The sequence below is a fragment of the Ignavibacteriota bacterium genome, from assembly GCA_016212665.1.
Lineage (GTDB): Bacteria > Bacteroidota > Ignavibacteria > UBA10030 > SZUA-254 > FW602-bin19.
Window position 1 is genome coordinate 57,672 of record JACREZ010000025.1, and the last position, 115,343, is coordinate 173,014.

Annotated in this window: 117 protein-coding genes (2 of these 117 cut by a window edge); 43 read left to right on the top strand and 74 right to left on the bottom strand. The window is 43.7% G+C overall.

All coding sequences use genetic code 11. From position 1 onward, the window contains the following. The 6 genes from HY960_08445 to HY960_08470 form a co-directional block, all read left to right on the top strand. A protein-coding gene (locus HY960_08445) for a hypothetical protein (protein ID MBI5215767.1) crosses the window boundary here: on the top strand, nt 1–712 show its end. The gene continues 785 nt to the left of window position 1, outside the view; only the last 712 of its 1,497 coding nucleotides appear in the window; its start codon lies off the left edge, out of view; its stop codon occupies nt 710–712. 77 nt (nt 713–789) lie between these two features. Continuing rightward, nucleotides 790–1,407, top strand: a complete 618-nt coding sequence (locus HY960_08450; protein MBI5215768.1) for a transposase — start codon at nt 790–792, stop codon at nt 1,405–1,407. 554 nt (nt 1,408–1,961) lie between these two features. Further along, nucleotides 1,962–2,594: a fibronectin type III domain-containing protein gene (locus HY960_08455; protein MBI5215769.1), complete on the top strand. Its 633-nt coding sequence runs from the start codon at nt 1,962–1,964 to the stop codon at nt 2,592–2,594. Between the two features lie 69 nt (nt 2,595–2,663). Further along, the gene (locus tag HY960_08460; protein MBI5215770.1) at nt 2,664–4,895 is read left to right on the top strand and encodes a T9SS type A sorting domain-containing protein; all 2,232 of its coding nucleotides are present in this window, start codon (nt 2,664–2,666) and stop codon (nt 4,893–4,895) included. Nucleotides 4,896–4,936: 41 nt separating this feature from the next. Then, on the top strand, nt 4,937–7,171 hold the full coding sequence (locus HY960_08465) for a T9SS type A sorting domain-containing protein (GenBank protein ID MBI5215771.1): 2,235 nt from the start codon (nt 4,937–4,939) through the stop codon (nt 7,169–7,171). A gap of 128 nt (nt 7,172–7,299) precedes the next feature. Beyond that, entirely contained in the window at nt 7,300–7,818 is a 519-nt protein-coding gene (locus HY960_08470; GenBank protein ID MBI5215772.1) for a hypothetical protein, read from the top strand. A gap of 66 nt (nt 7,819–7,884) precedes the next feature. Here HY960_08470 and HY960_08475 read toward each other — a convergent pair whose 3' ends face one another. The 10 genes from HY960_08475 to HY960_08520 all read right to left on the bottom strand — a co-directional run bounded on the left by HY960_08475 (nt 7,885) and on the right by HY960_08520 (nt 15,801). Beyond that, nucleotides 7,885–9,339: an aminoacyl-histidine dipeptidase gene (locus HY960_08475; protein MBI5215773.1), complete on the bottom strand. Its 1,455-nt coding sequence runs from the start codon at nt 9,337–9,339 to the stop codon at nt 7,885–7,887. Between the two features lie 31 nt (nt 9,340–9,370). Further along, entirely contained in the window at nt 9,371–9,775 is a 405-nt protein-coding gene (locus HY960_08480; protein MBI5215774.1) for a HEPN domain-containing protein, read from the bottom strand. Next, nucleotides 9,765–10,079, bottom strand: coding sequence for a nucleotidyltransferase domain-containing protein (locus tag HY960_08485; protein ID MBI5215775.1), 315 nt, complete (start codon nt 10,077–10,079; stop codon nt 9,765–9,767). The genes HY960_08480 and HY960_08485 overlap by 11 nt, the downstream gene beginning before the upstream one ends. Beyond that, a complete protein-coding gene (locus tag HY960_08490; protein ID MBI5215776.1) occupies nt 10,076–10,438 on the bottom strand; it encodes a PqqD family protein in 363 nt (120 codons plus the stop codon). Before HY960_08490 ends, HY960_08485 begins: the two co-directional genes overlap by 4 nt. Nucleotides 10,439–10,441: 3 nt before the next feature. Beyond that, a complete protein-coding gene (locus HY960_08495) occupies nt 10,442–12,505 on the bottom strand; it encodes an oligopeptide transporter, OPT family (GenBank protein ID MBI5215777.1) in 2,064 nt (687 codons plus the stop codon). Nucleotides 12,506–12,642: 137 nt separating this feature from the next. Next, entirely contained in the window at nt 12,643–13,035 is a 393-nt protein-coding gene (locus HY960_08500) for a four helix bundle protein (protein ID MBI5215778.1), read from the bottom strand. 52 nt (nt 13,036–13,087) lie between these two features. Continuing rightward, nucleotides 13,088–13,996 carry a proline dehydrogenase family protein gene (locus HY960_08505; protein MBI5215779.1) on the bottom strand — a complete coding sequence of 303 codons (909 nt, stop codon included), beginning with the start codon at nt 13,994–13,996 and terminating at the stop codon, nt 13,088–13,090. Nucleotides 13,997–14,239: 243 nt separating this feature from the next. Then, nucleotides 14,240–14,782, bottom strand: coding sequence for a spore maturation protein (locus HY960_08510; GenBank protein ID MBI5215780.1), 543 nt, complete (start codon nt 14,780–14,782; stop codon nt 14,240–14,242). 42 nt (nt 14,783–14,824) lie between these two features. Beyond that, on the bottom strand, nt 14,825–15,172 hold the full coding sequence (locus HY960_08515) for a four helix bundle protein (protein ID MBI5215781.1): 348 nt from the start codon (nt 15,170–15,172) through the stop codon (nt 14,825–14,827). Between the two features lie 47 nt (nt 15,173–15,219). Beyond that, complete coding sequence (locus tag HY960_08520) at nt 15,220–15,801, bottom strand: nucleoside recognition protein (protein ID MBI5215782.1); 582 nt, start codon at nt 15,799–15,801, stop codon at nt 15,220–15,222. A gap of 561 nt (nt 15,802–16,362) precedes the next feature. On the opposite strand from HY960_08520, the gene HY960_08525 reads away from it, so the two are divergent. After that, nucleotides 16,363–17,052, top strand: coding sequence for an FKBP-type peptidyl-prolyl cis-trans isomerase (locus HY960_08525; GenBank protein ID MBI5215783.1), 690 nt, complete (start codon nt 16,363–16,365; stop codon nt 17,050–17,052). A gap of 371 nt (nt 17,053–17,423) precedes the next feature. Here the strand turns inward: HY960_08525 and HY960_08530 are convergent, their stop codons facing one another. Continuing rightward, nucleotides 17,424–18,743, bottom strand: a complete 1,320-nt coding sequence (locus HY960_08530) for a Glu/Leu/Phe/Val dehydrogenase (protein MBI5215784.1) — start codon at nt 18,741–18,743, stop codon at nt 17,424–17,426. Between the two features lie 245 nt (nt 18,744–18,988). Between HY960_08530 and HY960_08535 the strand changes: the two genes are divergently transcribed. The 5 genes from HY960_08535 to HY960_08555 all read left to right on the top strand — a co-directional run bounded on the left by HY960_08535 (nt 18,989) and on the right by HY960_08555 (nt 21,852). Next, nucleotides 18,989–20,173, top strand: coding sequence for an exo-alpha-sialidase (locus HY960_08535; GenBank protein ID MBI5215785.1), 1,185 nt, complete (start codon nt 18,989–18,991; stop codon nt 20,171–20,173). Then, a complete protein-coding gene (locus tag HY960_08540; GenBank protein ID MBI5215786.1) occupies nt 20,170–20,466 on the top strand; it encodes a MoaD/ThiS family protein in 297 nt (98 codons plus the stop codon). The genes HY960_08535 and HY960_08540 overlap by 4 nt, the downstream gene beginning before the upstream one ends. A gap of 162 nt (nt 20,467–20,628) precedes the next feature. Next, entirely contained in the window at nt 20,629–20,811 is a 183-nt protein-coding gene (locus HY960_08545; GenBank protein ID MBI5215787.1) for a hypothetical protein, read from the top strand. Next, the gene (locus tag HY960_08550) at nt 20,799–21,110 is read left to right on the top strand and encodes a type II toxin-antitoxin system RelE/ParE family toxin (GenBank protein MBI5215788.1); all 312 of its coding nucleotides are present in this window, start codon (nt 20,799–20,801) and stop codon (nt 21,108–21,110) included. Before HY960_08545 ends, HY960_08550 begins: the two co-directional genes overlap by 13 nt. Before the next feature lie 61 nt (nt 21,111–21,171). Further along, complete coding sequence (locus tag HY960_08555) at nt 21,172–21,852, top strand: hypothetical protein (GenBank protein MBI5215789.1); 681 nt, start codon at nt 21,172–21,174, stop codon at nt 21,850–21,852. A gap of 53 nt (nt 21,853–21,905) precedes the next feature. On the opposite strand, the gene HY960_08560 is transcribed toward HY960_08555, so the two are convergent. Continuing rightward, entirely contained in the window at nt 21,906–24,017 is a 2,112-nt protein-coding gene (locus tag HY960_08560; protein MBI5215790.1) for a 2-oxoisovalerate dehydrogenase, read from the bottom strand. Nucleotides 24,018–24,270: 253 nt separating this feature from the next. Between HY960_08560 and HY960_08565 the strand changes: the two genes are divergently transcribed. The 5 genes from HY960_08565 (at nt 24,271) to HY960_08585 (ending at nt 27,737) form a co-directional block, all read left to right on the top strand. Then, nucleotides 24,271–25,068, top strand: coding sequence for a TIGR00282 family metallophosphoesterase (locus tag HY960_08565; GenBank protein MBI5215791.1), 798 nt, complete (start codon nt 24,271–24,273; stop codon nt 25,066–25,068). A gap of 87 nt (nt 25,069–25,155) precedes the next feature. Next, entirely contained in the window at nt 25,156–26,034 is an 879-nt protein-coding gene (gene folD / locus HY960_08570; GenBank protein MBI5215792.1) for a bifunctional methylenetetrahydrofolate dehydrogenase/methenyltetrahydrofolate cyclohydrolase FolD, read from the top strand. Nucleotides 26,035–26,119: 85 nt separating this feature from the next. Continuing rightward, nucleotides 26,120–26,506: a fluoride efflux transporter CrcB gene (crcB, locus tag HY960_08575; GenBank protein ID MBI5215793.1), complete on the top strand. Its 387-nt coding sequence runs from the start codon at nt 26,120–26,122 to the stop codon at nt 26,504–26,506. Between the two features lie 15 nt (nt 26,507–26,521). Then, nucleotides 26,522–26,878 (top strand): DUF190 domain-containing protein, encoded by a 357-nt coding sequence (locus HY960_08580; GenBank protein MBI5215794.1) that lies wholly within the window; start codon nt 26,522–26,524, stop codon nt 26,876–26,878. 40 nt (nt 26,879–26,918) lie between these two features. Further along, nucleotides 26,919–27,737: a phosphatase PAP2 family protein gene (locus HY960_08585; protein MBI5215795.1), complete on the top strand. Its 819-nt coding sequence runs from the start codon at nt 26,919–26,921 to the stop codon at nt 27,735–27,737. A gap of 17 nt (nt 27,738–27,754) precedes the next feature. On the opposite strand, the gene HY960_08590 is transcribed toward HY960_08585, so the two are convergent. From HY960_08590 to HY960_08660, 15 genes are all read right to left on the bottom strand, one after another. Next, on the bottom strand, nt 27,755–28,780 hold the full coding sequence (locus HY960_08590; GenBank protein ID MBI5215796.1) for an inorganic phosphate transporter: 1,026 nt from the start codon (nt 28,778–28,780) through the stop codon (nt 27,755–27,757). 11 nt (nt 28,781–28,791) lie between these two features. Continuing rightward, entirely contained in the window at nt 28,792–29,436 is a 645-nt protein-coding gene (locus HY960_08595; protein MBI5215797.1) for a DUF47 domain-containing protein, read from the bottom strand. Between the two features lie 83 nt (nt 29,437–29,519). After that, nucleotides 29,520–29,963 carry a DoxX family membrane protein gene (locus HY960_08600; GenBank protein ID MBI5215798.1) on the bottom strand — a complete coding sequence of 148 codons (444 nt, stop codon included), beginning with the start codon at nt 29,961–29,963 and terminating at the stop codon, nt 29,520–29,522. Between the two features lie 167 nt (nt 29,964–30,130). Beyond that, nucleotides 30,131–30,748, bottom strand: coding sequence for a rhodanese-like domain-containing protein (locus HY960_08605; protein ID MBI5215799.1), 618 nt, complete (start codon nt 30,746–30,748; stop codon nt 30,131–30,133). Beyond that, a complete protein-coding gene (locus HY960_08610; GenBank protein ID MBI5215800.1) occupies nt 30,745–31,671 on the bottom strand; it encodes a methionyl-tRNA formyltransferase in 927 nt (308 codons plus the stop codon). The genes HY960_08605 and HY960_08610 overlap by 4 nt, the downstream gene beginning before the upstream one ends. 30 nt (nt 31,672–31,701) lie before the next feature. Further along, the gene (def, locus tag HY960_08615; protein ID MBI5215801.1) at nt 31,702–32,259 is read right to left on the bottom strand and encodes a peptide deformylase; all 558 of its coding nucleotides are present in this window, start codon (nt 32,257–32,259) and stop codon (nt 31,702–31,704) included. A gap of 33 nt (nt 32,260–32,292) precedes the next feature. Next, nucleotides 32,293–32,478 carry a type II toxin-antitoxin system RelE/ParE family toxin gene (locus tag HY960_08620; protein MBI5215802.1) on the bottom strand — a complete coding sequence of 62 codons (186 nt, stop codon included), beginning with the start codon at nt 32,476–32,478 and terminating at the stop codon, nt 32,293–32,295. Nucleotides 32,479–32,599: 121 nt separating this feature from the next. After that, nucleotides 32,600–32,839, bottom strand: a complete 240-nt coding sequence (locus tag HY960_08625) for a hypothetical protein (GenBank protein MBI5215803.1) — start codon at nt 32,837–32,839, stop codon at nt 32,600–32,602. 5 nt (nt 32,840–32,844) lie between these two features. Further along, nucleotides 32,845–33,702 carry an RNA polymerase sigma factor RpoD/SigA gene (locus HY960_08630; protein MBI5215804.1) on the bottom strand — a complete coding sequence of 286 codons (858 nt, stop codon included), beginning with the start codon at nt 33,700–33,702 and terminating at the stop codon, nt 32,845–32,847. Between the two features lie 32 nt (nt 33,703–33,734). Further along, entirely contained in the window at nt 33,735–34,016 is a 282-nt protein-coding gene (locus HY960_08635) for a EutN/CcmL family microcompartment protein (protein ID MBI5215805.1), read from the bottom strand. A gap of 67 nt (nt 34,017–34,083) precedes the next feature. Continuing rightward, on the bottom strand, nt 34,084–34,356 hold the full coding sequence (locus HY960_08640; GenBank protein MBI5215806.1) for a EutN/CcmL family microcompartment protein: 273 nt from the start codon (nt 34,354–34,356) through the stop codon (nt 34,084–34,086). Between the two features lie 23 nt (nt 34,357–34,379). Continuing rightward, nucleotides 34,380–34,769: a hypothetical protein gene (locus tag HY960_08645; protein ID MBI5215807.1), complete on the bottom strand. Its 390-nt coding sequence runs from the start codon at nt 34,767–34,769 to the stop codon at nt 34,380–34,382. Further along, complete coding sequence (locus HY960_08650; protein ID MBI5215808.1) at nt 34,766–35,035, bottom strand: hypothetical protein; 270 nt, start codon at nt 35,033–35,035, stop codon at nt 34,766–34,768. The genes HY960_08645 and HY960_08650 overlap by 4 nt, the downstream gene beginning before the upstream one ends. Before the next feature lie 148 nt (nt 35,036–35,183). Further along, nucleotides 35,184–35,378: a hypothetical protein gene (locus HY960_08655; protein MBI5215809.1), complete on the bottom strand. Its 195-nt coding sequence runs from the start codon at nt 35,376–35,378 to the stop codon at nt 35,184–35,186. A gap of 30 nt (nt 35,379–35,408) precedes the next feature. Next, nucleotides 35,409–37,364, bottom strand: coding sequence for a GGDEF domain-containing protein (locus HY960_08660; protein MBI5215810.1), 1,956 nt, complete (start codon nt 37,362–37,364; stop codon nt 35,409–35,411). A gap of 314 nt (nt 37,365–37,678) precedes the next feature. On the opposite strand from HY960_08660, the gene HY960_08665 reads away from it, so the two are divergent. The 6 genes from HY960_08665 (at nt 37,679) to HY960_08690 (ending at nt 46,042) form a co-directional block, all read left to right on the top strand. Continuing rightward, nucleotides 37,679–39,016 carry a VWA domain-containing protein gene (locus tag HY960_08665; GenBank protein ID MBI5215811.1) on the top strand — a complete coding sequence of 446 codons (1,338 nt, stop codon included), beginning with the start codon at nt 37,679–37,681 and terminating at the stop codon, nt 39,014–39,016. Nucleotides 39,017–39,240: 224 nt separating this feature from the next. After that, nucleotides 39,241–41,805 carry a tetratricopeptide repeat protein gene (locus HY960_08670; GenBank protein MBI5215812.1) on the top strand — a complete coding sequence of 855 codons (2,565 nt, stop codon included), beginning with the start codon at nt 39,241–39,243 and terminating at the stop codon, nt 41,803–41,805. A gap of 9 nt (nt 41,806–41,814) precedes the next feature. After that, nucleotides 41,815–42,594 carry a dihydroorotate dehydrogenase electron transfer subunit gene (locus tag HY960_08675; GenBank protein MBI5215813.1) on the top strand — a complete coding sequence of 260 codons (780 nt, stop codon included), beginning with the start codon at nt 41,815–41,817 and terminating at the stop codon, nt 42,592–42,594. Then, entirely contained in the window at nt 42,581–43,525 is a 945-nt protein-coding gene (locus HY960_08680) for a dihydroorotate dehydrogenase (protein MBI5215814.1), read from the top strand. Before HY960_08675 ends, HY960_08680 begins: the two co-directional genes overlap by 14 nt. Before the next feature lie 59 nt (nt 43,526–43,584). Next, a complete protein-coding gene (locus HY960_08685) occupies nt 43,585–44,976 on the top strand; it encodes a bifunctional folylpolyglutamate synthase/dihydrofolate synthase (protein MBI5215815.1) in 1,392 nt (463 codons plus the stop codon). Between the two features lie 142 nt (nt 44,977–45,118). Beyond that, on the top strand, nt 45,119–46,042 hold the full coding sequence (locus HY960_08690; GenBank protein ID MBI5215816.1) for a hypothetical protein: 924 nt from the start codon (nt 45,119–45,121) through the stop codon (nt 46,040–46,042). Nucleotides 46,043–46,249: 207 nt separating this feature from the next. On the opposite strand, the gene HY960_08695 is transcribed toward HY960_08690, so the two are convergent. From HY960_08695 to HY960_08710, 4 genes are all read right to left on the bottom strand, one after another. Continuing rightward, nucleotides 46,250–47,404: a 6-phosphofructokinase gene (locus tag HY960_08695; GenBank protein ID MBI5215817.1), complete on the bottom strand. Its 1,155-nt coding sequence runs from the start codon at nt 47,402–47,404 to the stop codon at nt 46,250–46,252. A gap of 185 nt (nt 47,405–47,589) precedes the next feature. After that, nucleotides 47,590–47,925: an RNA-binding protein gene (locus tag HY960_08700; GenBank protein ID MBI5215818.1), complete on the bottom strand. Its 336-nt coding sequence runs from the start codon at nt 47,923–47,925 to the stop codon at nt 47,590–47,592. A 151-nt stretch (nt 47,926–48,076) separates the two neighbouring features. Beyond that, entirely contained in the window at nt 48,077–49,393 is a 1,317-nt protein-coding gene (gene icd / locus HY960_08705) for an isocitrate dehydrogenase (NADP(+)) (GenBank protein MBI5215819.1), read from the bottom strand. A 1-nt stretch (nt 49,394) separates the two neighbouring features. Continuing rightward, complete coding sequence (locus HY960_08710; GenBank protein MBI5215820.1) at nt 49,395–49,835, bottom strand: HIT domain-containing protein; 441 nt, start codon at nt 49,833–49,835, stop codon at nt 49,395–49,397. 152 nt (nt 49,836–49,987) lie between these two features. Between HY960_08710 and HY960_08715 the strand changes: the two genes are divergently transcribed. The 4 genes from HY960_08715 (at nt 49,988) to HY960_08730 (ending at nt 55,282) form a co-directional block, all read left to right on the top strand. Further along, on the top strand, nt 49,988–51,166 hold the full coding sequence (locus HY960_08715) for a tetratricopeptide repeat protein (protein MBI5215821.1): 1,179 nt from the start codon (nt 49,988–49,990) through the stop codon (nt 51,164–51,166). A 17-nt stretch (nt 51,167–51,183) separates the two neighbouring features. Then, entirely contained in the window at nt 51,184–51,501 is a 318-nt protein-coding gene (locus tag HY960_08720; protein MBI5215822.1) for a DUF3467 domain-containing protein, read from the top strand. 117 nt (nt 51,502–51,618) lie between these two features. Beyond that, on the top strand, nt 51,619–53,703 hold the full coding sequence (locus tag HY960_08725; GenBank protein MBI5215823.1) for a hypothetical protein: 2,085 nt from the start codon (nt 51,619–51,621) through the stop codon (nt 53,701–53,703). A gap of 13 nt (nt 53,704–53,716) precedes the next feature. Further along, nucleotides 53,717–55,282 (top strand): hypothetical protein, encoded by a 1,566-nt coding sequence (locus tag HY960_08730; GenBank protein MBI5215824.1) that lies wholly within the window; start codon nt 53,717–53,719, stop codon nt 55,280–55,282. A gap of 76 nt (nt 55,283–55,358) precedes the next feature. Here the strand turns inward: HY960_08730 and hslU are convergent, their stop codons facing one another. From hslU to glmM, 11 genes are all read right to left on the bottom strand, one after another. Next, a complete protein-coding gene (gene hslU / locus HY960_08735; protein MBI5215825.1) occupies nt 55,359–56,750 on the bottom strand; it encodes an ATP-dependent protease ATPase subunit HslU in 1,392 nt (463 codons plus the stop codon). Nucleotides 56,751–56,755: 5 nt separating this feature from the next. Then, the gene (gene hslV, locus HY960_08740; GenBank protein ID MBI5215826.1) at nt 56,756–57,295 is read right to left on the bottom strand and encodes an ATP-dependent protease subunit HslV; all 540 of its coding nucleotides are present in this window, start codon (nt 57,293–57,295) and stop codon (nt 56,756–56,758) included. A gap of 6 nt (nt 57,296–57,301) precedes the next feature. After that, nucleotides 57,302–58,765 (bottom strand): RNA polymerase factor sigma-54, encoded by a 1,464-nt coding sequence (rpoN, locus tag HY960_08745; protein ID MBI5215827.1) that lies wholly within the window; start codon nt 58,763–58,765, stop codon nt 57,302–57,304. 156 nt (nt 58,766–58,921) lie between these two features. Next, nucleotides 58,922–59,575, bottom strand: a complete 654-nt coding sequence (locus HY960_08750; protein ID MBI5215828.1) for a DUF3109 family protein — start codon at nt 59,573–59,575, stop codon at nt 58,922–58,924. A 36-nt stretch (nt 59,576–59,611) separates the two neighbouring features. After that, nucleotides 59,612–62,710: a S8 family serine peptidase gene (locus tag HY960_08755; GenBank protein MBI5215829.1), complete on the bottom strand. Its 3,099-nt coding sequence runs from the start codon at nt 62,708–62,710 to the stop codon at nt 59,612–59,614. 26 nt (nt 62,711–62,736) lie between these two features. Continuing rightward, on the bottom strand, nt 62,737–63,669 hold the full coding sequence (locus HY960_08760) for a TolB family protein (GenBank protein MBI5215830.1): 933 nt from the start codon (nt 63,667–63,669) through the stop codon (nt 62,737–62,739). Between the two features lie 291 nt (nt 63,670–63,960). Beyond that, nucleotides 63,961–64,674, bottom strand: coding sequence for a hypothetical protein (locus tag HY960_08765; GenBank protein ID MBI5215831.1), 714 nt, complete (start codon nt 64,672–64,674; stop codon nt 63,961–63,963). 14 nt (nt 64,675–64,688) lie between these two features. Then, nucleotides 64,689–65,297 carry a hypothetical protein gene (locus tag HY960_08770; GenBank protein MBI5215832.1) on the bottom strand — a complete coding sequence of 203 codons (609 nt, stop codon included), beginning with the start codon at nt 65,295–65,297 and terminating at the stop codon, nt 64,689–64,691. A 565-nt stretch (nt 65,298–65,862) separates the two neighbouring features. Beyond that, on the bottom strand, nt 65,863–66,984 hold the full coding sequence (gene dprA, locus HY960_08775; protein ID MBI5215833.1) for a DNA-protecting protein DprA: 1,122 nt from the start codon (nt 66,982–66,984) through the stop codon (nt 65,863–65,865). 19 nt (nt 66,985–67,003) lie between these two features. Next, entirely contained in the window at nt 67,004–67,276 is a 273-nt protein-coding gene (locus HY960_08780) for a EutN/CcmL family microcompartment protein (GenBank protein ID MBI5215834.1), read from the bottom strand. Further along, nucleotides 67,273–68,646, bottom strand: coding sequence for a phosphoglucosamine mutase (gene glmM / locus HY960_08785; protein ID MBI5215835.1), 1,374 nt, complete (start codon nt 68,644–68,646; stop codon nt 67,273–67,275). The genes HY960_08780 and glmM overlap by 4 nt, the downstream gene beginning before the upstream one ends. Nucleotides 68,647–68,743: 97 nt before the next feature. Between glmM and amrA the strand changes: the two genes are divergently transcribed. The 5 genes from amrA to HY960_08810 all read left to right on the top strand — a co-directional run bounded on the left by amrA (nt 68,744) and on the right by HY960_08810 (nt 72,992). Beyond that, entirely contained in the window at nt 68,744–69,307 is a 564-nt protein-coding gene (gene amrA, locus HY960_08790) for an AmmeMemoRadiSam system protein A (protein MBI5215836.1), read from the top strand. Nucleotide 69,308: 1 nt separating this feature from the next. Next, on the top strand, nt 69,309–70,142 hold the full coding sequence (gene amrB / locus HY960_08795; protein ID MBI5215837.1) for an AmmeMemoRadiSam system protein B: 834 nt from the start codon (nt 69,309–69,311) through the stop codon (nt 70,140–70,142). Continuing rightward, nucleotides 70,143–71,081, top strand: a complete 939-nt coding sequence (locus tag HY960_08800) for a DUF2520 domain-containing protein (GenBank protein MBI5215838.1) — start codon at nt 70,143–70,145, stop codon at nt 71,079–71,081. Further along, complete coding sequence (locus tag HY960_08805) at nt 71,078–72,142, top strand: glucose-1-phosphate thymidylyltransferase (GenBank protein MBI5215839.1); 1,065 nt, start codon at nt 71,078–71,080, stop codon at nt 72,140–72,142. The genes HY960_08800 and HY960_08805 overlap by 4 nt, the downstream gene beginning before the upstream one ends. Before the next feature lie 67 nt (nt 72,143–72,209). Further along, nucleotides 72,210–72,992 (top strand): enoyl-CoA hydratase/isomerase family protein, encoded by a 783-nt coding sequence (locus HY960_08810; protein ID MBI5215840.1) that lies wholly within the window; start codon nt 72,210–72,212, stop codon nt 72,990–72,992. A gap of 156 nt (nt 72,993–73,148) precedes the next feature. On the opposite strand, the gene HY960_08815 is transcribed toward HY960_08810, so the two are convergent. From HY960_08815 to HY960_08825, 3 genes are read right to left on the bottom strand one after another with little or no spacing between them, the layout of a single operon-like run. Beyond that, on the bottom strand, nt 73,149–73,850 hold the full coding sequence (locus HY960_08815; protein MBI5215841.1) for a hypothetical protein: 702 nt from the start codon (nt 73,848–73,850) through the stop codon (nt 73,149–73,151). Between the two features lie 42 nt (nt 73,851–73,892). Then, on the bottom strand, nt 73,893–74,120 hold the full coding sequence (locus tag HY960_08820) for a type II toxin-antitoxin system MqsA family antitoxin (GenBank protein ID MBI5215842.1): 228 nt from the start codon (nt 74,118–74,120) through the stop codon (nt 73,893–73,895). A gap of 22 nt (nt 74,121–74,142) precedes the next feature. Further along, nucleotides 74,143–74,394 (bottom strand): DUF4258 domain-containing protein, encoded by a 252-nt coding sequence (locus HY960_08825; GenBank protein ID MBI5215843.1) that lies wholly within the window; start codon nt 74,392–74,394, stop codon nt 74,143–74,145. A 188-nt stretch (nt 74,395–74,582) separates the two neighbouring features. Between HY960_08825 and HY960_08830 the strand changes: the two genes are divergently transcribed. From HY960_08830 to HY960_08845, 4 genes are all read left to right on the top strand, one after another. After that, nucleotides 74,583–76,241, top strand: coding sequence for a methylmalonyl-CoA mutase family protein (locus HY960_08830; protein ID MBI5215844.1), 1,659 nt, complete (start codon nt 74,583–74,585; stop codon nt 76,239–76,241). 20 nt (nt 76,242–76,261) lie between these two features. After that, a complete protein-coding gene (locus HY960_08835) occupies nt 76,262–77,146 on the top strand; it encodes a decaprenyl-phosphate phosphoribosyltransferase (protein MBI5215845.1) in 885 nt (294 codons plus the stop codon). Continuing rightward, nucleotides 77,143–78,264, top strand: coding sequence for a DUF362 domain-containing protein (locus HY960_08840; protein ID MBI5215846.1), 1,122 nt, complete (start codon nt 77,143–77,145; stop codon nt 78,262–78,264). Before HY960_08835 ends, HY960_08840 begins: the two co-directional genes overlap by 4 nt. A 97-nt stretch (nt 78,265–78,361) precedes the next feature. Further along, nucleotides 78,362–79,243 carry a DMT family transporter gene (locus HY960_08845; protein MBI5215847.1) on the top strand — a complete coding sequence of 294 codons (882 nt, stop codon included), beginning with the start codon at nt 78,362–78,364 and terminating at the stop codon, nt 79,241–79,243. A 53-nt stretch (nt 79,244–79,296) separates the two neighbouring features. Here HY960_08845 and HY960_08850 read toward each other — a convergent pair whose 3' ends face one another. After that, nucleotides 79,297–83,082, bottom strand: a complete 3,786-nt coding sequence (locus HY960_08850; protein MBI5215848.1) for an immune inhibitor A — start codon at nt 83,080–83,082, stop codon at nt 79,297–79,299. A 168-nt stretch (nt 83,083–83,250) separates the two neighbouring features. Between HY960_08850 and porQ the strand changes: the two genes are divergently transcribed. Next, nucleotides 83,251–84,186 carry a type IX secretion system protein PorQ gene (porQ, locus tag HY960_08855; protein MBI5215849.1) on the top strand — a complete coding sequence of 312 codons (936 nt, stop codon included), beginning with the start codon at nt 83,251–83,253 and terminating at the stop codon, nt 84,184–84,186. Nucleotides 84,187–84,251: 65 nt separating this feature from the next. On the opposite strand, the gene HY960_08860 is transcribed toward porQ, so the two are convergent. From HY960_08860 to rho, 12 genes are all read right to left on the bottom strand, one after another. Next, nucleotides 84,252–84,995, bottom strand: coding sequence for a ZIP family metal transporter (locus HY960_08860; protein ID MBI5215850.1), 744 nt, complete (start codon nt 84,993–84,995; stop codon nt 84,252–84,254). Continuing rightward, nucleotides 84,995–86,188, bottom strand: coding sequence for a tetratricopeptide repeat protein (locus HY960_08865; protein MBI5215851.1), 1,194 nt, complete (start codon nt 86,186–86,188; stop codon nt 84,995–84,997). The genes HY960_08860 and HY960_08865 overlap by 1 nt, the downstream gene beginning before the upstream one ends. Nucleotides 86,189–86,251: 63 nt before the next feature. Beyond that, the gene (locus HY960_08870) at nt 86,252–87,037 is read right to left on the bottom strand and encodes a hypothetical protein (GenBank protein ID MBI5215852.1); all 786 of its coding nucleotides are present in this window, start codon (nt 87,035–87,037) and stop codon (nt 86,252–86,254) included. Nucleotides 87,038–87,065: 28 nt separating this feature from the next. After that, a complete protein-coding gene (locus HY960_08875) occupies nt 87,066–87,902 on the bottom strand; it encodes a fibronectin type III domain-containing protein (protein MBI5215853.1) in 837 nt (278 codons plus the stop codon). 40 nt (nt 87,903–87,942) lie between these two features. Next, nucleotides 87,943–89,418 carry a glycine--tRNA ligase gene (locus HY960_08880; GenBank protein ID MBI5215854.1) on the bottom strand — a complete coding sequence of 492 codons (1,476 nt, stop codon included), beginning with the start codon at nt 89,416–89,418 and terminating at the stop codon, nt 87,943–87,945. Between the two features lie 29 nt (nt 89,419–89,447). After that, nucleotides 89,448–89,954, bottom strand: coding sequence for a hypothetical protein (locus HY960_08885; protein ID MBI5215855.1), 507 nt, complete (start codon nt 89,952–89,954; stop codon nt 89,448–89,450). Nucleotides 89,955–89,969: 15 nt separating this feature from the next. Beyond that, nucleotides 89,970–91,109: an acyl-CoA dehydrogenase gene (locus HY960_08890; protein MBI5215856.1), complete on the bottom strand. Its 1,140-nt coding sequence runs from the start codon at nt 91,107–91,109 to the stop codon at nt 89,970–89,972. Between the two features lie 186 nt (nt 91,110–91,295). Further along, entirely contained in the window at nt 91,296–92,153 is an 858-nt protein-coding gene (locus HY960_08895; GenBank protein ID MBI5215857.1) for a 3-hydroxybutyryl-CoA dehydrogenase, read from the bottom strand. Nucleotides 92,154–92,294: 141 nt separating this feature from the next. Further along, nucleotides 92,295–92,732 carry a four helix bundle protein gene (locus HY960_08900; protein ID MBI5215858.1) on the bottom strand — a complete coding sequence of 146 codons (438 nt, stop codon included), beginning with the start codon at nt 92,730–92,732 and terminating at the stop codon, nt 92,295–92,297. Between the two features lie 54 nt (nt 92,733–92,786). Then, entirely contained in the window at nt 92,787–93,974 is a 1,188-nt protein-coding gene (locus HY960_08905; GenBank protein ID MBI5215859.1) for a thiolase family protein, read from the bottom strand. A 134-nt stretch (nt 93,975–94,108) separates the two neighbouring features. Then, entirely contained in the window at nt 94,109–95,641 is a 1,533-nt protein-coding gene (locus tag HY960_08910; GenBank protein MBI5215860.1) for an OmpA family protein, read from the bottom strand. 101 nt (nt 95,642–95,742) lie between these two features. Further along, a complete protein-coding gene (gene rho, locus HY960_08915; protein ID MBI5215861.1) occupies nt 95,743–96,990 on the bottom strand; it encodes a transcription termination factor Rho in 1,248 nt (415 codons plus the stop codon). Nucleotides 96,991–97,319: 329 nt separating this feature from the next. On the opposite strand from rho, the gene HY960_08920 reads away from it, so the two are divergent. The 6 genes from HY960_08920 (at nt 97,320) to HY960_08945 (ending at nt 101,479) form a co-directional block, all read left to right on the top strand. Continuing rightward, entirely contained in the window at nt 97,320–97,994 is a 675-nt protein-coding gene (locus HY960_08920; protein MBI5215862.1) for a metal-dependent hydrolase, read from the top strand. Between the two features lie 228 nt (nt 97,995–98,222). After that, nucleotides 98,223–98,660: a CopD family protein gene (locus tag HY960_08925; protein ID MBI5215863.1), complete on the top strand. Its 438-nt coding sequence runs from the start codon at nt 98,223–98,225 to the stop codon at nt 98,658–98,660. A gap of 1 nt (nt 98,661) precedes the next feature. Further along, nucleotides 98,662–99,456: a ParA family protein gene (locus HY960_08930; GenBank protein MBI5215864.1), complete on the top strand. Its 795-nt coding sequence runs from the start codon at nt 98,662–98,664 to the stop codon at nt 99,454–99,456. 3 nt (nt 99,457–99,459) lie between these two features. Continuing rightward, nucleotides 99,460–100,419, top strand: coding sequence for a ParB/RepB/Spo0J family partition protein (locus HY960_08935; GenBank protein MBI5215865.1), 960 nt, complete (start codon nt 99,460–99,462; stop codon nt 100,417–100,419). 11 nt (nt 100,420–100,430) lie between these two features. Further along, nucleotides 100,431–100,820 (top strand): RidA family protein, encoded by a 390-nt coding sequence (locus HY960_08940; protein ID MBI5215866.1) that lies wholly within the window; start codon nt 100,431–100,433, stop codon nt 100,818–100,820. Between the two features lie 14 nt (nt 100,821–100,834). Beyond that, the gene (locus HY960_08945; protein MBI5215867.1) at nt 100,835–101,479 is read left to right on the top strand and encodes a hypothetical protein; all 645 of its coding nucleotides are present in this window, start codon (nt 100,835–100,837) and stop codon (nt 101,477–101,479) included. Nucleotides 101,480–101,521: 42 nt separating this feature from the next. On the opposite strand, the gene HY960_08950 is transcribed toward HY960_08945, so the two are convergent. The 16 genes from HY960_08950 to HY960_09025 all read right to left on the bottom strand — a co-directional run. Then, the gene (locus HY960_08950) at nt 101,522–101,686 is read right to left on the bottom strand and encodes a hypothetical protein (protein ID MBI5215868.1); all 165 of its coding nucleotides are present in this window, start codon (nt 101,684–101,686) and stop codon (nt 101,522–101,524) included. Between the two features lie 4 nt (nt 101,687–101,690). Continuing rightward, nucleotides 101,691–102,164 (bottom strand): type II toxin-antitoxin system VapC family toxin, encoded by a 474-nt coding sequence (locus HY960_08955; GenBank protein MBI5215869.1) that lies wholly within the window; start codon nt 102,162–102,164, stop codon nt 101,691–101,693. Nucleotides 102,165–102,278: 114 nt separating this feature from the next. Beyond that, the gene (locus tag HY960_08960) at nt 102,279–103,796 is read right to left on the bottom strand and encodes an insulinase family protein (protein ID MBI5215870.1); all 1,518 of its coding nucleotides are present in this window, start codon (nt 103,794–103,796) and stop codon (nt 102,279–102,281) included. Beyond that, nucleotides 103,796–104,443 carry an insulinase family protein gene (locus tag HY960_08965; GenBank protein MBI5215871.1) on the bottom strand — a complete coding sequence of 216 codons (648 nt, stop codon included), beginning with the start codon at nt 104,441–104,443 and terminating at the stop codon, nt 103,796–103,798. Before HY960_08965 ends, HY960_08960 begins: the two co-directional genes overlap by 1 nt. 33 nt (nt 104,444–104,476) lie before the next feature. After that, a complete protein-coding gene (locus HY960_08970) occupies nt 104,477–105,148 on the bottom strand; it encodes an insulinase family protein (GenBank protein MBI5215872.1) in 672 nt (223 codons plus the stop codon). Nucleotides 105,149–105,190: 42 nt separating this feature from the next. Then, nucleotides 105,191–105,421: a YgiT-type zinc finger protein gene (locus HY960_08975; GenBank protein ID MBI5215873.1), complete on the bottom strand. Its 231-nt coding sequence runs from the start codon at nt 105,419–105,421 to the stop codon at nt 105,191–105,193. Beyond that, the gene (locus tag HY960_08980; protein MBI5215874.1) at nt 105,418–105,726 is read right to left on the bottom strand and encodes a DUF4258 domain-containing protein; all 309 of its coding nucleotides are present in this window, start codon (nt 105,724–105,726) and stop codon (nt 105,418–105,420) included. The genes HY960_08975 and HY960_08980 overlap by 4 nt, the downstream gene beginning before the upstream one ends. Next, nucleotides 105,723–106,862: a flavodoxin-dependent (E)-4-hydroxy-3-methylbut-2-enyl-diphosphate synthase gene (ispG, locus tag HY960_08985; protein ID MBI5215875.1), complete on the bottom strand. Its 1,140-nt coding sequence runs from the start codon at nt 106,860–106,862 to the stop codon at nt 105,723–105,725. The genes HY960_08980 and ispG overlap by 4 nt, the downstream gene beginning before the upstream one ends. 56 nt (nt 106,863–106,918) lie before the next feature. Further along, the gene (locus HY960_08990; GenBank protein MBI5215876.1) at nt 106,919–107,818 is read right to left on the bottom strand and encodes a rhomboid family intramembrane serine protease; all 900 of its coding nucleotides are present in this window, start codon (nt 107,816–107,818) and stop codon (nt 106,919–106,921) included. A gap of 27 nt (nt 107,819–107,845) precedes the next feature. Next, nucleotides 107,846–109,039: a phosphoglycerate kinase gene (locus HY960_08995; GenBank protein MBI5215877.1), complete on the bottom strand. Its 1,194-nt coding sequence runs from the start codon at nt 109,037–109,039 to the stop codon at nt 107,846–107,848. Between the two features lie 82 nt (nt 109,040–109,121). Then, nucleotides 109,122–110,129, bottom strand: a complete 1,008-nt coding sequence (gene gap, locus HY960_09000; protein ID MBI5215878.1) for a type I glyceraldehyde-3-phosphate dehydrogenase — start codon at nt 110,127–110,129, stop codon at nt 109,122–109,124. Between the two features lie 196 nt (nt 110,130–110,325). Then, nucleotides 110,326–110,874, bottom strand: coding sequence for a hypothetical protein (locus HY960_09005; GenBank protein MBI5215879.1), 549 nt, complete (start codon nt 110,872–110,874; stop codon nt 110,326–110,328). 146 nt (nt 110,875–111,020) lie between these two features. Continuing rightward, nucleotides 111,021–111,743: a ComF family protein gene (locus HY960_09010; protein MBI5215880.1), complete on the bottom strand. Its 723-nt coding sequence runs from the start codon at nt 111,741–111,743 to the stop codon at nt 111,021–111,023. Between the two features lie 8 nt (nt 111,744–111,751). Next, nucleotides 111,752–113,767: an excinuclease ABC subunit UvrB gene (uvrB, locus tag HY960_09015; protein ID MBI5215881.1), complete on the bottom strand. Its 2,016-nt coding sequence runs from the start codon at nt 113,765–113,767 to the stop codon at nt 111,752–111,754. Between the two features lie 73 nt (nt 113,768–113,840). Continuing rightward, nucleotides 113,841–115,067: an ABC transporter permease gene (locus HY960_09020; protein ID MBI5215882.1), complete on the bottom strand. Its 1,227-nt coding sequence runs from the start codon at nt 115,065–115,067 to the stop codon at nt 113,841–113,843. 6 nt (nt 115,068–115,073) lie between these two features. Continuing rightward, nucleotides 115,074–115,343: the 3' portion of an efflux RND transporter periplasmic adaptor subunit gene (locus tag HY960_09025; protein MBI5215883.1), read on the bottom strand. 1,011 nt of this gene lie beyond the right edge of the window; 270 of the gene's 1,281 nt are visible here — the last part of the coding sequence; its start codon lies off the right edge, out of view; the stop codon is at nt 115,074–115,076.

Genomic DNA, 115,343 nt, shown 5'->3' on the forward strand with positions numbered 1-115,343 from the left:
TTTCATGGCAGGAGATTTTGACCACAACGGAACAGGTGAAGTGACGGTCTTTTTCAATCACGATACATACTATCCATCTCCCATCGTTCATCTTCAGGGTTCATCCGGTGAAGTACTTGGGATATTCTGGCATATTGGAAACATTTCAAATATTGCCCATAGGGATGTTGATAAAGATGGAGTTGATGAATTGCTCTTTGCGGCTCAGAACAACGCGTTTGATAATGCTTCTCTTACCGTACTGGACCCTCGTGTAATTGCCGGCTACTCTCCTGCCGATTCAACAAGAACTCCGATGAATACTCCGGAAGGAACAGAAAAATATTATCTCCTTTTCCCGAGATGCGACATTAAACTTTTTGCAACAGCCAAACGAAATAATGCCGACGCAATCATGTTCGCGAGCGAAAGCGTTACGCGTATCAACGTTGCTGAATATGTTGGTAACGATTCCTATTATCAATTTTATTTTCTTGATTCCTTATATCGTTGTTACCGTGTTGATGGAGAGGATTGGTTCCTTACTTTCCATCGCAAAATGGTAAAAGAAGGAAAACTCAGTACACCGGTTGATTCTGTTTATTACCAAAACCTCCGCAAAGGCGTGCAATACTGGGATGGAGAAAAATTTGTCAACGAGCCGACGATGAATAAACGGTACATTGAAACGATACGTAGTAGCGAGTCATCAGACTCGCAAACCGTTCGGTAACTACAGTTCATTGAATGCTGTTCATTGAATGCCGTTCGGTGAACGGCTACTGCGCTTAATCAATTTGGTATTATTGTATGAAACAATATCGGAAAAAACCTCCTCGTTACTCTCAAGACAATTCGTATTACTTCCTTACCTTCTGTACGTTCAAACGAAAACCGTTTCTTCATTTACCCGGAATCCCGGAATTCCTTATCGAAGAATTATACTTTTATGAAAGCAAGATACAACAACTTGTCGCATACACCATCATGCCAGACCACATCCATCTTCTTGTAGAAGTTGAACAAGCCACCGACCTTTCAATCTTCCTCCGTGATTTCAAAAAGTTCACCTCCCGCGAAATAAAAACCCGCCTCTGTAGTAGCGGGTCACCAGACCCGCACCCGACCCGCACGAATAATGCAGTCATGTCAAATGCCGTTCTGGTGAACGGCTACTACTATGAACGTAACGATGAACCCATCTGGCAACCCGGAACAATGGACCACTGCATTCGAATGGGTTGGACAAACAACGACCTGCACAATCATCTTGCATACCTGTTTTATAATTCATACAAGCATCTGAGAATAGCCCCAAAAGATTTTCCTTACCATAATTTCAAAGCATTGGTTGACAAAGGATATTTCGACAACGATTATTATTCCTTCGATGAGAAATCGTTTCCTGCATCCTCAACATACGAATAATCTTCCCCACCCGTAGTAGCGGGTCACCGACCCGCACCCACATTCATATTTGTGGTGCTGGTGACGATACATGCCACTTTGGTGACGACATCTGCCGCTCTGGTGACGATATATGCCGCTCTGGTGAGCGGCTACTACGAATAAAAAATATTTTTAAAAACTTTTCCGCGAACGGATAACTCCGTTGCAATAGTATGTATAGAAACTATGCTCAATACATACAATTTTCAGCACTCACCATCTGACATTTCTATAAAAACACCTGTTTTTATGTCAGAAACAGGTGTTTCTTTGATAAAATCAACAGACATCACAATAATGTTTGATGATGTTGCCTTGAAAACACCTGACATTGCGGCAATGTCTGATGATTCTGTGACAAGATCACATGAAATCGAGACAATGTTAGTTGATTTTACAACAATTTCAGGTAACAGCGAAAGCCATTTTCATCTTCAAATCAACAAGTTGGATTCAAGAATCACAAATTCACGAATCACGAATCCACTATTCACCAATTCACCACTCACCAATAGCCAATCACGAACACAACTATGGCAAACTCAAAAGTAAAACTCGGACTGCACCGTTTATCGGTTCCTGAAAAACTTACCTTCACAGAAACAATTATCAAAGCGATGTCGGGAAATGCGAACTTTCCCGAACCGCAACCACCATTGAACGAAGTCGAAGATGCCGCGAAATTCCTCAGGGAAGCGCAGGCAGATCAGGAAGCGGCGTACCAAATCGCTCAATCTAAAACGAGCACTCGGGATGACAAGGAAAAAATATTAAACGATAAACTCACCTCGCTTGCAGGGTATGTCGAGCGGACAAGCGCAGGGGACGACGCAATCATCCTCAGCGCGGGGATGGAAGTGAAAGCGGCTCCTTCACGGCTCTCCGCCCTTACCATTGCTACAAACCTGAGCGCAACCATGGGAGATGGCGAAGGTGAAATTGACCTGAGTTGGGACCCCGTTACTGGTGCGAAGAGCTACGTCATTGAAATGAGTCTCGACCCGCCCACTGCTACAAGTTGGAGTCAGGTTGCAGTCAGCACCAATTCGAGTAAGACTGTTGCCAATTTAACGAGCGGAACAAAATACTGGTTTCGCGTTGCCGCAATTGGTGGAAACAATGTTCAGGGCTCGGCAAGCGATCCGGCAACGAAGGTAGCGCCGTAGAACAATTCACTATCCGATAAAATATAAACAATTATTAAAGTTACAATTCATACACCTGAAGGAACTATTATGAAACACTTGTACTTTTTTTTCACTTTTATCTCCTTTGTTATTCTGGGAACAGGTACACTATTTTGTCAAAATCAGCTTTTGATACGAACTGATAAAACCATATATAATGTTGGTGAGACAATTACATTTCATTTGAGATTGACCGACCAAAACGATCAACCAGTAGCGGAACAATCAGGAGGTGTAAATGATCCATGTCTCTTTATATGCAAATTATTACCCAATACTGACATAGATGGAAGAATAACATACAGCGCCTGCGCTCCAACTGATACAGGATTGATAATCTATGATTTCATAATTGGAGGGGTACATGGTAGCTATGGAATCTTTGTAACATCACCTCATTATCCACTTAGTGATAGTATTTTCGTGTTCCAACATACACAACCCAACCCTGCTTTAAGTCCAGGACAGACAAATAGAAATCTTGATATTCTTGTCACTTCAATGTTGAATGCTGTAAATGAAACTATTCAAGATCCATTTGCAATGTATGCAGCTCTTCCCTGTGCGGGAGGAATCGTTGCAATACCGTTAACTGGGGGTCTTTCAGCAGGTGTTTCGGCAGCCACATGTCCCATATTTCTTGGTTCACTTGCTAATAATACGGTCAGAGAAGGTGGAAAAGGGTTGGTGGAAATGTTAGACATTCCTGATAAAGAACAATGGAAAACAAATATAGATCAAGCTGTAAACGTATATGATGTGTTATCATTTTCATATGGCATTTATTCGACTCAGTATTTCGGAAATGATATGCTATCTTCTTCTAAGTTTCCTTCAAATTTAGGAAATAATTTCGATGAAGCAGTGGGAAATGTACTAGGATATATTGCTGACTGGAAATCCGCTATTGATGGAACGAGTGCTCCCACTCATGTGAAATATGATACAACATCTGCTTTTGATAGTGATCCACAATTTTCAGTAAGTTGTGTATTGCCTCTTAGTGGTAAATTACGTAGCAAACTATTGGGTGACTCTATTATTATTTCATTTGGAATTCGGAAAATTGACCCTTCTTTTCAATGGCAATACCAGGGTACAGTGCGATATAATGCAAATATAAGGGTGCTTCTTTTCACAGATTCACACACTCTGTTTGCCGGAACAGCACTTGGTATATTTATTTCTTCAGATAAAGGTAAAACTTGGCCAGACAGTGCATTAAGATATAACAATATAGTTTCATTAATATTAACAAGCGGTGGAATAATGTTTGCAGCCAGTAATTCTGACAATAGTAATTCAGGAATTTATTGGTCATTTGATGGAAAAAACTGGACTCACTGCTATACTGGTACCAATGCGAATGATCGTGAAGTAAGGGCTTTAGCAACTAATAAAAGTGGATATATCTATGCTGGACTTTATGGAGTACCAAGTAAAGGAATTATTCGTTCTACAGATAATGGTGCATCATGGGAAAATATAAGTTCGGGTTTAACTACTTATAACATTAGGTCTTTGATTGTAACAAAAAACAATACTGTTCTTGCTGGGAGTAATTCCGGATTAATCTTCCGTTCTACTAATAACGGTGACCAGTGGAATCAAGTATATCAAGGAACGGTAAATGTCCCAATTCTCTCATTTACTCTTGATTCTTCTGGTAATGTCCTTGCAGGAACAGGAGATAACGGTGCTTTGATATTAAAATCAACAGATGAAGGAACTTCTTGGACGTCATTTAATTCAGGACTACCAAATGGGACTGTCTATTCTTTATTGTGTAGGAAAAATGAAGTTGTGTATGCATCGCTGTATGGTTATGGTGTGTATAATTTAAATCCTAATAATTCAAGATGGGAAACATGTACTGATAGTTTACCTGATTTACAAGTAACAGCTATGACCATAAACAATAATGACACACTTTTTGCAGGTACTTCAACAGGTAAAATATTTATTTGTAATGGCATTTGTCTTGTAGATGTTCAAGAAAATAAATCATTTGTGCCAAGTTCCTACCACCTGAAACAAAATTATCCTAATCCTTTTAACCCCTCGACAAATATTGAATATTCTTTACCGCATAAATCGCATGTAAAAATCACAGTCTTAAATATACTTGGACAAGAAATAGCCACGCTCATCGATGCAATTCAAGATGCAGGTTTTAAATCTGTGGAGTTGAACGCTAAACATATTCCCAGTGGCATGTATTTCTATCGTCTTCAAGCAGATAATTTTATCGAGACAAAAAAACTTCTTCTTCTCAAATAAAACTACTTGATTATTCATAACTATTCAGGTATTTGGCAAAAATGAGTAAGAAGCCCTTTTTGATTCTTTTAAGCATCCATATTTGTTCACTACTAATTAGTTTGCAAATAACAGCCATTTCCCAGTGGTCGCAGGATCCCAATATCAATACTCCAATCTGCACAGCAGATTCTGGCCAATTTTATCCGCAGATGATGAGCGATGGTTGGGGTGGAGCTTTTATCGTATGGAACGATCAAAGAGGCGATAACTTCGACATTTATATGCAGCACATAAATGGTGCAGGTGTGTCTCAATGGTCAAGTAATGGAGTAGCTTTGTGTACGGCTATCGGTGACCAACAGTGGTCTAATATGACAAGCGATGGGAACGGCGGGGCAATCATTACGTGGCAAGATACACGCAACGGCAATGTTGACATCTATGCACAACACATCAACAGAGCAGGCGTGGTGCAATGGACAAGTAATGGTATTCCCATTTCGAATGCTTTAAACAATCAAATGTATCCCACTATAGTTAATGACAGTTCTGGAGGTGCAATCATCAGCTGGGAAGATTATCGCAGTAACGGTATTTATCCCGATATATACGCCCAGAGGATAAATAATGCGGGTATAGTACAATGGGATAGCAACGGTATCGCTTTATGTTTAGCCACATCTTCTCAATGGAGACCGATCATCATAACCGACGGAAGCGGAGGTGCCATTGTTACGTGGTATGACTATCGTAGCGGTACGAATTGGGATGTCTTTGCTCAGAGGGTTAATAATAAAGGTGTTACTCAGTGGACGTACGATGGCGTTTTGTTGTGTGCATCGACAACAGACCAATATATCGAAGACATTACGAGCGATGGACAAGGAGGAGCAATTATTATATGGTGGGACTGGCACTATGGAATTGGTAGTGGAATTGATATTTACGCCCAGCGAATAAGTAATGGGGGATCGATTCTATGGGCAAGTCGGGGTATGCCCATATGCACGGGGACAATTTTGCAATACCAACCTGTAATCACCAGCGACGGGAATGGAGGAGCAATTATTACCTGGCGAAGGAATCCGGAGAACACGAGTGGCTACTCCGACATATATGCGCAACGCATCAACAGTGCAGGCGTAGTGCAGTGGACAAGTAATGGTATAGCAGTATGTGCAGCAACAAATTTACAAAGACATTCAAGTATCATCAGCGATGGATTGGGAGGTGCTATTATTACATGGGAAGATCGCCGCAATGATCCAAATAATGCACTGTCTGATATTTATGCACAGAACATTAACAGCGCAGGAGTTGTCGAATGGGCAACTGATGGTTTCCCCATTTCTACAGCAATGAATAAACAAGAGTGGCCAGTTATTGTCACGGATGGGATGGGTGGAGCGATCATCACCTGGCAAGACGAACGTAGTGATACGGGAGACATCTACACACAATGTGTCGACCACAGGGGAAGACTCGGGATTGGTACAACAACATCAACAATTTCGGTAAACAGCCGATGGAACATTGTCTCTTTTCCTTTAACTGTAAATAATTACACGAAAGCCATTCTCTTTCCTACAGCAACGTCAGATGCTTTTACCTACACAAGCGCGTATTCGCCTAAAGACACTTTAGCAAACGGAATCGGATATTGGTTAAAGTTTGCCTCACCCGAAAGTCTCAGGTTTCTCGGCGCACCCATTACATCCGAAACACTTGATGTAAATGAAGGCTGGAACATGATAGGTTCAATCTCATCACCAATTGTCGTTTCCTCCATCGTGAGTGAGCCGCCCGGGATGATAACAGGAAATTTCTTCGGGTACGCAAACGGTTATTCTACAGCAGATACTATCCACCCCGGAAAAGGATATTGGGTAAAGGTTAACCAAGCCGGCACGTTGATTCTCTCCTCGTCAATGACGATGTCGGCAGTAAATAGAATACGAATCGTTCCGACACACGAACTGCCGCCATCACCGCCGGAAGGAGAAGTTCAAAACTCAAAACCCGAAACTCCAACCGAGTTCGCTCTTGAGCAAAACTATCCCAATCCGTTCAACCCGTCAACAGTTATAAGTTATCAGTTAAAAGTGAAAAGTGATGTCACGCTGAAAATTTATGATGTGCTTGGTCAAGAAGTTGCCACACTTGTGAATCAAACTCAGGATGCAGGATATAAATCTGTCGAGTGGAATGCTTCCAACATCCAAAGCGGAATATATTTCTACCGTTTGCACGCAGGTAATTTTATAGAAACAAAAAAACTCCTCCTGATCAAGTGAACCACTAGTGGATTAGGTTGAGGGAAGAACGCAATCGTCCGTCTAACGCTGGTCGGGCGATTGTTTCATCAAGTGGAGTCCATCTCGTCTGCGTACGGGATGGACTCCACTTTTATTTTTGGTATATTATGCCGTCCATTATGAATATCAAATATTTTTACCTTACTCTCATTTTGATTTCCATTCTGTGTTCACACATTTTTGCATCAGAACCATCCGATGAATCACAACGGAAAAAAATTGTTTTCCCCGGTGAACAGGGAAATTCCCGTATTGTGTTCGGTCCTACGTTAGGCTTTCCGTCAGGTATGGGTCTAACAACCGGTTGGTATTCAAATCCAATAGCAATAAGAATTTCAGGCGGGATGAGTTTTACAGGATGGCAGGGAGTTCAACTTGATTGTTCACATATCATCTGGATTTTTCAATCTACGCGGCACGATGTTTCTATTACAGGAGGAGTATTCCGATACGAAAATCTGAACGATGACGGAACGGTTCAGTTCAATAATCAAAGTTATATCGGTTCCAACTATTCAGTCTTCTTCAAAGGATTTCATATTCAGGCAGGCTTTGCGTATGGAATCGAAGATTACTCCCACGCGGTTCTCCTGTTTCAGGCAGGATATTTATTCAAACTTTTCTAAATGAAGTGGAGTCCACTTTGCGAAGTGGACTCCACTTATGATACTACTTCCAGTTTCCCCAAGGGATCACTTCGCTGATTTCAAAATTCCAAGCAAGAACTTCCAGAACTTCTCAACGGTATCAATGTGAAGTTTTTCATCGGGTGAATGAACTCCTTCCATCGTAGGTCCGAACGAAACCATATCCATTCCCGGAAACTTCTCGCCGATGATTCCGCATTCAAGTCCGGCGTGAATTGCTTTCACGTGCGGCTCTTTCTTGTAGAGTTGCTTATACGTTTTCTTTGCAAGATTCAGAATCGGCGATTTGAGATTTGGTTTCCATCCGGGGTACCCATCCGAATTTTGAACCTTCGCTCCGCCAAGTCTGAAGATGGTAGAAACCGTCTGTACAGCTTCAAGCAACTCGGAGGCGACCGAACTTCGTTGACTTGTTGCCATGACGATTGCTTTATTCGTCGTGTTAATTACTGCAACATTGGTTGATGTTTCCACGAGACCGGGAATATCCGCACTCATCTTCAACACACCGTGAGGCAACGACATGATTGTTTGTGTAATTTTGTTCTGTAATGATTTTGCAATCACTTTCCCTTTTCCTGCTTTTTGAACTTGGAGTGTTATTGCAAGGTCAGGTTCTACAGTTGCAAGTTCCGCTTTGATAGTTTCATTCATCTTGGCAACTGCCGCCTTGGCTTTATCGAGATTAGCTTTGGGGACAAAAAGTTGAGCCACGCATTCTCTTGGAATTGCGTTGCGTTTGTTTCCACCGTTTACCGCGCTGAGCCGTGAGCCGAGAGCGTTGAGTTCATGAAGAACGCGATTCATAATTTTGATTGCATTACCGCGTCCTTTGTCAATCTCCAATCCCGAATGTCCGCCTTTCAATCCTTTTACACTTACTTCAACTGCAATTGAGTCGGCTGGAGCGTTTTCAAATTTCACATTCCATGTTGCAAGCGAATCACGTCCACCGGAACAACCGACATACAAAGCGCCTTCTTCTTCCGAATCGAGATTCATGAGGGTTTTGCTCTTGAGTAAATCGCCGCCGAGATTACTTGCACCGGTAAGTCCTGTTTCTTCATCAATCGTGAAGAGGAGTTCGAGCGGTCCATGCTGGAGCGTTTTATCTTCCATAATTGCTAACATCGTTGCGACGGCGATTCCGTTGTCGGCGCCAAGCGTTGTTCCGTTTGCCATGAGCATATTGCCTTTGCGAACGAGTTCAATCGGGTCTTTCATGAAGTCATGCTTCTTGTCTGCGTTTTTCTCACAAACCATATCGAGATGTCCCTGCAAACAGAGCGGCGCGACTTTCTCCCGTCCTTTCGATGCAGGTTTCGACACGACAACATTCATGTATCGGTCTTTCTTAGCTTCACAGCCGAGTTTCTTTGCTGTATCGAGCATGTATTTGACAATACGTTCTTCGTGCTTTGAGGGGCGCGGCACTTGCGCAATCTCTGCAAAGTATTTCCAAACGAGTGGTGGTTTTAATCCTTGAATCGCTTTTGACATAATTTTATTCCTTTAATAAATATGAAAATGACTATAAAAGTCTTTGTTGTTTTTCTAATCCGAGTTTCCCTCGGACAAATTTACGAATCTTTCTAATGGCTGAAATGGATGCACGAACTTCTGTCAGTGGGATAGTGTCGCCCGGATATCGGAATTCTACTGCATACGGGTCAAGAACAGACAGAAATGAAGTAAGAATTTTAAACTCATCATCAAGAGTTCGGCAAAGAGGTAATAGTTCTCGTACTAAAGCATGGGTTTTCGAAAAGCGAACATTGTTCTCAACTAAAAATGCCTTTAAATATTTCTCAGCACTTTGCTGACAAGCTAAACAAATCAAGTGCGCTGTCTTGTTTGATTTCTTTTTTGCCAGAAGTTCAGCACCCTCATAATCACCTTCTGCTTTATCAACCCATCGTTCAGTTTCATCGTTCATACAACACTCTACCTTCCTTGAATATTTCTTGTATAAACCAATCCCTTCCGGCGAGTGCTTTTATCACTTGTTTTTGATTTCTTACTACTATGTCAATTCCAAAACCACAAGCAGTAATTGCTCTATTCACATAACGAATCCTTTCTACTGAACTTCCCGGCAAATCAGCAACGACAAAAATATCGAGGTCACTCTCCTCCGTCGGTTTACCGCGACCGTAGGAGCCGAAAAGAATCACGAGATGCGGATTACATGTTTCGACAATTTCTTTCGTAATCTTGTTGATTGTTTTCTTTGAAATCATACTGTTGCTTTTTCATAGAGCAAGAACTTATCTCTCAACAACTGATTCACAAACTTGCCGGTTCGTTCATACATCGAATCAGGTGTTTCGTTAAACGCTCCTCCCATTTTGATTGCAATATCTCCAACGGTTGTGTTCCCGTCGCACTGAGTCCACACAAAACTTCCGCGCTCATCTAACTTTACTTTGATGTACGGTTTAGGAAGTTTTGTCATTAGCCATCGGGAGATTGCGCCAGTCCGAAATTTGGGAACAAGGAGAACGACGATGCCGTTCTCCTCTGTTTCCCATTTCAAATTTCGAATCGGTTTTATATCTAACAGGTTGAGTTGTGATTCCTGTTTTTTTGATTTGAACACTTTCTACATGACCGCAGTTGGTGGAGCCGGTTCATCTGCTTTGCCTGCATTGTTGATTGGTATCTTAATCAGAATCCAACCGATTATTGCAAGTACAACAAAACTAATCGTCAACGAAAAATCACTCGCTAATGAGAAGAGTGGAACTTCAAAGAACGCAAGCGCGGCAAACAATAATCCGATTAATGCTTCGCCTGCAATCAATCCTGCGGCAAGCAACACGCCTGTGTTTTCAACACGTGCTTTCTGAGCGTCGTTATGTTTTCTCGCTCCATTGAATTTATCAACAATACCTTTCAACACACCGCCGACAAAAATTGCAAACGTTGTATCGAGCGGTAAATACATTCCGACACTGACGAGCATCGGACTACGAACCTGCATTGCAATCAATCCAAGTCCCATTAACATTCCGACAACAATGAGGGGCCATGCCATTTGCCCGCCGACAATTCCTTGTGAAAGAAGCGCCATCAAACTTGCCTGCGGCGCCGCGAGTTTCGGTCCGCCAAATCCGCCTTCATACGGAGGGTCAGCCATTTTCCCAGCGTTTATATCTCCTTGCTGTAAAACAACCAACGGTAAAAACATCACTAACGAAGCAAGAGCAACGCCAATCAAATCACCAATCTGCATTCGCCACGGCGTACCACCGAGAATGTGTCCGACTTTCAAATCCTGCAACATTTCACCTGCAACCGCAGCCGAGACGCAGACAACTCCGGCAACTCCAAGCACTGCGGCAACTCCGGGATTTCCTTCCATCCCGAGAACCACCATCAGAATAGCAGCGACCAATAATGTTGAGAGCGTCAATCCACTGATGGGATTGTTACTTGAACCAATCATTCCAACGAGGTAACCGGAAACGGCGGCGAAGAAAAATCCTGCAATAATCATTACAACTGTTGCAATCAATGCTGCTAAAATATCTTGAGCAAAGAAATGGTAGATAAAAAAGGTTGCTACAGCAGTTAAACCGATACCAATCATAATCCATTTGAAACTGATGTCTTGCTCAGTACGAACGGTAACATGTTCGCCTGTCGCCGCTTTCTTTACATCGCCTATTGAACGTTTGATTCCTGTGATTAAACTCTTTCTCATTCTAAAAAGAGTGAACCCTGCGCTCACCAACATTCCACCAATGGCAATCGGACGCACGATATATTTCCAAACATTCGTTGACATCGTGAGCCAATCCTGTTCGGTTGGGGTTTGACCTGCATGACTTTGTTGCCACATTTCAATCAAACTCGGAGCGAGGAAATAAGTAAGTATCGGAACGAACAATCCCCATGCAAGAAGTCCGCCGCTGAAGTTAAGCGACGCGAGTTTCGGTCCGATAATATAACCGACTCCCATGTACGCCGGACTGATACCGGGAGTACTTGCAACGATACCGCCATCAAAAACTTTTCGTGATTCGAGAATAAGATTTTTATCAACAAAGGTTTTAAGAACGAGCGGGAAAGAAATAAACTTCTGCCAAGCAGTTGCAAAAAATCCTACCTGACCGAGCGATTGAATAACCGCACCGACGCCCATCGCGCCGAACAAGAACTTCGCTCCTGTTCCGCCGCTTCTTCCTGCTTTATGAATTTCTGCTGCTGCAACAGATTCCGGGAAGGGAAGTTCTGCATCTTCGACCATCACGCGGCGAAGCAATGCAACGAACATAATTCCAAGCACACCGCCTGCGAGCATGATTGCCGATGCTTGCAAGTAGTGACTCACTGTTGCAAACTCCGTCCAAATTCCTGCAATGAAAAAAGCAGGCAAAGTAAAAATTGCGCCTGCTGCAACCGATTCTCCGATTGAACCGACCGTACGTGCAAAGTTTTCTTCAAGAATATTTCCTTTCAGTACGCGCAAAATTGCCATGCCGATAACCGCGGCAGGATACGTTGCAGCGATTGTCATACCGGCTTTGAGACCGAGATACGCATTCGCCGCACCAAGCACCACGCACATGATAAGCCCGATAAAGAGCGCAGACATCGTGAACTCTTTCAGGTTCGTCTCGGCAGGGACAAATGGTTTGAATTGTGGTTTTTGTTCAGCCATAAATTCTCTCTTCTATAAATTAGTGATTAATTCTGTTTTTGAATTCTCTATTTTTTAATACTCATGGTTAGTTTACAGTTTACAGTTTCCTGTTTTCTGTTGATAATAACAGGAAACAGAAATCCGGAAACGGTTTACTACTCTTTATATTTCTGTCCTTTGATACTTGAATTGGTCAGATAGTTGATGAGCCCGTGAATCATCTTTGAAATCTCATCAGTGAGTTTGTACAGTTTGTCAAATTCATTTTCGTCAACATACGAATAATCTTTGGCTCGATACAATTGAGATTTCACTTCACCGGCAGAACCTTTTGCAATTCCTAAAAATTGGATGAATTCTTTTCGTCCGCCACGCTCAAAACCTTCAGCGATGTTATCCATGATAGAACCACTTGAAGCACATACCTGATTTCTCAACGCAAAGTCTTTAGCAAACTGTCCGTTTCGTGAAACGGCATAAATTTCCTGACACAACACTCTCGCTTTCTGCCATGCTTCAATATCTTCAAACCTTTTAATTGTAGCCATTCACATAACTGTAAAAACTGAAAACAGGAAACAGTAAACCGGAAACAGTAAATTACTGTACACTTTTTGAAAACAACGCCTTAAAAACATTACCTGCCACTTGCGGATTCTCTTTGAATCGTCGAATCGAATACTGATACCATTGTCTTCCGAACGGAACATAGACACGAAGGCGATGACCGTCCTTCAAAATTTTCGCCCGAAGTTCCGGGCGCACGCCAAGCAACATTTGAAACTCGTATTCGTGCCTTTGTAATTTCATCTTTTCAATTACCTTGTATGATCCGGCTACAAGGTCACTATCGTGTGTTGCAATGCCAACGTAGGCTTTTTCTCTCAGCATCACTTCAATGACACGCATGAAGTTTTTGTTAATTTCATCTTTTTGTTTGAATGCAATTTCAGCTGGCTCTACATAAATGCCTTTGCACAGGCGAAAGTTCCTTAATCCTTCCTGCATCAGCGAGACGACATCTGTTTCTGTTCGTTTCAAATACGCTTGAAGAACAATGCCCGAATTATCAAACTGCTTTCGGATTTCTTTGTACACCCAAATCGTGTCATCGGTGCAGGAAGAATCTTCCATATCAATCCGAACGAAATTGTTCCGTTCTTTCGCCGTTTGAACAATTCGTCGAACATTATCCAAGCAAAATACTTTATCAAGTTGCAATCCTAACTGAGTTAACTTGATGGAAACATTCGAATCAAGTTGTTCCTTCTCAATTGTTTTGATAACCTCGATAATCATCTCGGTCGCGGATGTTGCTTCTTCCCGCATTGTGATGCTTTCACCAAGCACATCGAGCGTCGCTATCATCCCTTGGCTGTTCAACTGTTTGACAACGCGAACAGCATCGGAGATTTCTTCACCGGCAATGTAACGACCTGCAAACTTTCTAACAATGGATTTCGGAACTAAGGGAACTGCTTTGACAACTAACTTATTCAGAAAATTCATAGGAGACTTCTCAGATTATCGAACGAAGATTTTCGGTTGAGCGGTTGCTGCTATAAACTTACGTGAACATGTTGTACGATGAAACGAATCAGAAAATAATTTATGTTGATGAACACGATGAACTGTTCGTGAAACAGTCGTGTCAAATTTGGAATACAGAAGATGAATACTCATCAGACCTTTGTCGAATTCAGAATAAAAGCGGAAAAATATAGACAAAGTTCGATGGAAAAGCAAGGAATTTCAGCCCCAAATCGCGTTTACAAGCCACACCGACATGAGAATTGCAACTACATCCGCTATGATTCCTGCCGGAACTGCTTGCCGGGTTTTCGTTACACCGACCGCACCGAAATACACCGCCAATACATAGAACGTCGTCTCCCCGCTTCCCATCATAACAGAAACCATTCTTCCAATAAGCGAATCTGCACCGTGTGCTTTGAATGTTTCAGACATTACGCCAAGCGCTCCGCTACCGGAGAGCGGACGCACCAACGCCATCGGTAATGTCTCGGATGGCATCCCAATGAAGTTTGTTATCGGTGAGAGAATCATAAATAAAAAATCCATCGCGCCGCTTGCACGGAATATACCAATCGCTACAAGCATTGCAACAAGGTACGGAATGATTCTGACTGCAACATCAAATCCCTCCTTCGCACCTTCTACAAATGCAGTGTAGATTTTTACTTTCTTGATTGCGCCATATACAACTATAAACAACACCAAGCCGGGGATTGCAATGACTGAAATCGTTTGAATGATTGATACAAAGGTTTCCATAAAAAGTTCCTTAGCTTTGAGCGGTGAGCACTGAGCAGTGATTCATAGTGATTTAGAAAACCCCATAATCATCCGACTTACTTCTTCAAGATTGTTGAGAAAGTCAAGTCGTTGTTGGTCTGTGATGTAATTACGGCGATGACAGATGATAATAATATTCGCGGTTTCGGAAACTGAACGATGAGAAAAATTCAAAAACTGCCTGAATTCGTGTTTTGATGTACTGCCTGAACCTTCTGCAATATTATTCGTAATTGACATCGCCGCTGAACGAAGTTGTTCAGCCCACCTGTACTTCCTCTTTTCATCTAATATTTCTGACAAATCAAAAAGATCTTCTGTAACAACAGATGCCTTCTTCCAAACTTCAAGTTTTTCAAATCTAAACATAGGGCTTTCCTGAATAAATCGGAGAATATTTACCTACAAACCACTGCTCACTGCTCATCGCTCACCGCTTCATCTAATTGTTTCTTAAATATTCGGAATCTTGAAAGAATTTTTACAACGATTATTCCTACGGTTGTGTTTACCGTGGTAGCAATGATAACAGGACCCAATATCTCCGTCGGATTCGAAGAACCTGACGCCGCACGAATTGCAATAACCGTTGCGGGAATGAGTTGTACACTACTCGTATTAATCACAAGAAACGTACACATTGCATCTGTTGCAGTTCCGATTTTTTTGTTGAGTTTGTTTAACTCTTCCATTGCTTTCAATCCGAATGGAGTTGCGGCGTTTGCAAGTCCGAGCATGTTCGATGAGATATTCATTATCATCGCTCCCATTGCAGGATGGTCGGCGGGAACATCAGGAAAGAGTCGAGTGGTGACAGGTTTCAAGAGTGTGGCAAGTTTGCTGACGAGTCCCGATTGGTCTGCTATTTTCATAATGCCAAGCCACAACGCCATGATACCGATTAAACCAAGCGCAAGTTCAACTGCCGTCTTTGCATATTTGATGATTCCGTCGTTTGTTACCTGACTTACTCTGACAAATTTTACCGGGTCAAACATAACAACTGCGGTTTGATTTGTTCCATCAATTCGTACTTTAGCAAGAAGATACTCCGTGTTCCGTTGCGCTTTGAAAATATCTTTCCAAAGTACAGGAGTATGTTCATCCGGGAAAATGTGGAGCGCACCCTGTTCGCCCGAACTTGTCAACAGTTCCGCTTTCTGTGCGATTCGTTCACTCGCCAAAGAAACACCATACGCTGATTGATAATCACGCGCATCGAGTAAAATGGTACAGTCATACTTTTTATTCGGCTCGATGATAGTTACATCATTCGGCAATTGAAGAGTTACTTCCAATTCCTCTCCATTCTGATATTTGTTCGATGACATCTCGCCGATGTCCGTTCCAACTGCGACAAGTATCCCGATAACAATCAACGAGAGCCAAATGTAATTCATCATAAATGAAATCTTCCAATGTGAAATAAAACGTGTGAATATAGGAGATTCTTGCTGAGGAATCAACCATTTTAGGATATGGATTTCAAAAATAGTATTTTTGTCCGCTTAATTTTCGGCAGGTTACCTGCCTTTTTTACAATCAACAAGGACAATAGAATGAAAATCCTCTGGCTGGCATGTGCAAGTCTTATTCTTATGGCATGTCAAGGCAATACACAACAACAAGTAGAAATCAAATCAAACAAAGACAGCGTCAGTTACAGTCTCGGAATGGACATCGGGCGCAACATCAAAGCACAAGCGCTTGATGTGGATACCAAAATTATCGCACAAGGGTTGATGGATTTTTTTGATAGCACGAAACTTCTCCTCAAAGATGAACAGGCACAGGCGTGTCTGACCGCATGGCGAATGGATCTGATGAAAAAACAACAAGCAGAAGCCGCCGCAAAAGGAGAAGCGAATAAAAAGAAGGGCGTCGAGTTTTTAGAGGAAAACAAAAAGAAAGAAGGAGTCGTTACGACTGCGAGCGGACTACAGTACAAGGTTATTAAAGAAGGAAGCGGTGCAAAACCGACTGCCGATAAAACTGTCACTGTTCATTACACGGGAACGTTGATTGACGGAACAAAATTTGATAGTTCAGTTGACCGCGGTGAACCTGCAACATTTCCGCTCAACGGTGTTATCCCCGGATGGACTGAAGGATTGCAATACATGACTGTTGGTTCAAAATACATGTTGTACATTCCTGCCGAATTGGGTTACGGTGAACGTGGCGCAGGACAGTCAGTTCCACCAAATGCAACGTTGATTTTTGAAGTTGAACTTCTCGAAATAAAATAACCGTCAGAAAAAATCCGAATCTCGAAATCATAAAAACGAAACAAATCCAAAACTCTAAACCTCAAACTGAATTCGGTAACGGTTTAGATTTTCGGAATTAGTAATTGTTTAGGATTTCTTTTTTCGAGTGTAGAATTTCAGTAAAGTCCGGTTCCAAATGTTAAGTCATGCCTTTGGTACCGGACTTTACTTTTTTACCAAACATTTCGCGTGTTTGTTATTGTACTTTTTCTCTAATGTACAATACACCGCTTGTTCTCTCCGACACGCTCCAACCGAATCTTTCTCAGCAAACTCTGCATGCCGACATGTAAAATCACAAAACATTGGCAGCGTTACTTCTGCTTTCTTTTTGTTTGATTGTTTACGCGTCAACTTCGTTCCCAACCGTTTGCTACAAGCGAATCAATAATTTCCTGACCACGGTGACCAAAAATCGGATGAGGAACGAACGATAATTCATCTGCCATTTTTAAGGCAACGCTTGATGGAGGAACGTTCATTGCCTTCGATTCCCTCAACACCTTCAATGCAACTTGATGAATTGAAAACTCCCAATCTTTATTAAGGTGCTGTTCGATTGCCGGGTCGTTGTTGACGTAACCGTACTGCTCATTTGCGCATGTTACGATTCCCATTCTGTTCGTGAGAAAATCAGGCACATACACTATCCCGCGTTGAAATAACGCAGCATCATCACGCACATGGTCTTCGAGTTGATTGTTCGCCGCGCCGCACACCATTTTTGCTTTGATGAGCGGAATGGATTTCAGATTCAACACAGCGCCAGTTGCACACGGAGAAAGTATATCACACTCGGTTGCAAAGAAATTATGGTCGCAGAGTGGAACAACCTTCGCCACGAAATTCTTCCCGGCTAATTCTTGTGTCAATTGCCCGGCTAATCTTTGATTGATATCGCATGCGATAACTTTTTCGACTTTCTTTTCAAACAAAAATTTGATAAGCGGTGCGCCAACATTTCCCATCCCTTGAACGGCAACGATTTTTCCTTCCAATCCTTTTTCACCGAGAAATTCTAATGCGGCTTCCATTCCACAAACAACGCCACGCGCAGTCGGCACAGAAGGATTCCCGCTTCCGCCAAGCGACGGCGGAATGCACGTTGTAAAACGTGTCTTGGAAAAAACATTAGCCATGTCTGCAACATGTGTTCCGACATCTTCCGCCGTTACGTAACAACCTTGAAGCGAGGTCATCATCTCACCAAATTCCTGATACAACGCACTGCGCGCATTTTCATCGAACTTCTCAACATTCGGGTTGTGCGCCATGACTCCTTTTCCACCGCCCCACCAAAGTCCGGCGAGAGCATTTTTATGTGTCATACCTTTTGCAAGCCGGAGACCATCCCGTAGATATTCTTCCATCGTATGATAACTCCAATACCGCACTCCGCCCGCCGCTTGCCCGCGCCATGTTCGATGAACAAACGCGCCTTGAAGTGTATCATGTTTGTCGCTGACTTGAAGAAAAATTCCCTCGTGCGTGTTAAAATCCCGTGTATCTGATTGAAAGAACTCTGCAATGTGCTTCAATGCCAGATGTGAGGATTTAACTGTTTTTGTTTTTGAATCAAACACAAAATAACATCGCCGGATATTCTGCTGTTTCAGGAAAAGAACAAACTCTTGTGGAGTGATTGATAGAAGATTCGAAGAGGTACTCATATTCGTTTTCCATAGTTGAGATTAATTGAGGCGGACAAAAATACCTATCATATAGACGAAAAACAAAAGAAGGATTTTCTGTTTACAGTCTTTTTCATTCCTACCACCTATCACCAATCACCTAAATCATCCAAATGACAAATGACTATTGACGAATAACCAATAGACTTGCTTAAATAAATGATTCCTCGTATAATCACCATCATTTTTCATGTTCTTACAAATTACATTTAAGGAAAATATTTATGAGTTCGGTTCGAGTTTTAGTCGGTACAAAAAAAGGCGCGTTCATTCTTACATCGGATGGAAAGCGCGAGAAATGGGAAGTCAACGGTCCGCATTTCGGCGGCTGGGAAATTTATCACATGAAAGGTTCGTTGGTTGACCCAAACCGGATTTATGTTTCGCAAACAAGCGGGTGGTTCGGTCAACTCATTCAACGCTCGGATGATGGCGGTAAAACATTTTATCCTACGGGAACGAAACTCGAAGACCTCATGGGACCCGACGGAATGCCGAAAGGGACCGGCAATATGTTTGTGTATGATACTTCACCCGAAACAGGAAAGCCGTTGACAACACATCAATTTTATGACGGCACTCAGCATCCTTGGGAATTCAAACGTGTTTGGCATCTCGAACCATCCCTCACCGATGCAGAAACAGTCTTCGCCGGTGTTGAAGATGCGGCGATGTTCAAAACAACCGACGGCGGAACAACGTGGCACGAACTTTCCGGAATGCGCGGACATGGAACCGGACCGAATTGGGCTCCGGGCGCGGGCGGCTTGGGACTTCATACAATTTTATTAGACCACACAAATCACGAGCGAATGTATGTCGCTATTTCAGCGGCTGGCGCATTCCGTACCGATGACGGCGGCAAAACATGGAAGCCAATCACGAAAGGATTATCTTCGAACTACATGCCTGACCCGACAGCAGAAATCGGACATTGTGTTCATCGCATCGCGATGCACAAAGCGAAACCGAATACATTGTATATGCAGAAACATTGGGATGTCTTGCGCACAGACGATGCCGGAGAAAACTGGCATGAAGTAAGCGGAAACCTGCCGACAGATTTTGGTTTTGTGATTGATGTTCATGCACACGAACCGGAAACGATTTATGTCGTCCCGATTAAAAGCGATTCGGAACATTATCCGCCGGAAGGAAAATTGAGAGTCTATCGAAGTAAAACCGGTGGCAACGATTGGGAACCGTTGACGAATGGCTTACCACAAAGCGATTGTTACGTGAACATTTTGCGCGATGCGATGTGTGTTGATTCGCTTGATTCATGCGGCGTCTATTTCGGAACAACAGGCGGACAAGTCTATTGCTCGCCCGATGGCGGAGATAATTGGAAACCAATTGTCCGCGATTTACCCGCTGTCCTTTCAGTTGAAGTCCAGACGTTGCCATGATTCGTGTTGTAATACCGGCTCATCTTCGGACATTGGCAAAAGTTAATTCGGAAGTGATACTTGAACTTAACGGTCAGGTGACACAACGCTCAATCCTCGATGCGCTTGAAACAAAATATCCTGTGTTGCGAGGAACTATCCGTGACCACGTTACATTGCAACGACGACCGTTCATCCGGTTCTTCGCATGCAAAGAAGATTTCTCCCTCGAATCGCCCGACCTCCCGCTCCCTGATGCAATTGCTTCAGGAAAAGAACCATTTATGATTATTGGGGCGATTGCGGGGGGATGAAATTTATGTGCGACTCACTCTCATAAAAAGAATAAATTGCATTACCAATATTTATGGAATTTATGAAATAAGTGAGTCGCACATTCACATAAAAATTTGTTCAACAGAAAAAACATTGTACATTCAATCAACTCAATTTTATTGTAAGAAAAAACGAAGTCAATGCTAACCAAAACTCAACTTCAAACGACCATAGAAAAACTTCCCGAGCAATTTACAGTTGACCAACTGATTGATTATCTCGTTTTCACTGAAAAGGTAGAAAGGGGTTTGCAACAATCAGAAGCGGGATTAGTTAACTCAAAAGAAGAAGCGGTTCAGAAGCTTCGTAAATGGTTACTGTAAAATGGACTAACTTAGCTCTCGACGATATGGATTCTATTGCTGAATATATTTCGAACGATTCGTATCGTTATGCTAAGTTAATGATTGCAAGACTATTTACCGCGGCAGATATTTTGGAAACATTTCCAAAAGCGGGAAGAACTGTTCCCGAATTTGCCAACGAATTGATTAGAGAAATTATCGAGGGAAAATATAGAATAGTCTATCGCATCGTCAATGAAAAACGTATTGACATTCTTACAGTACATCACAGTTCATGTCTTTTAGAAAATTCACCGTTGTATAACGATCTCATTTAATGAATCGGACAATACGGCATCCTTCTCTGTCTTGTTTGTTACAATTATCAAAGGAACTCCTATGCGTTACAAAATTTCAATCATTATTTTGTCCTTCCTATTTTCCTCAACTCTTATGTTCGGTCAAGGTTCGCTTGTCAACAAAGAAACAAACGCCGCGTATCTTGATGGCGCATACTTGCACAGCAGTGAACTCACCGGCTACAATTTTTCCGGCGGGTTTGTGTTTGACGGAACATTTGATTTTGGATTGAGTTTGGGCGCGCTCGACCCCGAAGCGACATACTTCGGTTCAACTCTGAATGCGACAACCTTTGCGGCAAAGTTCTCATTCTTCCCTCTCAAACAGGATAACGATTCCATTCCGCTCAGTATTTCACTTCACATCGGTTACGACCAAACTGATTACAGTTCGGAAGTTCTCGACAGGACAAACACAACATTGAGTTCAAACATTTTCTCTTTCGGCGGGACGATGTATCGTGATTTGAAAGTACGAGGCGACGTGAAGTTTCAGCCGTTCTTCCGGCTTTCCAATCACCGGGCAACATACTCCGATGCTTATCCGAGAATCAATTCAAATGCATCGGAAACAGAAAATTATTTTGTGGCAGGATTCGGGATGTCGGTGATGACAAGAATTTCTCACGACGCACTCCTCTATGCTACACCGGAATTGACGGTATCGAAACACCCGAATTTATTTTCGCTACGGGCGGGATTGATTTTTCCGCTTAAATAAAAAAAGTGTAGTCCACTTGCGAGTGGACTACACTTATCTAACAACAAACAATCTCAGTACGCTGCCAACTTCAACGCGGCATCCAAAATATCCTGTTCCTGAAGAAGCACTTCATGTTCAAGAATACGTGAGAACGGAACGGGAGAATCTTTCGAGCCGACACGCATGATTGGCGCATCGAGATAGTGAAACGCTTTCTCTGCTACGATGCTTGCCACTTCCCCGCCAAACCCGCCAAACATCGGATGCTCGTGAACAACGAGCAGTCGTCCTGTCTTTTTTACTGATGCAAGAATTCCTTCAACATCGAGCGGCTTCAGCGAACGCAAGTCAACTACTTCCGCACTGATGTTGTGGTCATCGTGCAGGCGATGTGCAACACGCATTGCAAAATGGACAGGCGTACCCCACGTGATAATGCTCAGGTCGTTTCCTTCATGACGTACACGCGCTTTCCCGAACGGAACAACATGGTCGGAGGATGGCTTGTGAGATTTTGTAAAAAATTGATTGTAGATAAATTTATTTTCGAGAAAGAATGTTTGCCCGCGGCTTCGCATTGCCATTCGCATCAAACCAATAGCATCATCGGCAAACGAAGGAACAACAACACGGAAACCGGGAAGCGATGCAAAAATTCCGTCAACACTCTGCGAGTGGTACAACCCGCCGCCGATGTATCCGCCGGAAGAAAGACGCATAACAATGTTCGGTACGAACTGACCGTTCGAGCGGTAATACTCGTGTGAGTTTTCAATGAGCGCTTCCATTGCGGGCCAAATGTAATCGGCAAACTGAGCGGCTTCAATCACCACCCAAATATCATCACGGTAACGGCAGAAACCGTTGGCAGTTCCGACAATAAAATCCTCCGCAATCGGAGCGTTGAAAATCCGGCGACTGCTAAACTCCTGCAACATTCCTTTCGTAACGTTGAACACGCCTCCTTTATCTTTCGAGGCAACATCCTGTCCCCACAAAAACGTGTTCGGGTTGCGGCGAAATTCTTCTTTCAACGTTTCGTTGATTGCTTCACGCAACGTGAACGACGGACTCTCCTGATTCACAGAAGCCGGGTCATCTTCGTGAGCGTGTTCATATGGTTCGGGAGTAATAAACTGAAGCGCGGTTTTCGGGTCGGGGTCAGGTTCCGCTTCAACTTTGATTGCGGCGGCTTCCACTGTCTTCGCGTTTTCATCCTCAATCTTTAGAATTTCTTTCTCTGTCAATTCGCCTTGCGTGAGAAGATAATTCCGAAATCGTTTTACAGGGTCGGAGAGTTGCGCTTCCGTTATCTCTTCGACGGAGCGGTACAACTCATGCTTATCGGAGTTACTGTGCGATTGCAATCGTACACAATCCGCATGAACGATTGCCGGACCTTCACCCGTCTGAATATAATCGAGCGCTTCCTGCATCCCGCGCCAACAATCGAATACGTTTGTTCCGTCAACGCGGACAATTTTCAAGTTCTTAAATCCAACAAAATTATCGGCAACACATTCGTTCGCCGCCTGCTCGACAATCGGAACGGAAATTCCGTACCTGTTATTTTGTATGACAAACACGACGGGAAGTTTCTCCCGCGCCGCGCCGCTGATTGCCTCATAGACGTATCCTTCCGAGATTGCCGAATCGCCGGAACTGTAAAAGGCAATTTCATCCCCTTCATATTTTTTTATTGCCCGCGCCACACCGACTGCATGAAGCGTATGATTACCCGTTACGGAAGAAACGTTTTGAATTCTGATAGATGGTTTTGCAAAGTGATTGCTCATGTGCCGTCCGCCTGAAGCAACATCCGTCGCTTTCGATAAACCGTTGCGGATGATTTCTTCGACGGTTAATCCTGCGGCGAGGCAGGTCATCAAATCGCGGTAATAGGGGAAAAGAAAATCCTTGTTTTGCCGGAACGAAAGTCCGAGCATGAGTTGCGCCCCCTCATGTCCTGAACACGCCGCATGGTACGACCATCCTTTTGCCTGCTTAACATAGAGCGCGGCTTTTTGGTCGAGCAGACGAGCGAGGTGCATGAGTTGGTACCATCGCTTCAGCGTATTTTTATGGACGGAGATTCCAAAATCATCGAGTGGTAAAAGAGAAGTAGTTGCGGTTTCATGGTGTGCGTGCCCGCCTGTTGCGGGTGTGGTTTCAGTTTCTGACATTTCAATCCTGCATTGTTCAACAAACAACGTTCATAAAAAAGAACGAATGAGTATCCCGGAAATTTCGTTCGTCATTTTGACGAAGTTCCGAATCTGTTTCACTTGTAGAAAAACAGATGCCGAACTGAATTCGGCATGACGATAAATGAAATTTTAGAGACAATTCATTTTTTGATGGCATAAGATAGAAAAATTTTTTGTCAGGGCAAATTTCGATATATTCGACACGAATTATCAACAATCTGAAAGTTTCATGCCCCAAACCCTCAACATTTTATTCATCGGCGATATTGTCGGAAAGCCCGGCTTCGAAATTACCGAGACACTCCTCAAAAGTTATATCCAAAAATATAGCGTGGATTTGTGCATCGCCAACGGAGAAAACCTTGACGAAGGAAAAGGGATTGATGAAAAACTTGCCGCGAAGTTATTCGGACTCGGTGTGCAGGTGATTACGACCGGCAATCATCTGTGGGACAATTGGGGAGCGAAAAAACTCCTCGCTTCAAATAGAAATGTTCTCCGCCCGTTGAACTATCCATCCGAAAACCCCGGCAACGGTTTTGTGGTGTATGATTTGGGAGAGAAAGGAAAAGTCGGCGTGCTGAATATTCAGGGAAGAATTTACATGCAACCGATTGATTGTCCGTTTCACAAAGCGGAATGGGCTGTGGAAAAAATGCGCGAGCAGACAAAGGTGATATTTGTTGATTTGCACGCTGAAGCCACGGCGGAAAAAATTGCAATGGGTTGGCATCTCGATGGAAAAGTTTCGGCGCTTGTCGGCACGCACACACACATCCAAACCGCCGATGCAAGGATACTGCCGAAAGGAACTGCGTACATCACCGATGTCGGCATGACCGGTCCGTACGATTCCGTCATCGGAATGAAAACCGAGATTGCATTGAAGCGGCAAATCCTGCAAACGCCGTTCAAATATGAAATGGCAACGAACGATAACCATATCTGCGGCGTTTACGTGCAAGCGGATGTCGAAACCGGAAAGGCGTTGAAGTTTGAGAGTTTTATTTATCCAAAGTTTCTATAATGGTTAGAGGTTTCAGGTTTGAGGTTACAGTTTTATGGTTTGTAGTGAAATTCAAACCACTAACCACTAACCACTAACCAATTTTTTATGTCTGCGAAAATAATAGACGGTAAGAGAATCGCTGAAGAAATTCGGAGCGAAGTTAAACAGGAAACTGAGCGGCTGAAGACTGAGCGAGGAATTGTTCCGGGACTTGCGTTCATTCTTGTGGGCGAGAATCCCGCTTCACAATCGTATGTGAAGATGAAAGGGAAAGCGTGCGATGAAGTTGGATTTTATTCCGTGACAGAAAAACTTTCTGTCGAAACTTCTGAACACGAACTTCTTTGTTTGATAGAACAATTTAATCATGACACGAAGATACATGGAATTCTTGTTCAACTTCCTTTACCAAAGCACATCAATGAAGAACGAATACTCAACGCGATTGATTATCGAAAAGATGTGGATGGATTTCATCCCATCAATGTCGGGCGATTAGTTACGGGACAAGATTGTCTGAAGCCCTGCACTCCTCTCGGAGTTCAGGAACTTCTTATTCGAAGCGGAAACGACCCGTCAGGAAAACATGTCGTCGTTGTCGGAAGAAGTAACATCGTCGGTAAACCGGTGATGAATATTCTTTTGCAAAAACAACGGGGAGCGAACGCTGTCGTTACTATTACTCACACAGGAGCGAAAGACATTTCATACTTCACCAAGCAGGCGGATATTTTGATTGCGGCAATCGGCAAAGCGGAAAGTATCACCGGGGAAATGCTCAAACCCGGCGCCGTCGTGATTGATGTCGGCATCAATCGGATTGAAGATTCATCTGCAAAAAACGGATACAGAACTGTCGGCGATGTACACTTCGCTTCTGCCTCACAGATCGCCTCTGCAATCACTCCCGTTCCCGGCGGAGTCGGACCCATGACGATTGCAATGCTCTTGAAGAACACACTTCAAGCCGCGAAAACGATGTGAGATGTGGGATTTGGGATATGAAATTTTGAAGATGAGAAATTCACTTCGCACCAATTAACTACTCACGAATTAACTAATCACCAAAATGAAGCAGGAAATCTCAAACATTCTCTTCGTAACATTGGGTGGAGGAATTGGTGCGGCATCACGATACTCACTGTCGAATTTCGTTCATCGGTTTTTGGGGAGTAGTTTTCCTTACGGAACTCTCACAGTGAATATCCTCGGTTGCCTGCTCATCGGAATGTTGATGACAATGTTTGAAGAACGATTTCTTGTCAACCCGTCGCTGAGAATTTTTTTCACCATCGGAATTCTTGGAGGATTTACAACGTTCTCAACATTTAGTTATGAGACAATTATGATGTTGAAAGATGCTGAATTCCTGAACGCAGGATTGAATATTATCGGCAGTGTTGCACTCTGTCTCGGAGCGACACATCTTGGAATGATACTTGGAAAAATTCTTTAATCGAAGGAACAACAAATGAAACTTGCCAGTGAAGGAAAACTGCTAAGAATTTTTTTAGGTGAACGGGACCACGTTGAACACCAACCGCTCTACGATGTCATTGTCAGAAAAGCCAAAGAGTTCGGATTGGCAGGCGCTACAGTTCTTCGCGGCGTGGAAGGATTCGGTGCGTCAAGTCGGGTCATTCACACTGCAAAGATTCTTGAACTCTCTCAAGACCTCCCCATTGTTATCGAAATTGTTGACACAGAGGAAAAGATAAAACAGTTCATTCCTGTTGTTGATGAATTGTTTGAACGTGTCGGATGCGGAGGAATGGTAACTATTGAGAAAGCGGAAGTCATCAAATACACGCACGGAAAACAACCTTGACAGACATGAGATTTGAGTTTTGGGCGTTGGGCATTGACAAATGAATTTTCCCCGTCTTTGTGTGTATATGTTCCTCTGTGGCATTGTTCTCACCCGACCTTTGTCGGCTCAACAAGATTCTTCATCGTTCAAATATCTTCCAACCGTTCTCTCTGATACGAAGTTATTCTTTTCAGATGCGGGAAGTTTTTTCTCATCTCCCTTACATTTTTCAGAAAACGATTTGTTAGTAACAGGAATTGTTATTGGAAGTACCGCGACACTCTTCCTTCTTGATGACGAAGTCCGTTCCATTGCTCAACGAAATCAAACATTGTTCGGGAATGATGTTGCAGATATCAGTCGAATCTATGGAGAAACATTTTTCGGTGTGGGATTTTCGGCGGGGATTTATGGCGTTGGATTATTTTCAAAGAATAAAGAAGTGAGAACCACCGGCTTGATGGTGTTCGAGTCGCTCGCGTTTTCCGCCGCAATCACTCACACGCTGAAAGTCATCATCGGGAGAAGCCGTCCATATACAAATGATGGCTCAACACAATTTCAAGGAATTCAATTTGCCGAAGAATATGTTTCGCTCCCTTCGGGACACAGCACAGCGGCATTTGCTCTATCAACCGTTCTCGCATATCAAATAAAAAATAAGTACGCAACTATCGGACTGTACTCACTCGCCACACTTACCGCGCTTTCTCGTGTGTACACGGACGTTCACTGGACATCGGATATTTTTCTTGGCGCGGCGATTGGGATGGTAACAGGAAATGCGGTGGTGAAACTTCATGAGAAACGAAAAGAAGAATCAACAATGATTCTTCAACTCAAGGGAAACGGGATAAAATTTTCTCTTGTGTTTTAAAATGAGATAAATCTATTTTATAAAAAGAGATGGACGATGTAGTACGAAACAGCGCCAACTAACGCTGAGGCGGGAATAGTGAGAATCCACGCGATGATGATGTTACCGGCTAAACCCCAGCGAACAGCGGAGAGTCGTTTCGTCGCTCCGACTCCCATGATTGCCGCTGTAATTGTATGAGTAGTACTGACAGCAATTCCAAACCAGGCAGTGATGAGAAGCGTTAATCCTCCGGCAGTCTCAGCACAAAATCCACCAGACGCTTTGAGTTTTGTAATTTTTTGACCCATCGTTTTTACAATGCGCCAGCCTCCGAATAATGTTCCCATAGCAATGGCAAAGTGAGAAAGCAAAATCACCCACAACGGAACATGAAACTCATATACCCGAAAATATTCAGGAAGGTCGAGAGCATTAGATGCGGTAACCGTAACAAGCAAACCGGTAATGATCCCCATGGTTTTTTGTGCGTCATTCGTTCCATGTCCCAAACTGTATAACGCGGCAGAGACCAATTGTAGTTTTCGAAATACATTATTAATTTTGCTTGAGGAACGACCATGAAACATCCACATGAGAATTGCCATAAGAGTAAATCCCATAATCAAACCGAGAAATGGAGCGATAACGATGAACATGAGCGTATTTATCCAACCGGAAAAAAGAATGGTTCCAATACCTGCCTTTGCAATTGCGGCCCCTGCGTACCCGCCGATGAGTGCATGAGATGAACTTGTCGGGATTCCGTAATACCACGTTATGATGTTCCAAACAATAGCGCCAATCAAGCCACTCATAATTACGTAATGACCCGGGGCGATAAGACTTAAATCTATCAATCCTTTCCCTATTGTTTTTGCCACATGAACATCAAACATAAATGCGGCGACAAGATTGAAGAACGCCGCCCACATAACCGCTTTACGCGGTGTTAGAACTCTCGTTGATACAATCGTTGCTATCGAATTCGCTGCATCATGAAATCCATTGAGGAAATCAAAAATTAGGGCGATGAAAATGATGACAAGTACTGTGGTAAACATAAGAGGAATTGTTACGCGTGTTTAATGAGGAGCGTTTCCAGCACATTCGCTGCATCCTCACATTTGTCGGTTGCTGTTTCCAAACCGACATAAATTTCTTTTAGTTTAATGACCTTAATCGCATCTTTTTCATTCTCGAATAATTGGGCTATCGCATTTTGAAAAACTTCGTCCGCATCATTTTCATATTCATTGATTTTTTTTAAAATATTCTGAAGGTTTTCGGGATTGCGTAGATCTCGTAAGGAGCGAATACCGGGAATGAGTTCGCGAACCGAGTTATCAAGAATGTTGGCTAACCGAATCATATCGGGGGGAGTTTCATGAATTTTATAGAGAACAAACCGTGAAGCGCTTCCGTCAATATAATCTATTATATCATCCAAGGCAGAGGCAAGCACATGAATATCCTCTCTATCGAACGGAGTAACAAAGGTCGCATTCAGTTCGGCAAAAATATTATGCGTCACAGTATCGCCCATATGCTCAAGTTCGTGCATATGCTCTACATGTGCAATTCGCTCCTCATAACGGGAAGCAAGAATAACTTGCAAAAGTTCAGTCGCCTTTTTCAGGTTCTGTGCAGATTCTTCAAAAAATTGGTAAAACTTCTCATCATGAGGAAGCAGTGCTTGAATGATACTATCTATTCTCATACATCATTTATGATTTTGTTGGAAGTGTTCAGGATTGTGGCGCGAATATAAAGAGAACTCCCGTAACAGCCAAAGGCTGAGTTTCAAACATTGAGGGGCTTCGCTTTTGGTACAGGTTTGAAAAATAGATGGATGCAAAGGAGCAACAATCCAATATCCTCCACAACTCTATCCCACCCGACAATGGAAGATTTTGCCGCGCCGAAACATCCACAGTTAATTTCCAATCCACGGAATATGGCGGACGAGATCGCGATGATGAAAACGAGATTCAGCACTGAAAGTAACGCGGCGCTTGCCCGGACACGAAAGCCTCCGAGGAGATACAATCCGCACAACAATTCGACCCACGGAATTATCAAAGCGAAAATATTCACCAGCGAAAACGGCACAAGTCCGTACGCATGAACATTCGATGCGAATAATTCCGGCATCGCAATCTTATCCACACTTGCAATCACGAACACGAGTCCTAAAATTGTTCGAGAAAGAAATATGGTGTCTGTATTTTCTAAGAACTTTTGCACGATAAATAGTTTTTTGTTTTTATTCTCTTGTTATTAGTTATTTGTCATTCGTCATTGGTGAAATACTTGATACCGGATTGTGTTCATAATCGCCCCTGCACTCTACACTCTACACTCTACGCCCTTGCACGAATGGGAAACACGCGGTCATCCACAACTCAAATCTTTTATCTTTCAATCTGCATCTCATCGCGTTCCCATCTGTCCCAACCTTCTTCAAACAAGAGTAGTCGTTTGAATTCCAATTGTTCCATAAATTCTGCAAGCCCGCGACCGAGCGGACACATAAGGTTGTTACAATAGATTGCTACGGTTGTATCGCGCGGGAACATTGCAAGTTGTTCAAAGTAATTATCAACTTGCAGATATGGAATATTGATTGAACCGGGAACGCGCCCTTTTTTGAATTCGTCAGGTTCGCGGGCATCAAGAATCAACGTTTGACGGTCGCGCACCAACTGAGCAAACTTCTCAACAGAAATTATTTTAATTCCTTTCCATGATTCTTTCGGTTTTGGTTGAACGGGTTTCTTCTCAACTGCTTGTTCTGATTTGGGCTGTTCCGGCTCGGCTTGTTGGAAGTGAACCGAATCCGTTATTGAAGAATCAACTTCTTGAATTGATGTCGAAAATAATTCAGTCAATGAAGTAGTATCTTTTGGCAGTTCTTTCCTAATAAGAGAGATACCTTTGGGAGAAAAATAATTGTAAATGAAAGCAAGCGCAACAGCAAGCAACACTATACCGCCGATTTCTTTCAGCAATTTCATTTGTGAATCGCTCATTCTGCTAACCGCTCCCCGACTGATATTTTGTAGCCGCGTAAAAATTCCTCTGCCGACATTTTCCGTTTCCCTTCCTGTTGAAGTTCAAGAATCTCCACAGCGCCGCTCCCGCATGAAAGAACAAGGCGTTTATCGGCAACTAGAACTTCCGAAGGTAAACCCGCCCGAACATCATCAACCATTCTGCTTCGAAATAATTTTAACATTTTTCCATGATGGAGTGTGAACGCACATGGAATCGGTGAGAGCCCCCGAATCCTGTTGTGAACTTCTTGTGCGGGTTTTGTCCAATCTACAATGCAATGTTCTTTGAATAATTTCGGCGCGGGAGTTGCGTGTGAATTATCCTGCGGATGACGCGGGGGATTTCCTTTTTCAATCAACCGGACGGTGTGAAGAACAATCTCCGCTCCGATTTCTGAAAGCCGGTCATGGAGTTCTCCCGCTGTTTCATTCTCCCGAATCGGTAACCGCGCTTGGAGAATAATATTTCCTGTGTCCACTTTATCGTCAAGAAAAAATGTCGTAACTCCGGTCTCTTTTTCTCCGTTAATAATTGCCCATTGAATCGGCGCAGCACCCCGATACTTCGGCAACAAGGAAGTGTGAAGATTGAACGCTCCGTATTTCGGCAATCGAAAAACTTCGGGGGGCAAAATCCTGAAGGCAACAACAACGAAAATGTCCGCCTCCAACGCTCGAAGTTGTTCTATGAATGATGAATCTTTTAATGAAGCAGGTTGGAAAAGCGGGAGATTGTGTTGAAGCGCAAATTCTTTGACGGGCGAAATTGAAACTTTTTGTCCCCGTCCCGCAGGTTTGTCAACATTCGTTACAACTCCGACGATCGGGTACGATTGTTCAACAAGAAGTTTGAGACTCGGAATTCCAAACTCCGCTGTTCCCATGAAAACTATTCGCATCGTTCAGTCTCTTATTGCTTTGATGTTTTACTACGCCGGAACGGTTGCAGTTGAAATAACAGGGTATGATGTTTCAACTTCTCCCTGCTTGATTTTATCCAACTGCTCTTTATGCAATTTTCTTTTCGTTGCAGTGAGATGGTCAAGAAACAAAACACCGTTGATGTGGTCAACCTCGTGCATGATAACGCGGGCAATCAAATCGTGTGCTTCCATTTCCTGCTGTTGAAAATCTGTATCTCTAAAACGGACAATGATTCCCTCCGCTCGTTCCACTTCATCGCGAACATCGGGAATACTCAGGCATCCTTCTTCCATCGTCGCGCTTCCGTCACGGGCAACAATTTCAGGATTAATCAACGCAAGCGGTTTTATGTCTTCGTATCCCTCCACTTCCGAAACATCAATAACAATAATCCGCTCCAGACTTCCGACCTGATTTGCCGCCAATCCAATCCCCTGCGCGTGATGCATCGTCTCAAACATATTCATGATTTGAGAAATATGCTTGTCAGTAATTTTTGTTACCGGCTTTGCTTTTTTCTTTAAGACTTCGGAGCCGTAGAGATAGATTGGGAGAATTGCCAAAAGAGTTTATTTCCTAAATTGAATCAAAAATAATTATTGTACTTGCAGACTTTCAGGGTTACGCCTTGTATCAAAAACTGTCACAATAATAACCGTTTGTCGAACTACCCGATAAATGATTTTGTAATTTCCTTCAACCAGATAACGATAGTTTCCCTTTCTCTGTCGAAGTAATGGCTCTTCCTGTCCCATCAAAGGAAAATCGGATAATGGTTGCACTGCTTGTTGAATTTTTCTTCTAATTGAATGAGCAACTTGTGAGGAGACTTTTAATTTGTATTATCAAATATACTTTTAACTCTTGCTCGCGCAACACGTGACCATCTGATGCGCATGAAATTTACCAGTGACTCGATTCTTCGACAAATTCTTCATGGCTCATGAGCCTTCTTTGTTGAAGATCAACTTCAGCAAAGTGAATATCTGCAAGGAATTCTTCACTACTCATCGGTTTGAGTTTACTTTCGTACGCTTTTATTTTTGCTTTGTTCTTCAGTTTCTCAATTTTTTCAAGTACTGAATTATCCTGAACCTGCACAAGCCAATCAATAAGATGAAGTTTCCTTGCCTGAATATTCATATCAATTATCCCAAATACGCCCTGAGATGTTTACTTCTCGTCGCATGACGCAATCGCCGAATCGCTTTTTCTTTGATTTGACGAACGCGCTCGCGGGTGAGTTTGAATTTCTCACCGATTTCTTCCAGCGTGAGTGAATGTTCGCGCCCTAGTCCGAAGTACAAACGAATGACTTCCGCTTCACGTTCGGTGAGCGTGTTCAGCGCACGTTCAACTTCCTTGCTCAACGAATCTTTGATTAAGGTCGTGTCGGGCATCGGCGTCCGCTCATCCTGAATAACATCAAGAAGGCGATTATCTTCACCCTGAGCAAACGGTGCATCCATCGAAAGATGACGACCGGAAATTTTCAGCGTGTCGGAAACTTCGTAGAGCGACATATCGAGTTCTTCCGCGAGTTCGCTTGCGCTCGGTTCGCGTTCGAACTCCTGTTCAAGCGAACTGAATGCTTTCCCGATTTTATTGAGCGCGCCGACCCGGTTCAATGGCAGACGAACGATACGCGATTGTTCCGCCAACGCCTGTAAAATGGATTGACGAATCCACCACACCGCATAGGAAATAAACTTAAATCCGCGCGTCTCATCGAAACGCTTCGCCGCTTTGATAAGTCCCAAATTTCCTTCGTTGATTAAATCGCCGAGCGACAACCCCTGATTTTGGTATTGCTTTGCCACACTGACAACGAACCGGAGATTTGCTTTCGTTAATTTTTCAAGCGCCTTTTGGTCTCCTTTTTTGATGCGCTTCGCTAATTCAATTTCTTCGTCGGGAGTAAGTAATTCCACTCTCCCGATTTCCTGGAGATATTTGTCGAGAGACTGACTCTCCCTGTTCGTAATCTGTTTTGTAAGTTTTGCCATTCTTCTTTTATGTTGTGATAACTTTTCTGTAACTATTCCGTTCGTCGTGTATCTAAATCTATTTTGTCAACGATTCCTACAATGCTTGCATCTACCGGAGCCATTTCTACACGAAGCGGAATCGTTGCTTCGCGTGAAGTGATATAAAAAACTGTTTCGCCTTGTCCCGCTCCCACGGTATCCACCGCGATAATAGGATCGCCTGCGTGTTCACGTTTCGCGTTGAGCGGCTGAACAAGTTGTAACTTCGTCCCGACAAGACTTTCGTCCTTTCGGGTCGCCCATACGGTTCCTATGACTTTTCCGAAAAACATTCTTATGGTTGATGGTTTGTGGTTTCCGGTTTGCGATTAGTATTTCTAACCGGAAACCTCGAACCAATCACTTATCAGTTACATCCAACGTATCAACCACCGCCATGATGACCGCATCAACAGGTTTGTTTTTTGTTTGAACGGTTTGACGTGCGGAACTTCCGCTACACACCAACACTACATCGCCAACGCCGGCTTGCACTGTATCCACAGCGATAACGAATGTATCTTTCAGTTTATAGTCAAGCCCAATATGCTTCACCACCTGAAATTTCATGCCGACAAGTTCTTCATCCTTTCTTGTCGCCCAGACTGTTCCAACTACTTTTCCTAAAAACATATTTTCCTGTTTTTGTTGATTGTTTATAAAATGTCGCTTGGTGTAAGCACAATTAACCCTCGTACCTTCCGAAACTCAGAAAGTTGACGGGTGAAAATCGGGAGTTTGCTTTCTAAACACAATCCGGCAACTAACGCGTTCATTCGTTTCATTTTTTTTCCTTGGAGCAAAGGCGCATAGTTCGGAGCGCTTTTCGCATTCAATCCTAAAATCTTCAGAGCGGACATTGCATCTTCAACCGCCGTTCGTTCGACTGCTGTTTTTGCGAGAGAGAAAATCTCGATTGCATTGAATACTGTTGTGTAACAGAAATATTTTTGCATTGCTTGCCGCATGACAGAAGTTTCGTTTCCGTTTGAAATTACATGCTCAAGAATAATATCCGTGTGAAGAACAACCTTCTGTACTTTCACGTTCGTTCCCCAAGCAATTCACTTGCGCGTCGAATAAATTCCCGGTTGCGTTTCAAACTTCCTTCCGTCTTCAGAAATCGAACGACATCTGCCCGTTCTTCCATTTGAAGCCGTGCTATACGTTCGATCTCTTCTTCTGTAACACCGAGTTTCTTCAGTGATGAAGAAAGTCCGCCGGATGTCAATCGAACCGTAACATGCGAACCTGTGTTGAACTGTCCCTGCAACTCAGATGGCAATCGTACAACGCCATCTTTTTCAATCACAGTTTCAAATTCAGTAACGGGATAGGCAACCATAAATACGGATTACAATACTGTTAGTTTCCGAATCAAACTCGACCATGAAGAACAACAAACGGGGTTTTTGAAAACCCCGATGTTGCCACTCGGTATGTACGGGCAAACGTTGTTGCTACGCGTATACTTCTTTTTCGTTACACTGACAGACCTGAATCCGCTTGTGACTGAAACGGATACTGCCGTGTTTCGATGGTTCCGAACTCACATAGAGAACAGGATGTTTGATTGCTCCACACTTCTGACATTTTTTGCCAGGCTGTGCCGCGGCTTTAGCCGCTTTATCTGCAAAGGTTTGTTGTTTTGCCATAGTATTTTCTTTTCCTTAATGATTAATGTATTAATAAATTCTAACTGCGTTTCCGCCCGTTTCCGTTGCCCGGTGAAGTACCGTAACGGTGCTTGCGAATAATTCTTCACGCTTCATACCTTGAACTACACCGCATACGCCGATACTGAGCGTCACAGAAAAACTCTTGTCTTCAAGCGGAATCGTTAAACTTGCAATGTTCATTCTTATTTTTTCAGCCCATATTTGCGCATCACTTGCCGATGTACTGATGAGCAGAATTCCGAACTTGTTATCATCCAATCTTCCGACTACATCATACGGCCGAATACTTGAACGAAGCGCTTTTGAGAGAACCGTTATCACCCGTTCAAATCCCTCAACGCCGTGACGTTGGGAAATTTCCTGCGCGTGGTCAACGGACATCATGAGCATTGCTAACTCCACGTCCGTATCTTCCGCACGCTGTAACTCTTCATTGATTCTCTGCATGAAGAATTTCTTTGAGTACATTCCCGTCACTTCATCAATGATAACATGCTCTTTGATTATGTCATTCAAATAGAGAATCTCAAGCGTTGTAGCCGCACTCTCCGTGAGTCGTGTCAGCGTCGTTACATCCTGACGGGAATAATTTGCCGGTTCACGGCTTTCGATGTTCAAGGAACCGTAACACTTATTCATCGAACTAATCGGAATCGAAAGAAATGAACCTTGTGTTGTCACTTTCTCTTCTTTGTAAAATCTCGGCAACGGCGATTTTTCCAAATTCTCAACAATCGTGAATTGATTATTTTTGATTGTATGTCCGGCAATACTGTTCGGAAACTCAATCACCTGTTCCGGACCGATATACGGTTCATAGGAACGATTCATTATTTTTTTTGCGTTCCATGCGTTCTTTGTTTCATCAAACAACACAACGGTCAGGAAATCCCAACTCACCAATTTCGAGGTTTCTTCAGCAAGTGATTGTACAACGCTGAAGACAGTAAAATCACCACGAAGCCGCGATTGCATTTTCTTCAACGATGAAAGTACTTCCGACTCAACGAGTAGTTCGTACTTACTTGTATAACTTTTAATAAGCGATGAAATCAACTTGGTAAATCTGCCAAGTTGCTCGATGGTCTCTTCGCCAAACGCATCTTCAACGATACTGTCAACCGTCAAAACTGCGACGGGAAATTCAGGCATCGGTTCTGTCGTTGTATTTGTATAGAACACAGGAACGCCCGCAAATGATTTCACACCGGATGCCGAATTATAATACATGAACAACTCAAGTTCCGAAGCAGGGTTCACGGAAGTAAGCAACTCCGGTTTCCCGGTAAACGCTACTTTGCTCACCAAATCATTTCCGAGACTGAACCGGCGAGTGTTCATAAAACAATTGCTGTCCGTAATTCTCGCTTCAAGAATCATCTGTAACTTTTCCTGATTCGACCAGAAAAAACCAACGGTGTGTGCAAACAGTGTTTCCTTAATAGCCGCAAGAACTTTATTCAACAAATAATTAAATTCTGCACGCGGTTCTGCTTCATCACGGAACAATTCCGAGTTCGCATCAAAAAAATCGTTCACCTGAAATTCACGCGGTGGTTTTAATTCTTTCTTGATAGTTGGAAACCCTTCCAAAGCGGGTTTTTCAGGAATCACCTTTGGTACTTCATTCATGTCGTTAATGATTTGCGGTTCATTTTTTTTCACTTCACTTATCGGTTGAACTCTTGTTACTGATTCTTCGAAAGGTTCTTCATGCTCAGTCTCGATATGTTTTCCATAGTCTGAGTGAAGGTCATCAAAAACAATTTTCTTCACGTGTGAACTTTCAGGTTGTGAGTAATTCTGTGACGGTAAATCTGAATCTTCATTTTCTTCGTGCCGGGAAACCGGTAACAACATGTACAATGCAATCGCCGAACCCATGCCGACAAACAGCATGATAATGCGAATCCAAAATACATCGACAACAATACTTAATCCGAGCGACGAAATACTGACCATAAAAAGAATGCCCTCACGCAAGCTGAAATGGAAATTCTTTCGATTCCACCAGTTTTTGAGGGCTTCCTGTACCCGAAGGGTATTTATATTGAGATACGGTTTGCTCAAAATTGGTCTAAATCTAAGAATTTATTGCATAAAAATCAATCATTTAGAGAATAAATCGAAAAGATTTTTTTCGGGTTGATTTTAGTCATTTTACTCCCTGTCGTTCCCCTTCCCTACATGAAAAATACATTCTAAAGATTCGGGAACATACAACGGGAATTATTGGTACAAGCAATAAACAATTTACATAATTTCAGGAGTTAATCATGAAACGATATATTTTTTTCGCATTATTGTTTGTCCTTTTCATTCAGGGACAATCACTCGGACACATCATCAGACAAACGTATAAACCAAAGATTGAGTTCTATGGCGATCTCAATCGAACTTGCGTTCCCCATCGCGGCGGAATTGCTTATCTCGACATCTCTATCAACACCCCCGATGTTGAATCAAACAAAAGGAAACCCATGAATCTCTCCGTCGTGCTTGATAGAAGCGGTTCGATGGCAGATGCACGAAAAATTGATTATGCAAAATCTGCTCTCAACTATTTAATTGATAACTTAACCGGAGAAGATTATTTTTCGTTGGTTATTTATGATGACCGGGTTGACGTGCTTGTTACCCCTCAGCAGGTTCGCGACAAACGTCGTCTGAAAAACCTCGTGAGTGAAATTGAACCACGCGGCTCTACCAACTTAGGCGGCGGTATGATTGAAGGTTTCCAAGTGGCAGAAAAGTTCGTCACGAAAGAATTGGTCAATCGTGTCATCCTGCTTTCCGATGGACTTGCGAACCAAGGTATTACGGACCCAGGCGAATTAAATCGAACTGCTTCCAGCTACCGAAATAAATCTATTTCCCTCAGCACGATGGGTGTTGGATTGGATTACAATGAGAACCTCATGCTCAGTCTTGCTGAGTCGGGCGGTGGAAATTATTATTACATCGAAAGCCCCAACCAACTTGCTTCAATCTTTGAGCGAGAGTTACGCGGACTTTCTGCAATCGTTGCGCAAAATGCCTTCATCGAACTCGAACTTGGTCGCGGAGTAACGGTGAGCGATGTAATCGGAAGCAGTTGGAACCGTGATTCCGAAACTCGAATCATTCACCTCGGAGATTTATATGGAAATGAGCACCGAAACCTGACTGTTGAACTGAACATTCCCGAAGGAAACGGAACGAAGCGTGTTGCAACCGGAACATTGAAATATGAATCAAGAAAGATTGACAAACGAAGATTTCCTACATTCACTGTCGAGATTTACTATACCGATGATATTGCAGAGTTAGACAAAAGTAAGAACATCGAAGTTCAAGGGAAAGTTGACGTAGCGCTTTCAACAAGGAAAGTCGAACAGGCAATGGTTGCTTTGGATGCAGGCGATGACGGAGGCGCTACACAGATGTTAGAAGAAGCCCGTTCTCTGATTCAATCTTCCGACGCGATTTCCAACCAAGCCGCTGCGCCAATGCTGGAAGAACAACTTGAATCACTTGAGACGTTTTCCAAAGAATTAAAAGATGAAACCAAAGATAAACGTGCAAGAAAGAAATCCATACAGTATCAAAACTATCAAACGCAGAAGAAAAAGTAGAAAAGTAACCTTGCTTACCTAAAGTGCCACTTACGACAATGTGAGTGGCACTTTTCTTTCTTCTGTACCGAAATTTTCAATGAAACAGACCACCGCTTTAACCATGGAACCTTCAATCGTGGAAGTAACAACACAAAACTTTTATTGGAAAACGAGGAATTTTTCTGTATCATTTCACTGTTTAATGTGAGGTTTTAAACCTCTCACAAATTACAGGAACATTCTTGAAATACTCCAAAATCAAAGTTTTACGCTTCAGTCTCATTCTGTTAGTGCTTGCCGCACTTGCGGGATGCTCCACTTATCAGAGCGCTACTTCATATTTTAATACATACTACAACGCGAAGAAGCAATTTGACGACGCAGAAATGGAATTGAATAAAGCGCTTCGCACAGACCGCGATACAAATTACTTTGCGCCACCTTCGAACAAATCGGGCGGCGGCAATGCGAAATTCGATAAGGTGATTGAAAAGTGTTCGAAACTTATTCAGTACTATCCGGAAAGTAATCTTGTTGATGACGCAATTTTACTCATTGGGAAATCAGGAGTCCATCTCGGTGAAACGGAAATGGCGATTCGAAAATTTGCCGAACTATTTCAAAATTTCCCGGAAAGCGATTTACTGCCGGAAGCAAAACTATGGAATGCAAAAGCCCTATTTTTTTCCGGCAAGCCGGACGAGGCGTTGGCAATTATTGAAAAACTTTTTCCTGAGGCAATCGAAGCCGGTCAAGAAGATATCGCCATCGAATCACAAATGCTCGCCGCGCAAATATATTTCAAACAACATGATTATCGCTCCGTTGCGCAACACTTGGAAAAAGCAGTCGTCCTGAACGGGAACAACGAAGTACTTGCATATGCACAGTATCAACTTGCCTTGTGTTACGATAGGATGAACGAATATGCCCCTGCCGCAAAAGCATATGCAGGTGTGTTGGATTTTAATCCCGAATTGACGTTAGCGTTCCGCTCACGGCTGCGCTCAGGAATTATGATGACTCATGCCGACCAGATAGAAGAAGCGCTTATCAAGTTTCAGGATATGAACGATGAACCGCTCAAACCGGAAGAACAGGCGCTCGTTGACCACGAAGTCGCGAACGCGTATGCTATGCTCGGCGATTCGGCGAAAGCATTCGATATGTACCAGTACGTTGATACAACCTACAAACGTAGCGATGCGGCAGCGCGTAGTTACTACCGGCAGGGTTTGCTGATGGAAGAAGTCTATGGCGATTTCAAAAAAGCGCGGGAATATTTCGACAAAGCAAAATCCGAAAATCAGACTTCTGAAATTGTCCCGAATGCCAAGAAGCGTTCCGAATATTTATCAAAATACTTCTCAATTCGAACGAATATCAAGAGGAACGATAGTTTATATTTTTATCTTGTCCACGAAGATTCTTTGAAGGAAATCGAAAAGAAAAAGCAGTTACAGGCAAAATCTGCTCTTACCGATTCACTGAAAAAAGATAGTTCGCTCGTTCTTTCTGATTCTTTGAAGTCGTTGCTTGATACTTCAAAAGGAATTATAGAAAAGTCGGCTTCGAATGATTCAGCCATCGTTGATGAGCAAATCAAACAAGAAGAAAATCTCATTACAGAAACTGAAAAAAATGAAGAGGTAAACCAACACAACGAAGAAGGAGTTGCCGAAGAAAACGTTGAAGAACAAACCGAACAGGTTCAGGAAGAAGTGCAGGAAACGCCACAAATGAGCGAACCACAAGGATTGGCTAAAACACTTGCCCAAATTCGGGCAGAGCGGAGAGATGACGAAGAAGAGGAAACCGATGAACCACTCTCGCGAGGAACTCTCGCACCGAAAACAGGAAAAGATAAATCCAAACAAACTGGTGAAACATCGAAAACACAAAAGGGAACTACACAGCCGGCAACTCAGCAAAGCAGTGTCGGATTGACGTTTGATTCGCTCGATGTGCTTCAAGCAAAAGACTATTATGAGTTAGCAACTTTGTTTCTGTTGGATATGCACCTGTATGATTCAGCACAAATTATGTTTGAAAAAGTTATTGCCGAGTTTCCAACTTCTCCATTTGTCCCCCGTTCGCTCTACACACTTGCTGAAATTTATCGTGCTGATGATGATACATGTTCGATAGATTCCCTCTACAGAATCATTCACTCGGATTTCAAAAAGAGCGAGTACGGGAAACATCTCAGCAAATACTTCGGCGAAGTCGAAGATACGGTGAAGAACATTGACTCGGCAGAAGTGAAATATGCCACAATAAATCTTTTTGTTGATTCAACTCAGGCAAAGAAAACAATTGAGCAACTGGAAGCAATAACAATGGAATTTCCAAAATCGCCGTACAGCATGAAAGCGATGTATGCAATCGGGTGGCTGTATGAAAATTCCCTGAAGAATTTTGATAGCGCGGCATCCATTTATAAAAAACTGATTGAATCGTTTCCTTCATCCGACTACGCACTCGATGCAAAACCTCGTGTATCGGTAAAGGAAAATCCTGAGAGCATCAATCAGTTTGTTCAGATAAAAGAAATTCAGGCAATTCCGAAACCGCAAAAGCCACAACGCGGAACCCAACAAACTCAAGGTCAGCAGGAAGAACAGCAAGGACAGCAAGGAAGATACGGCGCACCTCGTGACCGGGGCAGAGATAGAAATCTTGAAGAAGAGGAAGAACCGCTTGACGAAGGATTGGAGGACGAACCAGTTGACGAAGAACCATCAGATGATAGTGGTGATGACGGTGGCGGAACAGATGATGATGGCGGCGGTTACCTCAATCGGTAATTTTGTTACATGATGCTCCACACCATCTGTCCTGTTACTTCGGTTGAACACGTTGGTCCGAATATAATAGTCATAGGTTTCCGTTCTCCAGAAATTGCCGCGAGCGCAAACGCCGGACAATTTCTCAACATCAAAGTCAACGAAACATTTCAACCGCTCTTCCGCAGACCGTTCAGTGTGTATCACGTTGAAGAGGAAACTGTAAAAATCATTTTTCAGGTGTTCGGACTTGGGACTCAGTCGCTCGTTGCCAAACAACTCGGTGAATCAGTTGATGTTCTCGGTCCGTTAGGTCATGGCTTCCGTGTTGATGATAATTTTGAAACCGCACTCCTCGTCGGCGGCGGGCTTGGTGTCGCACCGCTTCCGCTTCTCACCCGGCAACTGAGCGGCAAAAAAAACATTGCAACATTTCTCGGCGCACGAACAAAAGAACAAATCGTTCCCTCCTTTCTTGAAAATATTCAAACAGCAACTGACGACGCAAGTCTCGGATTCAAGGGAACCGTTGTTTCTTTGCTTGATAATTATTTGAAAGTGCATCAGGTACGCAAGCCGAAAATATTTGCATGCGGTCCGAATGTCATGCTGAACGCGCTCGGGGAACTCGCTCAACGAAGGAACATCCCGTGTGAGGTTTCACTCGAAACTACAATGGCGTGCGGAATAGGAATTTGTCAGGGTTGTCCGGTTGAACGAGTTCAGCAGGAAAAAAAATATTCGCTCTGTTGTAAAGAGGGTCCGGTGTTTGATGTTCAAACAATAATATTTCCCAATGCCCAACACTGAAGTAACAATCGGCTCACTCAAACTGAAGAATCCTGTCCTGACCGCCTCCGGCACGTTCGGGTACGGCGATGAAGTGAAAGAATTGGTTGATGGTTCCAAACTCGGCGGCATCATCACAAAATCGCTTTCGCTGAAGCCGCGTGACGGGAACGCGCCGAATCGTATCGTTGAAACATCGGGCGGAATGTTGAACTCGATTGGATTGGCAAACATCGGTGTCCGTGCGTTCATCGAACAGAAACTTCCCTACCTGCGTGAATTGGATACAGTTATCATCGCGAACATTGCAGCAAGCACGCTTGATGAATATTGTGAAGTGCTTTCACTCCTTGAACATGAAAACGGAATTGACGGCTACGAAATTAACGTCTCCTGCCCGAATGTAAAAGAAGGCGGTTTGAACTTCGGGACGAACTGCGACATGATTGCGGAAATTACACGCCGCCTCCGCCCGCTGACCACTAAGCCACTCATCATTAAACTCACACCAAACGTCACACACATCGCTGACTTCGCCCGCTCTGCCGAACTTGCCGGCGCCGATGCAATTTCCTGTGTCAATACATTCGTCGGAATGGCGATTGACATTCGAACAAAGAAACCGAAACTTTCAACCGTCACCGGCGGACTTTCCGGTCCGGCAATCAAACCACTCGCACTTGCTAAAGTATATGAAGCATCGCAAGCAGTGAACATTCCCGTCATCGGCATCGGCGGCATCATGACATGGGAAGATGCGATTGAATTTCTCCTCGCAGGCGCGACGGCAATTCAGGTCGGCACCGCCAACTTTATTGACCCGACAGCCGGAGTGAAAATTGCAGATGGAATCAAATCGTACTGTGAGAAATCAAACATTGCCAGTGTAACGGAATTGATTGGAGCGCTTGATGCGAAGCGGGACAATTCTATTCTTAGCAGTTGGCTATAAAAAACGATTTAAGATTTATGATTCAGGATTTTTGATTCTTGATGTTTGATGCTCGGTTTATGAAACAGAAAACAGGAAACGGGAAACAGGAAACTGAAGCCAGGAAACTGAAAACCCAAAACCCGAAACCCGAAACTACAAACTCCACAACTCCAATACTCCGATACTCCAATCCGCTTGAGTTTCTCTACTCCCTCCAACAATTCGGAATCAAACTCGGACTCCGAAACATCCAACTGTTGTGTGAGTTTCTCGGGAATCCCGAACGAAAATTTCCGTCCGTTCATATTGCAGGCACGAACGGGAAGGGTTCAACCTCTGCCATGCTTGCGGCGATTCTTACTGCTTCCGGTTATCGAACAGGGCTGTATACTTCTCCACATCTTGTCGAATTCAATGAACGAATAAGAATTGACGGGAAAAAGATTTCCGATGAACAGATTGCAGATTACTGCAAGTACCTCAAACCGAAAATTATTGAAACGAAATCAACATTCTTCGAATCAACAACGGCAATCGCTTTCAAATATTTTGCCGATGAGAAGGTGGACATTGCAATCATCGAAACGGGATTGGGGGGAAGATTTGATGCGACGAATGTTGTCACGCCGTTACTCAGCATTATCACCAACATCGGACTTGACCATACAGAACATCTCGGTAAAACGCTTGCCGAAATTGCTCTTGAAAAAGCGGGCATCATCAAAAGAAATATTCCTTGCATGTTTGAAGCAAACGAGCGAGAAACAAGAACCGTCATTCGAAACGTAGCAAAGAATAATTATTCAAGAGTAATTGAACCGCAACGTTCCGGTTTACTGAGTGTTGCGGAAAATTCTTTGGAAGGATTGACTGTCAACCTGTGGACAACGAAAAGGAACTATCGCTCACTCCGTACATCTCTCCCCGGCAACCATCAGCAACTCAATCTTCGCCTTGCTGTTCATGGAGCCGAACATCTAAAACATGAGTGTGGCTTTGACAACATTACTATCAAATCTATGAAGCATGGATTGAAAAATATTCAATCGCTTGCGGGACTTCATGCACGTCTCGAAGTCATTAGCAACGAGCCGCTTATCGTTGCTGATGTTGCACACAATCCTGAAGGAATCAATGCGGCGATTCGTTCATTGAAGCAAATGCTTTTCAGCCGTCCCGTTGTTGTGTTTGGAGTGATGAAAGATAAAGAGTATCAAACAATGATTGATTCAATCACGAAGTTTGCCCGGCACGTCATTGCAGTTCAGCCAAAAACTGAGAGAGCATTATCAAGCAAGGAACTGACAGAGAAATTTCATGCAAAACAATTCCCAACATATAACGGCGGAACGGTTGTGAACGGACTTTCACTTGCTCAATCGTTTGTTCGCCCTAATGAGGCAATTGTCATTTTCGGGTCACATTATGTTGTGGGAGAAGCATTTGAAGCGCTTCATATTCAAACGTAGATTCTCCTCCTTTACACCCATTCTCAAATCCATCCTTCGCCACTTAAAAAAAATTACCCCTTAGCAAAACTCCAACGGCTAATTCCAAATTGTTTATTATGCTCATTTTTGATAATTTCATTTCCAACAAATCAAAAAAAATATGAGCAACAAACTTTACGTTATCGGAATTGACGGAGGCGGAACAAAAACCCGCGCGATGCTTGCAGATTTACATGGAACAATTCTTTCCGAAGCAAACGGATTCGGCTCGAACCCGAACATCATCGGGTTTGACCGCTCGGCAAAAATCATTTTCAATCTTATCCGTGAGTGTTGCGGGAAAATCAAACAGCCGGTCAACTATGTAAGAAATGTCGTTGCCGGAATTGCTGGCATCGGGCGACCTGCCGACAAAGCCCTACTTCAAAAGGAACTCCTTCGGCTCAGCGACAAAAACCGAATCGTCAGATTGGAAAGCGATGCGCGAATTGCATTGGAAGCCGCGTTGCCGTGGCGTCCGGGAATTGTGTTGATTGCGGGAACAGGTTCAATTGTCTATTACCGGAACGATGAGAATCAGTTCGCCCGTGCAGGCGGTTGGGGAAGAATTTTGGGTGATGACGGGAGTGGATATGCAATTGCCCGTGAAGCACTTCGGGCAGTGATGTCACAGTTCGACGGACAAGGAAAACCTACGTTGCTGACAAACAAAGCGCTTGATTTTTTTCAGATAGATTCTCCCGAATACTTGGTCTCGGCAATCCGAAAGGCGGAGGGAGAAATCGCTCCGTTCACTCCGAAAGTGCTCGAGGCGGCGGTTGAACACGATGAAGTCTCAATTCGAATACTCGAATCGAACAGCGATGACCTGCTGAGATTAGTCGAAGTAGTTATGCAAAAGGAATCACCGCAGAAGAAACTTACCATTGCTACGTTGGGCGGGTTACTTGAAAAATCAAATGTGTATTACGACATGGTGAAGAAAAAAATCCGGCAGAAGTTTCCTCACGTTTATTTTCAAAAACCGAAATTTCCTTCTACGTTTGGCGCGCTTATTTTAGCGTTGGAGGAACCTCAACCATAAAGATGTTATTCGGGTTGTCTCAAAAGAACTAACGATGGTAGGACAGACATTCTTGTCTGTCAAAAATTTGTCATATTCATAAAAGCGACAGGCAGGAATGCCTGTCCTACCAACTTTTGAGACAGCCACGAATCCATTTATCAGACTGTCAATGAGATTCTTTGGGCATCGAGCTAACGCGGGATTCCCTCGGAACAGAGAGAATGTTTAATACAGAAACATCGGTTTGCCGAGTAGGTGTGCCACTTTCGGACGGTAATTTTCGATGTCGTACAACTCGTCAACATCAACACGTTTTTTTCCTTCCGAAATCATGTTGGCGGAAACAGTTGTATATTTTCCGTCGCGCAATGCCACTAATCGTCCCGATTGCTTCTTAACAAGAATATCGGTTGCTAAGTATCCGTAACTTGTCGAAACCATCAAATCGAGCGCATCCGGCGCGCCGCTTCGCATCAAGTACGCAAGTTGCTGAAACACTGTTCGGACACCCGAACGAGCTTCAATTTCTTTTGAAACCCAATCTCCGATGCCGCCAAGTTTTTTATGACCGTACGCGTCTGCTTCGCCTTTCATCATCATTTCACCGCCGAGAGGTTTTGCACCCTCGGAGATTGTCATGATGGCGTAATGACTCGGATTGTGTTTTCTGTCTTCAACAAGGTACTTAACTAATTTGTCGATGTCGAAATCAATTTCGGAAATGATTGCTCGGTCAACACCCGAAAGATACGCGGAGATGAGTGAAGTTTCACCCGAATATCGTCCGAATAATTCAACGACAGCAATACGTTCATGCGAACCGGTCGGTGTGCGAAGCGCATGAATGAATTCCACACTTCGTGTTACGGCAGTCGAAAAGCCAATGCAGTAATCCGTTCCGAACACATCGTTATCCATTGTTTTCGGAATACAGACCATCGGGAAACCTTCTTTGTGCAGACGCACCGCGTAACTCAACGTATCATCACCGCCAATGGCAATGAGTGCATCGAGTTTCAAATGTTCAAGCACTCGAAGAACATGTTTCGTACAATCAACAGGCTTATCCGTTGTTTCGGGGAATGAACTCTTCAGGAAGTCGGGAATTTCGTTTGGTTTCACTCTCCCGGGATTGGTGCGGGAAGTATGAATGTATGTTCCGCCCGTCCGGTCAATCGTTCTTGTGTTGACTTTATTTAATGGTAAAATATACTGAGATGATGATTCTTCATCATCCGGATTGTAATAAAGCAATCCAGCCCAACCGCGACGGAACCCAATCATCTCGTGTCCTTCGTCGGCTGCGCGATAGACTGCCGCTTTGATACAAGGATTTAATCCGGGAACGTCTCCGCCGCCGGTTAAGATTCCTATTCTCATTTTCTTTGTTACTCCAAAATATTTTCAGGGTTGTAGTTGTTATTATGTAAAACCATGAACAATGGTTTCACAAGGAATATTATTACCGACCTCAGACTCGGTCTGAGGTCAGTAAAAAATACACGTGTTAATAACCGCTTTGCGGTTTCAACACATTAAATAAGAATTAAAAAATAATTTAATACTTACCAGCGTCTTCCGCCGCCGCCACCACCGCCGCCGCTACGACGTCGGTCTCTGCCACCGCCGCCGCCACCACCGCCGGGACGACGACCTTCTTCACGCGGACGCGCTTCGTTCACTGTAAGTGCGCGACCTTTTAAGTCGGAGCCATTCAATCCATCAATCGCCGCCTGTGCTTCAGCCTGAGTTGGCATTTCGACGAATCCGAAGCCTTTCGATTCTCCGCTGAATTTGTCTTTGATTAATGAAGCAGAAGATACTTTTCCGAAAGCTTCGAAAGCCTGTCGTAAATCATCCTCGCTTGCGTTACGAGAAATATTGCCTACATAAATGTTCATTGGTACTACCTTATATATATTATTGTATTATTGAGTTATGAATGAGTCTGCTCTAGAATAGTACATCGTTGGAAAAAATCACCTAATAACACAATGAACTTTCGACCAATAAATTGACAACTTTCTTCGTAGAATGACTCGTGTTTATTTGTTACATATTCTTTATCACCGCATCGGCAAATTCCGAGCATTTAACTTCTGTCGCACCTTGCATTAACCGGGCAAAATCGTACGTCACAACTTTTGATTTAATGGACGTTTCCAAGCCTTTAAGGATGAGGTCTGCCGCTTCCGTCCACCCCATGTAGCGCAACATCAATTCGCCGCTGAGAACTACCGAACCGGGATTTACTTTGTCAAGGTTTGCATACTTTGGCGCTGTCCCGTGTGTTGCTTCAAACACTGCGTGACCTGTTATATAATTGATGTTTGCACCGGGAGCGATTCCGATTCCACCCACCTGAGCGGCAAGCGCATCGCTGAGATAATCCCCGTTAAGATTGAGCGTCGCAATAACATCAAAATCTTCCGGGCGTGTGAGAACTTGTTGAAGTGTAATATCCGCTATCGCATCTTTGATAATAATTCCGGCGCCGGGTTTTCCATCGGGAATTTTACACCACGGTCCGCCGTCAATTTCAACTGCACCGAAATATTCTTTTGCTGTCTGATATCCCCAATCACGAAACGCTCCTTCCGTGTACTTCATAATGTTGCCTTTATGGACAAAGGTTACGCTTTTTCTTTTCTCTTTGATTGCATAACTGATTGCGCTGTGAATCAAACGGACGCTTCCCGAATAACTGACCGGTTTGATTCCCACACCAATATTCACATCGGTTGGAAATTTTTCTGCACCGACAAGTTTCCAGAATGAATCGGCTTTGTCTTTTGTTCCAAAACGGATTTTTTCGAATTGCTTGGAAAATTCATTGGAAAGAAAATCCAATACCTTCTGTGCTTCCGGCGAACCGCCTTTATATTCGATACCGGCATAAATATCTTCCGTGTTTTCACGGAAGATAACCATATCAACTTTCTCCGGTGTTTTCACCGGTGAAGGAACTCCCTGAAAATATCGAACAGGTCTGAGACAAACATATAAATCAAGCATTTGCCGTAACGCGACATTGAGGGAGCGGATTCCTCCGCCAACTGGGGTTGTCAAGGGTCCCTTGATACCGACCAAATATTCTCTGAACGCATCAACCGTTTCATCGGGAAGCCACGAGTTAAAAAGATTGAACGCTTTCTCTCCGGCATAGACTTCCATCCATGCAATCGAACGTTTTCCTCCGTATGCTTTTTGAACTGCCGCGTCAAAAATTCGTTTAGAGGCGCGCCAAATATCGGGACCGGTTCCGTCCCCTTCGATGAAAGGTAGAATTGGATTATCAGGAACATTCAATTTGCCATTGGCAATTGATATTTTTTTACCATTGATTGGTGGTGTTGGTTTGGAATTCATGTTAAATATTTTCGTTTGAAATTACAGGGTGTGAATTGATATGATGTCGAACCTGCTCGGCACATTCTTTCATCTTTCCGTTTTCATATCGCTTCAGTTGGAGGATAAATTGTATATCATCATTTTGATAACGAGGAGTCACATGCAGATGAAAATGAAAAACCGACTGTCCTGCGGCGAGACCGTTATTGGAAAAAATATTAAAGCCCTCCGGTTGAAAAGCATCAACAATTGCTTTTGAGACAACGTGAGTTGCTTTCATCAAATCATGAAATTCATCTTGGGAAACAGAGAGAAATGTTTCGCTGTGCCGCTTGGGAAAAACAAGCGCATGACCGAAATGGATTGGATTGATGTCGAGGATAGACACGGCATGTTCATTTTCATACAAAATTTCAGCTGCTGCATCTCCTCGAACAATTTTACAGAAAATGCAGTGCATTCGCCCAGTGGTTCATTGTTCGGGGAAAAATATGCCAAAAAATCAGACCATTTCCAAAGACCGACACGGTTTGATTCTCGTTTGCACATTCAGTATATTTCAGCTGCATTTATTTAATACCCTCTTAGAACGAACATTTATTAGGAAAATACATGAAACGTCCCTCATTTGTTGTTTTTATTTTTATCACCCTAACCTTAAGTTTTATTGTGACCGGTTTTCAGTGTGGCTCTACTGATATGACCAGTGCGAAACTCTACCTTCAGCGAAACGATTATGCTTTAGCGGCAACTTCCCTTGAGAAAGAAGTCTCTAAAAATCCTACAAACGCCGAAGCATGGTACTATTTAGGCTTTTGCCAGTTAAATTTAAAGAAATTTGATGCAATGCTTCCTTCCTTTGATGCCTCACTCAAAGCAGGTAAGGAATTTGCCGATAAAATTCAACTTGCAAAACTCTCAGCATGGGGACAACTTTTCAACATGGGAATTGCAAAACATAATGAAATCACCAAAGTTCAGGATGACCAAGCTAAAGTAGCATCGTTGGCGAAAGAGGCGCTCGGCTTATACCAATTGGCGGTTCAGTGTGTACCTGACAGCCCTGCGACGTATCAGAACATTGCCGCCGTGTATGCTGTCACAAAGCAGTTTGATGAAGAAATTGTAAACTTGAAAAAGGTCCGGGATATTACCAAAGATCCTGCACTGAATAGAGAAATCATCAATGCTTTTTTACTAAAAGCAGAAGATGCAAAAGCAAAAGGGGATAACGCAACGGCAGATGCAAGTTTCAACTCTGCAATCGAAGAACTTCGAGCCGCACGTACTGCCGACCCGGATAATCTGGAACTACTGAGCCTCTTAATTGATGTTCACATTCAATTAAAGCGGGAAAAAGAAGCGTTACCATTTATCCAGGAAGCAGTAAAGAAAGACCCGTCGAACAAGATTCTTCAAAACAATCTTGGCTTGCTGTTAATGCAAACCGAAGATATCAACGGCGCGATTGAACATTTCAATGCCGCACTTGCAGTTGACCAGAATTTTGAAGATGCACTGCGCAATATCGGTGTCGCATACATGCGTCTCGGAGATATAAAAAAGAAAGAAGCCGAAGCCAAAGCAGACCCGAAGAAAAAAGATAAAGATATTGACAAATCATATCTTGAACACTTCAAAAAAGCAGCAGAACATTTAGATAAGTTAGTGAAAATTAAATCCGATGACGCGAATTTGTGGGATGCTCTCACAACCGCATACGTCAATGCAGGAATGATTAAAGAAGCACAAAAAGCCGCGGCAGAAGCGGATAAATTAAGAAAGAAGTAATGAAGAAAATGAATCAAATGCCTCCACAACAACAACAAATCAATATCGAACTGAGCGAGAAAGAGGCCGAGGGGATTTACTCGAATCTTGCCATCATCACGCACTCGCCCGCAGAGTTTGTGATTGATTTTACCCGTGTCCTTCCCGGCGTCCCGAAAGCGAAAGTATTTGCCCGGATTATTACCACTCCGCAACATGCAAAACTGTTACTCAATGCGCTTCGGGATAACATCGAAAAGTTTGAGAAAACGTTTGGCGAAGTGAAAATTCAGGGTGAACCATCAGCAGGAGGATTCGGTTTTCAGCCGCCAAGCACTGGAGAAAAAGTTCATTAATGAATTCTTCTTTTGAACAGTAATAAATAATTCGAGATTGGGGTTGACTATGTAAGATTGGTCAACCCCTTTTTTATTTCAAACCATTATATTGTTGCAGTCAATTTTGAATTAATCATGCTAAAATATTCTAACGATAAATCTCGCCCCAATCCATTATTATATATTTCTCTCTTGTTCATTGCCGTTCTCTCCTCATGGCAATGTTTTGAAGTTCCACCTGACCCTGTCTTACCGACATGGGACACACAACTCAGCATCCCGCTTATTGATACAATTTTTTATCTGAATGATGCGCTTGAGGAAAACCCCGATATCATCACCGTCGGACCGAATTACCATTATCGTCCGAATCAGTTCAAGTTCGACTCAGTCGGCATAGGAGACAAATTGGTGATGCATCCCGAACCTTCTATCACATTAGAGCAAGGAATCGGAGAGATGAAAGTAAACACGAATCAGCCGTTAGGATTCAAATTTTCAGCCGAAACTCTTTTAGGATTTCCTCCGCCAAATACTTCTTCCCCCGTTCCTCCTTTCTCCTATAACTCAGGCGGAAATGATTCTATTAATTTGGGTGAACTATTTTACTCGGTTCATTTCACACAAGGAACCTTGACACTGCAAGTCCGAAACAGCCTACCGGTTGAAATGAATTTTCCGAATGGGATTGAACTTGGGGGAATTCAATTTCCTCAGTTTAATGTTCCTGCAAACTCGGCATACATTTCATCTCCTGCATCACTCGTCAATAGACGATTCTTTGAAAACCGGATGCTTATTTATGGAATGTTAGAATCACCCGGCAGCGGAGGAAATTCTGTGTTCATTCATGCAGATTCCGGTGTGACCGTTTCCTTGCAAATCACGAACGGTGTTGCTGACGAAATCACAGCGAAATCATTCGAGCGATTGAATTACTCGACTGTCTTTCGTCCTTATTTGGTTGATGATTCATCATACTTCCAACATGTATCATTAAAAAAAGGGGGCTTCCGTCTTGAAGTGGAAAACACACTTGAAGTAGGCATTCAAACAAGAATCAGCATGGAAGAGTTTGTGGATACAACGACCAACCAACCATTTCAACTCGACCTTAGTTTGAACAAACAGTCCACATTCTCCCAAACGTATGATTTAACAAAATGGAAGATTGAAGCGTTGAACGGGCTTAGCCAAACAGCAACGTGTTCACTCCGTGTTACCTCTGCTTCGCTCAATTCGTCAACACCAATCACCATCCGGGCAGGTGATAAAGTGAAACTACGCTTGATTGCGATTGATACGCCATACGTCATTAAACGCATCGCCGGAGTTTCCCGACCAATTTGGTTGAACATAAAAGATACTGTGGATATTGATGTCGGAAAGTTTTCATCAAACTTTAGCGCGGATAGCGTAAAGTTTGACTCGACAAATTTCACCATGACGCTAAATCTATTTTCTGCAGTTGGACATCCGATTGACGTTGATTTTTCACTTGTTGGAATAAATGCAATCGGAACAATAATTAATTCTATGAAAGTGAAACCCGACGGACGCAGTTATTATCCCAACATGAGGCGGTTATTACCTGATTCTGTAGAGAGTGTGACATTTTCGAATCTTGCTCAATTTGTTTCCGACTTCCTCACGAAGAAAGGAAAGCAAATTATCATTAGAGGAAACGCTTTGGTAAACCCACCGGATGTTTATGCAAGCCGCCAGATTGGGAGCGCGGAGGACACGACGAGTTTCTATTCCTCGCTTGATATCTCGGCATTGATGAAGATTGGTATTTTCAACGGTACGTTCGCCGATACGATTGACCTCGATGATAACGGAGAAGAGAAAATTGATAAAGACATCCTGACAAAAATCAAACAGGCATCAGTCTTCTTCAAAATCGAAAATGCAATTCCAATGGGAGTCTCATTGCACACTTCATTCCTGAACGTGAACAACAATTCGATTCTCAGTCTGCCAAAATTTAACGAGATGCCGATTTCAATTCAGGCAGGAACACGGGATGTTCCCACTATAACGCCAAGTCCCATTCGCGTTAGTGTTCAAACATCGGACGCTGATAAGTTCAACGATACAAAACGTGTCATAGTCCGGCTTGTGTTGAATTCCAACAGCGTCCCGACCGCATTTACGACAGGTGATTATATCCGTGTCCGGGCGTATGCAAACATCGTTGCTAACATCAATACAAAGTAAGGAGGAATGAACAATGAAATACAGTATTAACACTATGAAGATTTTCACATTTGCCATCATCCTACTCTCGCTCAGCGCAACGCTGTATGCCGGAGGCGAACGATTTAATGTTGCAGGAGTGAGTCTCGGTCGCTCGTTTGTCTCCTCTGCGCGCGGATTGGAAGCAATCAGCACAAACCCGGCAAACCTCACGTTACCGCACCGCGGGAGATTGAAAGAAGTAATTACCCAAACAATCACGCACGATTCACTTGTCGTCACAAAAGATTCGAGTGGCACAGATACAACAATGACTGTTTCCGTTTCGCACGACACGACAATGTTGGTCGTTCACAGACCACCGGCAGTTTCATTTTCGATTCCTGCATTGTCTCTGGGATTCAGTTTCGGTTCGGATTTCATCAACTACGACATCTACAAGGAGTATTTTACCGGTGGTCCGGATTTAGATGGCGATGGCGAGAACGACCCGAAGTATCTCACCGAAACGGATAAGAACCGCATCCTCGAAATCTTCCCGGCTGGAATTGCCGAGACACATGTTGATTTTGAATTTCGGGCATTCGGACTGACAATTCATAACGATGTCGTCGGCGATATCGGATTGAGCATTACCGACAGAATGTCGTTTAATTTTGATTTGCCGAAAGATTATGTTCGATTCTTTTTCTTCGGATTGGATTCACTCGGTTCGAAATATAATTTCGCAGGAACGGACATTCGGAGTTGGTACTTGCGGGAATACTCTCTCAGTTATGCACGGAAGATTCCACAACTCAAATACAAATATTTTAATAATGTTTCTGCGGGAGTAGGATTGAAAGTTGTCCATGGCTTCGCGGCAGTCATCACAGAAAAATATGATGCAACATTTGAGAACCGTGCAAACCCGAACGGTGGTTGGGATTTAGTCGGCAATTTCAATTCTCGCGTTCTACGTTCTTCCGTTGTTGAATCCGATTCGGACGATGTGAATCCGTTTGGTAAGCCAGCGGGAAGCGGTTTGGGATTTGATTTCGGAATTGCGGCTGATGTCTATCCGGCAATTCGCGCAGGGTTTAGCATCACCGACATTGGTTCAATCACATGGACAAAAAATACAAAGGAAACAATCGGCGATGCATCATTCATCATGACTAACCCGACACAGCAGGAACAACTCGATAGTCTTGAAAAAGCATTCACTGGAAAAGATACAGTAACAGGAGAGTTCTCGACTTCGCTTCCAACAATTCTGAGAATCGGTGCGGCTATTCAGGTTGACCAACTTCCCTTTGTCCGTTCGTTCCCCGGACAATTGTTAATGACAGTCGAGTATCATCAGGGATTCAATATGTCCCCCGGAAATACAACCCGTGCGCGTTTCGCACTCGGTGCAGAGTATCGCCCGGCGATGTGGATTCCAATTCGAACCGGGTTATCGTTCGGCGGTGTTGACAGGTTTAACTGGTCAGCGGGATTCGGTTTTGACTTTGGCGGATTTAACTGGAACTTCGGAACGGAAAATTTTGGTCTTCTTTTCTCACCGAACAATTGGGACCAGGCTTCGTTCGGGATGAATATGATTGTGAGAATATAATTATTGTCATCGTAGGGGTTTGATAAATCAAACCCCTACAAATTTAATTTTCTTCTCCTGCCAACCACTACAACTATTACAAAATATACTTACTCAAGTCGCGGTCTTTCACAATCTCTGAAAGTTTTTCGCGCACAAGTCCATCCGTAACTTTGAGTGTCTCGTCCACATATTTATCAGGCGCCTCAAAGAGAAATTCCTCAAGCAACGTTGTGAGAATTGTGTGAAGCCGTCTCGCGCCGATATTTTCCACGCGTTCGTTCACTTCCGCCGCAGTTCTTGCAATTTCCCGAATTGATTCAGGTGAAAATTCCAACGCTACATTTTCCGTTTCAAGCAGAGCAATGTATTGCTTGATGAGCGCATTTTGCGGGATGGTTAGTATCTTCACAAAATCTTCTTCAGTCAGGCTGTTCAATTCGACTCGAATCGGGAACCGTCCCTGTAATTCCGGGATCAAATCGGACGGCTTGGAAACATGAAACGCTCCTGAAGCAATGAACAAAATATGGTCGGTCTTCACCATGCCATACTTCGTCATCACATTCGAGCCTTCGACAATCGGAAGCAAGTCGCGCTGAACCCCTTCTCTCGAAACATCGGGACCGCCTCCGCTTCCCTGCGAGCGTGCAATCTTATCAATCTCATCAATAAAAATAATTCCAGAATTCTGAACACGATGTAACGCTTCTTTCACTGCGGCATCCATGTCAATCAACTTATCCGCTTCTTCTAAGGTGAGAAGAGAACGCGCTTCGGCAATCGTCAGCCGTCGCTTCTTGTGTTTCTTCGGCATCATATTGCCGAACATTTCCTGGATGTTCAATCCCATTTCTTCAATGTTGATGGGACCGAAGACCTGCATCGAAGGAAGTTGACTCGCCGTCACTTCCATCTCAATCGTTCTGTCATCAAGTTGATTTGCCTGCAATTTTTCTTTGAATCGTTCCCGTGTAGAACTGTGCAAGTCATTTTCCGGTTGACCCTCAGCTGTCGCATCATTCTCATTCGGTGATTTCTTTTTCACCGGTCCGACAAGAATATCGAGAACACGTTCATCTGCGAGTGAACGTGCCTTGTCCTGAACTTCCGCCGTCTTTTCGGCTTTCACCATCGTCACGGAATATTCCGTCAGGTCGCGCACCATTGATTCAACATCTCGACCGACATACCCGACCTCGGTAAACTTCGATGCTTCCACTTTAATGAATGGCGCGTTGACTAACTTTGCCAACCGCCGGGCAATCTCCGTCTTTCCCACTCCTGTCGGTCCAATCATGATGATATTGTTCGGCATGATTTCTTCACGCAAACTTTCCGGCGTCTGCATTCGCCTCCACCGGTTACGAATGGCTATCGCAACTGCTTTCTTCGCCGCGTTCTGCCCGATGATGTAGCGGTCAAGTTCCGAAACAATTTGCTTCGGTGTAAATTCCTTTGACGCCTCTTTTTTATTTTTCTTGCTCATGTCGTTTACAATTCTTCGATTACAATATTTTCATTCGTGTAGATGCAGATTTCTCCTGCGGTTGTCAGTGAATCCTGTACAATTTCTCGCGGCGTCAGTTGCGTATGCTTCACCAACATGCGTGCCGCGGCAAGAGCGAAATTTCCGCCCGAACCGATCGCAACAATTCCATCATCCGGTTCTATCACGTCACCCGTTCCGGAAATAATAAGCGATTGTTCTTTGTTGAGTACCGCAAGCAACGCTTCAAGATGACGAAGATATTTATCCGTCCGCCAATTTTTTGCAAGTTCTACCGCCGCGCGCACCAAATTGCCATGATACTGTTGCAGTTTATCTTCAAACCGTTCGAAGAGCGTGAAGGCATCGGCAGCGGCGCCGGCAAACCCTGCAAGAACCGTATCGTTGTACAGTTTGCGGATTTTTTTTGCGTGATGTTTCATCACGGCATTGCCGACCGTTACTTGCCCATCACTGCCGATAACTGCCTGACCGTTGTGCCGCAGTCCAAGCACTGTAGTTGAATGTATTATTAAATTACTCATAGGAGATTAAATTGTTCTTCGAAGTCGTGCAACAGGAATCCTCATTGCTTCACGGTACTTTGCAACTGTTCGGCGCGCAATATTCACCCCTTCTGCCTTCAGCATCGCCGCAATGTTATCATCGCTTAACGGGTCCTGAGGATTCTCTGCCTCTATAATTTCTTTGATTTTTTTCTTCACTTCCTTGTTGGAGATATCTTCGCCGGATGTCGTGGAGAGTTTATCACTGAAAAAGTATCGTAATTCAAACACACCGAACTCACACTGTACATATTTCCCGTTCACCACACGGCTGATAGTAGAAATGTCCATCCCGATTACTTCCGCGATGTCCTTGTAAATCATCGGTCGAAGCCCCTCACCTGTCTCAAAAAACTCGCGCTGTCGGTCAACAATCGTGTGCATGACCTTCAACATTGTTTCCCGTCGTTGATAGATACAATTGATAAACCACTTCGCCCGCTCAAACTGGTCCCGGATAAACGTCTTCACTTCGGTCGGTGTTACGGTGTTCTTCTTCTGCGTCATCAACTCTTTATATCGCTTATTCAACCGGAGCGGAGGAACGCTCCGGTCATTTAAGTTGATGACAAATTCCCCCTCCTCGTTTTCTACAATAAAATCCGGGATAATATAATTGTGTTGTGCAGTAAGAGTTCCTTCCCCCGGTTTCGGATTCAACTTGGAAATCAACTCAATAACCTGCTTCAATTCATCAATGGTAATAGTTAAGTATTTTGCCAACTCAGCATAGTGCTTAAGCGTAAACTCGTACCATTGCTCACGCAACATCTTCAACGCAAGTTCTTTGGTTCGCTCCGGGAATTCTCCTATCTCTAACTGGGCTATCAAACATTCCTGGAGACTCCGTGCAGCAATCCCCGGCGGGTCAAGTCGTTGGATTTGAAACAAAACCCGCTCCGCCCGTTCAATCGTAAGCGTTGTACCTTGTGCAAGATTCAAATCCTGGACGATGAGATTCAGTTCGCGCCTCAGGTAACCATCCTCATCAATATTCCCGATAATTTCCTCTCCAAGCAATTCTTCTTCCTGGGTAATATCGAGATACTGCAACTGGTCTTTCAGTTTTTCAGTAAGCGCAACTTCCGCGGGCATCGGGAATTCATCTTTATCGTCATCCTCATCACTCGATTGAACATTCGTTTTATATCCCGACAAATCATCGTTCATGAAATCTTCAAACGAGTATCCGTCTTCCGGAGATTCTTTTTTCTCGGTGATTGTTTCCGATTTCCCCTCTAATTCCGGGAGCGGCTCTACAGGCTCTTCCGGCTGTTCGGTTGTCGTCTCAACTTCATCCCCCTCCTCCAAAAGCGGATTCGCCTCAAGTTCCTCCTTGATGCGTTGCTCCAAAGAAAGAACGGGAAGTTGCAACAATTTCAAATAAAGAACTTGTTGCGGAGTAAGACGTAATTCCTGTCGTAAATGTTGTGTTAAATGTTGTTGCATACGTTTCGCACTGAATGCGATTACAAACTTTCTTTTAGTTAATTCTAAATCTTTCTGAACTGTCATTCTGAATCCCGCTTTAGCGGGTGAAGAATCTCCGCATTATACGGTTGAGATTCTTCGCTTCGCAACCAATGACAATAAGTAGATTTATCATTACCCTTGATTCAATTCTTTACATGTCTTATGAAATTCCTGATACCACGCTTCACCGAAACTTCGCACGAGCGGTTCCTTCAAAAACTCGAACAACGGAATTTCTTCTTTCTTTCCCCGTTCGAGCGCCGGTTTACATGATTCAATTTCTTCATATCGGATTGTCGTTCTTGGAGTGACAGAGACACGAACCGGAAACAGGTGACAGGAAATCGGTTTCTTCCACACTGTTTCGCCATTCAAAAATGCGCGCTCCAACGAACAACGGGCGATGTCATCATCATAATACACAAACACACAAGCCCCTTCATCAACACACATTGTCGCACGGTACCCGGGAAATCCCTCATACATTCCTTGTTCTTGAATTACTTGAAGATGAGATACAGGCAGATACTTTCTGACAACCGGAAACGCCCGCTCGATTTCAGGAATTTCGCTTTCCAAAAGCGGAGCGCCGCGTCCCCCCGGCATCGTGCAACATGCTCCTTTACATCGCTTCAAATCGCACGCAAATTCAACTTTTCCAACTTGCGTTTCCACGCGAACTTCACCGATGATGAACATTGCCGCATCAAAATACAAAACTTTTCGGTAAGAGAAAACTTGATTTTTTAGAGAAAAGTAATTAAAAAAGCCGACCAAATTTTCCATTTGCTCGGCTTCATCATTCTATATGATTTGATTACATCATTTTGCAATCAGCATTTTCTTTGTTGCAGTATAAATTTCTCTACTACCCGTAAGAGGTACTGCAATAATTCTGTAAAAATACACACTACTCTGAAGCAATGTGGCATCGAAAGTTACAGACCTATTCCCCGCATCTTGCACCATTTCAACAAGTGTTGAAACTTCCTTTCCAAGTGTATTGTAAACTTTGAGCGTTACATAGCAGTCGCTTGGTAATTCATAATTGATAATTGTTACAGGGTTGAAAGGATTAGGAATATTTTGTTTGAGGATGAATCCACTTGTGATATTTTTTCCCTCATTATTTTTTACTCCTATTTTAGTCGCCCCATTACTAAAAATCGGAGACCAAGCAGAATAACCGCCATCATTTACCGCGCGAATTTTGTAATAATATACGGTCAGCCCAACGAAGCAAACATTATCTGTGTAGCAAGTTGACGAATAGCTAACAGAAGCATAGTACCGCAAATCATTCGACGAGGTTCCACGTGCTATTTCAATACTGTTGCCAGTACCAGGACAGAGATCCCAAGTTAATTTTGTCAAATCGCAACCTCCTCCGCCTCCATCCAAACTACTTTGCTCACCCCCAATGAAACTTTCTTCCCCTCCGAAAAATTCAGGACCTTCAGGCGGATCTATACTACAACCATTACTTGTGGGAGTAACGTCAAAGTTTTGTGGTGTTGCCGGTGGAGGAATAGATGTCGTAAATGACCTGACCGATGACCATGGACCGTCACCGAATGCATTTTTCGCTTTCACCTGCCAATAATATGGTGTACTATATCCCAATCCGTTCGTCTGGACAGAAATAGCAGTAACATTCGAGTTCTCGAAAATGAAAGGTGCTTGCGGAGGATTTTGATTGTCAACCTGAACATGATACGATTGAGCGCCTGGCGTGAGGTACCAGGTTAATGTTGGTTGAAGATGTACATTGGTTGCACCATTCACTGGCAAATTCTGGCTTACTGCAACTAACGTTGGTATTGTAATAGTTGAAGTATTCGAATAAGAAGAAACAAATTCTTGAGCAGAACCGCGTACACGATAATAATACGTCACATCTTGCAATATATTCGGGTCATCGAATGTCCTTGTGCCTGAACCGTTTCCATTAGTTGTTACTTCACCGATAACAGAGTAATTTGTACCATCGGTACTTCTTTCCACTTGAAACGAAACCTCGTTATTAGATTGGTCTTGCCATGAAAGTCGAATTTGCTGAGTTGTTGTAAAAACACTTGTCAGAGATGTAGGACTAGTAATTATTCGGCGGCCGACAACAGTATACGCCACCCATGACTGAGGATCATCTGTATCCCCAGGCCACCATTTTTGAACTGAACCACCAAGTCCGCCACCGATAAAATAAATATAAGTTTCAACATCAAATCCATTAGCATTCAAGTTATAAATCCTGGCGTAAGGTATTCCAAAATTAGGATTACTTGGTTCCCACCCTCGCGTTTCACGTTCTCTCACCCAAACTAATGGGGTTTCAGCATAAGGAGCTGCAAAAGTGACATGCCAAGAGACTTTGTGGCGGCTTGATTCACCGTAGTAATCTTGATTCAGTTGTGGTGGATAGTATTGAGGTAATATTGCCAGCGTTAAATCATCCTGTTGCAACTGTCTATTCCCATTGGTTAACACTGCATGCTGAACTTCATAAGGCGGACTCAATTTCTTGATTGCGTTGCCAACATTTATCCTACCGTATCCGTATTCTGTATCCCATCCAGTAGAACCTTGATCATCTGCAGTTCGTTCAAGTAGGTGTTTAACATCATCGTTAGTCAAATTCAGGCCACGGTCAAGACTCTGGCTCAGAATTAAGCCGGCAGAACCTGAAACCAAAGGAGTAGCCAGAGATGTTCCACCGAAAAGATGTTGATCGTCCGTGTATTGTCCTCCTATTGTTGTTGTTCGATATTTTTCTGCCGGTGCTGAAACAGAAATGTGATTCCCTGCACTCGATCCGCTCCCAGTAACAGGATCGAACCATCGATTATCAAGTTTGTCGGTCCCTCCTACTGCAATTACACCGAAATATGCTGCCGGAAATGTTGTATAAGTATTGTACACATTTCCCATCGCTGCACAAACAATTCTACCTTGTAAGTATGCATTACCTATAGCTTCTTTTATTATCATTTCATCTTCCCCTCCAGTTTCAAAACTTAGGTTAAAAATATGAGCTCCACTTTGTCTTGCCCAATCAATACCTTTAGCAATACCATCAGGAATTCCTGTAGGAAGTACTCTAATTGGCATGATTTTACAATTCCACATGACCCCCGCTATGCTGTTCGGAGTATTGTCAGTAATAGCACCTATAACTCCTGCTATTTTTGTGCCATGGTCATTGGTGCCTGTAGGATCTGAATTATCATCTTCCTCGGTACATTTGAATGGCCATGGGCAATAATATACGCGAAAATATCTCCCTGCGATGACGCGACTTCTAATTCCAGAAATATCCAAATCAGGGTGGTCATGTTGTACACCATCATCTACTACCGCTACGACAACATCATCCCTACCTTTTTGGAAATCCCACGCAACTGTAGCATTAATGTCATGTCCACTTCCATCTGGATTACGATTATCTGGATTAAACAGCGCCCACTGTTTACGCTGCTTATCTTGTGTGCTGATCTCAGATGAAAAACCATCATTAATAACATTAATCAATTTTATTTTTTCAACTCTTAATATTCCAGGGATGCTACGTAATGAATCAATAATTCTATCGTCTGCTATACTGGTATCAAATTGCAGATCTATCCAACCCGATAGATCGTTTAGTATCACAGGGTTACCATACATATCGTGCGCTAAAGTATCAGCAAGCCGAGAGCCAATGAAAATTTTAGAAATGGACCGGCAGCCGAAATTCATCAAGCAGTATCTCAAACGGTCTGAAGCTATGTTAGAGACGGACATTACATCGGTTTCGTTTACATACATGCCGGGTTTCACTTTAATCCTTACGGCACCCGGAACAAAATTATTTCGTGTTTGTGCATCGACTAAAGCTATAAAACACATTTGCATAATTATAAAGATTTTCAATATTTGTGACATGATATTTCTCCTTATTTGTTAGTGAATTAATTTGTGAGTTGATGTGGATTTGTTCCATTAGTTTGTATAATCCATAAATTCAGTTTTGATCGGCTTTCGTTTCTCTTACTAAGCACAATAGAGCGACTATCGGGTGACCAAGAACACGAATATCCATCTATGAGTTTATGTTGATTTTTTCCATTTGAATCCATAAGCCATATCTCGGAATTGGAACCACTTATTACAGTCCACGCTATCCATTCTCCATTTTTTGACCACCTTGGATAGCGATCATTGATATTATTACTTGTCAGTCGTTTTGGATTGTTGCCTGAGGTGTCCATAATAAAAATTTCTTCGCCGAGAATACCAGTTAGGTATCGTGTATGTAAAATCATTCCACCCCCTGGCGACCATGCTGGCATCCGCCACTCGCCTACACCATGATCGCTAATATCTCGAAGACTTGAACCATCCGTATTCATAGTCCAAATTACGTTTGCTCCTTTTGGATCTTGGTAGGGAGTATCGAAGACAATTTTTTTTCCGTCAGGAGACCAACTTGGGAAATAAGCTGTGAATGGTGTAATTCTTCGTAAACTATCATTTTGAATATTGACTGCATATATTGCACCGCTGTAAAATACAATCCATTTTCCATCTGGCGACCAATCGGGTGTCGTAGCAAACCCGAGTACAAGAAGTTTTCTGTCATATCCACCCGTGTCTATCGCGTACAATCCAGTTGGATATGTTGTGTCCTCTTCATACTGTTCGTGGTAATATGCAATCCATTTCCCATCTGGTGACCATGCAGGGAATTCGTCTTTTGAAATTAGTTCTACTTCAGGTGGTCTACTTATGAAATCATCATCTTCACAACCTGCAAGTAATATTAAGGCTATTAGTACACTCAATATTATTAGCACATAGTAGCAGTGCCATTTCCGTTGGCGTTGTCTAATTATTATCTTCATAATTTCGTAACACAAATGTTATTTTTATTCATAATCAAAGTATAAATGTTCCTATAAACAATTCGCTATTCACCGTTTTAAATTCATTTTTTATTTTCGGGCGTCATGAACCCTTCCACAACGCCCATTAATTTTTCACTCTTCATAATCAAACTACACTCACCACTCACCAATTAACCAATCACCAATCCGCAATTCACAATTTCGGAACGAAGTGGAGATCCGCCGTGGCAGACGCAATCTGAAATCAAAAATCAATCCGCAATCCAAAATCCGAAATCCGAAATTCGTTCACGGCACCGGCGGTGTCACCGGCGTCTCCTCCTTCTCCTCCTCCCCATCTGCCCCATAAATCACATACTTCTCATACTTCGCCGGACTACTCTTAAACAACAACTTCCCGATTCTCGCAACCTCCCTTGTCTTTCTCCAAGCCGCATTCATTTTATTCACCCGCTCCTCCGTCCCCTCCTCCGACGAATCCTTAAAACTCTCCTGCGTCGAGTCTGCCGTCAACAACGACTGATGCAACTCCCCAATCCTGTCAATCTTCTGTTGAGTAAAATTACTCTCAATCAACTTCGTACTATGCTCCACCGCCTTCGCATGCAAATTCCCCATAAACGTAATCATCTCCGGCTGCGAATACCTCACCCGCATATAATCATCAAACCCGAACTCATCCCACACCGCCGGCTGATTCGGAAACGCATCCTCGATAAACGGCTTCATCAACTGGAAAAAATTCCGGCACTCCTCCATCCAATCAACAACAACAACGGTCTTCCCCTTCAACTCCCCCTTCACCGCCGTATGCGGCGCCGCAACCGTAGCCGTATCCAACGCCGTCAACCACTCTGCGCCATACGGCTCCTTAAACTTAATATTATAATCCTCGAACGCAACCCTGTCCGTAACAAACGCGTCGTACACCCGCCGCGATTGCTGAAACATCACCGCATCCGACATCCTGAATTCTCGAATAACTTCATTAATAGTACTCATAACTGTATCCTTAATTATTGAATGAATAAAAATGATTTAGTGAAAAACTCATATTGGTAGGGCAGGCATTTGCCAAAGGCATCACCTTGTGACCTGCCTGCCATGAATGATATTGAAAAAATAAACCCGTTCCCCTCTGAAAGAAAACACTCACTTATTGGAAACACAATCCCGCACGTAGGAAAAACACAAAAAGAAAGAAAAAATACCTCATCACCCTTGGAAAACAATCCCGCGCCATTGGAAAACCTCTTATCACCATCGGGAAACAATTCCGCGCCATTGGAAAACCTCCCCTCACCATCGGAAAACAATCCCGCGCCATTGGAAAACCTCCCCTCAACATCAGAAAACCGTCCCGCGCCATTGGAAAACCTCTTATCACCATCGGAAAACAATCCCGCGCCATTGGAAAACCTCCCCTCACCATCGGAAAACAATTCCGCGCCATTGGAACCCCCACCACCACCATCGGGAAGCCGTTCCGCGCCGTTGGAAAACGTCCGAAAACTTTTGGGAAACAGTTCCGCGCCGTCGGGAAGCCCGTTTTTACCCCCTGAGTGGGGAAACAAGAAGAGTAAATAGCCTATTTTGCTATTAAAGTGGGAAAAGCGCGATTTCATGTAAAAACACCAACAACTCCAAAAACTTAAAAAATTGTAAATAACAGTTCCAACTACTCCGGCAACCGTTATTCACCGTCCACAAAAAAATAAATTCTACCTCTTTGATACGTCTGAAAAAAATGACAGCGGATAGTACCAAAGTTGCCCTCAAAAACCACAGGCAATATTCGCATGCAACAAGATATGCGAGACGCTTCCGATGCTGGTGTAGTTACGTTTATAATCGAAGCGTCTCAAACGCAACCAAAACTGCGATAAAGATAATTTTTTTTCTAAAGAAAGTCAAGTCTTTTTTCAAAAATATTTCCATTATTTTTATCACCACCGAATTAAAGAAAACCAAATAATTCAACCCCCATCATATCTCAAATCCCATATCTCAAATCTTAACTACTCCATTACTCCATTACTCCATTACTCCATTACTCCACATCTCCACAGTGTACCACTCACGAACTACATATCGAAACTAAATAATCCACCCCCATCATATCTCACATCCCATATCTCAAATCTCAACTACTCCATCACTCCATCACTCCATTTCTCGTATCTCAACTACTCATATCTTCACAAACATTTTCCCCGGCAACTGCCGAACCAATCCCTTAAATTCAAGACTAAGCAACTGCACCAACGCATCCGATGTTGACACTCCTGCATGTTGTGTGATGACATCAATATGCAACGGCTTTTCATCCATAACATTGAAAATTGTCTGCTCGAATAATGTCAACTCAATATGTGGTTTTATCGGAACTTTATCACTCTTTTTCAAAATCGGTTTCAACTTTGAAGCAAGTTCAGTCAGAATATCATCCACCGACTCCACCAACTTCGCCTGCCCGTTTTTAATAAGCGTGTTCGCCCCCTTACTCCGTTTCGAATCAAGATTTCCCGGTAGTGCAAATACTTCCCTGTTTTGATTCAAAGCCATTGCCGCGGTAATCATCGCGCCTCCGTTAATGTCCGTTTCAATCACAAGCGTTCCGAGCGATAGCCCGCTGATGATGCGGTTGCGTCGCGGAAAATTCCCCGCATCAGGTTTCGTCCCCATCGGAAACTCCGAAACAACCGCCCCCTGCTCAGGAATTCGTTCATACAATTTCTTATTCTCCGGCGGATAAATTACATCCAATCCCGAACCAATAACCGCCAACGTTCTCCCTCCTGTTTTTAACGTTGAGGAGTGAACAATCGTATCAATTCCACGCGCAAGTCCGCTGACAATCGTAATTCCAATCTTCGTCAACTCCTCACTAAATTTCTCCGCCATCATCGTCCCATACGTCGAAGGAACCCGTGTCCCCACAATTGCAATCGAGTAGCAATCCAATTCATCGAACGTTCCTTTCATAAAAAGCATAACAGGCGGGTCATCTATTCGCTTCAGCGCGTCGGGAAATTGCTTATCCCAGAAAGAAATAATATTCCCCTCGTACTTATTCAGTTTCGATAATTGTTGCTCAGCATACTTCCTTGCTTCAGGAAGTTTCTCTCCCTTAAAAAAGGCAAGTATTTCAGAAGCAAGTTTCTTACTGAATCCATCAATGTGAGCAATCTCTTTCGCCGATGCGGCAACAATGTTGGATGCATCATCAAAATGCGAAACAAGCGCCCGCAACCGGTTCGGTCCGATGTTGGGAATTCGGGAAAGAACGAGTAAATCAAAAACGGAAATCATGCCTCAATCCTCCACAAAACTATTCCACAACATCCAATCCATCAACCACCGCAACGATGACCGTATGAACAGGAATCTTCTTGTCCCCAAGAATTTGTACGGCTCCTTGTCCTTCCTGCATACACAGCACCGTATCTCCGACTCCGGCATCAACCGAATCAATAGCAATCACGTCACGTCCGATGTGCTTGCCGTCCAAATCAATCGGTTGAACGATAAGTAACTTCTGTGATTTGAGATGTTCGTTCTTCTGAGTCGCAACGAGCGTACCGATAACTTTTCCTAACGTCATAATTCTCTCTGAATTTCTTGTTTGAATTGTTGAACTAACTGCTCTGCCTGCCGAATCGTTGGCGCTTCTGCAATAATACGAATAATTGGCTCCGTATTCGATGTGCGAAGATGAACCCACGAATCAGCAAAATCTATTTTCAGCCCATCGTCAGTATTGATTTTTCCATCCTTTGCGAATCGTTCCTGAAGCCTTGGGAAAATTTTACTTACGCCCGTTCCACCCAGTTGTATTTTATCTTTTGATATGAAATATTGAGGCATCGTTGCCTTCAATTCCGAAAGTGTTCCCCCGAAGTTAACCAAATGTTGAAGAATCAAACCAATGCCAACTATTGCATCACGACCGAGATGCGCTTGCGGAAGAATTACACCGCCGCTTCCCTCGCCACCAACGATAGCGCCAAGTTGCTTCATTCTTTTCGCTACATTGATTTCACCAACAGGCGAACGAAAAACTTCAGCAGAATATTTTCGGGCAACATCATCAACTGCGCGCGTCGTGGATAAATTCACAACAACTTTCTGTCGCTCTTTTGGTTTACTTTTCATTTCTTCATTCAAAACAAAATCAACAACCGATGCAATCGTATATTCTTCATTGAATGGCTCCCCTTTCTCGTTCACAAGAACCAGCCGGTCAACATCCGGGTCAACGGCAATTCCCAAATCTGCCTTTTCATGCCGAACCTGTTCACACAGCATAGAAAGATTTTCCGGAATTGGTTCCGGAGTGTGACTGAAAACTCCGCTCACATCGCAATTCAATTCCACAACATCGCAACCAAGTTGCCGAAGCAGTTTCGGAACAATCATTCCTCCCGCCGCGTTGATGCAATCAACGACGATTTTGAATTTGCGCTGTTGAATCTTTTCGAGGGACATATAAGGCAAGCCAAGCACAAGTTCAATATGTTTGTCAATGAATGATTCATCTGCATGGTGCATTCCGAACGCATCCCAACGCTGATACTTGAATCCACCCTGTTCAGCCATTGATAAAAACCGCTTGTTCTCATCTTCATCGAGAAACATTCCGCTACCGTTCATGAACTTCATGCCGTTCCATTCAATCGGGTTATGACTTGCAGTGATGGAAATTCCGCCAGCCGCTCCCAACTTTTCAACCGCAAGTTGAACAGTCGGAGTCGGCACAACGCCAAGCGCAAGTACATCGCAACCCATTGAGAGCAACGTTGAGGAGACGAGATTCCCAATCACTTTTCCGGTGATTCTTCCGTCTCTACCAATCACAATTGGTTTTCTGTTACTATACTCCGCAAATGCAGAGACATACTTCACAACTGATTCCGGCGTAAGTGTTTCTCCCACAATGCCGCGTATTCCTGAAATGCTTGTAATCAACTTCATATTTTTGCGTGAAAATGTACCAAAGACTCAGTTCATAACCAAAGAACGAAATTGAATCTCATCAAGAATTTCAGTAAGTTTAGGCGGAAATTTTCTCATGCTTTCTGACTCAGACAAAAAACTGCTTCTCTCAACTGCCCGCAAAGCCATCGAAGCCGCAGTCAATAATAAACCGCTCCCGCCGTTGAAAAATATTCCTGAGCATTTGAAATCTCCTCAGGGAGCGTTTGTTACGTTGAAAAAGAATCATGAACTGCGCGGCTGTATCGGCTACATCGAATCGGAAGAACCGCTTATCAACACCGTTCAGGAAGTTGCGATGAAATCTGCCTTGAATGACCCGCGATTCAATCCGGTAGAACCTGAAGAAGTTCGTTCGCTTGAACTTGAAATTTCTGTTCTCTCTCCCGTTCGACAAATACACAACATCAATGAAATAGAAGTTGGAAAACATGGATTGATTATCGAATCGGGAAGAGCAAGAGGATTGCTTTTGCCGCAAGTTCCTATTGAATACGGTTGGGACAGAGAAATATTTTTGAATCAAACAGCGCGCAAAGCCGGATTACCGATGAACGCATGGAAACAACCCGGCACAAAAATTTCTATTTTCTCTGCTGAAGTTTTTAGTGAAAATGATTTTAGGAAGCGTGAGGTTTGAAATGACGACTCAAACAATAAGGCAACCCGCTGTAGCAGGAATGTTTTATTCCGGAGACCAACGCACTCTGAAACACGATGTTGATGCAATGCTCAAAAAAGCAACTCCAGAAAAACCACACGGCTCAATTGTCGCTTTAATTTCACCCCATGCAGGATATATGTACTCAGGTTTGACGGCGGCACATGGATTTAAACTTCTGCAAAAGAATAAGTATGATTGTGCAGTGATTGTCTCGCCGAGTCATCGGGAATACTTCAAAGGGATTTCTGTGTACAACGGCACGGCTTACAAAACTCCGCTCGGAATCATGTCGGTTGACGAATCGCTTCGTGATGCAATTATGACGCAATGTGAGTTCATTGAAGTATCGTCTCGCGGTCACGGCGCCGAACACGCGATTGAAGTTCAACTTCCGTTTCTTCAACAATCACTTGGCGATGTGAAGATTCTACCAATTGTCATGGGTGATCAAAGCAGCGCACTTTGTTTCGAGTTGGGAAACGCCCTTGCGAACGTGTTGAAAGGAAAAAACTGTTTACTCGTCGCCAGCACTGACCTTTCACATTATTATCCTTATGATATTGCAAATACGATTGACAGCCGGACAATCAAACATATCGAACAATTCAATTACGAAAAGTTGATGAGCGATTTAGAATCCAATCATGCGGAAGCATGTGGCGGTGGACCAACGGTTGCCGTTCTTTCTGCGGCGAAACAACTCGGCGCAACGGAAATTCAAATTCTCCATCAATGTAACTCTGGTGATATTACGGGCGACCACACCGGGGTTGTCGGTTATGTTTCCGCTGTGGCAGTAAAAGCAAATTAAATGAATAAGAAACAATTTCCTCTAACAACAATTATCGGCGCTGGCGCGGTCGGTTCAACACTTGCGCAAGCGCTTCATAAAAAAGGGTATCCGATTGTTTCTGTCATCAGCAAGACAGAAACATCATCAAGCAAATTAGCCCGAAAAGTTCATTGCAAACTTGCCTCAACTGATTTCAAGAATATTGATCCATCAACTCGATTGATTATAATCGCCGTTCCTGACACAGAACTCTTTGAAGTCAGTCACGCCATCGCCCGTTTGAAAACTCTTATTTTCAAACAGCTACTCGTTGTTCATACTTCGGGTAGGTATCCGGCTTCAACCTTAAACACAATAAAAAGAAAAGGCGCGGCTGTTGCATCGCTACATCCAATTCAGACATTTCCGAAACCTGCAAAGAGCAAATCTTCTCCAATCTCTCTTGATGGAATTTACTATGGAGTGGATGGGGACAAAAAAGTACTCGCAAGAATCAGAAACATCATACATGACCTGAATGGAAACATGGTTATCATTCCGGCAAGGCTCAGACTGTTGTATCATGCAACGTGTGTGTTTTCATCTAGCTACTTTGTAATGCTTACCAATATTGTGGCAGAACTTTCCCAATCATTGAAGTTGAAAGAACCTTGGCAAAAGGTCTTCGGTCCATTAACGAACGCTGCAATCAACAATGCACGTACACAAACTCCGGCTAACGCTCTCACCGGTCCGATTATGAGAGGCGATATCTTCGGCATTCTCAATCACATGGAAGCGTTAGAGCAATTTGCACCTGAGTTTCTTCTTGTTTATACTTTCGGTGCATTGGAAATTGCACGAATCGCTGCGCGCGAAGGATTGATTTCCGAACAACAACATAAAGAAATTGGTCGCATGTTCAGCGATTTATTCAGACAAACAAATTTATCACCCAAACGAAAGGTCAAAAAGTGAAAGCGCTCATCGCAAGCGGCGGACGCGGCACACGTCTCCGCCCGCTCACACATACGCAAAACAAACATCTCATTCCCATCGCCAACAAACCGATTTTACATTATGCAATCGAAGCAGTGGTTGATGCAGGCATCAAAGAAATCGGCATCATCCACAACGCGGATAGCGATGAAGTGCCGAAAGCAATCGGCGACGGCAAACGTTGGGGTGTGAAAATGACCTACATTCCACAAGATGCTCCACTCGGTCTTGCACACGTTGTGAAAATTGGACAAAAGTTTATCGGCAAAGATGATTTTATTTTTTACCTCGGCGATAACATGGTCGTCGGCGGAGTGAAGCGTTTTGTAGATGAGTTCAAACGAAGCGGATGCAATTGTTTCCTCACTCTTTCCAAAGTGAAAGACCCGGAACGGTTCGGTGTTCCTGAAATCAAAAAAGGAAAAATCATCGGCGTTGAAGAAAAGCCAAAGAAACCGAAAAGTCATTTTGCTGTTTCCGGCATTTACATTTATGACTCAAATATTTTTGAAGCATGTAAGAATATCAAACCAAGTGGGCGCGGCGAACTGGAAATTTCCGATGCGCACCAATACTTAATTGACAAAGGTTACACCGTCGGCTACAGTGAAATCACCGGTTGGTGGAAAGATACCGGAAAACCTGCCGACCTGCTCGAAGCGAATCGTCTCGTGTTGGATAATATTCAACCCCGCATTGATGGGGATGTTGATAAATCTTCTTCGGTCGCCGGAAAAATAATTTTAGAAAAAGGCGCGAAGATTATCAACAGCGTCGTCCGCGGACCGGCAATCATTGGCAAGAACGCTGTCATCGAAAACAGTTATGTCGGACCCTTCACTTCCATCGGTGATGAATCCATCATAAAAAATTCTGAAGTGGAATTCAGCATTCTTCTCAATCAATGCAAAGTAATTGATGTGAAGATTCGCATCGAAGGAAGTTTGCTGGGCAACGAAGCAGAGATTGTCGAAGCGACCGGAAAGCCGCGAGTGCATCGGTTTATGATTGGAGACCAAAGCAGAGTTGAAGTTGTCTAATAGATTGACGATTTACGATTGTAGATTTTTTCATTTTTAATTTTACATTTTGCATTGATACTAAATTATGAATTACCAAACCATCCTATTTGAAACAAAAGAACGAATCGCGTTCGTCACCATCAACCGCCCCGACAAACTGAATGCATTGAATGCTCAGTGTAAGGGTGAATTAAAAGAACTGTTCACGTCACTCAAATCGAATTCAGAAGTTGACGTTGTCATTCTCACCGGAACGGGAGAAAAGGCATTCGTTGCAGGTACCGACATAACCGAATTACTTTCGCTCAACGCCGAAAGCGGAAAAGAATTTGCTTCAGGCGGACAATCAATCTTTGATTTGATTCAACATCTTGGAAAACCTGTCATCGCGGCAGTGAACGGATACGCGCTTGGCGGCGGTTGCGAACTTGCGCTCGCTTGTCACATTCGCATCGCGTCGGAGAATGCAAAGTTCGGTCAGCCGGAAGTAAACCTCGGTGTCATTCCCGGCTACGGCGGAACGCAGAGACTTACTCGTCTCGTCGGCGCGGGAAAAGCAACTGAGATGATTCTTACAGGAAATCCGATAGATGCGCAGGAAGCGCTTCGCATCGGGCTTGTGAATAAAGTCGTTCCGCTTGCTGAACTCATTCCAACATGTGAAGCGATAGCGAAAACAATTCTCGGCAAAGGCCAACTTGCAGTGCGAATGTCTTTGAAAGCAATCAACGCAAGCATGGAAACATCACTCAGTGAAGGACTCAAAGTTGAAGCCGGATTGTTCGGTGAAGCGTGTAGCACGAACGATGCAAAAGAAGGAATCGGGGCGTTTCTTGAAAAGCGAAAACCCGCGTTTGTTGGAAAATAATTTTTGAGAAGCAAGTAATTAATCGGGGATTCAAAGACGAAAAGAATAGTTCATAGTACAACCTGAAAAAATCATGCTGTGGCAATTCTTTGAGGCAAACTCCGTATGGGGCGATTCTTTAGGTTAGTTCTAAGAAAACTATAATTCATAAAAAGATTATTTGGGTATCGGTTTAAATTCTGGAAAATTAGAATCTGGATTAATCTTATACTTTGACAACCAATCTCTTGCTAAGCTTTCTGGGATTTGCTGAAAGTTGGAGACAGAGCCTTCGATAAATTGTTGATAATTTTGCGGAATAAAATCGTACAAAGAATTAACTACTTTACAAGCTGTATTATGTGCCCACCGAATACCTTCAGAGCAATTCAGTTTATGTTGCCACAAGTAATCCAGTGAATTCTCAATATCTAAAGCAGGTAAAATTATTCCCCGTTCGTTTAGTGGCATAATATATTTGGGTGGTTGGCTCTGCATTTTATAATGAATCAGATCGTTTCTGATTTTGATGAGAAGTACCATATCTTGGTAAGGTTGAGCATCATGAGAAAAGGAAACGCCAAAAAGTAGCTGGGGAAATAAAAGGAGCTTTACATTAAGATCGACTGTATCAACCCAGTTTTTTGGCAAATTCCACAAAAACGACTTCCGTGTAATAACTTTGGGAATGATTTTCAAAAAAGTTTCGTTTACAAATGACTCAATACTTGCAACAGCCATGACATATGATGGAAGCCCATCATTTGCAAAACCATTAATCCCATAACGAACTCCCTTCTTAGTAACCATAAAATCTAGAGAGTCAAAATAGATTTTTCGGACGTGACGTATGAAATCTCCAGAAATTGTAACCGACATAAAATTATCATTTGATGATTAAATGTAATAGATAGTCAAACACTACCCAAACTGTGCAACCGGTACCGTTCTCTTTACGGCAAAAGATTTTTTATGCAACTTAATCCGTTCAATTTCATGTAGGGTTGCAGCCTCAAGATAGCTCTCACCACAGTGGGGACAATTCATCACCGGAATATTTTCGATAATAAACATTTCCTTTTCTATGCCATACGTTCTTGCAATTTTCCGTTGTTGAACACCTTCTTTGCCGCAAATATCACATTTCATAAAATTTATTAATAAGATTAATTTATAGTGAATACACAGTAATGATAACTAATTTTCCCGTCACACTCAATTTTGTCACGACTTCAATCTCAGTAGGCAATTTACTCGAAATGCGATATTTCCACTCAGAAGTCTCGACATCTTTTTGCCGTTCTACAATTTTTCCTGTTAATATGCATCGCTCAATATCAAAAATCGAAAGACTATCATTCATCATTTCTTCTTCTGCATGAATGGTCATGACGTATTCGCTCTTGCGAACACATTCCCTCATTCTATTAAGGATGGTATCAAACACGTAGTAAAATCTTTTTCTTATTTTGACAGATATAGTTTACAAAATCATTTCATTTTAACCAATATTGAGGAGAATGTTTTGTTAATCTATGCTTTGGAAAGCAAACTCAGAATTAGTATTTTGAAATCGAATTGAGAAACAATTTCATTAACAATCCTCAAACAATGAGCAACATCGAAGATATTCAATTTGAAAAACAGAAGTGGGCGGCGAAGGCGGCGGCTACTTCTTCCCGTCAGGTAAAATTTACAACTGTTTCGGGCGAACCGATTGAGATGTTGTACACTCCCGAAGATATTGCCCATCTGAATTTCCTCTCGGACATCGGTTTCCCCGGCGAGTTTCCCTACACACGCGGAATTCATCCCAACATGTATCGCGGTAGATTGTGGACGATGCGACAGTTTGCCGGTTTCGGAACTCCCGAAGAAACAAACGAGCGCTATCATTATTTGCTCAAGCATGGACAAAACGGACTTTCTGTTGCATTTGATTTGCCGACGCTCATGGGACGCGATGCAGACGACCATCTTGCAATAGGTGAAGTTGGAATTTGTGGCGTTGCAATCAGTTCGCTTGCCGATATGGAAATCCTCTTCAAAGGAATTTCACTTGCAGATATTTCGACTTCGATGACCATCAACGCGCCTGCCGCGATGTTGCTCGCGTTTTATATTGCCGTCGCGGAAAAGCAAGGAGCGAAACCGCACCAACTGCGCGGCACAATTCAAAATGATATTTTGAAAGAGTATATCGCACAGAAGGAATGGATTTATCCTCCGCATCCTTCGATGCGAATCATCACCGACATGTTTGAATATTGCACGAGGGAAATGCCGCAGTGGAACCCGATTTCGATTAGCGGCTACCACATTCGTGAAGCTGGTTCTACGGCCGCTCAAGAATTAGCGTTTACTTTAGCTGACGGATTTGCGTACGTCGAGGCGGGAATCGAACGAGGATTAGATGTTGACGAGTTCGCTCCGCGCCTTTCCTTCTTCTTCAATTCTCATTTGGATTTTTTTGAAGAGATTGCCAAGTACCGCGCCGCGAGAAAAATCTACGCGAAGCGAATGAGGTACAAGTACGGAGCGAAAAATCCCCGCACATGGATGCTTCGCTTTCACACACAAACTGCCGGCTGTTCTTTGACAGCACAACAACCGGAGAACAATATTGTCCGCACGGCGTATCAGGCATTGGCAGGAGTTCTCGGTGGAACACAATCGCTTCATACAAATTCGATGGATGAAACGCTTGCCCTACCGAGCGAGAAGGCTGTGAAGATTGCGCTCCGCACTCAACAAATCATCGCTCATGAAATCGGTGTAACGAACACGATTGACCCGCTTGCAGGAAGTTACTTCATCGAGTCATTAACCGATAAGATGGAGAAAGAAGCCGAATCATATTTTGAAAAGATTGACGCGCTCGGCGGCGTCATCCCTGCAATCGAAGCAGGATTTTTCCAACGCGAAATTGCTGAAGCCGCGTATCGCTATCAAATGGAACTTGATAAGAAAGAAAAAATTATTGTCGGTGTGAATGACTTCATCGAAGAGAATGAAAAGATTGATATTCCGATTTTGGTGATTTCGCCTGAAGTCGAAAAGAAACAGCGGCAACGTCTTGCAGAAATCCATTCGTCGCGAAATAATGAAGAGGTTGCGGCAACGTTGAAAGAACTTCGCCGCGCCGCTTCGGAAAATCTCAATCTCATGCCGCGGCTGATTGATTGCACCAAAGCATATGTCACACTCGGAGAAATGTGCAACGCTCTTGAAGAAGTATTTGGCGTGTACGAAGAACCTGCAGTGTTTTAATTTCATTATCATAAGTAAACTTGGGAACCCAACTCCGCTACATCCTCGCCTCGATGCGGCTCCAGCAATGGATTAAGAATTTCTTCATCTTTGCCGCGCTGATTTTCTCCGGGCATCTTTTCAAACAAGAAGATGTCGTGCAAACGATTTTCGGATTTTTCTTTTTCTCATTTCTTGCCAGCAGTATTTACATCATCAACGATGTTACTGATTTGGAAAAAGACAAACAGCATCCGGAAAAATCAAAACGCCCGCTCCCATCAGGCAAACTGAGTGTTTCCACCGCCATCTTCATTTCAATTCTTCTCCTCATGGTAGGACTTGCAGGAAGTTTTTCCCTCTCGAAGGAATTCGGTTTCGTCGGTTCTGCGTATCTTGCCATCAATCTCCTGTATTCTTTCGGATTGAAAAATATTGTCATCCTTGATGTCATGACCATTGCATCGGGATTTGTGTTGCGTGTGGTTGCAGGCGCAGTCCTCATCAACGTTCCCACTTCCGAGTGGTTAATTATCTGCACTATGCTTCTTTCATTGTTTCTCGGATTCAACAAACGACGACATGAACTCACGCTACTCGACGAACAAGCGAACACGCATCGTTCCGTTTTACAATTTTACAGCCCGTACTTCCTCGACCAGATGATTGGAATCGTCACCGCATCAACAGTCATGTCGTATGCACTCTACACAATTTCTGAAGAAACAATTAAGAAATTCGGGACGAAGAATCTCATCTATACCGCTCCGTTCGTACTGTATGGAATTTTTCGGTATCTTTATCTTGTTCATAAAGAACATGAAGGCGGCAACCCGACCAAACTTGCCGTGTCGGACAAACCGCTTCTCTTCAATATTATTTTATGGATAACAATTTCTGCATTTATCATCTATTATAAACCATGAAATCAAAAGTCGCTGTTCTGAAAGTTACTCCCAAAACAATTCTTCAAGATGTTGAACAACTTATGCACCTTGCCGGATTCGAGCAAGCGCTTGCTAAAGGTTCGACGACAATTCTGAAAGACAACATTTCATGGCACTTCCCTTTCCCTGCCGCCAACACAACTCCGTGGCAAATGGAAGGAACCGTTCTCGCGCTCCGCAATGCCGGATATAACGACATCACCTGCGTACAAAATAAAACTGTCGTGACGAACGCATTCAAAGGGGAAGACCTGAACAACTACGTTCCCATCTTCAAGCGATACAATATTCCTGTTCTGTATAATTTCAAAGAAGAAGACATAACATGGAAAACGTACAAGCCGAAAGCAAAGATGCACGTGCTTGATAACATATATCCCGAAGGAATTACCATCCCGGAATATTTTGAAGGAAAGAATATTATTCATCTACCGACGGTGAAATGCCACATTTACACGACAACAACGGGAGCGATGAAGAATGCTTTTGGCGGATTGCTGAACACGAAGCGACACTACACTCACTCATGGATTCACAAAACGCTTGTTGATTTGCTTGCCATCCAGAAAGAAATTCACTCAGGAATTTTTGCAGTGATGGATGGAACCACTGCGGGAAACGGTCCCGGTCCCCGCACGATGTTTCCTGTCATTAAAGATTACATGCTTGCAAGCGAAGACCAGGTTGCTATAGATGCTGTCGCCGCAAAAATGATGGGCTTCGACCCGCTCAGTCTTGAATATATCAACGTCGCGCATCAGGATAAACTCGGTGTCGGAGATGTGCGTGATATTGAAATCGTTGGCGCGGATATTTCTAACGAGTCGTGGGGATTTCACGTCGGCGATAACGGCGCAAGCATGGTTGGTGATTTAATGTGGTTCGGTCCGTTGAAGGGAATGCAAAAACTTTTCTTCCACACTCCGCTTGTCAATGTTTTCATTATGGGTTCCGAAGCATACCACGATTATTACCGTTGGCCCCTCAAAGACCGGAAAGTATTTGAAGATTGGAAAGCGAACACGCATTGGGGAAAACTCTTCACTGAGTATGAAACCGGTGAAATTTGGAAACAAGCTATTCACTCTGCTGCCTAATTGGTTGGCGGTTTCGGGTTTGTGGTTTGTATTCTTTCGTTTGTTGATAATTCTCGAACCTGTAACCGCTAACCGCCAACCGTCAACCACAAACTAATTGAGTAAACAACCTAAAGCCGAATTCCTCCTCTTCCTCACGACCTTCGTTTGGGGAAGCACATTCGTTGTGGTGAAAGGTTCGCTTGATGATGCCTCTCCGCTCTTCTTCATTACTCTACGATTTCTTCTCTCCTCGGCGATTTTATTTCTCGTTTTCTACAAAAAGATTCGAGCGATGACTACTTCCGCTCTTAAGAGCGGAATCATCCTCGGACTTTTTCTTTATGTTGGATTTGCAGTTCAAACAGTTGGTTTGCAATATACGACTGCTTCCAAGTCGGCATTCTTTACGGGAATGTTGGTGGTGTTTACTCCAATCGTTCAGTTCATTATTGAAAAACGACTGCCGTTATTGGGAAATATTATCGGAGTGATTCTCTCCGCCATCGGTTTGTTTCTTCTGACATCACCTGAAGGTTCCGCATTCAACATCGGCGATGCGCTGACGTTACTCTGCGCAATCCTTTTCGGATTTTATATTGTTTATTTAGATGTCGTCTCGCAGAGAGATGACAGAGATGTTCTCACCTTCATGCAGTTGTTCGTCTCGGCTGTGTTGGGAGTAATCTCTGCCCTCGTGTTTGAAGATATTCGATTCTCATTCAACTCCGATTTGATTTCTTCGTTACTCTACCTAACCATCTTTGCAACCATTCTTACAACATGGATTCAAAATCGTTTTCAGGGAGATACGACACCGACACGCGCCGCTGTCATCTTCACGCTCGAGCCTGTTATCGCCGCAACGTTTGCCTATTATGTCAGAGATGAAATGTTAGGAACGACCGGATTGCTCGGTGCGGGAATTATTATTACCGGATTATTGATTTCTGAATTTTCAGGAATGATTCCTGTCCTCAACAAAAACTTCGGAAAATGAAAAAGCCCGTCATTTCTGACAGGCTTTCTCAACTACCCAATACTCATCTACTTTTACTTCATCAACATCATCGTCTTCGATGAATGAAATTCGCCTGTTACAAGCCGATACGTGTAAACCCCGCTCGACAAGTTCGAGGCATCCCACTCAACCGATTTGTAACCTGCTTCAACATTTCCTTCAACCACAGAAGAGACTTCTTCCCCGAGCATATTATAGATTTTCAGGGTAACATAACCGGAAACAGGCAACTGGAAACTGATAACCGTTGTCGGGTTGAACGGGTTCGGATAGTTCTGTTCTAAACTGAAGGTTTCGGGTTTATGGTTTCGGGTTTCGGGTGTGTTGCCGTCGCCTTCAGGCGGCGGGGGTGGTAACTCGTTCATTGCAACAATTTTTATTTTTCCTAATGACAAATAACTATTGACTAAGGACGACAGTATAAGCGTTCCCGCCTGATTCACTTTTACCCAATATCCTTTTCCTGGTTGAATAGTATTCGTGATGGAATACCCGCTTGTGTATTCATAAAACTCAGAGGTAACAATTCCCCCCGGATTAGAAGTAATCATGTTGACTGAAAGCGGGTCAGAAATTGAACCGACTAAGTTCCATCCTTCGCTGACCGGTATTGACTGGTATTGATGAGTATTTCCAACGACGCCAACATTTTGCGCGCCGTTGAATTTCATCCAATATCCAACACCGTTTGCAAGAGTTTCCTTTTCAACATACGCACCTTCAAAAGCAAACGCTGATGAAGTTGAACTACCGAACAATGTTGATTTTCGATAATCAGGAACAGCTAGCGGAACGGAAAGCAGATTCCACCTGTGATTCACAGAGACTAAAATTGTTTTTGTTCCGGTTGTGAAGTTCCAACCTGAAGTCCATTCGCTCGCGCCGAAATCATTCAGCGAACGAACACGCCAGAAATATGTAACTTCATCTCCCAACGGTCCAACGATTGTTGATGTTTGAGTGATTGTCGTATCATCAAAGACAATTGAAGTGAAAAGTGAGTCCGTAGCAATTTGTAGATGGTACCGAGTTGCATCTACCGCACTGTTCCACTCGAATTGCAAGGTAGATGGTAAATACGTCGAACCGTTTTCCGGTTCAACGAGAAGAGTCGCGGCTGGCGGAGTTCCAAGCGTAGAAAAACTTCTGATTTCTGAGAACATGCTCGTTCCACCAATGTTCACCGCTTTCACTCTCCAGAAATATTTCGAGTCAAGATTCAATCCCGAAACTTCTTTCGAAGTATCGGTTAGCGTGGAATCATCAATCAACAAAGAAGTAAAATTGGTATCGCTTGCTAGTTGGATGATGTATGAAGCGGCTCCGGAGGCTGTATTCCAGGTTAAGGTTGTCGTAAGGGGAAGTAATTGCTGAGCGTTTGCCGGAAACACAAGTGTTGGCAAAGCAGGCGGAGCGACGATGGTTGTGAATGTCCATGCATCTGTGAAGTCACTTGCACCGACATTATTCTTTGCCCAAACGCGCCACCAGTATTGCGTGTTATAATTCAACGGTTGAAGCATTTTCACCGTGTCGGTCAGTGTAGAATCGTCAAACACGTTTGAAGTGAAATCAACATCAGAAGCAACTTGTAAACGATAACTCAATGCCGCTGAAGATGAGTACCAACGTAACGTCGGTCTTCGAGGAATATTGAGCGAATCGTTCGGCGGATAGTTGAGCGCAGGCGTACTTGCCGCGGCTGTGTCATAATTCGGATTCCACCCGAACAAACGAATATCATCAACATAAAATCCATCACGTTGTTCTCCGCCATCTGCCGCGACACGGAAACGGATTTTGATTTGACTTCCTGAGTAACTGCTGAGGTCAGCATCTTGTTCTACCCATGTTAACCCCGGCGTGTAACTTTCAAATCCCCAGGCAGTTGTCGGTTGAGAAGTTGCACGACCTGAACCGGAATGTGAAAGTTTCGTTTTCAATGTCGCCCAACTGGAGCCGTTGTTGGTTGAAATTTCTACTGTTGCAAAATCCCACGAGGGTTCGATAGCCCACTTCGTCCAGAACTTCAGTTGCGAATACTGATAACTTACCAAGTTAATTTGACTGTTCAATGTGAGCGAATTGTTCGCGTTCGCCAAATAGTTACCACTCGGACTATCCGTAAAAGCATTGGGTGCGGAATGTGATGTTGTCGTCACTCCCCAACCGGAACCCGTCGTCCAATTCCCTGTGCCGCTCGACGCACTGTCTGCAAGCAATGTCGCAGGAGTTCCCAAAAACATTTTTATCGTATCACGTTTCAAAAATCCATCGCCATCTGTTTGCGTGATATACAGCCAGAATGGAACTCCGGTCACCGCTGTTCCGATTACGTTTCCTGTAAATGTCACCGGTGTTGTAACTTGCTTAGGGATGCTATCAACAACAATAGTAGACGATAAAAACTGCACTGACGCATCAGAGGCAGCGATGTTGACATTCAATCCTTGTGCAGTTTTGAGTCCCTTGTTTTTTATGTTGAGCAATAACGAAAATGCCTCACCTCGGTCAAAAAATCCATTGCCTCCTTCATCAATAACTGAGTAGTTTTTCAGACTTGAATATGACCCTGCTAAGTAGGATAGTTCTTTATTCTGTCTGAGGTTTTGTTGTGCAAGAGGAAATATCTCACCGGTCGAGGGCCAAAAACCGGATGTTCCAACTTCGGGAGTCATCGCGAACGTTCGTGCTTTGCCGAGCGATGTATCTCCAAACATATAATCGTCCGAGTTCCCTCTTGTTGAATAATTGACTGTTTGTTGGTCGGTACCATTCGTGTAATGATTATCGGCAGTCATGTCATACGCCCACTCACGGTAAATGAGTGAGTCGCTGTTTTCACTTGATGTGTATCCGTATGGATAAATGAGATAATTTCCATAGGTGTGATAGTTAAATACAGTTTTGAAATTATGTGCCCGCATGAACACATCTATCGCCGCGTTTTCCGGTTCTGAAAATGGTGCTGTGCCGCGATACGTTTCACTGCTCGTCGTTGTGCTTGAGCCGCCATTCGATGCATTCCACATATAATACGGGCCATAGTTTCGATTAGGGTCAACGCCGTACGTACCGTCACCATTATTTTTTCGATTCTTTCTCCACATACCGCCGCCACTGGGGTTTGTTGTCTGATTATAGACATAACCATCAGCGTTCATCACCGGGATAAAGTACATTTGCCTGTTGTTCACGAGATATGTTGCTTCGTCGTTCGTTCCGTAGTTTTGCAACAGCCACCACATGTAATACATCACCGTCATCATCCCTTCCGGTTCACGCGCATGATGAAGCGCAGTGTACAAAACTTCCGGCTCGCCTTCTTCGGTATCCGGGTTATCGGAAATTTTTACAAACCACATTGAACGACCTTCAATTGTTGTCCCCATCGAGGCTTTCGTTGTAATGAGTGATGGGTATTGTAACTTCATCGTGTCCAATTGTCTGCCGACCTCTGCATACGTGTAATATCCTCCCATGCTTCCGTAGCCAAATCCAAGCGCATTGACAGGTTCTTTCGTCAACCTCGATTCTTCAAACTTTGCCATGTCATCAATAACAACTTCGAAACCGACACCCATTTCCGTTAGTTTCTCACGTTCAAATCTACCTGCGACAAACTCCATCCAATCTCCGACTTTGCCACTCATACCGCAATAATCAATCCCCGAAGACCACACTTGTTCGAGCGAAGTTCTGTCGGGAATGTAAATTTTGATGCGCGAAACCTTCTCAGGTGGTTCGGCAATCAACAATGAAGAAAGAAAAAGTGAAACTAATACAAGAAGTCGGATGTTCATGGTTGTGATGTTCATGGATTGTAAATTGTTAGGACAAATATAGAGAATTGCTGTGGGAATCTCAAGCATGAGAGATACAAACGGGTTTGGTTCTCAATCGGTATTTTGATAGATTTACCACCGAGTTTATTGACGAATGACGATTGCCTACGGCTCATTGAGTATCATTGAATCATTTTTATTATGAAGAATATCCTTTTCACTTTTTGCCTCTTTTGTTGTTTCACCCCTCTCCTTTTTGCCGGAGGCACGTATGATTTTCTCCGGCAGGATGTAGGCGCGAGGGCGGCAGCGCTGGGCGGAAATTTTGTTTCCGTCGCGAACGACCCGAACATTATTTTCTACAATCCTGCAGGACTTGCCACGCTTGAGAACAATAAACTTTCATTCGGGTATTTCAAACACCTGCTTGATATTAATTCGGGACACGCTTCGTACTCAAGAAACATCAATAATTTTGGAAGCGTCGGTCTCGGTTTGCTTTACACAAACTATGGTGAATTTCAAATGACGGGAGAAGAAGGTCAGGATTTGGGAACGTTCAACGCAGGTGACTTTGCCGCGGTGCTTGGCTACGGCGCCGAAATGGAAAACGGTTTGCAATACGGAGTGAACAGTAAATTTATTTTTTCTTCCATCGGAGGATACCAATCAACAGCGGTTGCAGTTGACCTTGGCGTACGGTACGTTGTCTCCCCTCAAAGTTTTATCCTCGGTGCAAGCGTGACGAATATTGGCGCTCAACTCGACCCGTATATCAACACAAGAGAAAATCTCCCGTTGAATGTACAGGTCGGAGCGACAATTTATCCTGAACATGTGCCTGCCGCAATTTCCATTGGCTTCAGTAAAATGAATGAGCAACAAGATAATATTCTCGACAGGTTCAAAACATTTGCTGTTGGCATAGAATTTACAGCAAGTGAAAATGTTGCGTTGAGATTTGGTTACAACAACGAGAAGCGTCGTGAATTAAAACTCGGTACAAGTTCCGGTCTCGCGGGATTTTCCATCGGCGCTGGCTTCCAATCCGAATTGTATATGATTGATTATGCGTTCAACTCACTGGGAAAAATTGGTTCGATTCACCGGGTAAGTCTTGGAATTAATATCAATTGACTCATTGAGGATTGCAACATTGCAGATTGATAAGAATAATTCAATCGTAAATCGTCAATCGTACTTCAGGAGATAAGATTTTCCAACAAACTCTGACTGAAGTAGAAAAGTAACATTCCCGCAAGAACAATAAGAGGTGCAATCCTGTTTTCCGAGCGATTGATTTCGGGAATTAAATCGCTGGCGCCGACGTAACAAACTGTTCCCGCCGTAAATGCAAATGCAATCCCCACCAACGATTGATTCACCTGCGCTAAAATAAATGCCGCAACGATTCCGAGCGTCGTAGCGCCGCCGATTGTGAGTAACGCAAGCATCGCCGTCTTCACTGTTTGTTTTGATGCAAGTGTAATGGATGCCACGGTAATTCCTTCCGGAATTTTATGGAGAATGATTGCAAAAAATATCAGCAAGCCGATAGAATAATCAAACTGCATTGCTGCCGAGATGGATAATCCATCGAAGAAGGCGTGAATCAACATCCCGGAAATTGCCGCCATACTCGCTGTTTTGGAAACCATGACTTCGTGGTGTGTTTCTTCCCCGAAATGTAAATGCCCGACAATGGTGTGTTCAAAAAAATGCAGGACTGCAAACCCCAAAACGATATAAAACGAAGCCGCGCCGCCGAGCAACTTCAAACTCTCCGGGACCAATTCAAAAAATACCAGCGCAAGGAGAAAGCCCGCGCTCAGCGCCATCAGATATTCCTGCGCTTTGCGGGGCCAATCTTTTTTGTATAACACCAGCACGCCGCCGAGAACTTCGACTGCGGACGCCAGCATACCAAATAATAAAATCCTTAGCATTATTTTCCGTACGGTGTTTTCAAATATTTCTCTGCAGACTTGTGCGAGTCCTGATACTCTTTCATATCCAGAACTTTTTTGTACTGTTTGATTGCATACTCGCGTTTCGATTGCGCATCATAAATCATCCCGACACGCAAGTTCGACATAATCATAAAACCGGACGGACCGTTCTTATCCAACGAACGGGAAAGGTCGTCCGCTTTGTAGAAATGACGTAACGCCGCATCGTGTCGTCCGTTTTGCATTTCGCTCAAACCAAGATAATAATGCGCTTCCCGCTCGACATTTTTGTTGTAGCCCAACTTGCCGATGCTTACATAGGAAAGAATCGAATCAAACTCTGCCGTCATTTCATCCCAATGTCCAAGCGCTGCGCGGCATCGTCCGACATACCGATGGAACACAACATTGTTCGGAAATTTTTCATGCAAGCGGGCAGCAATCTCTAACGCGTTCCCGAATTGCTTTTCATACTGAAACAACAATTGCATTAAAAAGTATGATGCTTCTATGTTGGCAAAGTTCGCCTTCTCCGATGCCTGTCGCAACTGGTTCATTCCCTTCGCGCGGTCGCCGTCAGGAAAGAAAATCATCAACGGCTTGACGAACGGATATTGTTCGGGAATCAACTCGGCATAATAATTATAAATACCGATGCCGAGCAAAACATCATAATTTGCCGGCGCCAACTTGTATGCCTGCTGAACAATCGGCAACGCAATTCTTCCGTCGTTTGCCGCTTTCACCCAATCTTCACGGTTCGCGTATAACCGTCCCCGAAACCCGATTGCACCTCCTTTGAAAAACAACGCTGTCACATCATCTTCATTCTTATCTAATCGTTCATCGCATACGTCAATTGTTTTCTCCAGCAATGTAATGAACCGTTCATCGTTCGATTCGTTATCGAGGTCAATGAGAATCCGTTCCCATTCAATCGTTGCAAGAAAAAAATGACCCGCCGGATGGTCGGGTTGGAGACGAATCAGTTCTTTAAATTCTTTTCGTGCATTCTCAAACTGAAGGTCATAGACATAATTGATTCCCCGTTGCGTGTGAACATTAAATAAAGAATCGGATGACCATTGCGCCTCAACATTCAAAACGTAAAACAGAAAGAGAATGGAAGAAAAAAATATTTTGTGAGATTGAAGATTCACGATTGAGGATGGTGATTCAAGATTAAACATCAAACAAAGAAAAAGAAAGCCGACCAGATGCTGATCGGCTATGATAAATTGATGAACAGGAAATTATCGTTTTGCCCATTCACCGTAACCGACGTTGTAATGATAGACCAAATCCACAAATCGTTCAGGAAACGCTCCTCCAATGCTATCAACCTGAAACCGGACATAGTGTCCATCATACGTGTAAGCAAAGTAAACTTTCTTCTGTGCAACGCTGACTCCTATTGTATCAAAGGAAGATAACAATGGTACATTTACCTGTTCATTAAGAGAATTATTTGCAGTGGCAACTATTCTCGTATCTCGCTTACCACTTCCTGATACAAGGATAAATCTTGGATTAGATAGTTTCAACGGCATATTTCCACTTCCATCCAGCCAGACATCAATATATCGCACAGTACTTGGTAGAAGATTGAACGTACTCTGTGTAGAAAACTGTAAACCACGTTCTTTGTCAGAATCAAACTCAAAGATACGTATGGAAGAAAACTTTTGAGCAGGTCCCCAAGAAAATACAGTTGCATTACTTACTTCGCCATTATCTCTAACTGAAAAAAGATAAAAGATGTAGTTTTCTCCATTGAGTAAACTATCTATCGTGTAAAAGGTAATTGATGCATCAACTTGAGTACTATCAACAAGCGTACTATCCACGCCAAGTGTCACTATCCTAACACCCGTAGCATTGCTTTGTGTCGTCCAAAACAATGTTACACTTCCATCCTTCGATAATGCTTTTACATTCGAAGGTGGCAAGAAATCATTTGGTTGAACCGGTCCCTCATCATTCTTACAGGATTGAAAAACTAAAAGGGCAAGGAGGAAGCAACCAATTACCTTCAACACTTTAAACTAATTCTTTTTTACCGGGTGATTATTTTTTTGCCCAAGCACCAAAACCACGATTATACGCGGTTTTAATACTTACCGTTCTATCCGGTGAGACACCCGACGTTCCTTTTACTTGGAATCTGACATAATGTCCATCAGCAGTATAAGCCCAATACACCCTATTCACAGAAACTGTTAATGAGGTTGTATCAAAACTGCTAAACGACGGTATATCAACCTGCGTATCTAAGTCATTAATATTGGGTGTTGTTGCAAATTTTGTTAAACGCCAGTTTGTGTCTGCGGGGTTCACACTTCTCGGGCATCGAAGTTGTAGTCCTGTTCCTCGTCCATCTAACCAGATATCTATGTTGGCTCTGTTGTCTGGTCTTCCACCGCTTCCAGAGGTCATAGTATATTCATTCCCAGTCGAGAACTGAAAACCGGAAGGATTTGGGTATGCAGAGGAAAACTCAAAAATATTTTTTTCCAGGAACCTTTCGGTCGGTCCCCATTGTAAACTATCCGCAACACTTTTCTCTCCATCGGTTTTTATAGCTTGTACATAAAACCAATAGTTTTGTCCGTTCGTTAAATTCTCAACAGTGTGCGTCAAGATAGATTTGTTAACCTGAGCACTATCCTTGTAAACCCGAGCAGCATCTCTTGTTATTATTCGATAATATGCAACATCTGCTGCATTTGATGCTATCCAGGTTAATGTCACTTTTGTATCTTTTGATAACGCTTGTAACCCCGATGGTGGATCAAATTCATCGGGTGGAGTTACAGTGTCCTCTTTATCGCATCCTGCAAGCAGTAACATCGCCATGCTTCCGAGAACGACAAGAAGGAGTATGGAAAAAATATTTCTTTTCATGGTTATTATCCCTAAAAAAATGAATAAATAATTTGATTAACTAAAAAACTTTGGTCAAAAGATACTGACTTAGGCGGTCAATTGCAACACGCTCTTGCGTCATGGAATCGCGGTCTCGAACCGTTACAGTCTGGTTTTCAAGCGTTTCCGAATCAACCGTAACGCAGAACGGAGTGCCGACTTCATCCTGACGGCGATACCGGCGACCGACCGCACCGCTGTCGTCATAGAACACACGCATTTTCGGTCTGAGTTCCTGCTCGATTTTCTTTGCAATTTCCGGCATTCCATCCCGGTTGACGAGCGGAAATATCGCCGCTTTGATTGGCGCAAGTTTCGGATGAAATTTCAACACGACGCGTGTTTCCGTTCCGCCTTCAGCCGTCGGCGCTTCTTCTTCATTGTACGCATTGACAAGAAACGCCATCGTCGAACGGCTCGCTCCAGCCGATGTTTCTATGATGAACGGAGTAAATTTCTCTTTCGATTCTTCATCAAAATACTTCATCGTCTTGCCGGAAAATTCCTCGTGACGGGACAAGTCGAAATTCGTCCGGTTATGAATTCCTTCGATTTCTCCCCAACCGAACGGAAACGCGAACTCAATGTCGTACGCGTCTTTCGCATAGTGTGCAAGTTTCCCCGGCTCGTGCTGGTGCCAGTTCAATTTTTCTTTTGGCATTCCGAGATTGACAAACCAGTTCATCCGTTGTTCTCGCCAGTACTCGAACCACTCAACATCGGTTCCCGGCTTGACAAAAAACTGCATCTCCATCTGCTCGAACTCCCGCGTGCGGAAAAGAAAATTCTTCGTATTGATTTCATTCCGAAATGCTTTCCCGATTTGAGCAATCCCGAACGGAAGTTTCTGCCGCGATGCGCTCTGCACATTCAGGAAGTTCACGAAAATTCCCTGTGCTGTTTCCGGTCGGAGATAGACAACAGCGCTCGAATCTTCCACCGGACCGACATACGTCTTAAACATAAGATTAAACGTACGCGCTTCCGTGAAGGAATTTTTGTTTCCGCAATTCGGACAGCTTAAAGCGGCGAGCAGTGAGTTTTGAGCAGAGTCCACACGCTTCTTGAATTCTTCAATAATAAATTCGTCTTTTTGTTGTCCTTGAAATTTTTCGGGTTCCAGTTCACGCAATACATCCTTCTGTTTCTTGACAGAAAGTTCATCAAACAAAATGTCCACACGGTAGCGGGCTTTGCATTGCTTACAATCCACCATCGGGTCGGTGAAATTCTCGACGTGACCGGATGCTTCCCACACACGCGGGTGCATCAGGATTGCCGCATCAATTCCTTCGACATCTTCACGGTACGTCATGGCTTTCCACCACTCATCTTTGATATTGCGAAGCAACTCAACGCCAAGCGGACCGTAATCCCACGCTCCGTTTAATCCGCCATAAATTTCACTTGATTGAAAAATAAACCCGCGACGCTTGCAGAGCGAGACGAGTTTTTCCATTAACTGTGTATCTGATTTTTGATTTGGTTTAGACATTATAATGATTCTATGAACTACTGTTTGATTTATCGTTTTCTTTTCTGTTTTGCTTTCGCGCTCTTTTTCACATCCTTCGTCTTCGTCTCATACACCCACGGAGCGGGTTTCAACACTAACGACTGCACAATATTTTTTCCTGCTTCGATATGAATCGTCACCGTATTTTCTTTGAGATTTTCAGAAGCGACAGCACGACCATCGTACCGTTTTGCCATCGCATGAAAGTCGGCTGTCATTAAAACGGAAACAAGTTCCGGTGGTGTCGGCACTTGCCGTTCGATTCTCACAAAATCGCTTTCCTTTGATTGAATCTTCTTCTTCCGAACTGCTTTCAGGAAGATTCCGTGTTTTACCAAGAGCGAATCCACCTGCACATTAATCTCATCAAGATTGACTTGCAGGAACGTCGGTTCTTTCGTCTCTGATTTTGCTACTGCACGGACAGGATTCTTCGTCGAGTACAACCCGAACGATATTCCTGCCAATGTCATGATGGCAAAAATACGGGAAATTAGTTTCTGTTCAAACTTCAAGGAACGACCTTACAACTATCGTAGCAACTCACGCGCAATAACGATGCGCTGCACTTCCGATGTCCCTTCATAAATCTCCGTAATCTTTGCATCACGCAAAAACCTCTCGACATGATACTCTTTGATGTAGCCGTATCCGCCGTGAATCTGAATTGCATCAAGAGCGGCATCCACGGCAACTTTGGATGCGTACAACTTTGCCATTGCCGAGTACTTACCGTACGGTTGTTTTGCATCTTTCATTGATGCCGCTTTCAGTGTCAGCATTTGCGCCGCTTCGATACGTGTAGCCATATCGGCAATCTTAAATTGAATTGCCTGATGCTGGGCAAGCGGCATATCAAATGCTTTCCGTTCTTTCGAGTATCGAATCGAAGCATCAAGCGATGCCATTGCAATGCCAAGCGCCTGCGATGCAATGCCGATGCGTCCGCCATCGAGTGTTTTCATCGCGAACTTGAAGCCAAATCCTTCATCGCCGATTCTGTTTGCGGCAGGAACCTTGCAATCCTGAAACGCAAGCGACACCGTGTCCGAACTACGGATTCCCATTTTCTTTTCTTTCTTTGCGACGGAAAGTCCGGGAGTTCCTTTTTCAACAATGAACGTGCTGACACCCTTCGCACCCAATGCTTTGTTCGTCGCCGCCATAACGAGGATAACATCGGCATTCGCTCCGTTGGTAATAAAGTTTTTCGTCCCGTTCAGAATGTACGAGTCGCCATCGCGGACAGCGCTTGTTTGCTGATTCGTCGCATCGCTTCCCGCTTCCGGTTCCGAAAGTGCAAACGCTCCGAGTTTTTTACCCGTCGCAAGCGGAATGAGATAGCTCTGCTTTTGTTCTTCCGTTCCATATTCATTGATGCCGTAACACACGAGCGAATTGTTCACCGACATGATAACACCGCAAGAAGCATCAACTTTGGAAATTTCTTCCATTGCAAGAACGTAACTTGTCGTGTCGAGTCCCGCGCCGCCGTACTGTTCCGGCACCATCATTCCCATGAAGCCAAGTTCTCCGAGTTTCTTCACCGCGTCATGCGGGAATTCTTCTTTTTCATCCCGGTCGTGTGCGGTTGGTGCTAATTCATCCTGTGCGAACTGACGGGCAGTATCGCGTATCATTATTTGGGTTTCAGTGAAATCGAAATTCATAGATTCAGTTTTTGGTTAATAGTTTCTTGTTTTGGTTTTTTGTTTTGTAGTTAGAGTAAGCTCTGAAAACTTGGTTCCATTCTTAGATGTTGCAAAATCCACAACAACGTCATGCCGAATTTATTTCGGCATCTGTTACCACGCAGCCGAAACAGATGCCGACATTCGTCGGAATGACGGTTAGGGTTAGTACTTATAAAACCCTTGACCCGTTTTTCTTCCAAGATGTCCTGCCGCGACCATCTTTTTCAGCAGTGGACATGGACGATATTTTGAATCGCCGAGACCTTCGTATAGTACATTCATAATCGAGAGACAAACATCGAGTCCGATGAAATCGGCAAGTGTGAGCGGACCCATCGGATGATTCATCCCGAGTTTCATCACGGTATCAATCGCTTCGGGAGTTGCGACTCCTTCCATCACACAATACATCGCTTCGTTGAGCATCGGGAGAAGAACGCGATTGGAAACAAAACCCGGATAATCGTTCACTTCTACCGGAGTTTTTTCCAACTTTTCGGAAAGCGATTTTACAGAGTCATATGTTTCCTGAGACGTTGCTAATCCGCGTATCACTTCCACCAACTTCATCATCGGAACAGGATTCATGAAGTGCATTCCAATCACTTGTTGTGGTCGTTTCGTCACCGCTCCAAGTTCCGTAATGGAAATCGAAGAAGTGTTCGAAGCAAGAATCGCATGTGTAGGAGCGAATGAATCGAGCGAACGGAAAATTTCTTTCTTGATTGTTCTATCTTCCGTTGCCGCTTCAATAATAATATCGGCATTTTTCGCGGCTTCTTCCAACGATGTGGTCGTTCGGATATGGGAAAGCGTTGCCTGCTTCTGCTCTTCCGTCAGTGTTCCTTTCTTGATTTGACGGTCAAGATTTCCGCCAATCGTTTTTAGTGCGCGGTCAATAAATTCCTGTTTGATGTCATTCAGACAAACAGAAAATCCAAACTGAGCGAAGACATGAGCGATACCATTGCCCATCGTTCCGCCGCCAATGACTGTAATTACCTTAGTGTTATTTTCCATAGTTTCTCTTTCTTTGCAATGTAATTTTATTTTCTTGCGGAGTATTGGAGAGATGGAGTGTTGGAGTACTTATTATCAAACTCCATCTCTCCAAAACTCCATCACTCCGTTTTTCCATTTCCCCTTCAATCCATCTCGCCGTTAAGGATTGTAATCTGGGATATCTTCCGATATTCGGCTAATCCATGTTCCATCGTCTTTCTTCTTCTCAAGACTTTCAATAAGTCGAAGCATTTTGTTTTCCACTTCATAATGGAGTATATCAAACTCACTAAATTGAGATTCAGGTATTTGATTTGTTGCTTTCAAACCGATCATCCGCGTCATTGTTTCACCAAGCGAACCTAATCCAATATAAAGAAACTGCACGTATTCATTTACTGACTTTCGACAGTACCCTTCTGAAATATTTGAAGAAACAGACTGCGCCGAGTTGATTATCTGAGAGCGAAGTTTAAAATCAATCCCTTTGTTTGCAGTGGAATCCCAAACAAATTTATATAAATCTATTCCCTTCTGCCAAACATCGAGTTTCATATAACCACGATTGATATTCCGCAACTTCGTGTATTCAATCATAATCTAATACTCCATTACTCCAACACTCCATAACTCCATAACTCCAGTATACCATCAGGAAAAAGTACGTTCAACAATCACACTGCTCGCTTCGCCGCCGCCAATACAAATCGCTGCCATGCCTGTTGTAACGTTTCGTTGCTTCATTGCATGAAGAAGCGTCACCATGATGCGTGTTCCGCTTGCGCCAATCGGATGTCCGAGTGCCACCGCTCCGCCATTGACATTCACTTTGTTCGGGTCAAGTCCGAGAATTTTATTCACCGCGAGACTGACGACAGCAAACGCTTCATTGATTTCAAACAAATCAATCTCTTCAAGTTTCTTATTCGCTTTAGCAAGAACTTGTTGCATTGCATATGCGGGTGCTGTGGTAAACCATTCCGGCTTCTGAGCAAATGAACCGTAACTGATGATTTTCCCAAGTGGCTTGATTCCAAGTTCCTGTGCTTTCGCTTCCGACATCAATACCACTGCCGCCGCACCGTCATTTATTTTTGAAGCATTTGCGGCTGTGATAGTTCCCTCTTTATCGAACGCAGGTTTGAGTGTTTTGATTTTATCGAACTTCACTTTCTTCGGTTCTTCATCTTCGGAAACAATAACCGGTTCACTTCCTTTTTGTTCAATCTTCACCGGCACAATTTCCTCGGTGAACAATCCGTTCTTCTGTGCTTCGAGTGCTCGTTGGTAACTCATCACCGCAAATTCATCCTGCGCTTCGCGGGGAATCTGACATTCCTTCGCACAAATCTCCGCCGCGTTTCCCATGTGAAAATTATTATAGACATCCCACAGTCCGTCTTTCACCATCGAGTCAACAACCTGACCATGTCCCATACGGTAACCGGTGCGCGCTTTCTCTAGCAAGTACGGCGTGTTCGACATGCTTTCCATTCCACCGGCGACCACAACATCAGCATCGCCAAGACGGATTGCCTGCGTTCCAAGCATAATCGATTTCAATCCTGAGCCGCAGACTTTATGTACCGTCATTGTTTGCACTGATTCCGGTAAGCCGGCAAAAATAGCCGCTTGCCGTGCCGGCGCTTGTCCGACCCCCGCCTGAAGCACACAACCCATAATGACTTCATTCACCAGTTCCTTTTTCACACCCGAGCGCTTCACTGCTTCTTCAATAACAATAGCGCCAAGTTTCGGCGCGGTAAAATTATTTAACGCGCCGCCAAACGAACCAATCGGTGTCCGGCACGCGCTGACGATAACAACTTCATTATTCATAATTTTTCTCTTTTTAAATATTCCGGTTTGATTACCATCAAAAAAATGCCTGAGCAGAAACCTACTCAGGCGTTTTTCTAACTGACAAACAACAATTTACTTTTATAGATTACTCATCGAGCAATCTAACATTCTTACTTGATTCTGATAAACTCAATACGTCTGTTGCGCGCCATACCTTCGGGCGATGCGTTATCGGCAACAGGTCGTGTGTACCCGAATCCTTTTGTAATGATACGGCTCGCTTTCACACCTTTCTGAGCAAGGTATGCTTTCACAGACTCAGCACGCGATTTTGACAACTTCAAATTGAAACTCGCTGTACCGCGTCGGTCGGCATGTCCGTAAATCGCAACCTGAACATTCGGGTTAAGCAACAATGTTGCAACAACTTTATCGAGTGTCTTCTTCGCATCCGGCAGTAAATTCGCGCTTGCTGTTGCAAACTGTACTTTCGGGAAGATAATTGCTTTATCGAAACTAATCGTCGGTATATCATCCTTTGGATTCAAAGGATTCAACCCAAGTTCGACTTCCTTACCGTCATCCATTCCACCTTCATCCGTATCGGCAAAGAGCGGATTCGTCCGGTATTTTTCAATCTCATCTTTATCCGTCAAGCCGTCTCCATCGGTATCGGCTTTCGTCGGATCTGTTCTGTATTTATTGACTTCTTCAAAGTCAGTCAAACCATCGCCGTCAGTATCAACCTTTGTCGGGTTGCTGTGGTACGTAAGAACTTCTTCACCATCGGAGAGTCCGTCACCATCAGTATCGGCTTTCAACATATTCGTACCGTACTTCAGAATTTCATCGCCGTCGGTTAATCCATCACCGTCAGCATCTTTGTTGAGCGGGTTCGATTTGTACGTAAAAATTTCTTCGCGGTCGGTTAAACCATCTCCATCAGTGTCCGCTTTTGTCGGATCGGTTTGATATGTGTGAACTTCTTCACCATCGGTCAAACCATCGCCATCTGTATCAGCCGAGTTCGGGTCAGTCCCGTAACGGCGTTCTTCATCAAGTGATAATCCGTCCATATCGCGGTCGCCGCTTTCCGGACGAAACTCGATACCGACTTCTTCACCGCGCAAGAACGCGAAAAAGTTAAGCGACAAATTCCAGTAAGAATCATTTCTTCCGGCGGAAACTGCATCGAGATTATCCGTAAAACCAAAATGGTATGTTCCGGCAAGTTCAGCCGCCGTGTTTGATGAGAACCACCACTGCAATCCTCCGCCAACCGGCGCCTCAGCCATCCATTGTTCTGCCTTCAGCAAGACTTTATCATTTCTGTCTTTAGGTTGATACATTGTCGCACCAACACCGGCAAACAAGTACGAACCAAATTTTCCTTGGTTCGCCGGATGAAAGAGTAATCGAACATCAATCGGAACAACAAGTGATTGGAAAAAAGAAGAATTTCGTTCTGCTTCAAGAAATGCAAGACCAAATCCTGTTTGAATTGCTACATTCTCTTCAGCGTAATGCCGGATAAAGATGTGTGAGTATGGTCGGTACTTCGGTCCTTTCACTGTCGTTTGAGGGACAGAAAAGCCAAAGCCCGCGCCAATTCCGGTCTCTCCAGCCCAACCCTGAGCGAAATTCTCGCCAAGAGAGCTGAATGTGAGTAGCGCTACCAATAAGCAGTATCCAATATGTTTCATAGGGCGGTATCTCCGTTCATAATGCACTGAATGTAACCCGAAAAAATGGAAAAATCAAGAGAAAAATTGAATAAATGTTACTTTTTTTTTAAGAAAATCTCTCAACTATTCATTACTTTGAGGAATTCTTTGTTAGATTTCGTTCCACGCATCTTTTCCATCAAAAATTCCATCGCTTCGACGGTAGAAAAGTCACTGAGAAACTTTCTCAATATCCAAACCTTGTTGAGGTCATCCGAATCAAGAAGCAGTTCTTCCTTTCTTGTCCCCGAACGATTCACATCAATGGCGGGGAACACGCGGCGGTCACTCAATTTCCGGTCGAGAATGATTTCCATATTTCCTGTTCCTTTGAACTCTTCGAAAATCACTTCATCCATTCTGCTACCGGTTTCAATCAACGCTGTTGCGATGATTGTCAAACTTCCACCCTCTTCCACGTTACGAGCCGCTCCGAAAAATCTCTTCGGGCGATGGAGAGCATTTGCGTCAACACCACCGGAGAGAATTTTTCCACTGTGTGGAACAACCGTGTTATGCGCACGAGCAAGACGTGTAATACTATCTAACAGAATGACAACATCCCGTTTTGCTTCCACCAATCGCTTCGCTTTATCAAGCACCATATCCGCCACCTGAACGTGACGTTCCGGCGGTTCATCGAATGTCGAACTAATCACTTCCGCATTCACCGAACGCTCCATGTCGGTAACTTCTTCGGGACGTTCATCAATCAACAAGACGATAAGAAAAACTTCCGGGTGATTGCGGAGAATGCTGTTCGCGATCTTCTGAAGGAGAACCGTTTTACCTGCCTTCGGCGGCGAGGTAATCATTCCTCTCTGTCCCTTACCAATCGGCGTCAGTAAATCCATGATACGCATTGCATACTCCCCCGGTGCAGTCTCTAATTTTAACTTTTGATTCGGATAGAGAGGAGTGAGATTATCAAACAACACCCGTTCACGAATCGCATCCGGGCTGACATCGTTCACCGCCTCGACTTTCAATAATGCAAAAAATCGTTCTCCTTCTTTTGGCGGGCGCACTTGTCCGCTAACCGTATCACCGGTTCGTAAATTAAACTTTTTGATTTGCGAAGGAGAGACATAAATATCATCGGGGGAAGGCAGGTAATTGTAATCAACCGAACGTAGAAATCCATATCCGTCCGGCAAACTTTCCAACACTCCCTTACTGAATGTCATCCCGTCTTGCTGTGTTTGCGCCTCTAATATCTTAAAAATTAAATCTTGTTTCCGAAGGTCGCTGTACCCTATAATATTCATTTCCTGAGCAATCTTCGAGAGTTCCGAAATCTTTTTCGATTTCAGATCCGACATATCCATTGACATGGTGTTGTACCTTTTACATCTGGTAAATTAAAATGGAAAAAAACACTGCACGAATCCCTAACAACAATCATTGTTGAATCGTGAACAGCATTGAAATAAAAGTTGATGAGTTTAAGTAGATTTGGTGAAGATTATTGGCTAATGTATCCTCAAACCGGTACGAATATAAGGGGAATCTGAGAGATAATCAAGTATTGAAAGCAGAAATATTTCGCCGCTTCAAAAGTCTCCTTTTAAAATTTTAAGAAACCCATCTCATAAAAGTACTTTGATTCATTCCAAAAAACGGTTATATTTTTCCCCGAAATGAGAAAGACTCCCCGATGAAACTCACGTATTACGGACATTCCGCGTTCCTTCTCCAAAACGGCTCAACCAATATTCTTATTGACCCGTTCCTCGATGGCAATCCGTTATCCCCCGTTCGGGCGGAACAAGTCAATGCACACTATATTATTGTCACGCACGGACACGGCGACCATCTCGGCGATGCAATCCCGATTGCCAAGCGTTGCAACGCCACCATCGTCGCCATCAATGAACTTGCCGATTACGTTGCATCCAAAGGCGCGAAAGCGCACAACATGCACATCGGCGGCAGTCACCAGTTTCCCTTCGGACGTATCAAGTTTACTATAGCACATCACGGCTCCTGCGCCCCCGACGGAACCTACACAGGAAATCCTTCGGGCGTTCTCATCACCATCAACGGGAAAACAATCTACCACACCGGCGACACCGGATTATTTTATGACATGAAACTCATCGGTGAAATGAATCCCGTTGATGTTATGCTTCTCCCCATCGGCGATAACTTCACCATGGGAATTGACGATGCAGTCAAAGCAGTCGAACTCACCAATCCCAAGTTCGTCATCCCGATGCACTATAATACATTCCCCGTCATCAATGCCGACCCGAATCTCTTTCTTCAGGGAATTCAAGCCAAAGGCTTCCGCGGCACAATCCTCCAACCCGGCGACTCATTAGATATATGATTCCCCCGGAAAACTGTCATTCAGAATCGATGCTATCCCCTAACCGGTTGTGTCATACCTGCGCAAGCAGGTATCCAATCAGCGCTCGTCGAAATCGAACGAATTATTGGATTCCAGCTTTCGCGGGAATGACAGTAAAAACTTTTCCGTACAGTTACGTGCTGTATCTATGTTATTTTGTTGGATAGGTTAGGTAACGTGGATTTCCTTCTATGGTCTTGCCGCTCCATGCACATCTTCGGTGTCATTATTTGGCTCGGTGGTCTCTTGTTTGAAAGCGCCATCGCCGTCCCCATCGCACAGGCAGAAGGCGAACCCGCAGATTCGCTTGCAAAAAAAATCCACGCCCGCTTCGTCGCCTTCGTGTGGATGAGCGTCTGGACCATTGCCGTCACCGGAATCATCATGATGTTACTCAACCCGCAATTTCACTGGTTTACCTATCAAACACAGTGGCAACGCTTACTTGGTTTCAAACAACTGACATTTTTCGTGATGCTCTTTTACGCGTTTGGTTACGCGCGAATGGTTTCCTATCTTCAATCGCCTTCATCAAACAACGGCAACGAAGAAACCATCACATTAGTTCGACAACGATTGAGCCAGTTCAGAAAAATCAACATCGCACTCGGAATCACGGCGCTTTTACTCGCCGCAGGAATGTAACGTGGGAAAAGTCATCACCATAACAAATCAGAAAGGCGGCGTCGGAAAAACAACGACTGCCATCAATCTCTCGGCAACCGTGGCGATTGCAGAATTCCCCACGCTCCTGATTGATATTGACCCGCAGGCAAACGCAACCAGCGGCATCGGTTTCGACCCGCGCCAGGAACGGACAAACATTTACGACGTTCTCATCAACGGTACACCCCCGCACGAGGCAATCATCAAAACCGAAACGCCGTTCCTCTCACTTCTCCCTTCGACCATCAACCTCGTCGGCGCAGAAGTCGAACTTGTCGGAACCGAAGGACGCGAGCGGATGTTGTTGAACGTAGTGGAAAAACTCCGCAACGATTTCAAGTTTATTTTTGTAGATTGTCCTCCGTCGCTCGGACTTCTTACACTCAACGGCTTGGTCGCCGCAGATACGGTTCTCATCCCTGTTCAATGCGAATACTACGCGCTCGAAGGATTGGGACAATTATTAAACACCATCAACATGGTTCAGCAAGGGCTCAACCCCAAACTCTCCATCGAAGGCGTCCTGATGACGATGTACGACGGACGACTCAAACTCTCGAATCAGATCCTCACGGAAATCAGAAACTATTTCGGAGAGAAAGCATACTCGACCGTCATTTCGCGCAACGTGCGGCTCAGCGAAGCGCCAAGTTACGGCAAACCGATTATCATGTACGATGCCGCCTCGACAGGCGCACGTAGTTACATGGACGCGGCAAAAGAATTTCTCAGCAGACAAACTAATTCAATTCAACATCAACCGGTTTCAGCATAATTTATGACACCACAAAAAGGCGGATTAGGCAGAGGTCTTTCGGCATTGATTCCTTCTGCACAGCCACAACAACAAGTACAATCATCACCGACGGAACAGCCGGAGGTAGTCGCTCAACAACCGCAACAGCAAGAAGCGGAAACCGGCAACATCACACACATTGAACTTGCAAAGGTGCGACCCAATCCTTTCCAGCCCCGTGCTGATTTCAATCAGGATGCGCTTGACGAACTGAAGCAATCCATCTCTCAAAAAGGTATTATTCAGGCAATTACTGTCAGGAAAACCGGTGACGGATATTTTGAATTGATTTCGGGCGAGCGACGCGTTCGTGCATCTCAGGAACTTGGTCTCCCGACCATTCCCGCGTACATTATCGAAGTCAACACGAATGAAGAAATGCTCGAACTTGCGCTTGTTGAAAACTTACAGCGCGAACATCTCAACCCGATTGAAATTGCAATTTCATATCAGCGGCTCATCAGCGATGTCGGCTTATCGGTGGAAGATATCGGAAACAAAATCGGAAAAGACAGGACAACGATTGCAAACTTTCTCCGCTTGCTGAAACTACCCGAACAAATTCAGAAATCGGTTCGCAACGGAAAACTTTCTGCCGGACATGCGCGTGCTTTACTTTCTCTTCCGAACGAACAAACGCAACTCCGTGTGTTTGAACGAGTCACGAAAGATGAATTGAGCGTTCGTCAGGTTGAAAAGTTAGTCAAGCAAACGCTCAAGAAAATTGAACTGCGCGATGTCATTACTCCCGCATCCGCCTTCACGCCAATTCCTTCTGTTGATGTTTCCGTGAAAGGATTTGAAGAACATCTCCAGCGTATTCTCGGAACAAAAGTAAGAATCAGAATCGGACAGGAAGGCAGGGGCGAAATCATGCTTGAATATTATTCGAATGATGACTTGCAACGTCTGCTCGAACTCTTAAACCAAATTCCTCATTGAAAGCAACATCTATGACAAAATCCATCGTCCTCACACAGAGTGCCCCTGCGCCAATTGGTCCCTACAGCCAGGGTACGAAAGTTTCCGGTACGCTCGTCTTCACCGCCGGACAAATTCCATTGAACCCGAAAACAGGAACTGTTGTTGGCGTTCACATCGCAACGCAGACACAGCAAGCATTAGAAAATCTCAAAGCAATTCTCGAAGAGGCGGGAGCGTCGCTCGAAAGTGTCATCAAAACAACTGTCTTTTTGAAAGATATGAACGAGTTTGCCGACATGAATAAAGTCTATGGGGAGTTCTTCAAAACAAATCCTCCCGCAAGAACCACCGTCGAAGTCAGCCGCCTCCCGAAAGATGTGCGAATCGAGATTGAAGCAATCGCAGAAGTTATTTCTTAATTGATGGTTGACAGTTGACGGTTCGAGGTTACAGGTCCCGAAAAGATGCCTTTGGCATTCGTGGTTTGATAAGGATTGACAATTCACAATTCACTATTCACTATTCACTATTCGCTATCCTTTTTCTTTCATATTTACTTCACTGCCCACTGCTCACTGCTCAGAGTCAGGAAGTAATTCCTAACATCCATGCAGATACACTTTCCTTCCAATCCGATACAACAAGTACGTTAAAACAGGAATACAAGCCCTTCACGCCAACCAAATCCGCCTTGCTCGCCGTCGGACTTTCCGCCGCTCTTCCCGGCGCGGGACAATTCTATAACGAAACGTATTGGAAGGTTCCTGTCATTTGGGGACTTGGTGGATATTGGATTTACGAATGGGTGAAATTAAACGACGAGTATCAAAACTACAGAACTCTTTACAGCCAAAGTGTAGAAGCGAATCCGAATGGTATCGAAAATTACAAACTAAACCGAGATCGTTTTCGGGACGAACGCGACAAGTTTGCCTGGTATCTCGGTGTTTTGTATTTCGTCAATGTAATTGATGCCTACGTTGGAGCAAACTTGTATGACTTTGAGGTGACGCCGGATTTGGGGAGCGATGGGAGAGTGTTGCCGAGAGTTACTGCCTCTATCAAACTAAAGTTTTAAAATGTTCAGTCGGGACTTTCGCCATAACAGAATAATTCATCCTTAAGCTGTAAGTTTCTTCTTTCCAGCAAACGAAACAACCTTGCGTCCTGATTTTTTCTGTCGTTTCTGTGCCGCAGTGATAATTGCTTTGACATCGAAATTATACTTTGCTGCTTGTTCCTCACGGATACGTCGTACTTCATCTACAATATAATCTTTGACCATAATTTTATTCTCCTAATAATTCTTCCGGGGTACAGATAACCGGACATCCATGCCCGTATTGGTTACAAACCTTTACAACTGATTTAAAGATAAAAGCATTTGCAAGGTGAACACAGTTCCAAGTCATCAGAAAATCTATTCCATGCACTGCCGAAACAGCAATGTGTGCCGCATCGGTCGCCGCTTTTGCCGGCAGAGTACGGGATACTATGAGAGCCTGAGCCAAGATAATAACATCATCCGTTATCTCTAAGTCAGGGATGTCTTTGATTAAATTTACTCGTTCTTTTGCGGCTTCTGAATCACCGGCTTTTACTTCGTCAATGACAAACTGTGAAATGAAAAGGTCAAAATTCATCTTCCTTTTTCTCCACCATTCATGCGTTATCTGTTGATGCCCCGCAATAATTAAATCACGGCTCGGCTTTGCAGTTAAATAGCTCGGGATGGTTGTTTCGAGATATAACTTGGCTTTCATAGATTTGCAAACCAATAATACTCAAACATATTGAAACTTTCAAATCAGATAACAAAAAGGTCGGCTCATAACCGACCTTTTGTTGAAATTCATTACATAATAGATTTTGGTTCTTTATCTCTTTTCTTCATCCACCTTAGGCGATTTTCCAAGCACATCAACTATCGAATAGTTTTTGATAGAGCCGAGATTCAGCGCTTTAATTCCCTTCTCGATTTCTTTTTTGTCACCGACAACAATAACAGCAATGTTTTCCGTGTCAATGTATTTCTTTGCAACACGGATAACATCTTCTTTCGTTACTGCCAAAATCTTTTGGATGTAGTTGTTGAAATAATCATCCGGCAAATTATACAGGACAAGTTCGCTCAGCATGTTTGCTATCGAACCGAGAGAAGAAAAGTTGTCGGGATAACCGAGCGCAAGATAATTTTTCCCTCGTGCAAGGTCATCGTCCGAAATTTCCGAAATGCCGCGAAGTTCCTTCATAAACTCAATCAGTGCGCTATCGGTTTTGTTGGTTTGAACATCCGATGCCGCCGTGAACGGACCCGGTGTGGGTCGCATTTGAAATGAAGAGTTTGCACCGTACGCGTACCCGTGTGTCTCTCGAATATTTTGGTTCAATCGTGAACTAAACGAGCCGCCGAGAATCGTATTCATCACCTGTATAGCATAGTAATCTTCTGTCATTCGCTCTACGCCAATGCGACCAAAACGAAGTACCGATTGTGCGGCACCCGGTTTATCTACCAAATAAATTTTTCTTCCGCTCACTTGGTCAACGGATGGCAACTTCACTTCCGGCGCTTTTCCTCCTTGCCAACCGGCAAAGGTCTTTTCCAACTTCTGCTGAATTCCGTTCTTAGGAACATCACCAACAACGACGAGCGTTGAGTTAGAAGGGAGAAAATTCTGCGCATGAAACGATTTCAAATCCTCCGACTTCATCGCACGTAGACTCTTCTCATTTCCGATGTCAGGAATTCCGTACGGGTGTTTTGTTCCGTATAACGTTCGACCAAAGATGACGTTTGCAATTGCTCTTGGTTCGTCGTGCCACTGCATCAATCGGGTGAGTCGTTCTTTCTTTTTCCGTTCAAGTTCATCGGCAGGAAACGTTGGTCGCATAATGATATCGGCAAACAACTCCATCGCCGCATCTAATTTAGAAAGAGGCGTGTGAAGTGAAACTCCACTCGTGTGCATTCCCGCGTAGGGAAAAATATTCGCTCCGAGAAAACTTATCGCGTCTGCAAGTTCAAGTGCATTGCGCGAACCGGCCCCTTCGTCCATCATTTCAGCGACCATGCTTGCAAGTCCCGGTTTGTCCGAAGGATTCATCACGGAACCGGTGTTGACCATCAATTCCATTTCCACGAGCGGCAACTCGTGCTTCTCCATCAACACAACCTTCATTCCGTTCGATAATGTAAAATGCTGAATCGGAGGAAGTTTCAATGTCGGTTGCGGACCTGCCGCGGGTGGTTTGCTTCTATCAGGCGCTTGCGCTAAAGAAAGTGTTACTAATAACGTGAATAAAGAAATGAGGATGATTACTTTTTTCATTTTGTTCTTCGGAGTATTGAAAACAGGAAACTGTAAACCGGGAACAGGGGACTGCGTATTCATCACTTTCCTCCTTTCGTCGCGGCTAATTCTGTCTTTCCTTTCGGAACGACACTTAACAAGACCCGCCCATCATCAATCAAATATTTATCGCACACCGAGTGAACATCCTTCAGGTCAATGGCTTTATACCGCGCGAGGTCTTCATAAAAATAATCGGGATTACCTGTCAAGGTAAAATAATTGTTGAGTTGGTCTGCTTTTCCTGAAGCGCCTTCCAGCCGGTCAAGAAAACTCGCTTCATATTGATTGACTGCTCGCTGAACTTCCATTGTTGTTGGCGGTTCAGATTTTAATTTGTTGATTTCTTCCTGAATCACCTTCTCAAGTTCAGAGAGTGAATATCCTTCTCTCGCCGTAGCCATAATCATAAAAGAAGAATTAATTTTAGAGGAACTCTGAAACGCAGAAACATCCTGCGCTATTTGCATATCATACACAAGCCGTTTGTAGAGCCGGGAAGTTTTTCCTCCTGCAAGTACATTAGCAAGAATATCAAGTTCGGCATCTCCCGGAGAAAGAACTCTCGGTGAATGCCACGCCATGTATAACCGCGGCAGTTGAACTTTATCTTCAAGCACAACGCGCTTTTCCTCCGTCAACACCGCAGGTGGATACGAAAGTGGCGGCGCTTGCTTTCCCCCTTTCACATCGCTGAACCATTTCTCGACAAGCGATTTGGTTCATGTCGGTTCAATATCGCCGGCAATGACAAGACTTGCATTGTTCGGCACATAATACGTTTTGAAAAACTGCACAACATCATCGTAGGATGCGGCAGATAAATCTTCCATCGAACCGATAGTGGGCCAATGATACGGATGGTCTTTGGGGTAAAGATTCTCCATGATAGTCGGGAACGCAAGCCCGTACGGTCTGTTCTCGTAGGACTGACGGCGTTCGTTCTTCACAACATCTCGCTGTCCGTCCACTTTTCCGGGAGACATTGCATCGAGCAGAAATCCCATTCTGTCCGATTCCAAAAACAAGGCGAGTTCAAGCGCGTTGCTCGGAAGATTTTCATAGTAATTTGTCCGGTCGGTCGTCGTTGAGCCGTTGTTATCACCGCCTGCTCCTTCAAGCCATTGGTCGAATTTTCCTTCCGGCACATTACCCGAACCTTCAAACATGATATGCTCGAACAAATGAGCAAACCCGGTTCGTCCCGGCTTCTCATTTCCCGAACCAACGTGATACCAAACGTTCACGCTTACAACCGGTACGGTGTGATCTTCATGCAGAATGACATTCAACCCGTTCGGTAACGTAAACCGTGTGTACGGAACGGAGAGGCGTACATCCTGCGCAAATATATATGTTGATAATATGAGTAAAAGTAAAATGAGTCTTTTCATACCTGACTTTCAATTAGTAAAAAAAAATATATAACACAGCATTCAAATAGATACAAAATCAATCACCGGCATTTGAATAAATTTATCCGGTTGTCGTTCTTGCCAAATTGCTTCCTGAATTTTTCTTACCGTTGAGGGAGAATAAAACCTTTCGCCGCATTGTGTGCACACGCGAGCAGGGACGTGCTCAATCAAGTGCATCTTCCCTTTGGTTTCGATGGAATACGAGGTTACTTGTTCAACGATAATCCCACCGCATAAATCACATTTCATTCTGTTTTCCTTTCTATATAATTTAGCCATAAGTTAGAATCAGGCTCGTAAACTGTTATTATTTTGATAAGATCACGAGTTGGATAACTGCATTGAATATGCAGTGGTCGCTCCTGGTTCGTCAGCCCGAAAATCAAACAACTCGGTCCGTATTTGTCTTCAGGATAATCTTCGATGACAATTCCGTTTTCAATCCCTTCGCGAACTTCTTGTTCATGTATCAACCGTATGATAGTTTGGTCAACAGCATGATGGCTGTATTCATACAATCCTAAGCGAATTTTTCGTTTGATATCCTCAATCATTCACTCGGTTGAAACTTTTCCACTTCTTCCAAAATAGTTGCTACAATCTCTTCTTCTTTCACCCGCTTGATGACTTCTCCTTTGCGATAGAGAATTGCAACTCCTTTTCCTGCGGCGATACCGATATCAGCTTCACTTGCTTCGCCGGGTCCATTGACAACACAACCGAGCACTGCAATCTTCACGGGTTTTTTCACACCGGCAAGTTTCTCCTCAAGTTGAGCCATGATGCCGAATAAATCAACTTCAAGGCGTCCACAAGTCGGGCAGGCAATCAACTCGACATTGCGTGATGCAAGACTGAGCGAGCGGAGAATTTCTTTTCCCACCTCCACTTCTTTCACCGGCTCATCCGTAAGCGAAACACGAATCGTGTCGCCGATTCCTTCGGCAAGTAACGTTCCGATTCCAACAGCTGATTTGATTGTGCCGACGCGAGTCGTTCCGGCTTCCGTAACTCCGAGATGAAGCGGAATATCGGTTCGTTGTGCAACAAGACGGTACGCTTCAATCATCAATTTCACATCCGTTGACTTTACCGAAATAATCACATCATGAAAACCGAAATCCTCACAAATTTCAACATGCCGCATAGCGCTTTCGTACAATGCTTCGGGAGTCGGATACCCATGTTTTTCAAGAATGTCTTCTTCGAGTGAGCCGGAGTTCACACCTATACGAATCGGAATTCCTTTTTTCTTTGCTTCCGTCAACACTTGTTCGATTCGTTCGCGTGAGCCAATGTTTCCCGGATTGAGCCGGACTTTTGCAACATTTCCCTCAATCGCTTTCAACGCAAAGACATGATTGAAATGAATATCGGCGACGATGGGAACAGGAGAGCGTTTGACAATTTCACCGATTGCATCTGCCGCTTCTTTGTCGTTCACGGTTACACGAACTATGTCGCATCCTGCTTCAGCAGCGTCGAGAATTTGCTTGACGGTTCCATCAACATCCGATGTTTTTGTTTTCGTCATCGTCTGAACGGAAATCGGAGCGTTTCCGCCGACGAGAATTCCGCCGACATTCACTTGTCGGGTTTTCCTTCTCACACCAACTTTGTATGTTTGATGAGGACTTGAAGGAACTGAAAATTCTACGATGTTACTGTTATCTTGTAATGTTGCTTTCATAAATTATTTTTTTGATTCGAGATCCAATGATCCAATCATCAATCGTAAATCGTAAATCAATTCAATCGCTTGCTTTCTTCAAACAAAAATCGTTTTTCTTCTTCTGTGAGACTTTGATATCCGCTTTGATTTATCTTGTCGAGGATTTCATCCAACCGTGATTGAGTTTCAGTTTTATCATCTGATTGAATATCCTCATACGTCGCTTCGCCTACTTCTTCCTGCGGGCGCGTTGCCGTGTAGCGGTATTGCGGCTGAGCATAAAACATCGGTTTCTTTTTGAACATCGAAGGAAGTCCGAGTCGGTGTTGGTCAACGAGCAAATAAATAAACCCAACCAACGCTCCGCCGAGATGCGCAAAGTGAGCGATGCCATCCTGCGTACCTGTCACTCCCGAAATCAGTTCAAACAAAATATAAAGAATGACAAAGTAACGTGCACGAATCGGTAAAAGGAAATATAAAAATATCGGACGGTCGGGGAATAACATTCCATACGCAAGCAACACTCCATACACAGCGCCGGATGCGCCGACAGTCGGGCCGGAAACGCCGAAAAGGGGACTGATAAGCAAATGAACGAACGCCGCGCCAAGTCCGCATGTCAAATAATAAATGAGAAACTTTTTCGAGCCCCAAACATTTTCCAATTCCATCCCGAACATCCAGAGCGCAAACATGTTCATGAACAAGTGCATAAAACCGCCGTGCATGAACATGTAAGTGAACAATTGCCATACTTCAAATCCATATCCAAGCGGAAACAACGCGAAGACATAATTCAAAAAGTACTGCAACGGCACGCCACCGATTTGGAACATCCCGAAGAAGTTCACCAACAGGAACAGCGCAACATTGGAAATCAGTAACGCCTTGATGACAGGAGGAAAGAAACTAAACCCTCCGAAAAACGAAGGGCGGTGATAACTCGAACTTGTGTAACGATAATATGACATTATAATTGATTGAAGAACATATTACATTTATTTATTAGTCAGTGCGGCGATGCCGGGAAGAATTTTCCCTTCAAGGAATTCGAGCGATGCGCCGCCGCCTGTTGAAACGTGCGAGACAGATTCAGATAATCCTGCCTGAGCAATTGCCGCGGCAGAATCTCCGCCACCGACGATTGTTGTCGCGCCGGTTTTAGTAATTTCTGCCAGTAGACGCGCTATGGCGTTTGTGCCTTCAGCAAAATTCGGCAATTCAAACACGCCCATTGGTCCGTTCCATACAACTGTTTTGGCTTTCTTCAGTTCTTCTTGAAACAATCTAACCGTTTCAGGACCAATATCAAAGCCCGACCATCCTTGCGGAATTTGGTTGACAGACACTGTTTTTCGGAGTGATTCGTTTTCCATTGTTTCAGCAATAATACAATCAACAGGCAGAAGTAGTTTAATGTTCCGTTGTTTTGCTTCGTTGAGAAGTTGTTTTGCTAATTCAATTTTATCCGCTTCAACGAGCGAGTTGCCAACTTCGAGTCCTTGCGCTTTGTAAAACGTAAACATCATTCCGCCGCCAATGAGTAATACGTCAACTTTACCCATTAAGTTTTGGATGACATCAATTTTGCCGGAAATTTTTGCACCACCGAGAATCGCCGCATACGGTCGCACAGGGTTTCCGACCGCTTTGCCAAGGTATTCAATCTCTTTGTTCATCAAATAACCCGAAACGGATGGCTTGATAAATTTCGTTACACCTTCTGTCGAAGCGTGGGCGCGGTGTGCGCTTCCGAAGGCATCGTTCACGTACACATCACCCAAAACAGAAAGTTGTTTGGAAAAACTTGCATCGTTCGCTTCCTCTTCTGCGTGGAACCGGACATTTTCAAGCAACAGACATTCGCCATTCGACATTCCGTTCACCATTACTTCAACTTCCACCCCAATACAATCAGGCGCAAATTTGACAGGCTTGTTCAACAACTGCGCGAGTCGTTCCGCAACTGGTTTGAGCGTGAACTCCATGTTGCGTTTTCCCTTCGGGCGACCGAAGTGACTCATCAAAATAACGCGTCCGTCATCGGAAAGAATTTTTTTAATTGTCGGAAGTGATTCCACGATGCGCGTATCATCAGTAATGACACCGTTCTTCATCGGGACATTGAAATCAACACGCACAAGCGTGCGCTTGCCGGAAAAATTTATATCATCAATTGTTAATTTGTTCATAGTTTTCATTTTCAGATTTAAGGAATAAAAAAGGCTAACGAGACATTACGCCATCGTTAGCCAAATTATCATACAACAAAAATTACAGTGTTGCCGCGATCTTCTTTGTTAAGTCAATGACTCGGCACGAATATCCCCACTCGTTATCGTACCATGCACAGACTTTAATCATCGTTCCCATAACGAATGTCAGCGGCGCATCAAATACTGCTGAGTGAGCGTTACCTTTTACATCGCTTGATACAATCGGCTCTTCTGTATATTCGAGAATGTTTTTCAAGTACCCATTCGCCGCCGCTTTGAATGCGGCGTTCACTTCCTCTTTCGTTGGTGTTTTTTCTGATTCGATAACTAAGTCAACGAGAGAAACATTGGGGGTTGGAACGCGAACAGCAATTCCATCCAACTTTCCTTTTAATTCAGGAATGACCAATCCAATTGCTTTCGCGGCGCCGGTTGAAGTAGGAATCATATTGAGTGCGGCGGCACGTGCGCGTCGTAAATCGGAATGTGGAAGGTCTAACACTTTTTGGTCATTTGTATAGGAATGTATAGTCGTCATCATTCCTTTTTTCAAACCAAAATTTTGTAACAATACTTTGGCAACCGGTGCAAGACAGTTTGTTGTACAGGAGGCATTGGAAATGATGTGGTGTTTCGACGGGTCATAAATCTCATCGTTCACACCAATTGCTATCGTTGCATCGGGTTGCTTTGCCGGCGCGCTGATGATAACCTTTTTCGCTCCGTTTGTAAGATGCTGTTTCGCCGCATCTCCATCAGTAAAATGCTTCAACCCGGTTGACTCGATGACAATATCAACTCCGAGGTCTTTCCACGGAAGTTTTGTGTGGTCTTTTTCCGACAACACTTTCAATACTTTTCCATTCACGATGAGATTTCCATCTTTTACTTCCACCGTTCCGGCGAAGTTGCCGATAACGGAATCATATTTCAAAAGATGACCGAGCGTTTTTGCATCGGTAATATCGTTCACGGCGACAAATTCAAGTTCAGGGGAATTCAGTCCGGCGCGTAGTACATTTCTTCCAATTCGTCCAAAACCATTAATTCCAATTTTCACAGACATGTTAATACTCCAAGAAAAAATTATTAATATTCATAAAATGTTAAGATTTGCCTTCAATGGGCAGGAAAATTTACCAAGAAAGGGAGTGAAAACCAAAAACCTGTTTTTCCTGAAAACTACACGAATTCAAAAAAAAAGTCACAGTAGAACTGTGACTTCGAAAAAGAAAAGATTTTTTTGTTGTTTGGTCAATAAATTATAAACCGGTGTAATATGTATTAGTTAAAATTTGCCCTACGAAAATTTCGCCCGCAATTGTAACTTCTGCCGGAACAATGAAAGAATAACCAAGTCGTAAAGTCGTCAATCCTGCGCCTAAGTTGAATGTGTTAGCAACATTCGGATTGAAGAAACCACCTGTTTCACCAACAACACCTGAACCCGGACCACTTGCTGGAAATGTAATTGCAAGAGTGGTTCCACCAATTCCGTTTAATATATCAGGAAGATCCATTTCAACGACTACATTGGAGAACGGGTCACCTGTAATATCACAGCCAACATCACCGTTCGTTACTTCACCATTATTGTTTGGCTTGACAACGCTAATCGCCGCGTATGCATCATACACAACGGTGTACGCGGTCGCACGTAATACGTCATCAACACCTCCATCACTATTCGTTACCGCTAACGGCGTCGCCGCTGCATTAACAGTAATGCTTGTTACAGCCTGAGCATACCCTGCCGTAGTTAAACCGAGTAATACTACAGCAGCCAAAATTATGATTTTGAGATTTTTCATGAAGAACTCTAAAGTGTATAATTGTTGAACAATTATTGGGTGGTTAAACTGCCGTAAAACTACGAAAAATTATTCTAATAGTCAAGGCTTTTTTCAAAAATATTTATTTTATTTCTGTTGATTTCGCGTTGTTTTGAAAGAAATTGTTACGCGAACGCGACCGAGACCGAAAAGATTTGTCCGACTCCAAAATATTTCAATTCCGAGGCACAGGAACGCATCGTTGCGCCTGTGGTAACGACATCATCCACGAGGATAACTTTTTTTCCTTTTAATATAGTTTTCCATTTTGAAGCAAGTCGAAACGCGCCTGTTACATTTTCGCTCCGCTCCTGTTGGTTGAGTTTTGTCTGTGATTGGGTATATCTCACCCGTTTCAAAAGAGAGGAAGCTACGGGAATGTTCGTTACGGTAGAAATTCCTTTGCAAATGTATTCACTCTGATTGTAGCCTCTTTCACGCCGCTTTAGTTGATGAAGCGGAATTGGAATTAAGAAATCGCTCCGGCAAAATTTTTCATTGGAACGAATTACTTTGCCGATTTCTTCTCCCAACCGAATTCCCATCGAAGTAAAACCCTCATACTTCAAACTATGTATGACGGTCTGCAACGTTCCTTCCTTCACAAATGAAAACGGGGCAAGACAATCTGAAATTGTTCCATCGTTTTGGAATCGTTCTCTGGTACTGATGTATAACGAATCATCATTGTCTAACTTAGAAAAACTTTCCCAGCAGTCCGAGCATATCCTTGATTCGTCTTTCATTAAACGGACATCGCACGAAATGCAAAATGGCGGGAATACAATCTCTTGAAAAGGCTTGATGAATACATTTGTGAGAGTTGATACAAAAGAATTGTCAGTCATCAAGGTACTCATTCTGAAATCATTTGTTCAAGTTTCTGAATTTCATCGCGCAATTCCGCTGCACGTTCAAATTCAAGGTCTCTCGATGCACGTCTCATTTCTTGTCTCATTTCTTCAATCAAATCTTTCTTCTGATTCATCGTCAGGTAGCGTACAATTGAATCAGGGACAAGCGAAGTTTCAGATTTGTGTTTTTCATTGTAGGTCGCCCGAACATCGGCGACAGCAGTGCTTGCCATTATTTCTTCAGTCGTTTTATATACCGTTTTCGGAGTTATCTTATGTTCGGTGTTGTACTCGATTTGCTTTGTTCTTCTTCGATTTGTTTCGTCTAACATTCTTTCCATCGAACCTGTAACTGTGTCTGCGTAGAGTATTACTCTTCCGTTGAGATTTCGCGCTGTTCTTCCTGCAGTTTGAATCAACGAACGGTCGGAACGCAGGAATCCTTCCTTGTCAGCATCAAGCACAGCAACGAGTGAAACTTCCGGCAAATCCAATCCTTCACGAAGAAGATTCACACCGACCAGAACATCAAATTCGCCGAGCCGTAAATCGCGGAGAATTTCTACACGCTCAAGCGCAACTATTTCAGAATGGATGTACCGTACTTTGATGCCAATGTTGCTCAGATATTCTGACAAATCTTCAGCCATGCGCTTGGTCAGAGTTGTTACCAAGCACCGCTCATTTCTTTTCACACGTTCACGAATTTCGGCAATCAAATCGTCTATTTGATTTTTTACCGGGCGAACATCAACCTCCGGGTCAATCAGACCTGTCGGACGAATAATCTGCTCGACAAATACTCCTTTGCACTTCTTCATCTCATACGGACCAGGCGTTGCGCTGACGAAAATAATTTGATTCACCATCTTTTCCCATTCATCAAACATCAACGGACGATTATCCAACGCGGAAGGAAGTCGGAAACCATGCTCGACAAGGGTTGTTTTGCGTGAGCGGTCACCATGCCACATCCCGCCGATTTGAGGGACTGACACATGCGATTCATCAATCACGGTGAGAAAATCTTTCGGGAAATAATCCAATAAACAATAAGGACGTGACCCCGGCGGTCGTCCTGCAATATGTCTCGAATAGTTTTCGATGCCGGAACAATAACCGACTTCCTTCATCATCTCCATGTCGAAATGTGTGCGTTGTTCAAGTCGTTGCGCTTCAACGAGTTTCCCGTTCACCCGAAGAATTCTGAGTCGCTCTTCTAATTCCTGTTCGATGCTGACTAACGCTCTCTCAATGGTCGGTCGTGAAGTGATAAATTGCTTTGCCGGATAAATCACTTCCGATTCGATTTCTTCAATCGCCTTTCCTGTCAAGGGATGAATTGCAACAATCTTTTCGATTTCATCACCAAAGAACTGTATGCGTAATGCCTGCTCATTTTCGCCGGCAGGAATAACTTCAACAATATCGCCGCGAACGCGAAATGTTCCCCGAGTAAATTCAAAATCATTTCTTAAATAATGAATGTCCAACAACTTCCGGAGAAATTTGTTCCGTTCAATCGTCTCCCCTTTTTTGACAATAATCATTTGCTCAAGCCATTCATCCGGCGCACCGATGCCATAAATACAACTCACCGAAGCAACCACAATCACATTCGAGTCACCACTCAGCAATGCGCTCGTCGCACGCAATCTCAACCGGTCAATTTCATCGTTGACGGACGCATCCTTGGCAATGTATGTATCAGAATGTGGAACGTATGCTTCGGGTTGATAGTAGTCGTAGTAACTAATAAAGAACTCGACTCTGTCTTTTGGAAAGAATTGTTTGAACTCACCATACAACTGCGCCGCTAATGTTTTGTTATGCGACATGATAAGCGTCGGCTTGTTCATTTGTGCAATAACATTTGATATGGTGAACGTTTTGCCGCTTCCGGTTACTCCGAGTAATGTTTGATACCTGTCGCCGCGCCGAACACCTTCAACCAATTGACGAATTGCTTCGGGTTGGTCGCCGTTCGGTTGAAAATCAGAGGTAAGTTGAAAGGGCATTGTATTCACTTGATATTATTGTGATTATTGAAATGCAAAATTCCAATCTCTCAATAACCACAAGTGGACAAATCTACTCGTACCTCAACGCTTCAATCGGATTCAATCGTGAAGCTTTTCTCGCCGGATAAAATCCGAAGAAGACGCCGACAGCCATCGAAAAGAAAACCGCAAGCACGATGGAAGTTGCAGAGACAAACGTGGGCCAACCCGCCATCGAAGAAATTAAATTCGAGCCGCCAACACCAATGCCAACGCCAACAAGTCCTCCAACGAGACTCAGAACAATCGCTTCAATTAAAAATTGACTGAGAATATCGCGCCGTTTCGCACCAATGGACATTCGTATTCCGATTTCTCTCGTCCGTTCTGTCACTGAAACCAACATGATATTCATGATTCCAATTCCACCGACAATGAGCGATACTCCTGCTATGCTTGCAAGTAACATCGTCATGATTTTTGATGTGGCGGATGATGCTTCAGCAATTTCTGTTTGCGTTCTGATAGTAAAATCATTGTCTTCGGTGGCGCCGAGTTTATGTCTTGTCCGAAGGAGTTCGGTGATTTGTTGTTGTGCTTCGACAATTTGTTCCCTACTCACCGCGGAAACGATAAATCCCCAATTTCTCACATTGCGTTCACCCATGAGCCGCTTTTGTAACGTCGTATATGGAACGATGATAATGTCATCCTGGTCTTGTCCCATCATATTTTGTCCTTTCGGTTTCAGTGTACCGACAACACGAAAGGGAATATTTCTAATGCGAACCGTCTGCCCGATTGGGTCTGCTCCTTCAAAAATTTGTTGAACCACTGTCCTACCAAGCAAACAAACTTTCGTCGCTGCGCGCACATCCTGCTCGGTAAAAAATTCTCCGGTTTCTGTCCGATAATCTCTGATAGCAAAAAAATCCGGTGCGCCACCCTGAACGATTGTTCCCCAGTTCAAATTACCATACACAACCTGAGCGCCGTTACGAATCAACGGACTCAAATAATTTACTGCTGAACATTGCTCTTTAATTGCTTCACCATCTGCTTCTGTCAATGTCACCGAGGTTCCCGCACCTGCAACGACACCGCCCCGACTGGTTGTTCCGGGAAATATCAACAGCACATTGGTACCGAGCGAACTGATTTGCGCATCAATTGAGGATTGCGCTCCCTGGCCAATTGCCACCATCGCAATGACCGCACCGACGCCAATGATAATTCCCAGCATCGTCAGGAATGAACGCATTTTGTTTCGAACCAAAGCATCGAACGCGATTTGAAGTATTTCAAGAAAACGCATCATAAAGATTTACCGCATTCCTCGTCCACCACCGCCGCCGGGCATTCTTGGCGCGAACGGATTGCTTTGCTGGCTTCCACCTGCCGCCATCTCCGGCATACTTAAACCAAGAACAATCTCATCTCCTTCTTTCAATTCACCTTCCAGAACTTCTGCAAAACGATTATCGTTGAGACCAAGTTTTATTTTTACCGGTTTCAACTCGCCTGACGGCGTAGAAATCCATACACGGGTGGATTTCATTTTTTTCATTCCATCCATACCACCATTCATCATTCC

Coding starts and splice junctions, on each gene's coding strand:
- HY960_08450 (MBI5215768.1), top strand. CDS start 790: ATGAAACAATATCGGAAAAAACCTCCTCGTTACTCTCAAGACAATTCG.
- HY960_08455 (MBI5215769.1), top strand. CDS start 1,962: ATGGCAAACTCAAAAGTAAAACTCGGACTGCACCGTTTATCGGTTCCT.
- HY960_08460 (MBI5215770.1), top strand. CDS start 2,664: ATGAAACACTTGTACTTTTTTTTCACTTTTATCTCCTTTGTTATTCTG.
- HY960_08465 (MBI5215771.1), top strand. CDS start 4,937: ATGAGTAAGAAGCCCTTTTTGATTCTTTTAAGCATCCATATTTGTTCA.
- HY960_08470 (MBI5215772.1), top strand. CDS start 7,300: ATGCCGTCCATTATGAATATCAAATATTTTTACCTTACTCTCATTTTG.
- HY960_08475 (MBI5215773.1), bottom strand. CDS start 9,339: ATGTCAAAAGCGATTCAAGGATTAAAACCACCACTCGTTTGGAAATAC.
- HY960_08480 (MBI5215774.1), bottom strand. CDS start 9,775: ATGAACGATGAAACTGAACGATGGGTTGATAAAGCAGAAGGTGATTAT.
- HY960_08485 (MBI5215775.1), bottom strand. CDS start 10,079: ATGATTTCAAAGAAAACAATCAACAAGATTACGAAAGAAATTGTCGAA.
- HY960_08495 (MBI5215777.1), bottom strand. CDS start 12,505: ATGGCTGAACAAAAACCACAATTCAAACCATTTGTCCCTGCCGAGACG.
- HY960_08500 (MBI5215778.1), bottom strand. CDS start 13,035: ATGGCTACAATTAAAAGGTTTGAAGATATTGAAGCATGGCAGAAAGCG.
- HY960_08505 (MBI5215779.1), bottom strand. CDS start 13,996: ATGAATTTTCTGAATAAGTTAGTTGTCAAAGCAGTTCCCTTAGTTCCG.
- HY960_08510 (MBI5215780.1), bottom strand. CDS start 14,782: ATGGAAACCTTTGTATCAATCATTCAAACGATTTCAGTCATTGCAATC.
- HY960_08515 (MBI5215781.1), bottom strand. CDS start 15,172: ATGTTTAGATTTGAAAAACTTGAAGTTTGGAAGAAGGCATCTGTTGTT.
- HY960_08520 (MBI5215782.1), bottom strand. CDS start 15,801: ATGTTTGACCCGGTAAAATTTGTCAGAGTAAGTCAGGTAACAAACGAC.
- HY960_08525 (MBI5215783.1), top strand. CDS start 16,363: ATGAAAATCCTCTGGCTGGCATGTGCAAGTCTTATTCTTATGGCATGT.
- HY960_08530 (MBI5215784.1), bottom strand. CDS start 18,743: ATGAGTACCTCTTCGAATCTTCTATCAATCACTCCACAAGAGTTTGTT.
- HY960_08535 (MBI5215785.1), top strand. CDS start 18,989: ATGAGTTCGGTTCGAGTTTTAGTCGGTACAAAAAAAGGCGCGTTCATT.
- HY960_08540 (MBI5215786.1), top strand. CDS start 20,170: ATGATTCGTGTTGTAATACCGGCTCATCTTCGGACATTGGCAAAAGTT.
- HY960_08545 (MBI5215787.1), top strand. CDS start 20,629: ATGCTAACCAAAACTCAACTTCAAACGACCATAGAAAAACTTCCCGAG.
- HY960_08550 (MBI5215788.1), top strand. CDS start 20,799: ATGGTTACTGTAAAATGGACTAACTTAGCTCTCGACGATATGGATTCT.
- HY960_08555 (MBI5215789.1), top strand. CDS start 21,172: ATGCGTTACAAAATTTCAATCATTATTTTGTCCTTCCTATTTTCCTCA.
- HY960_08560 (MBI5215790.1), bottom strand. CDS start 24,017: ATGTCAGAAACTGAAACCACACCCGCAACAGGCGGGCACGCACACCAT.
- HY960_08565 (MBI5215791.1), top strand. CDS start 24,271: ATGCCCCAAACCCTCAACATTTTATTCATCGGCGATATTGTCGGAAAG.
- folD (MBI5215792.1), top strand. CDS start 25,156: ATGTCTGCGAAAATAATAGACGGTAAGAGAATCGCTGAAGAAATTCGG.
- crcB (MBI5215793.1), top strand. CDS start 26,120: ATGAAGCAGGAAATCTCAAACATTCTCTTCGTAACATTGGGTGGAGGA.
- HY960_08580 (MBI5215794.1), top strand. CDS start 26,522: ATGAAACTTGCCAGTGAAGGAAAACTGCTAAGAATTTTTTTAGGTGAA.
- HY960_08585 (MBI5215795.1), top strand. CDS start 26,919: ATGAATTTTCCCCGTCTTTGTGTGTATATGTTCCTCTGTGGCATTGTT.
- HY960_08590 (MBI5215796.1), bottom strand. CDS start 28,780: ATGTTTACCACAGTACTTGTCATCATTTTCATCGCCCTAATTTTTGAT.
- HY960_08595 (MBI5215797.1), bottom strand. CDS start 29,436: ATGAGAATAGATAGTATCATTCAAGCACTGCTTCCTCATGATGAGAAG.
- HY960_08605 (MBI5215799.1), bottom strand. CDS start 30,748: ATGAGCGATTCACAAATGAAATTGCTGAAAGAAATCGGCGGTATAGTG.
- HY960_08610 (MBI5215800.1), bottom strand. CDS start 31,671: ATGCGAATAGTTTTCATGGGAACAGCGGAGTTTGGAATTCCGAGTCTC.
- HY960_08625 (MBI5215803.1), bottom strand. CDS start 32,839: ATGAATATTCAGGCAAGGAAACTTCATCTTATTGATTGGCTTGTGCAG.
- HY960_08630 (MBI5215804.1), bottom strand. CDS start 33,702: ATGGCAAAACTTACAAAACAGATTACGAACAGGGAGAGTCAGTCTCTC.
- HY960_08635 (MBI5215805.1), bottom strand. CDS start 34,016: ATGTTTTTCGGAAAAGTCATAGGAACCGTATGGGCGACCCGAAAGGAC.
- HY960_08640 (MBI5215806.1), bottom strand. CDS start 34,356: ATGTTTTTAGGAAAAGTAGTTGGAACAGTCTGGGCGACAAGAAAGGAT.
- HY960_08655 (MBI5215809.1), bottom strand. CDS start 35,378: ATGGCAAAACAACAAACCTTTGCAGATAAAGCGGCTAAAGCCGCGGCA.
- HY960_08660 (MBI5215810.1), bottom strand. CDS start 37,364: ATGGTCAGTATTTCGTCGCTCGGATTAAGTATTGTTGTCGATGTATTT.
- HY960_08665 (MBI5215811.1), top strand. CDS start 37,679: ATGAAACGATATATTTTTTTCGCATTATTGTTTGTCCTTTTCATTCAG.
- HY960_08675 (MBI5215813.1), top strand. CDS start 41,815: ATGATGCTCCACACCATCTGTCCTGTTACTTCGGTTGAACACGTTGGT.
- HY960_08680 (MBI5215814.1), top strand. CDS start 42,581: ATGCCCAACACTGAAGTAACAATCGGCTCACTCAAACTGAAGAATCCT.
- HY960_08685 (MBI5215815.1), top strand. CDS start 43,585: ATGAAACAGAAAACAGGAAACGGGAAACAGGAAACTGAAGCCAGGAAA.
- HY960_08690 (MBI5215816.1), top strand. CDS start 45,119: ATGAGCAACAAACTTTACGTTATCGGAATTGACGGAGGCGGAACAAAA.
- HY960_08695 (MBI5215817.1), bottom strand. CDS start 47,404: ATGAGAATAGGAATCTTAACCGGCGGCGGAGACGTTCCCGGATTAAAT.
- HY960_08700 (MBI5215818.1), bottom strand. CDS start 47,925: ATGAACATTTATGTAGGCAATATTTCTCGTAACGCAAGCGAGGATGAT.
- icd (MBI5215819.1), bottom strand. CDS start 49,393: ATGAATTCCAAACCAACACCACCAATCAATGGTAAAAAAATATCAATT.
- HY960_08710 (MBI5215820.1), bottom strand. CDS start 49,835: ATGCACTGCATTTTCTGTAAAATTGTTCGAGGAGATGCAGCAGCTGAA.
- HY960_08715 (MBI5215821.1), top strand. CDS start 49,988: ATGAAACGTCCCTCATTTGTTGTTTTTATTTTTATCACCCTAACCTTA.
- HY960_08720 (MBI5215822.1), top strand. CDS start 51,184: ATGCCTCCACAACAACAACAAATCAATATCGAACTGAGCGAGAAAGAG.
- HY960_08725 (MBI5215823.1), top strand. CDS start 51,619: ATGCTAAAATATTCTAACGATAAATCTCGCCCCAATCCATTATTATAT.
- HY960_08730 (MBI5215824.1), top strand. CDS start 53,717: ATGAAATACAGTATTAACACTATGAAGATTTTCACATTTGCCATCATC.
- hslU (MBI5215825.1), bottom strand. CDS start 56,750: ATGAGCAAGAAAAATAAAAAAGAGGCGTCAAAGGAATTTACACCGAAG.
- hslV (MBI5215826.1), bottom strand. CDS start 57,295: ATGAGTAATTTAATAATACATTCAACTACAGTGCTTGGACTGCGGCAC.
- rpoN (MBI5215827.1), bottom strand. CDS start 58,765: ATGCAACAACATTTAACACAACATTTACGACAGGAATTACGTCTTACT.
- HY960_08750 (MBI5215828.1), bottom strand. CDS start 59,575: ATGGAAAATTTGGTCGGCTTTTTTAATTACTTTTCTCTAAAAAATCAA.
- HY960_08755 (MBI5215829.1), bottom strand. CDS start 62,710: ATGTCACAAATATTGAAAATCTTTATAATTATGCAAATGTGTTTTATA.
- HY960_08760 (MBI5215830.1), bottom strand. CDS start 63,669: ATGAAGATAATAATTAGACAACGCCAACGGAAATGGCACTGCTACTAT.
- HY960_08765 (MBI5215831.1), bottom strand. CDS start 64,674: ATGAGTACTATTAATGAAGTTATTCGAGAATTCAGGATGTCGGATGCG.
- HY960_08770 (MBI5215832.1), bottom strand. CDS start 65,297: ATGAAATCGCGCTTTTCCCACTTTAATAGCAAAATAGGCTATTTACTC.
- dprA (MBI5215833.1), bottom strand. CDS start 66,984: ATGATTTCCGTTTTTGATTTACTCGTTCTTTCCCGAATTCCCAACATC.
- HY960_08780 (MBI5215834.1), bottom strand. CDS start 67,276: ATGACGTTAGGAAAAGTTATCGGTACGCTCGTTGCGACTCAGAAGAAC.
- glmM (MBI5215835.1), bottom strand. CDS start 68,646: ATGAAGTTGATTACAAGCATTTCAGGAATACGCGGCATTGTGGGAGAA.
- amrA (MBI5215836.1), top strand. CDS start 68,744: ATGCTTTCTGACTCAGACAAAAAACTGCTTCTCTCAACTGCCCGCAAA.
- amrB (MBI5215837.1), top strand. CDS start 69,309: ATGACGACTCAAACAATAAGGCAACCCGCTGTAGCAGGAATGTTTTAT.
- HY960_08800 (MBI5215838.1), top strand. CDS start 70,143: ATGAATAAGAAACAATTTCCTCTAACAACAATTATCGGCGCTGGCGCG.
- HY960_08810 (MBI5215840.1), top strand. CDS start 72,210: ATGAATTACCAAACCATCCTATTTGAAACAAAAGAACGAATCGCGTTC.
- HY960_08815 (MBI5215841.1), bottom strand. CDS start 73,850: ATGTCGGTTACAATTTCTGGAGATTTCATACGTCACGTCCGAAAAATC.
- HY960_08820 (MBI5215842.1), bottom strand. CDS start 74,120: ATGAAATGTGATATTTGCGGCAAAGAAGGTGTTCAACAACGGAAAATT.
- HY960_08825 (MBI5215843.1), bottom strand. CDS start 74,394: ATGAGGGAATGTGTTCGCAAGAGCGAATACGTCATGACCATTCATGCA.
- HY960_08830 (MBI5215844.1), top strand. CDS start 74,583: ATGAGCAACATCGAAGATATTCAATTTGAAAAACAGAAGTGGGCGGCG.
- HY960_08840 (MBI5215846.1), top strand. CDS start 77,143: ATGAAATCAAAAGTCGCTGTTCTGAAAGTTACTCCCAAAACAATTCTT.
- HY960_08850 (MBI5215848.1), bottom strand. CDS start 83,082: ATGAACATCACAACCATGAACATCCGACTTCTTGTATTAGTTTCACTT.
- porQ (MBI5215849.1), top strand. CDS start 83,251: ATGAAGAATATCCTTTTCACTTTTTGCCTCTTTTGTTGTTTCACCCCT.
- HY960_08860 (MBI5215850.1), bottom strand. CDS start 84,995: ATGCTAAGGATTTTATTATTTGGTATGCTGGCGTCCGCAGTCGAAGTT.
- HY960_08865 (MBI5215851.1), bottom strand. CDS start 86,188: ATGTTTAATCTTGAATCACCATCCTCAATCGTGAATCTTCAATCTCAC.
- HY960_08875 (MBI5215853.1), bottom strand. CDS start 87,902: ATGAAAAGAAATATTTTTTCCATACTCCTTCTTGTCGTTCTCGGAAGC.
- HY960_08880 (MBI5215854.1), bottom strand. CDS start 89,418: ATGTCTAAACCAAATCAAAAATCAGATACACAGTTAATGGAAAAACTC.
- HY960_08890 (MBI5215856.1), bottom strand. CDS start 91,109: ATGAATTTCGATTTCACTGAAACCCAAATAATGATACGCGATACTGCC.
- HY960_08895 (MBI5215857.1), bottom strand. CDS start 92,153: ATGGAAAATAACACTAAGGTAATTACAGTCATTGGCGGCGGAACGATG.
- HY960_08900 (MBI5215858.1), bottom strand. CDS start 92,732: ATGATTGAATACACGAAGTTGCGGAATATCAATCGTGGTTATATGAAA.
- HY960_08905 (MBI5215859.1), bottom strand. CDS start 93,974: ATGAATAATGAAGTTGTTATCGTCAGCGCGTGCCGGACACCGATTGGT.
- HY960_08910 (MBI5215860.1), bottom strand. CDS start 95,641: ATGAAACATATTGGATACTGCTTATTGGTAGCGCTACTCACATTCAGC.
- rho (MBI5215861.1), bottom strand. CDS start 96,990: ATGGATATGTCGGATCTGAAATCGAAAAAGATTTCGGAACTCTCGAAG.
- HY960_08920 (MBI5215862.1), top strand. CDS start 97,320: ATGAAACTCACGTATTACGGACATTCCGCGTTCCTTCTCCAAAACGGC.
- HY960_08925 (MBI5215863.1), top strand. CDS start 98,223: ATGCACATCTTCGGTGTCATTATTTGGCTCGGTGGTCTCTTGTTTGAA.
- HY960_08935 (MBI5215865.1), top strand. CDS start 99,460: ATGACACCACAAAAAGGCGGATTAGGCAGAGGTCTTTCGGCATTGATT.
- HY960_08940 (MBI5215866.1), top strand. CDS start 100,431: ATGACAAAATCCATCGTCCTCACACAGAGTGCCCCTGCGCCAATTGGT.
- HY960_08950 (MBI5215868.1), bottom strand. CDS start 101,686: ATGGTCAAAGATTATATTGTAGATGAAGTACGACGTATCCGTGAGGAA.
- HY960_08955 (MBI5215869.1), bottom strand. CDS start 102,164: ATGAAAGCCAAGTTATATCTCGAAACAACCATCCCGAGCTATTTAACT.
- HY960_08960 (MBI5215870.1), bottom strand. CDS start 103,796: ATGAATACGCAGTCCCCTGTTCCCGGTTTACAGTTTCCTGTTTTCAAT.
- HY960_08970 (MBI5215872.1), bottom strand. CDS start 105,148: ATGAAAAGACTCATTTTACTTTTACTCATATTATCAACATATATATTT.
- HY960_08975 (MBI5215873.1), bottom strand. CDS start 105,421: ATGAAATGTGATTTATGCGGTGGGATTATCGTTGAACAAGTAACCTCG.
- HY960_08980 (MBI5215874.1), bottom strand. CDS start 105,726: ATGATTGAGGATATCAAACGAAAAATTCGCTTAGGATTGTATGAATAC.
- ispG (MBI5215875.1), bottom strand. CDS start 106,862: ATGAAAGCAACATTACAAGATAACAGTAACATCGTAGAATTTTCAGTT.
- HY960_08990 (MBI5215876.1), bottom strand. CDS start 107,818: ATGTCATATTATCGTTACACAAGTTCGAGTTATCACCGCCCTTCGTTT.
- HY960_08995 (MBI5215877.1), bottom strand. CDS start 109,039: ATGAACAAATTAACAATTGATGATATAAATTTTTCCGGCAAGCGCACG.
- gap (MBI5215878.1), bottom strand. CDS start 110,129: ATGTCTGTGAAAATTGGAATTAATGGTTTTGGACGAATTGGAAGAAAT.
- HY960_09005 (MBI5215879.1), bottom strand. CDS start 110,874: ATGAAAAATCTCAAAATCATAATTTTGGCTGCTGTAGTATTACTCGGT.
- HY960_09010 (MBI5215880.1), bottom strand. CDS start 111,743: ATGACTGACAATTCTTTTGTATCAACTCTCACAAATGTATTCATCAAG.
- uvrB (MBI5215881.1), bottom strand. CDS start 113,767: ATGCCCTTTCAACTTACCTCTGATTTTCAACCGAACGGCGACCAACCC.
- HY960_09020 (MBI5215882.1), bottom strand. CDS start 115,067: ATGATGCGTTTTCTTGAAATACTTCAAATCGCGTTCGATGCTTTGGTT.